Annotated in this window: 81 protein-coding genes; 50 read left to right on the top strand and 31 right to left on the bottom strand. The window is 70.7% G+C overall.

Annotated features, from left to right (window positions below):
• Positions 1–165 precede the first annotated feature (165 nt).
• The 4 genes from ACTWQF_RS31165 to ACTWQF_RS31150 form a co-directional block, all read right to left on the bottom strand.
• Positions 166–1410, bottom strand: coding sequence for a branched-chain amino acid ABC transporter substrate-binding protein (locus tag ACTWQF_RS31165; protein WP_443283081.1), 1245 nt, complete (start codon positions 1408–1410; stop codon positions 166–168).
• Positions 1411–1712: 302 nt separating this feature from the next.
• Entirely contained in the window at positions 1713–2294 is a 582-nt protein-coding gene (locus ACTWQF_RS31160) for a hypothetical protein (RefSeq protein ID WP_443283080.1), read from the bottom strand.
• Positions 2295–2401: 107 nt separating this feature from the next.
• The gene (locus tag ACTWQF_RS31155) at positions 2402–2854 is read right to left on the bottom strand and encodes a PaaI family thioesterase (protein ID WP_443283079.1); all 453 of its coding nucleotides are present in this window, start codon (positions 2852–2854) and stop codon (positions 2402–2404) included.
• A gap of 61 nt (positions 2855–2915) precedes the next feature.
• The gene (locus ACTWQF_RS31150; protein WP_443283078.1) at positions 2916–5195 is read right to left on the bottom strand and encodes an FdhF/YdeP family oxidoreductase; all 2280 of its coding nucleotides are present in this window, start codon (positions 5193–5195) and stop codon (positions 2916–2918) included.
• Positions 5196–5451: 256 nt separating this feature from the next.
• Here ACTWQF_RS31150 and polA point away from each other — a divergent pair, with 256 nt between their 5' ends.
• The 4 genes from polA (at position 5452) to ACTWQF_RS31130 (ending at position 11526) form a co-directional block, all read left to right on the top strand.
• Positions 5452–8118 (top strand): DNA polymerase I, encoded by a 2667-nt coding sequence (gene polA, locus ACTWQF_RS31145; RefSeq protein WP_443283088.1) that lies wholly within the window; start codon positions 5452–5454, stop codon positions 8116–8118.
• A 273-nt stretch (positions 8119–8391) separates the two neighbouring features.
• A complete protein-coding gene (locus ACTWQF_RS31140; protein ID WP_443283077.1) occupies positions 8392–10113 on the top strand; it encodes a lytic transglycosylase domain-containing protein in 1722 nt (573 codons plus the stop codon).
• Between the two features lie 225 nt (positions 10114–10338).
• Entirely contained in the window at positions 10339–10473 is a 135-nt protein-coding gene (locus ACTWQF_RS31135; protein ID WP_443283076.1) for an SPW_0924 family protein, read from the top strand.
• Positions 10474–10491: 18 nt separating this feature from the next.
• The gene (locus ACTWQF_RS31130; RefSeq protein ID WP_443283075.1) at positions 10492–11526 is read left to right on the top strand and encodes a DUF3068 domain-containing protein; all 1035 of its coding nucleotides are present in this window, start codon (positions 10492–10494) and stop codon (positions 11524–11526) included.
• 1 nt (position 11527) lies between these two features.
• On the opposite strand, the gene hrpB is transcribed toward ACTWQF_RS31130, so the two are convergent.
• A complete protein-coding gene (hrpB, locus tag ACTWQF_RS31125; protein ID WP_443283074.1) occupies positions 11528–14074 on the bottom strand; it encodes an ATP-dependent helicase HrpB in 2547 nt (848 codons plus the stop codon).
• A 22-nt stretch (positions 14075–14096) separates the two neighbouring features.
• Positions 14097–14975: a class I SAM-dependent methyltransferase gene (locus ACTWQF_RS31120; protein ID WP_443283073.1), complete on the bottom strand. Its 879-nt coding sequence runs from the start codon at positions 14973–14975 to the stop codon at positions 14097–14099.
• 367 nt (positions 14976–15342) lie between these two features.
• Here ACTWQF_RS31120 and rpsA point away from each other — a divergent pair, with 367 nt between their 5' ends.
• From rpsA to ACTWQF_RS31100, 4 genes are all read left to right on the top strand, one after another.
• Positions 15343–16869: a 30S ribosomal protein S1 gene (rpsA, locus tag ACTWQF_RS31115; protein WP_443283072.1), complete on the top strand. Its 1527-nt coding sequence runs from the start codon at positions 15343–15345 to the stop codon at positions 16867–16869.
• Between the two features lie 325 nt (positions 16870–17194).
• A complete protein-coding gene (locus ACTWQF_RS31110; protein WP_443283087.1) occupies positions 17195–18148 on the top strand; it encodes a proteasome assembly chaperone family protein in 954 nt (317 codons plus the stop codon).
• Between the two features lie 38 nt (positions 18149–18186).
• On the top strand, positions 18187–18783 hold the full coding sequence (gene coaE / locus ACTWQF_RS31105) for a dephospho-CoA kinase (RefSeq protein ID WP_443283071.1): 597 nt from the start codon (positions 18187–18189) through the stop codon (positions 18781–18783).
• A 197-nt stretch (positions 18784–18980) separates the two neighbouring features.
• Positions 18981–19376 (top strand): tetratricopeptide repeat protein, encoded by a 396-nt coding sequence (locus ACTWQF_RS31100; RefSeq protein ID WP_443283070.1) that lies wholly within the window; start codon positions 18981–18983, stop codon positions 19374–19376.
• 35 nt (positions 19377–19411) lie between these two features.
• Here ACTWQF_RS31100 and ACTWQF_RS31095 read toward each other — a convergent pair whose 3' ends face one another.
• Positions 19412–19963, bottom strand: coding sequence for a hypothetical protein (locus tag ACTWQF_RS31095; RefSeq protein ID WP_443283069.1), 552 nt, complete (start codon positions 19961–19963; stop codon positions 19412–19414).
• Positions 19963–21201 carry an amidase family protein gene (locus ACTWQF_RS31090; protein WP_443283068.1) on the bottom strand — a complete coding sequence of 413 codons (1239 nt, stop codon included), beginning with the start codon at positions 21199–21201 and terminating at the stop codon, positions 19963–19965. The genes ACTWQF_RS31095 and ACTWQF_RS31090 overlap by 1 nt, the downstream gene beginning before the upstream one ends.
• An 80-nt stretch (positions 21202–21281) precedes the next feature.
• Here ACTWQF_RS31090 and ACTWQF_RS31085 point away from each other — a divergent pair, with 80 nt between their 5' ends.
• From ACTWQF_RS31085 to ACTWQF_RS31075, 3 genes are all read left to right on the top strand, one after another.
• Complete coding sequence (locus tag ACTWQF_RS31085) at positions 21282–21677, top strand: hypothetical protein (RefSeq protein WP_443283067.1); 396 nt, start codon at positions 21282–21284, stop codon at positions 21675–21677.
• A gap of 154 nt (positions 21678–21831) precedes the next feature.
• A complete protein-coding gene (locus ACTWQF_RS31080) occupies positions 21832–24837 on the top strand; it encodes an SNF2-related protein (RefSeq protein WP_443283066.1) in 3006 nt (1001 codons plus the stop codon).
• A complete protein-coding gene (locus tag ACTWQF_RS31075; RefSeq protein ID WP_443283065.1) occupies positions 24834–26339 on the top strand; it encodes an SWIM zinc finger family protein in 1506 nt (501 codons plus the stop codon). Before ACTWQF_RS31080 ends, ACTWQF_RS31075 begins: the two co-directional genes overlap by 4 nt.
• 166 nt (positions 26340–26505) lie before the next feature.
• On the opposite strand, the gene ACTWQF_RS31070 is transcribed toward ACTWQF_RS31075, so the two are convergent.
• Complete coding sequence (locus ACTWQF_RS31070) at positions 26506–27333, bottom strand: oxidoreductase (RefSeq protein ID WP_443283064.1); 828 nt, start codon at positions 27331–27333, stop codon at positions 26506–26508.
• Positions 27334–27510: 177 nt separating this feature from the next.
• On the opposite strand from ACTWQF_RS31070, the gene ACTWQF_RS31065 reads away from it, so the two are divergent.
• From ACTWQF_RS31065 to ACTWQF_RS31045, 5 genes are all read left to right on the top strand, one after another.
• Positions 27511–28404, top strand: coding sequence for a LysR family transcriptional regulator (locus ACTWQF_RS31065; RefSeq protein WP_443283063.1), 894 nt, complete (start codon positions 27511–27513; stop codon positions 28402–28404).
• A 19-nt stretch (positions 28405–28423) separates the two neighbouring features.
• The gene (locus ACTWQF_RS31060; protein ID WP_443283062.1) at positions 28424–28567 is read left to right on the top strand and encodes a hypothetical protein; all 144 of its coding nucleotides are present in this window, start codon (positions 28424–28426) and stop codon (positions 28565–28567) included.
• A gap of 288 nt (positions 28568–28855) precedes the next feature.
• Positions 28856–29596 carry a hypothetical protein gene (locus tag ACTWQF_RS31055; protein WP_443283061.1) on the top strand — a complete coding sequence of 247 codons (741 nt, stop codon included), beginning with the start codon at positions 28856–28858 and terminating at the stop codon, positions 29594–29596.
• 161 nt (positions 29597–29757) lie between these two features.
• The gene (locus ACTWQF_RS31050; RefSeq protein WP_443283060.1) at positions 29758–30231 is read left to right on the top strand and encodes a type II toxin-antitoxin system PemK/MazF family toxin; all 474 of its coding nucleotides are present in this window, start codon (positions 29758–29760) and stop codon (positions 30229–30231) included.
• A 155-nt stretch (positions 30232–30386) separates the two neighbouring features.
• Positions 30387–31169: a PIG-L deacetylase family protein gene (locus ACTWQF_RS31045; protein WP_443283059.1), complete on the top strand. Its 783-nt coding sequence runs from the start codon at positions 30387–30389 to the stop codon at positions 31167–31169.
• A 189-nt stretch (positions 31170–31358) separates the two neighbouring features.
• Here ACTWQF_RS31045 and ACTWQF_RS31040 read toward each other — a convergent pair whose 3' ends face one another.
• The 3 genes from ACTWQF_RS31040 to ACTWQF_RS31030 all read right to left on the bottom strand — a co-directional run bounded on the left by ACTWQF_RS31040 (position 31359) and on the right by ACTWQF_RS31030 (position 34505).
• Complete coding sequence (locus ACTWQF_RS31040) at positions 31359–32669, bottom strand: MFS transporter (RefSeq protein WP_443283086.1); 1311 nt, start codon at positions 32667–32669, stop codon at positions 31359–31361.
• A gap of 110 nt (positions 32670–32779) precedes the next feature.
• The gene (locus tag ACTWQF_RS31035) at positions 32780–33340 is read right to left on the bottom strand and encodes a methylated-DNA--[protein]-cysteine S-methyltransferase (protein WP_443283058.1); all 561 of its coding nucleotides are present in this window, start codon (positions 33338–33340) and stop codon (positions 32780–32782) included.
• 148 nt (positions 33341–33488) lie between these two features.
• The gene (locus ACTWQF_RS31030) at positions 33489–34505 is read right to left on the bottom strand and encodes a glycerophosphodiester phosphodiesterase (RefSeq protein WP_443283057.1); all 1017 of its coding nucleotides are present in this window, start codon (positions 34503–34505) and stop codon (positions 33489–33491) included.
• A 204-nt stretch (positions 34506–34709) separates the two neighbouring features.
• Between ACTWQF_RS31030 and uvrB the strand changes: the two genes are divergently transcribed.
• The 4 genes from uvrB to ACTWQF_RS31010 all read left to right on the top strand — a co-directional run bounded on the left by uvrB (position 34710) and on the right by ACTWQF_RS31010 (position 40918).
• On the top strand, positions 34710–36830 hold the full coding sequence (gene uvrB / locus ACTWQF_RS31025; RefSeq protein ID WP_443283056.1) for an excinuclease ABC subunit UvrB: 2121 nt from the start codon (positions 34710–34712) through the stop codon (positions 36828–36830).
• Positions 36831–37005: 175 nt separating this feature from the next.
• The gene (locus tag ACTWQF_RS31020) at positions 37006–37584 is read left to right on the top strand and encodes a TerD family protein (protein WP_443283055.1); all 579 of its coding nucleotides are present in this window, start codon (positions 37006–37008) and stop codon (positions 37582–37584) included.
• Between the two features lie 52 nt (positions 37585–37636).
• A complete protein-coding gene (locus ACTWQF_RS31015; RefSeq protein WP_443283054.1) occupies positions 37637–39595 on the top strand; it encodes a TerD family protein in 1959 nt (652 codons plus the stop codon).
• A 327-nt stretch (positions 39596–39922) separates the two neighbouring features.
• Positions 39923–40918, top strand: coding sequence for a TerC family protein (locus ACTWQF_RS31010; RefSeq protein WP_443283053.1), 996 nt, complete (start codon positions 39923–39925; stop codon positions 40916–40918).
• Between the two features lie 120 nt (positions 40919–41038).
• Here the strand turns inward: ACTWQF_RS31010 and ACTWQF_RS31005 are convergent, their stop codons facing one another.
• The 3 genes from ACTWQF_RS31005 to uvrA form a co-directional block, all read right to left on the bottom strand.
• Positions 41039–44305: a phosphodiester glycosidase family protein gene (locus ACTWQF_RS31005; protein WP_443283085.1), complete on the bottom strand. Its 3267-nt coding sequence runs from the start codon at positions 44303–44305 to the stop codon at positions 41039–41041.
• A 353-nt stretch (positions 44306–44658) separates the two neighbouring features.
• The gene (locus tag ACTWQF_RS31000) at positions 44659–45096 is read right to left on the bottom strand and encodes a Rieske (2Fe-2S) protein (protein ID WP_443283052.1); all 438 of its coding nucleotides are present in this window, start codon (positions 45094–45096) and stop codon (positions 44659–44661) included.
• A gap of 44 nt (positions 45097–45140) precedes the next feature.
• Positions 45141–48122 carry an excinuclease ABC subunit UvrA gene (uvrA, locus tag ACTWQF_RS30995; RefSeq protein WP_443283051.1) on the bottom strand — a complete coding sequence of 994 codons (2982 nt, stop codon included), beginning with the start codon at positions 48120–48122 and terminating at the stop codon, positions 45141–45143.
• 195 nt (positions 48123–48317) lie between these two features.
• On the opposite strand from uvrA, the gene ACTWQF_RS30990 reads away from it, so the two are divergent.
• The 12 genes from ACTWQF_RS30990 (at position 48318) to pgi (ending at position 61182) form a co-directional block, all read left to right on the top strand.
• Complete coding sequence (locus ACTWQF_RS30990) at positions 48318–49019, top strand: maleylpyruvate isomerase family mycothiol-dependent enzyme (protein ID WP_443283050.1); 702 nt, start codon at positions 48318–48320, stop codon at positions 49017–49019.
• Positions 49020–49086: 67 nt separating this feature from the next.
• Positions 49087–49743: an MBL fold metallo-hydrolase gene (locus tag ACTWQF_RS30985; RefSeq protein ID WP_443283049.1), complete on the top strand. Its 657-nt coding sequence runs from the start codon at positions 49087–49089 to the stop codon at positions 49741–49743.
• A gap of 100 nt (positions 49744–49843) precedes the next feature.
• Positions 49844–51913, top strand: a complete 2070-nt coding sequence (gene uvrC / locus ACTWQF_RS30980; protein WP_443283048.1) for an excinuclease ABC subunit UvrC — start codon at positions 49844–49846, stop codon at positions 51911–51913.
• Positions 51914–51972: 59 nt separating this feature from the next.
• The gene (gene rapZ, locus ACTWQF_RS30975; RefSeq protein ID WP_443283047.1) at positions 51973–52917 is read left to right on the top strand and encodes an RNase adapter RapZ; all 945 of its coding nucleotides are present in this window, start codon (positions 51973–51975) and stop codon (positions 52915–52917) included.
• 5 nt (positions 52918–52922) lie between these two features.
• Positions 52923–53975: a gluconeogenesis factor YvcK family protein gene (locus ACTWQF_RS30970; RefSeq protein WP_443283046.1), complete on the top strand. Its 1053-nt coding sequence runs from the start codon at positions 52923–52925 to the stop codon at positions 53973–53975.
• The gene (whiA, locus tag ACTWQF_RS30965; RefSeq protein WP_016468208.1) at positions 53966–54943 is read left to right on the top strand and encodes a DNA-binding protein WhiA; all 978 of its coding nucleotides are present in this window, start codon (positions 53966–53968) and stop codon (positions 54941–54943) included. Before ACTWQF_RS30970 ends, whiA begins: the two co-directional genes overlap by 10 nt.
• 200 nt (positions 54944–55143) lie before the next feature.
• Positions 55144–56148 (top strand): type I glyceraldehyde-3-phosphate dehydrogenase, encoded by a 1005-nt coding sequence (gap, locus tag ACTWQF_RS30960; RefSeq protein WP_443283045.1) that lies wholly within the window; start codon positions 55144–55146, stop codon positions 56146–56148.
• Between the two features lie 117 nt (positions 56149–56265).
• On the top strand, positions 56266–57477 hold the full coding sequence (locus ACTWQF_RS30955; protein ID WP_443283044.1) for a phosphoglycerate kinase: 1212 nt from the start codon (positions 56266–56268) through the stop codon (positions 57475–57477).
• A 96-nt stretch (positions 57478–57573) separates the two neighbouring features.
• Positions 57574–58350: a triose-phosphate isomerase gene (tpiA, locus tag ACTWQF_RS30950; RefSeq protein WP_443283043.1), complete on the top strand. Its 777-nt coding sequence runs from the start codon at positions 57574–57576 to the stop codon at positions 58348–58350.
• A 153-nt stretch (positions 58351–58503) separates the two neighbouring features.
• A complete protein-coding gene (gene secG, locus ACTWQF_RS30945) occupies positions 58504–58740 on the top strand; it encodes a preprotein translocase subunit SecG (RefSeq protein ID WP_443246630.1) in 237 nt (78 codons plus the stop codon).
• A gap of 256 nt (positions 58741–58996) precedes the next feature.
• Complete coding sequence (locus ACTWQF_RS30940) at positions 58997–59332, top strand: RNA polymerase-binding protein RbpA (protein WP_162465822.1); 336 nt, start codon at positions 58997–58999, stop codon at positions 59330–59332.
• A gap of 167 nt (positions 59333–59499) precedes the next feature.
• Positions 59500–61182, top strand: a complete 1683-nt coding sequence (pgi, locus tag ACTWQF_RS30935; protein WP_443283042.1) for a glucose-6-phosphate isomerase — start codon at positions 59500–59502, stop codon at positions 61180–61182.
• 310 nt (positions 61183–61492) lie between these two features.
• Here the strand turns inward: pgi and pgl are convergent, their stop codons facing one another.
• The 5 genes from pgl to tkt all read right to left on the bottom strand — a co-directional run bounded on the left by pgl (position 61493) and on the right by tkt (position 68199).
• Positions 61493–62266 carry a 6-phosphogluconolactonase gene (gene pgl / locus ACTWQF_RS30930; RefSeq protein WP_443283041.1) on the bottom strand — a complete coding sequence of 258 codons (774 nt, stop codon included), beginning with the start codon at positions 62264–62266 and terminating at the stop codon, positions 61493–61495.
• Positions 62263–63378: a glucose-6-phosphate dehydrogenase assembly protein OpcA gene (gene opcA, locus ACTWQF_RS30925; RefSeq protein WP_443283040.1), complete on the bottom strand. Its 1116-nt coding sequence runs from the start codon at positions 63376–63378 to the stop codon at positions 62263–62265. Before opcA ends, pgl begins: the two co-directional genes overlap by 4 nt.
• The gene (zwf, locus tag ACTWQF_RS30920; RefSeq protein ID WP_443283039.1) at positions 63375–64910 is read right to left on the bottom strand and encodes a glucose-6-phosphate dehydrogenase; all 1536 of its coding nucleotides are present in this window, start codon (positions 64908–64910) and stop codon (positions 63375–63377) included. Before zwf ends, opcA begins: the two co-directional genes overlap by 4 nt.
• Before the next feature lie 5 nt (positions 64911–64915).
• Positions 64916–66034 carry a transaldolase gene (gene tal, locus ACTWQF_RS30915; RefSeq protein WP_443283038.1) on the bottom strand — a complete coding sequence of 373 codons (1119 nt, stop codon included), beginning with the start codon at positions 66032–66034 and terminating at the stop codon, positions 64916–64918.
• Positions 66035–66123: 89 nt separating this feature from the next.
• The gene (gene tkt / locus ACTWQF_RS30910) at positions 66124–68199 is read right to left on the bottom strand and encodes a transketolase (RefSeq protein WP_443283037.1); all 2076 of its coding nucleotides are present in this window, start codon (positions 68197–68199) and stop codon (positions 66124–66126) included.
• Positions 68200–68658: 459 nt separating this feature from the next.
• Between tkt and ACTWQF_RS30905 the strand changes: the two genes are divergently transcribed.
• Positions 68659–69603: a heme o synthase gene (locus ACTWQF_RS30905; RefSeq protein ID WP_443283036.1), complete on the top strand. Its 945-nt coding sequence runs from the start codon at positions 68659–68661 to the stop codon at positions 69601–69603.
• Between the two features lie 115 nt (positions 69604–69718).
• Here the strand turns inward: ACTWQF_RS30905 and ACTWQF_RS30900 are convergent, their stop codons facing one another.
• From ACTWQF_RS30900 to ACTWQF_RS30885, 4 genes are read right to left on the bottom strand one after another with little or no spacing between them, the layout of a single operon-like run.
• The gene (locus ACTWQF_RS30900; RefSeq protein ID WP_443283035.1) at positions 69719–70036 is read right to left on the bottom strand and encodes a hypothetical protein; all 318 of its coding nucleotides are present in this window, start codon (positions 70034–70036) and stop codon (positions 69719–69721) included.
• A 10-nt stretch (positions 70037–70046) separates the two neighbouring features.
• Complete coding sequence (locus ACTWQF_RS30895; RefSeq protein WP_443283034.1) at positions 70047–71057, bottom strand: COX15/CtaA family protein; 1011 nt, start codon at positions 71055–71057, stop codon at positions 70047–70049.
• A gap of 55 nt (positions 71058–71112) precedes the next feature.
• Positions 71113–71892 carry an ABC transporter permease gene (locus tag ACTWQF_RS30890; RefSeq protein WP_443283033.1) on the bottom strand — a complete coding sequence of 260 codons (780 nt, stop codon included), beginning with the start codon at positions 71890–71892 and terminating at the stop codon, positions 71113–71115.
• Complete coding sequence (locus ACTWQF_RS30885; RefSeq protein ID WP_443283032.1) at positions 71889–72815, bottom strand: ABC transporter ATP-binding protein; 927 nt, start codon at positions 72813–72815, stop codon at positions 71889–71891. The genes ACTWQF_RS30890 and ACTWQF_RS30885 overlap by 4 nt, the downstream gene beginning before the upstream one ends.
• Before the next feature lie 238 nt (positions 72816–73053).
• On the opposite strand from ACTWQF_RS30885, the gene ACTWQF_RS30880 reads away from it, so the two are divergent.
• From ACTWQF_RS30880 to ACTWQF_RS30825, 12 genes are all read left to right on the top strand, one after another.
• Positions 73054–73890 (top strand): helix-turn-helix transcriptional regulator, encoded by an 837-nt coding sequence (locus ACTWQF_RS30880; protein WP_443283031.1) that lies wholly within the window; start codon positions 73054–73056, stop codon positions 73888–73890.
• Positions 73887–75308, top strand: coding sequence for a Fe-S cluster assembly protein SufB (sufB, locus tag ACTWQF_RS30875; protein WP_443246643.1), 1422 nt, complete (start codon positions 73887–73889; stop codon positions 75306–75308). Before ACTWQF_RS30880 ends, sufB begins: the two co-directional genes overlap by 4 nt.
• 72 nt (positions 75309–75380) lie before the next feature.
• Complete coding sequence (gene sufD, locus ACTWQF_RS30870) at positions 75381–76604, top strand: Fe-S cluster assembly protein SufD (RefSeq protein ID WP_443283030.1); 1224 nt, start codon at positions 75381–75383, stop codon at positions 76602–76604.
• Positions 76601–76927 (top strand): non-heme iron oxygenase ferredoxin subunit, encoded by a 327-nt coding sequence (locus ACTWQF_RS30865; protein ID WP_443283029.1) that lies wholly within the window; start codon positions 76601–76603, stop codon positions 76925–76927. Before sufD ends, ACTWQF_RS30865 begins: the two co-directional genes overlap by 4 nt.
• 7 nt (positions 76928–76934) lie before the next feature.
• Positions 76935–77699: a Fe-S cluster assembly ATPase SufC gene (gene sufC / locus ACTWQF_RS30860; protein WP_443283028.1), complete on the top strand. Its 765-nt coding sequence runs from the start codon at positions 76935–76937 to the stop codon at positions 77697–77699.
• Positions 77696–78952, top strand: coding sequence for a cysteine desulfurase (locus ACTWQF_RS30855; RefSeq protein WP_443283027.1), 1257 nt, complete (start codon positions 77696–77698; stop codon positions 78950–78952). The genes sufC and ACTWQF_RS30855 overlap by 4 nt, the downstream gene beginning before the upstream one ends.
• 9 nt (positions 78953–78961) lie before the next feature.
• Positions 78962–79435 (top strand): Fe-S cluster assembly sulfur transfer protein SufU, encoded by a 474-nt coding sequence (gene sufU, locus ACTWQF_RS30850; protein ID WP_443283026.1) that lies wholly within the window; start codon positions 78962–78964, stop codon positions 79433–79435.
• Positions 79432–79761, top strand: coding sequence for a metal-sulfur cluster assembly factor (locus ACTWQF_RS30845; protein WP_027736579.1), 330 nt, complete (start codon positions 79432–79434; stop codon positions 79759–79761). The genes sufU and ACTWQF_RS30845 overlap by 4 nt, the downstream gene beginning before the upstream one ends.
• Positions 79762–79881: 120 nt before the next feature.
• Complete coding sequence (locus ACTWQF_RS30840) at positions 79882–80202, top strand: DMT family transporter (RefSeq protein WP_443283025.1); 321 nt, start codon at positions 79882–79884, stop codon at positions 80200–80202.
• Positions 80202–80774, top strand: a complete 573-nt coding sequence (locus ACTWQF_RS30835) for a TetR/AcrR family transcriptional regulator (protein WP_443283024.1) — start codon at positions 80202–80204, stop codon at positions 80772–80774. The genes ACTWQF_RS30840 and ACTWQF_RS30835 overlap by 1 nt, the downstream gene beginning before the upstream one ends.
• 72 nt (positions 80775–80846) lie before the next feature.
• Positions 80847–81839, top strand: a complete 993-nt coding sequence (dapD, locus tag ACTWQF_RS30830) for a 2,3,4,5-tetrahydropyridine-2,6-dicarboxylate N-succinyltransferase (RefSeq protein ID WP_443283023.1) — start codon at positions 80847–80849, stop codon at positions 81837–81839.
• Between the two features lie 69 nt (positions 81840–81908).
• Positions 81909–82814 carry an EI24 domain-containing protein gene (locus ACTWQF_RS30825; protein ID WP_443283022.1) on the top strand — a complete coding sequence of 302 codons (906 nt, stop codon included), beginning with the start codon at positions 81909–81911 and terminating at the stop codon, positions 82812–82814.
• A gap of 127 nt (positions 82815–82941) precedes the next feature.
• On the opposite strand, the gene ACTWQF_RS30820 is transcribed toward ACTWQF_RS30825, so the two are convergent.
• Positions 82942–84831: an endonuclease/exonuclease/phosphatase family protein gene (locus ACTWQF_RS30820; RefSeq protein ID WP_443283021.1), complete on the bottom strand. Its 1890-nt coding sequence runs from the start codon at positions 84829–84831 to the stop codon at positions 82942–82944.
• Between the two features lie 279 nt (positions 84832–85110).
• Between ACTWQF_RS30820 and ACTWQF_RS30815 the strand changes: the two genes are divergently transcribed.
• Together ACTWQF_RS30815 and ACTWQF_RS30810 are read left to right on the top strand one after the other, a co-directional pair.
• On the top strand, positions 85111–86727 hold the full coding sequence (locus tag ACTWQF_RS30815; RefSeq protein WP_443283020.1) for a hypothetical protein: 1617 nt from the start codon (positions 85111–85113) through the stop codon (positions 86725–86727).
• A 308-nt stretch (positions 86728–87035) separates the two neighbouring features.
• On the top strand, positions 87036–88553 hold the full coding sequence (locus ACTWQF_RS30810) for an MFS transporter (protein ID WP_443283084.1): 1518 nt from the start codon (positions 87036–87038) through the stop codon (positions 88551–88553).
• Here ACTWQF_RS30810 and ACTWQF_RS30805 read toward each other — a convergent pair.
• From ACTWQF_RS30805 to ACTWQF_RS30795, 3 genes are all read right to left on the bottom strand, one after another.
• Positions 88540–89121: a DUF1648 domain-containing protein gene (locus ACTWQF_RS30805; protein ID WP_443283019.1), complete on the bottom strand. Its 582-nt coding sequence runs from the start codon at positions 89119–89121 to the stop codon at positions 88540–88542. The two genes, ACTWQF_RS30810 and ACTWQF_RS30805, sit on opposite strands and share 14 nt — an antisense overlap.
• A 51-nt stretch (positions 89122–89172) precedes the next feature.
• On the bottom strand, positions 89173–89388 hold the full coding sequence (locus tag ACTWQF_RS30800; RefSeq protein WP_443283018.1) for a hypothetical protein: 216 nt from the start codon (positions 89386–89388) through the stop codon (positions 89173–89175).
• Between the two features lie 80 nt (positions 89389–89468).
• A complete protein-coding gene (locus tag ACTWQF_RS30795) occupies positions 89469–90110 on the bottom strand; it encodes a TetR/AcrR family transcriptional regulator (protein ID WP_443283017.1) in 642 nt (213 codons plus the stop codon).
• 280 nt (positions 90111–90390) lie between these two features.
• Between ACTWQF_RS30795 and ACTWQF_RS30790 the strand changes: the two genes are divergently transcribed.
• The gene (locus ACTWQF_RS30790) at positions 90391–91635 is read left to right on the top strand and encodes a TerD family protein (RefSeq protein ID WP_443283083.1); all 1245 of its coding nucleotides are present in this window, start codon (positions 90391–90393) and stop codon (positions 91633–91635) included.
• Positions 91636–91668: 33 nt separating this feature from the next.
• On the opposite strand, the gene ACTWQF_RS30785 is transcribed toward ACTWQF_RS30790, so the two are convergent.
• The 3 genes from ACTWQF_RS30785 to ACTWQF_RS30775 all read right to left on the bottom strand — a co-directional run bounded on the left by ACTWQF_RS30785 (position 91669) and on the right by ACTWQF_RS30775 (position 93746).
• Entirely contained in the window at positions 91669–92118 is a 450-nt protein-coding gene (locus ACTWQF_RS30785; protein ID WP_443283016.1) for an SSI family serine proteinase inhibitor, read from the bottom strand.
• Between the two features lie 310 nt (positions 92119–92428).
• Entirely contained in the window at positions 92429–92710 is a 282-nt protein-coding gene (locus tag ACTWQF_RS30780; RefSeq protein ID WP_443283082.1) for a GlsB/YeaQ/YmgE family stress response membrane protein, read from the bottom strand.
• Positions 92711–92885: 175 nt separating this feature from the next.
• Positions 92886–93746: an NAD-dependent epimerase/dehydratase family protein gene (locus tag ACTWQF_RS30775; RefSeq protein ID WP_443283015.1), complete on the bottom strand. Its 861-nt coding sequence runs from the start codon at positions 93744–93746 to the stop codon at positions 92886–92888.
• A 262-nt stretch (positions 93747–94008) separates the two neighbouring features.
• Here ACTWQF_RS30775 and ACTWQF_RS30770 point away from each other — a divergent pair, with 262 nt between their 5' ends.
• Together ACTWQF_RS30770 and ACTWQF_RS30765 are read left to right on the top strand one after the other, a co-directional pair.
• Positions 94009–95004: a 5-dehydro-4-deoxyglucarate dehydratase gene (locus tag ACTWQF_RS30770; protein WP_443283014.1), complete on the top strand. Its 996-nt coding sequence runs from the start codon at positions 94009–94011 to the stop codon at positions 95002–95004.
• On the top strand, positions 95004–96239 hold the full coding sequence (locus ACTWQF_RS30765; RefSeq protein ID WP_443283013.1) for a hypothetical protein: 1236 nt from the start codon (positions 95004–95006) through the stop codon (positions 96237–96239). The genes ACTWQF_RS30770 and ACTWQF_RS30765 overlap by 1 nt, the downstream gene beginning before the upstream one ends.
• The last annotated feature ends 245 nt before the right edge of the window (positions 96240–96484 follow it).

Genomic DNA, 96484 nt, shown 5'->3' with positions numbered 1-96484 from the left:
GCGTGAGCCGGTCGACGATCGCGTCACCCTTGGTGGCCCGCTTGCCGTCGAGGTTCTTGGCCGCGAGCGAGAGGGTGTGCTTGCCCTTGGTCAGTTTTCCTTTTGTTTCTTTTTTTTCCCCCCCCCCCCCCGCCGCTGAGGTTCAGTTCGGGGTGTGGGTCCGGATCAGCGTTCCTTGAAGGTGCCGGTCTTGACGGGCTTGTGCTTGCCGTCCTTGACCTCGTAGACGGACAGCTGCTTGTTGGTGGTGTCGCCGTACTTGTCGAAGGCGACGTCGCCGGTCACACCCTTGAACTTGACGTCCTGCACGGCTTCGGTGACCTGTTTGCGGGTCTCGTCGATGTTGTCGGGCAGCTTGCCGTCGTTCTTCTCGACGACTGCCTTGACCGCCTGGATGATCGCCCAGGCGCTGTCGTAGGAGTAGCCGCCGTATGCCTCGTAGGGGAGCTTGTAGCCGGCCGCCTTGTAGTCCTTCATGAAGGTCTTGGCAGTGTCGAGGGTCTCCAGCGGTGCGCCGACGGAGGTGGCCAGGTCGCCCTCGACGTTCTTCTTGCCGAGCTTGATGTACTCCTCGCTGTAGAGCGCGTCACCGCCGACGACCAGGGCCTTGGAGCCGGCTTTGCTGATCTGTGCGCTGAGCGGGGCGCCGGCCGGGTACTCGCCGCCGTAGTAGACGAAGTCGGCCTTGGACTTGGCGACCTTGGTGCCGACGGCGGAGAAGTCACGGTCGTCGGGGTTGATGTGGTCGGTGCCCACGACCTTGCCGCCGAGCTTCTTGAACTCGTCGGTGAAGGTGCCGGCCAGTCCCGCGCCGTAGGTCTTCTTGTCGTCGATGATGTACGCCTTCTTGAACTTTCGCTGGTTGTACAGGTACTGGGCGGCGTACGGGCCCTGTACGGCGTCGGTGGTGGAGGTGCGGAAGTAGGTGTTGAACAGCCGCTTCTTCTCCCCCTTCTGCCAGTTGGGGCCCTGGGTGAGCTCGGGGGCCGTGTTGGCGGGGGAGATCTGCACCAGGTTGGCGTTGCCGAAGACCTTCTGCATGGACTGGCCGACGTGCGAGTTGAGGGGGCCGACGACGCCGGCGACCTGCTCGTTGCCGACCAGCTTGGTGGCGTTCTGCTGGCCGGTTCCGGCCTGGCCCTGGTCGTCGAGCGACTCCAGCTTGAAGGTGACGCCTTTGACCTCGTTGTTCTTGTTGGCCGTCTTGACGGCGAGCTCGCTGGAGTTCTTGATGCCCTGGCCCAGTGCGGACAGGTCGCCGGTGAGCGGGGCGTCGACGCCGATGACGACAGTGGTTTTGTCTCCGCTGTCGCCGCCGCCGCTCTTGTCGTCGCGCGAGCCGCACGCTGACAGGGTGAGGGCTCCCACCGTGACGGTGGTGGTGAGTACGAGCAAGGAACGATGACGCACGATCAGTCCTTTCCCCAAGGCGCGGCCCCCATGGAGTGAGTGGCCGTATCGCGCGCCGGGCCGTACGTACGGTCCTGATCGGAGCTTGTCGGTGTTGCGCCCGGCGGCGCGGTGACTGGCGGTGACTCTATGGCCGCTGCCATGCGGTCGGGCAGAGGTCGGATCCATGATGTGACTCTCTTGTTATGACCGTCACGGAACCGGCAGCCCGTAGCCGGTTCACCCCGGCAGGTCCGATATGACGGGGAGATGGCGGACGCGTTTCCGGCCCGGAAGCCGCAGCTGGGTCTGCAGGTCGCCGATCATGGGCGCGAAGAGGGTCCGCATACCGTACGGAACACGCGGGTGAGTGCCCGCGCGTAGCGGTCCCCGGGGATGAAGCTGAGGTCCTGCGACGCCCGAGCGTTACGCAGCGTAACGTCCAGGAAGGGAAGCCGCGCCCGCATCGGCAGGTCCCGGCAGGAGGTGACCCGCGCCTTCACCCGCACCCTCTCGGCCTGTCCCGGCTGCACCGTCACCGCCCGCGCCGGCGAGAGCTCCATCGTCACCGCCGCGTACTCCTGAGTGACTCGCCGTACCAGCACCGGATCCTTGGTCACTGCCCGCAACTCGACCCGGAAGCTCCGCTTCTCGATGTCCACGTCGGTGATGCGTACGAAGCTCATTCGCGTACTGTGCACCGGGTAGGGCACTTTGTGCCGCTCTGCGTGGGCCGGGGGAGCGGTCTTGCGGGGGTCGGCGAGGAGCACGTAGGCCGCCGCGCCGGCGAGGAGGAAGCCGAGCGCGAGGGAGACGGTCAGATACCGGACGCGCCGGGACAGCGCGTCCCAGCGCTCGGAGAGCCGGGGTCCGTCACCGCCACCCCCGGTGAGTACGTCGGCCATGTCGTCCCCCACTCGTTCCGCCGCAACGGCACCACGTCACAACGGGGAGGGTTGGGGGCACCTCCCGGTCCCGAAGATTGGGGGAGGAACCGGGGGCGGCGCAACCCCTATGCGTCACGCAACAGGCAGGTGAGCCGCGCCGTGCACACCCGGCGCCCGCTCTCATCGGTGATGACGATCTCGTAGCTGGTCATCGTCCGCCCGCGGTGCACCGGCGTGGCCACGCCCGTCACCAGCCCGGAGCGCGGCCCGCGGTGATGGGTGCAGTTGAGGTCCACCCCCACGGCGGCCTTGCCGGGTCCGCCGTGCAGCATGGCGCCCACCGATCCCAGCGTCTCGGCGAGCACCGCGGAGGCCCCGCCGTGCAGCAGCCCGTACGGCTGGGTGTTGCCCTCGACCGGCAGCGTGCCCACCACCCGCTCGGGCGCCGCCTCCAGGATCTCCAGCCCCATCCGCTCGCCCAGCTTCCCGGCCGAGAACAGCGCGGGCAGGTCGACCCCCGACCCCGCCCACTGGTCCAGGACCTCCTGGGGGAACTTGGTCGTGGTCTGCTCGCCCATGTGCCGCTGCTCCGATCCGCGCTGTTCAACCGGCCGATCCGAGCTTAAGCCCGCACAGGCGTCACTCGGCCGCCGAGGGAGTGAGCCTGATCACGATGGACTTGCTGGCGGGGGTGTTGCTCGTATCGGCTGTCGCATCCAGCGGAACCAGCACATTGGTCTCCGGGTAGTACGCGGCGGCGCACCCGCGTGCCGTCGGGTAGTGGACGACGCGGAACCCGCGCGCCACCCGCTCCCTCCCGTCGCTCCACTCGCTGGTGAGGTCGGCGTACGAGCCGTCCGCCAGCCCGCACGCTGCCGCGTCCTCGGGGTGTACGAGCACCACGCGGCGGCCGTTCTTGATGCCCCGGTAGCGGTCGTCGAGCCCGTAGACGGTGGTGTTGTACTGGTCGTGCGAGCGCAGCGTCTGCAGCAGCAGCCGCCCCTGTGGCACCTGCGGATACTCCACCGGCGCCGCGGTGAAGTTCGCCTTGCCGGTCGCCGTCGGGAAGCGCCGCTCGTCCCGCGGTGCGTGCGGCAGCGTGAACCCTCCGGGGCGGGCCACCTTGGCGTTGAAGTCCTCGAAGCCGGGCACCACGCGGGCGATGCGGTCCCGGATCAGCCCGTAGTCGCCCTCGAACTCCTCCCAGGGGGTCGCGGACGCCTCGCCCAGCACCGCCCGCGCCAGCCGGGCGACGATCGCGGGCTCCGACAGCAGCTGCTCACTGGCCGGCGCCAGCCGTCCCCGCGAGGCGTGCACCATGCCCATGGAGTCCTCGACGGTGACGAACTGGTCCCCACCGCGCTGGGTGTCCCGCTCGGTCCGGCCCAGCGTCGGCAGGATCAGCGCACGGGCGCCGGTCACACAGTGCGAGCGGTTGAGCTTGGTGGAGACATGCACGGTCAGCCGCGCCCGGCGCATCGCCGCCTCGGTCACCTGGGTGTCGGGGGAGGCGGCCACGAAGTTGCCGCCCATCGCGAAGAACACCTTCACCTGGCCGTCCCGCATCGCGCGGATGGCCCGTACGACGTCGTAGCCGTGCTCGCGCGGCGGGGCGAAGCCGAACTCCTGCTCCAGCGCGTCCAGGAACGCGGGCGCGGGCCGCTCGAAGATGCCCATCGTGCGGTCGCCCTGCACATTGCTGTGCCCGCGCACCGGGCACACCCCGGCACCGGGGCGGCCGATGTTGCCGCGCAGCAGCAGAAAGTTGACCACCTCGCGGATGGTGGGCACCGAGTGCTTGTGCTGGGTCAGGCCCATCGCCCAGCACACCACGGTGCGGCGGGAGGCCAGCACCAGCTCCAGGGCACGCTCGAGCTCGGCGCGACTCAGCCCGGTCGCGGCCCGTGTCTCGTCCCAGCCGGTGGTGCACGCGGCCTCGGCGAACTCCTCGAAGCCGTGCGTGTGCTCCCGTACGAAGTCCTCGTCGACGCCGTTCCGCTCCAGGATCATGCGGTTCAGCTCCCGGAAGAGCGCCTGGTCGCCGCCGAGGCGGATCTGGAGGAACAGATCCGTCAGCGCGGTACCGCCCGCGGCCAGCCCCTTGGGGGTCTGCGGGTTCTTGAACCGCTCCATGCCCGCCTCGGGCAGCGGGTTGACGGTGATGATCTTCGCGCCGCCCGCCTTGGCCTTCTCCAGCGCGGAGAGCATGCGCGGGTGGTTGGTGCCCGGGTTCTGTCCGGCGACGATGATCAGGTCGGCCTTGTACAGGTCCTCCAGCAGCACGCTGCCCTTGCCGACGCCGAGTGTCTCGGTCAATGCGGAGCCGGACGACTCGTGGCACATGTTGGAGCAGTCCGGCAGATTGTTGGTGCCGAACTCGCGGGCGAAGAGCTGGTAGAGGAAGGCGGCTTCGTTGCTGGTACGGCCCGAGGTGTAGAAGACCGCCTCATCGGGTGAGGTGAGTGCCGTCAGCTCCTCGGCGATCAGCGCGAAGGCGTCGTCCCAGCCGATCGGCTCGTACCGCTCGCCGCCCTCGGGCAGATACATCGGCTCGGTCAGCCGTCCCTGCTGCCCCAGCCAGTACCCGGACCGCTCGGCGAGCTCGGTCACCGGGTGCGCGGCGAAGAAGTCGCGGGTGACCCGGCGGGTGGTGGCCTCCTCGGCGACCGCCTTGGCCCCGTTCTCGCAGAACTCCGCGGCGTGCCGCTTGTCACCCTCGGGCCACGCGCAGCCCGGACAGTCGAAACCCTCCTTCTGGTTGACGCGCAGCAGCGTCAGCGCGGTCCGTTTCACCCCCATCTGCTGCCGCGCCATCCGCAACGAGTGCGCGACGGCGGGCAACCCGGCCGCGGCATGTGCGGGCCCCTGCACCTGGGGCGCGTCCTGAACCGGATCACTGGAGGGAGCCTTCCGCGTCATAACCCCTGATGGTGCCACTGATCGGCCGCTGTGGGCAGTCGGTGTCCAGTGGACTTTCAGGCAGTGCGCCGACAGTAGCCTTTTGCCCACCCATCGGCCCGCACAGGGCGGCGAGGCGCCCGGCCACACACCAGCGCACCCCGACATTGTCAGACCCGCATGCGAGGATCGGCACGTGGCTAAGAAGGCAGCATCGAAGACGGCACCAAAGGCAACGGCGAAAACAAAGGGCAGCGGCGAGGCACAGCCTCGCCTGATGCTCATGGACGGGCATTCCCTTGCATACCGGGCATTCTTCGCCCTCCCGGCGGAGAACTTCAACACCACCACGGGGCAGCCCACCAACGCGATCTACGGCTTTACGTCGATGCTCGCGAACACCCTGCGCGACGAGGCCCCCACCCACTTCGCCGTCGCCTTCGACGTCTCCCGCAAGACCTGGCGCTCCGAGCAGTTCTCGGAGTACAAGGCGAACAGGTCCAAGAGCCCGGACGAGTTCAAGGGCCAGGTCGAGCTGATCGGCGAGCTGCTCGACGCCATGCGCGTACGCCGCTACGCGATCGACGGCTACGAGGCGGACGACGTGATCGCCACACTCGCCACCCAGGCCGAGGCCGAGGGTTTCCAGGTGTCGATCGTCACCGGGGACCGGGACACCTTCCAGCTCGTCAGCGACAACGTCACGGTGCTGTACCCGACCAAGGGCGTCTCGGAACTGACGCGCTTCACACCGGAGAAGGTGCAGGAGAAGTACGGCCTGTCCCCTGACCAGTATCCGGACTTCGCCGCGCTGCGCGGCGACCCGTCGGACAACCTGCCGGGCATCCCGGGCGTCGGGGAGAAGACGGCCACCAAGTGGATCCACCAGTTCGGCTCCCTGGCCGAGCTGGCCGAGCGGGTGGACGAGGTCAAGGGCAAGGCGGGCGACAATCTCCGCGCCCACCTGGAATCCGTCCTGCTCAACCGCCGGCTGACCGAGCTGGTCCGCGACGTGGCCCTGCCGGACCGCCCCGAGGAGCTGGTGCGCGCTCCGTACGACCGCGACGCGCTCGCCGTCATCCTGGACACCCTGGAGTTCCGCCACCAGAACTTCCGCGACCGCCTCTTCGCCGCCGACCCGGGCGCCGCCGCGGAGGCCGAGGAGCCCCCCACGGCTGACGGCATCGAGGTGGACGGCACGGTGGCGGAGGCCGACGAACTTGCCCCCTGGCTGGAGCAGCACGGGGCCGCCACGCTCGGGGTGGCCACGGTCGATGTGTGGAAGCAGGGCAGCGGCAGCGTCAGCGAGATCGCGCTGGCCGCCGGCGCGGGCCCGGCCGTCTGGTTCGACCCGGCCGAGCTGACCGAGGGCGACGAGCGGGCGTTCGCCGCCTGGCTCGCCGACGCGGACCGCCGCAAGGTCATGCACGACGCCAAGGCGCTGATGCGGGTCTTCGCCGACCACGGCTGGCAGGTGGACGGCGTATGGACGGACACCGCGCTCGCCGCCTATCTGGACAAGCCGGGCCGCCGCTCCTTCGCGCTGGACGCGCTGTCGGTGGAGTATCTGGGCCGCGAGCTGGGCCCCACCGCCGAGGCCGACGGGCAGCTGGCGCTCGGGGTGGACGAGCAGGCCGAGGCGCAGTCCCTCATGATCAAGGCCCGCACCATCCTGGACCTGGGCAGCGCCTTCGAGCAGCGGCTGGAGCAGGTGGGCGCCGCCGATCTGCTGCGCGAGCTGGAGCTGCCGACGTCCGAGGTGCTGGCCCGGATGGAGCGCGCCGGTATCTGCGCGGACCGCGAGTGGTTCACGGGGCTGGAGCAGCAGTTCGCCGACGCGGTGCAGCAGGCGGTCGCCGAGGCGCACGCCTCGGTGGGCCACGAGTTCAACCTCGGCTCGCCCAAGCAGCTCCAGGAGGTCCTCTTCGGCGAGCTGGGCCTGCCCAAGACGAAAAAGACCAAGACGGGCTACACGACCGACGCGGACGCGCTGGCCTGGCTGGCGGCCCAGACCGAGCACGAGCTGCCGGTGATCATGCTGCGCTACCGCGAGCAGCAGAAGCTGCGCACCACGGTCGAGGGCCTGATCAAGACCATCGCCCCCGATGGCCGTATCCACACCACGTTCAACCAGACGGTGGCCGCCACCGGCCGGCTCTCCTCCACGGACCCGAACCTGCAGAACATCCCGATCCGTACGGACGAGGGCCGCGCAATCCGCCGTGGCTTCCGCGTCGGTGAGGGCTTCGAGTCGCTGATGACGGCCGACTACAGCCAGATCGAGCTGCGGGTGATGGCGCACCTGTCGGAGGACGAGGGCCTGATCGAGGCGTTCACCTCGGGCGAGGACCTGCACGACACGGTGGCGGCGCAGGTCTTCAGCGTCAAGAAGACGGCAGTCGACGCCGAGATGCGCCGCAAGATCAAGGCGATGTCCTACGGGCTGGCGTACGGGCTGTCCGCCTTCGGGCTCTCGCAGCAGCTCGGCATCACGCCCGACGAGGCACGGAAGCTGATGGACACCTACTTCGAGCGCTTCGGCGGGGTACGCGACTATCTGCACCGCACCGTCGAGGAGGCCCGCGCCACCGGCTACACCCACACGATCATGGGCCGCCGCCGCTATCTGCCCGACCTCACCAGCGACCAACGGCAGCGCCGCGAGATGGCCGAGCGGATGGCGCTCAACGCACCGATCCAGGGCACCGCTGCCGACATCGTCAAGGTCGCCATGCTCAAGGTCGACGCGGCGCTGCGGGCGGCTCAGCTGCGCTCCCGGATGCTGCTGCAGGTGCACGACGAAATCGTGCTGGAGATCGCGCCGGGGGAGCGCGAGGAGGTCGAGAAGCTGGTCCGCTCGGAGATGTCCACGGCCGTCTCGCTGCGGGCACCGCTGGATGTGTCCGTCGGTGTCGGCCTGGACTGGGAGTCGGCAGCACACTGAAACCGCTCCGGCGGAGCCGAGCGTCCCCCTGGGTGGCAACGTCCGGACGCAGAGGGAACGTTCGCTTCCCGAGGGGGCTTTCAGCCCGGGGGGACGTGCCAAGGGGCGTTCGCCGCCGGGAACGATGGGGAAACAACGGGGCAAACACCGGGAAAACCGGCCGCGAAAGCGGGTCAGAAGCGCCAGAAGTGGCCGCCGGCCGCTGACTTGTGGCCGGGCTCTGCCGTAGGGTCACGGTGATTGCGTCCGAAGGGGAGAGGACGGGGACTACCTATGGCGCGGAACCGGGGCAGGCACGCCGCACAGCGGGCGGCCACCACAGCGGCGGGGCACCGCCGCGGCGGGCTTCGCAGCACCAGATACCGCAGGGGCTTGGGCGGCACCGCGATCGCGGCCGTCGTCATGGCGGCGCTGACCGCCTCCCAGGCGCCCGGTGTGGAACTCGGCGGCGATCACAACAACGGACGTTCGGGCGCCGCGGGTGACCCTGCGCCGGGTGACGACAGCTACGAGACGGAGCTGCCTCCGCTGGAGTCCCCGCACCCGCCCGGTAGTTCGGAACCCGGCGGCTCAGGCGACAAGTCCGGCATACCGACCTCGGTTCTGGCTGCCTACAAGAAGGCCGCCAAGTCGCTCGCCTCCCGCACACCGGGCTGCGGCCTGCGCTGGGAGCTCCTCGCGGGCATCGGCAAGGTCGAGTCGGGGCACGCCCGCGGTGGCGCGGTCGACAAGGACGGTACGACGCTGCGACCCATCCTCGGCCCGGTGCTCAACGGGGAGGGGTTCGCCAACATCAAGGACACCGACGGCGGCCGGTGGGACAGCGATTCCAGCTACGACCGCGCGGTCGGTCCTCTGCAGTTCATCCCTTCCACCTGGAACCGCTGGGGCGCCGACGGCAACGGCGACGGCCGCAAGGACCCCAACAACGTCTACGACGCCGCGGTCGCCGCGGGCGACTACCTGTGCGCGGGCGGCCGTGACCTGTCGAACGGCGGCGACCTGGACCGGGCGATCCTCAGCTACAACAACTCCAGCGACTATCTGCGCACCGTTCTGGCCTGGTACGAGTTCTACCGCAAGGGCACCCACGCGGTGCCCGACGGCGGCGGTTCGCTGCTGCCCACCGCACCGGGCCTCGGCGAGCCCGGCGGCGGCTCGGACAAGGGCTCACCGGAGCGCGGCGGCAAGGGCGGCTCGCACGGCAAGCCCAACAAGCCCAACAAGCCGAACAAGCCCGGCAAGCCCGGCAACGGCGGGGGCAACAACGGCGGCGGAGGCAACGAGGGCGGCGGCGGTCACGAGTCCCCCAGCCCCAGCCCCAGCCCCGAGCCGACGAAGCCGCACTCCATCGAGCGGGTCGGAGCCAAGGAGTTTGCTGCGGTCGCCGGAGAGAAGTTCGCCGCGCGCCCCGCGGTCAAGGCCGAGACCTCCAAGGGCAAGGGCGTCAAGGGCGTCAAGGTCCGCTTCGAGATCCGCGGCAACACCGGCGCGACGTTCGAAGGCGGCACCAAGACCGCGACGGCCACCACCAACGCGGACGGCGTCGCGACGGCGCCCACGCTCAGCGCGGGCAGCAGGACCGGCTCCTTCACCGTGCGCGCGACAGCCCCCGGCAAGGACCTGGGCACCGTCGACTTCGCCGCCTCGGTCACCGCCCCGCAGGCCGACACGCTGGCCCGTACCAGCAACGTCGCGCTGGAGGCCGACAAGAACACGAAGTTCGCGCAGGCCGTGGAGGTCAAGGCCACCCGCAAGGGCAAGGCCGTCGCGAACACCACCCTGACGGCAACGCTGGACAACACCGCCGAGGGCCCGTACTTCAAGGACCCCAAGGGCAAGCCCGTGCGCAGCCTCGCGGGTCTGAAGACGGACGCCAACGGCATCGTCAAGCTGCCCGACCTCTTCGCCGACGACCAGCCCGGCACCTACACCCTGACGCTGAAGGCGGACGGCGGCGCCACCCTGAAGGTGAAGCTCACCATCAAGGGCTGAGGCCGCAGCAGCCCAGCAGAGTGCTCTCCTCGCCCCCGGCGCCCCGGCGCCGGGGGCGAAGGGTTTTCCGGGCGCCCCTTTTGTCGCGGCTGTCGCGGCTGGCGCGGCCGTCGAACCCGTGACGCACTGTTCCCATCCCACGCGGGCGTTGCTACGGTGCGACCGCAGAATTGACGGAGCGTCAGCTCTGTTGCAGTCGGCCACCGGAAGAGGTGAAGCCAGCGCATGCGAGCCCTCATCGCCGCCGGGATCGGACTGGCCGCCGCGCTCGCGCTCGTCCTCGCGATCACCGCGATCGGTGCCCCGCCCGGCGAGACGTCGAAGAAGCCCCTGCACACCACCGTCCCCGAGCACCCCTAGCAGCCGGCAGGAGACAGCATGCGCAGGAGAGCGAGCCTGATCCTCCTGGCCCTCGCGGTGTTCTTCGCCGCGCTCTCGCCCCTGATCCGCTGGTACGCCTTTCCGCGGCTGGCGAAGATCCCGCCCAGCCAGTACCAGGACATGGTCCTGGAGGCCAGGAACGCCACTCTCCTCGACTACGCCACCATGAAGTCGAAGAAGGTGCCCAAGGTCACCATCGTCCAGACCCTCAAGGGCAATGTGGCGGCGGCGAAGAAGATAAAGGACAGCACGGGCCGCGATGTCGTCGTCTGGGACACCCTCAGCTATGTGGCCGACGACAAGGGCAAGCTGGTCTCGCGCATCCCCGAACGCTACGTCTTCGACGCCCACTCCCAGGAGCCCGTGCACGCGGGCGGCGAACACGTCGACGGCGACCCGGTACGCCGCCAGGGCATCGAGTACAAGTGGCCGTTCCTCACCGAGAAGCGCGACTACGAGTACTTCGACTTCCAGACCCGCACCTCTGCGCCCATCCACTACAAGGGCACCCGCACCGTCCGGGGCATCGAGACCTACTACTTCGAGCAGACCATCCCCTGGACCAAGGTCAAGGTCCCCAAGAAGCTGGCTCTGGGCGCCACCCCCGAGACCGTCGAACAGATCGGCCTGGAGCGCTGGTACAGCACCAAGCGGATGTTCTGGGTGGAGCCGGCCACCGGAGCCCCCGTGGACGGCCAGGAGATCCACAAGGAGGAGATGCGCTGGAAGGACAAGCCCGGCAAGAAGCCGCTCACCGCCTTCGCCGGGCACGTCAAGATGCGCCCGGACTACCAGGACGCGACGGTGGACCTGGTCTCCTCCCAGCGGCAGCTCGTGCTGACCATGACCACCTATCTGCCCTGGGGCTTCCTCGTCCTGGGCGGCCTCCTGCTGGCCGCCTCCCTCACCCTGGAGGCCCGCGCACGCCGCCGTACGGCCGCAGCCGACGGCCCCTCCGAGCCGGCTGAGGGAGCAGCGGCGTCCGAGCCGGGGGAGACGGTCGTGCCCTCGAAGCGGTCCGGCAACCACTGACCTACGCCGACCGTCCGCGGGCCTTGGCGTGCCGGGTGGGTTCCGCTGTGGCGGGATCCTCCGGCCACGGGTGCTTGGGGTAGCGCCCCCGCAGCTCGGCCCGTACACCGCGGTAGCCCTCCGCCCAGAAGGACGCGAGATCGGCGGTCACGGCGGCGGGGCGCCCGGCGGGAGAGAGCAGGTGGACGAGGAGCGGCACCCGCCCGTCCGCCACCCGCGGTGTCTCCCGCGCCCCGAACATCTCCTGGAGCTTCACGGCCAGCACCGGCTGCTCCGGCTCGTAGTCGACCCTGATCCGCGAACCGGACGGCACCTCGATCCGCTTCGGCGCCAGCTCGTCCAGCCGCGTTGCCTCGCCGGACGCCCACGGCAGCATCCCCGACAGCACACCGGCGGCATCGATCCGGGCGAGGTCGGCCCGGGAGCACGCCTGGCCCAGCCACTCGTCGGCCCGTTCCAGCAGTGCCTCGTCACAGACGTCCGGCCAGGGCGCACCCAGTGTCCGGTGCAGGAAGCCGAGCCGGCGCCGCAGCGCCACGGCGCTGTCCGACCACCGCAGCAGCCCCGTTCCGCCCTGCCGCAGCCCCTCCAGCGCGGCCTCCCGCAATGCCTCGGGCGGCGGGTCCGGCAGGGGGCGCACCGAAAGCCGCACGGCGCCCAGGGACTCCACCTCGCGCGCCACCACATCACCGCGCCCGCCCTGCGCACCCTGCTCGGGGTCCCAGGCCACCTCCTCTCGTACGCCGTACAGCGCGCCCGCCGCCGCGAGCGCCGTCTCGGCGTCGATCGGCGCCGCCAGCCGCACCCGCGCCGAGGCGGCGCCAACAGGCCGGTCCGCCACGGCGACAGCCAGCCAGGGAGTGCCGCGCAGCGGACTGTCCGGGGTCAGCTCGGCGCGGGTGCCGCCGGCCATCAGATACGACGTGCCGCTCTGTGCACGCGCCACCCGCTCCGGCTGAGCGAGCGCGACCACCGTGCCGACCCCCTGCTCGTCGGTGACCCCGCCCGGCCGCGCCGTCTCCTCGCCCAGCAGCGACCGCAGCCGCCGCACCTCGGCGGCCCAGCGCGCCCCGTACGGATCGTCACGCCGCGCCGTACGGGCCCGTCGCAGAGCCTCCGCCGCGTCGTCCCCGAAGGCACGCGGCGGCTCCTCGCTCAGCAGTGCCACCGTCTCGCACGCCAGCTCACTGCCCACTGCCGCAGCGCCGTCCAGCAGCGCGCGGGCGAGCCTGGGGTGCACGCCCAGGCCGGCCATCCGCTGCCCCCGCTGTGTCACCAGGCCCGCCTCGTCCAGCGCGCCGACCGCGCGCAGCGTCCGCCGCGCCGCGCTCATCGCTCCCGGCGGCGGAGCGTCCAGCAAGGAGAGCTGCGCCGCGTCCGGATCGCCCCAGCAGGCGGCCTGCAACGCGAACGCCGTCAGATCGGCAACCGCTATCTCGGGGGACGGCTCCCGCGGCCGTCCCGCCTCCTCCGCCTCCGCCCAGCACGCGTACGCCACCCCCGGTGCCTCGCGACCCGCCCTGCCGCGCCGCTGCTCGGCCGCCGCGCGGGAGACCCGCACCGTCGTGAGTGCGCCGAGGCCGCGCGCGTGGTCCGTACGGGGCTCCCGGGCCAGCCCCGCGTCCACCACCACCCGCACCCCCGGCACGGTCAGGCTCGACTCGGCCACCGCCGTCGAGAGGATCACCCGCCGCTCGCGCTCCGCACCGCCGCCCGAGCCGCCGCTCAGCACGTCGTCCTGCACCTGTACCGGCGCCCGCCCGTGCAGCGGCAGTACGCGGGCACGGACGTCGGACAGCAAGGCCGCGACCTTGCCGATCTCGCCGACACCCGGAAGGAAGCAGAGCACGTCGCCCTCCGGAACCGCTGCCAGCGCCTGCCGTACGGTCGCCGCCACATGGCGCAGCAGCGCCGGATCCACCCGCATCCCGTGCGGCGGCCGCACCCCCGCGGGCGGCGGTGCATACCGCACGTCCACCGGGTGGCTCGTCCCCCGTCCGTGTACGACTCGCGCGGCCAGCAGCTGCGCCCACGCCTCGCTGTCCTGTGTCGCCGACGCGGCGATCAGCTGGAGCTCCGGGCGGAGTGTGGCGCGTACGTCCAGCAGGAACGCCAACGCCGTATCCGCGTCCAGATGGCGCTCATGGCACTCGTCCATCAGCACGACATCCACGCCGGACAGCTCCTGGTCCCGCTGGAGGCGTTGCAGCAGCACACCTGTCGTGACGACCTCCACGCGCGTACGGGCACCGGCGCGGCGCTCGCCCCGCACCGTGAAGCCAACGCTCTCGCCCGGTTTCTCGCCCAGCAGCCACGCCATCCGGCGCGCCGCCGACCGTGCCGCCATCCGGCGCGGCTCGGCCACCAGCACGGTGCGCGAGGGCGCACCGTCGGCCAGCAGCCCGGCCAGCGCCAACGGCAGCAGCGTCGTCTTGCCGGTGCCCGGCGGCGCGTGCACGACGGCCGCCCCGCACGCGGTGAGGGCTTCCCGCACGCGTGGCAGGGCCTCGGCTATGGGGAGCCGGTTCAGCTGGTCGTCATGGCGCACCGGAAATTCTCCTGTCGGGTGCTCACGCGCGCGTGCACACGAAAATGGCTGTCCCGGGCACCAGCCGGCCCCGCAGCGGTGACCAGCCGCCCCACACCTGCTGGTTCCATGCGGGCCACTCCGGCTCGACGAGGTTGTCCAGCCGGAAACCGGCGCCGACCAGCTCCCGCACCCGGTCCCCCAGCGTGCGGTGGTGCTCCACGTACACCGTCCGCCCCGCGGCGTCCTGCTCGACGTACGGCGTGCGGTCGAAGTAGGAGGCCAGGACGGTCAGCCCCTCGGTGCCGGGTTCGTCCGCCAGGGACCACCGCAGCGGGTGGGTCAGCGAGAAGACCCACCGGCCCCCGGGCCGCAGCACCCGTGCCACTTCCGCGAACACCCGTTCGGGATCGGCCACGAAGGGGATCGCGCCGTACGCCGAACAGGCGCGATCGAAGGACCCGTCCGCGAACGGCAGCGCCCTCGCGTCCGCCTCGACCAGCGGGAACCCCAGTTCGCTGCCCTGTCCGTCGCCGATCCGCAGCGCGTGCTGGAGCTGCCGGTGGGAGAGGTCGAGGGCGACAGGGCGCGCGCCCTGTGCCGCCAGCCACCGGGAGCACTGCGCGGCCCCGGCTCCTACCTCCAGCACGTCCAGCCCGCGCAGCTTCTCGCCGGGCCCGAGCAGACGCGCCGTGGCCTCGTCCAGGCCCTCGGGGCCCCACACGAAGCGGGCATCGCCGAGGAAGTCGCCGTGGTCGTTCTGGTACTCGTCCGCGTTGCGGTCCCACCAGCCGCGACTGGCCCGGCTGCTCTCCCGGCCGCCGGCCGGTCGCCGTACGGCGTCGCCGCCGGCGGGATCGCCGTCATGATCACCGTGTGTCAGGGGGTGGACACCCCCACCACCCTCGTGCTTTTGTTCCATTGCGCCAGTGACCGTACTCTCGGTTAGCCGTACTCTCGGTCGGCAGCCTCGCGGCGAACGCCGTGGGAACCTCGCCGCGTGGGGCCATCTGACCGTGGGGAGCGGCGAGTTCTGCCGGAAATGGGGTGTTGCATCCCAGGTGTGCTCTTTCGCGCATTGACCATGCCCAGCGGCCCCCGTATGCTACAAGTTGCGCTGCGGGCCTGCGTGCCTCGGACGGAGCAGGCCGCGCTCGCATCGGCTGTATGTCCCCTCGGGTTCCCGGCTTTCCTGGCTCTCCGGCTGACTTGCATGTGTGGTGCGATCAAAGGGTCCTCGGCGTAGCAGTACCTACGACTTCATGTCCGTACCGGAGACCCTTTCCCACATGACGAGCAGCACCGAGACTTCCGCCACCACCCCGCAGGTTGCGGTCAACGACATCGGTTCCGAGGAAGCCTTCCTCGCCGCGATCGACGAGACGATCAAGTACTTCAACGACGGCGACATCGTCGACGGCGTCATCGTGAAGGTCGACCGGGACGAGGTCCTGCTCGACATCGGTTACAAGACCGAAGGTGTCATCCCTTCCCGAGAGCTGTCGATCAAGCACGACGTCGACCCGAACGAGGTCGTCGCCGTCGGTGACGAGATCGAGGCCCTGGTTCTCCAGAAGGAGGACAAGGAAGGGCGCCTGATCCTCTCGAAGAAGCGCGCCCAGTACGAGCGTGCCTGGGGCACCATCGAGAAGATCAAGGAAGAGGACGGGATCGTCACCGGTACCGTCATCGAGGTCGTCAAGGGCGGCCTCATCCTCGACATCGGCCTGCGCGGCTTCCTCCCGGCCTCCCTGGTCGAGATGCGCCGCGTCCGCGATCTCCAGCCGTACGTCGGCAAGGAGCTCGAGGCCAAGATCATCGAGCTGGACAAGAACCGCAACAACGTGGTTCTCTCCCGCCGCGCCTGGCTGGAGCAGACCCAGAGCGAGGTCCGCCAGACCTTCCTCACCACCCTCCAGAAGGGCCAGGTGCGCTCCGGCGTCGTCTCCTCCATCGTCAACTTCGGTGCCTTCGTGGACCTGGGTGGCGTCGATGGTCTGGTCCACGTCTCCGAGCTGTCCTGGAAGCACATCGACCACCCCTCCGAGGTCGTCGAGGTCGGCCAGGAGGTCACGGTCGAGGTCCTGGACGTCGACATGGACCGCGAGCGCGTGTCCCTGTCGCTCAAGGCGACCCAGGAAGACCCGTGGCAGCAGTTCGCCCGGACCCACCAGATCGGCCAGGTCGTCCCCGGCAAGGTCACCAAGCTGGTGCCGTTCGGTGCGTTCGTCCGCGTCGACGAGGGCATCGAGGGTCTGGTCCACATCTCCGAGCTGGCCGAGCGCCACGTGGAGATCCCGGAGCAGGTCGTCCAGGTCAACGACGAGATCTTCGTCAAGGTCATCGACATCGACCTGGAGCGCCGCCGCATCAGCCTCTCGCTGAAGCAGGCCAACGAGTCCTTCGGTGCGGACCCGACCGCCGTCGAGTTCGACCCGACGCTCTACGGCATGGCCGCGTCCTACGACGACCAGGGCAACTACATCTACCCCGAGGGCTTCGACCCGGAGGCCAACGACTGGCTGCCGGGTTACGAGAAGCAGCGCGAGGAGTGGGAGCGCCAGTACGCCGAGGCGCAGGCTCGCTTCGAGCAGCACCAGGCGCAGGTCATCAAGTCCCGCGAGGCCGACGAGCAGGCTGCGGCCGAGGGTGCCACCGGCGCCGCCGCCGGTGCCCAGCAGGGCGGCGGCGGTGGCGGCGGCGGCCAGGGCGGCGGCTCCTACTCGTCCGAGGGCTCGGAGGAGGACTCGGGGGCGCTGGCCTCCGACGAGGCGCTCGCCGCGCTCCGCGAGAAGCTGGCCGGCGGCCAGAGCTGACCTCTCGCCGCGAGGCGTAAGCCGAAAGCGAGGCCCGCACCCCACCGGGGGTGCGGGCCTCGCCCCATTCCGGAGCGCCCTCGATGCGGCCTCCCCATCGCCGCCTCGCCTTCTTTCCGCCGCTACGGCGGCGGAACCCCCACGACCGTTCCGGCGGTGCCGCTCCGTCCTCAGGCTGGGGCGCGCCAGCTCGAACGGTGGTGACCGGCGGTGCCATGCCGGACGGAGGGCCCCGGAGACGGAGGGATCGCCTTCGAATCAGTGTGAGGGAATGCGGGTGTGGGGCAGGGGTGTTGACACCGGTATGGCACAGAAGCGGGAAGCTATGTACGCGTGGGATCAGGCCGGACTCGATGCCGTCGACGCGATCATCGAGGAACCGGACAGCGCCGGACTGGTGATGCTGTACCACTTCGAGGGCTTCATGGACGCCGGTGACACTGGCGACCAGATCGTGGAGCGACTGCTGGAGACCCAGCCGTACCTCACCGTGGCCCGCTTCGACGTCGACCGCCTGCTCGACTACCGCGCACGCCGCCCGATGATGACGTTCCGCCGGGACCGCTGGGTGTCGTACGAGACGCCCCAACTGGAGCTGCGGCTGATGCGGGATGCGACGGACGCGCCGTTCCTGCTGCTGTCCGGGCCGGAGCCGGACAACGAGTGGGAGGGCTTCACCGCGGCGGTCTCCGAAATCGTGGAGCGGGTACGGGCCAGGCTGTCCGTCACGTTCCACGGCATCCCCATGGGTGTCCCTCACACCCGCCCCGTGGGCCTCACCCCGCACGGAAACCGTACCGACCTGGTGCCGGCCCAGCGGTCCGTCTTCGACGAGGCGCAGGTGCCGGGCAGCGCATCGGCGCTGACCGAGCTGCGGCTGGCGGAGAGCGGGCACGACGTGCTCGGCGTCGTCGCCCACGTGCCGCACTACATCGCACGGTCCACGTATCCCGACGCCGCGCTGGTCGTCACCGAGGCGATCACTTCCGCGACGGGCCTGGTCCTTCCGGAGGTGGCGCACGCGCTGCGTACGGAGGCGCTGCGGACGCAGAACGAGATCGAGCGGCAGCTGGCGGAGGGCGACGAGGAGCTGGTGTCGGTCGTCCGTGGCCTTGAACAGCAGTACGACGCGGTGGCAGGCGCCGAGACGCGCGGCAACCTGGTAGCAGAGCCCAACGAGCTGCCTTCAGCTGAGGAGCTCGGCGCCGTCTTCGAACAGTTCCTCGCCGACCGGGAGAGCCAGCAGGGCCCCGGCTCCGAGGGCGGACAACCGGACTGAGTCCCGGCCCCGCGCGGGCGGCGTATAGCGTGTGCCGCATGGTGAAGGTGGGTCTCACGGGCGGGATCGGCTCGGGCAAGAGCGAGGTGTCGCGGCTGTTCGCCGAGTGCGGAGCGGTCATCGTCGACGCGGACCGGATCGCACGGGAGGTCGTGGAGCCGGGTACGCCGGGGCTGGCGGCGGTCGTCGCCGAGTTCGGCGCGGAGATCCTGGCGCCGGACGGCAGCCTCGACCGGCCGCGCCTGGGCTCCTTGGTCTTCGCCGACCCCGAGCGGCTGGCCGCGCTGAACGCGATCGTCCACCCGCTGGTGGGCGAGCGCTCCGCCGAGCTGGAGCGGGCGGCCCGCGAGGCCGACGAGGACGCGGTCGTGGTGCACGACGTGCCGCTGCTGGTGGAGAACGGGCTCGCCCCGCTCTACGACAAGGTCGTCGTGGTGGACGCCGCCCCCCGCACCCAGCTCGACCGGCTGGTGCGGCTGCGCGGTATGGAGGAGGACGAGGCGCGGGCCCGGATGGCCGCGCAGGCGAGCCGCGAGGAGCGGCTGGCCGTCGCCGACATCGTGATCGACAACGACGGCCCGCTGGAGAAGCTGGCCCCCCGGGTACGCGAGGTCTGGGAAGCGCTGCACGGCTGATCCGCGGCTGCGGGCGCTGATGCCGGCCGCAGGGGTCGGTGCGTCTGCCGGGCTGGTTCGTGTCCGTGGGCCGTTTTTCGTTCGCTCCACCTGTGCGCGGGGCATATGCTCCCCAGCCCCCGGCCGGGAATGCCCTGGGAATGGTCACGGGCAGCCCGACGTTGTGCCGAGGCGAGAGCCGATGGAAGGGCAGTGCTGTGACGAGCCCCGAGACGAACCTCATCCAGTTCCGCGCGGCGGAGCAGCTGCTTCAAGCGCGTGACCCGCGCGGTGCGGTCGACCTTCTGGACAACGTGATCGAAGAGCACCCCGAGCACCGGGGTGCCCGCCTGCTGCGCGCGCGTGCGTACTTCCTGGCGGCCCGGCTGCAGTCGGCCGAGCAGGAGTTCCAGTGGGTGCTGGAGCGCGAGCCCGACAACGCGTTCGCGCACTTCGCGCTGGCCCGTACGCTGCAGCGGGCCTCCCGGGACGACGAGGCCCGTGCTCACTTCAAGCTCGCCGCCGCGCTCAACCCCCGGCCGGACTTCGTGGAGGCCGCGGGGTTCGACAGTTACGAGCCGCCGGAGCCCGGGGCGACGGATCTCGGCAACTGATCCGGAAGGCGCGACCGGCCGGGCGCCCACCGCGACTACCCGTCCGTGTATTCCTCGGCCCAGTGGGCCAGCGTGGCGAAGTCTTCCGCGCGCAGCCCGCGCCGAGGGTCCACGTGATGGAGGAGGGCGGGTCCGGGATGATGGGCGCCGACGAACCGGCGCTCCTTCGCCGTCAGCGCGTCGTCCACCCACGCGAACGGCCGGCCGGCCGCCCACGCCACCACATGCCGGGTCTTGAACAGCAACCCGTCCAGTTCAGGCACGATCTCGTCCCCCCACTCGACGACCGGCAGCCGCGGCAGCCCCAGCAGCGGCCCGATGTACTCGTTGGCCTCGGCGCCCCAGGTGGTCGCCCAGACGAGGTCGTATCCCAGCCCCAGCAGCCGCTGACCGTGTGCGGCGTTCAGCCGTACGCGCAGTGGCGATGCGTCCCGCCCGGCGGCCTCCCGCCGCGCCACGTAGCTGGGCGGCAGCATCTGATGTGCGCGATAGCCGCGCGGACGGCGCGGCCAGCGCGCGGCGAACGGGTTGAGCGGACCGTCGACGTCCAGCATGAGCAGCGGGCGCCGCGACTCGCCGGCGACCATCAGCGCGCCTCCGCGGTTCCGGCTGCCGCGGCCTCGGCTGCCGCCGCGACGGCCAGGAGGTCGGTTTCCCGGCCGTGCGGGGCCACGAGTTGCAGGCCGACCGGGTCGCCGGCGGCCGTGAGCCCGGCGGGGATGCTGATCGCCGGGTGTCCTGTGATGTTGAACGCCCAGGTGAGGGCAACGCTCATGGTTTCTCCCGGCCCTTCGTGGCCATGTGGTGGATTGGGCGTGGTCGGGGTGGCGATCAGATCCACCTCCCCGAAGACCCGGTCCAGCTCGGCGGTGAGAGCGGCGACTGTGCCGGCAGCCGATTCGCGGCCTGCCGCGTTGTGCGGGTCGGAACGGAGCGCCTGCCAGCAGCCGGCGGGGTCCGGCAGCCGAACGGACACGGAACGGGGAACGGTGACGCCGGCCCGGGCCAGGAGGTCCAGAAACGTACGCGCCTTCGCGGCGACCGGCTGCTGTGTGTCGGCGAAGCCCAACGTGGCCGACCATGCCGTCCGCAGCGGGCGCACCGGGGGCGCGAGCAGAGGCGGGGCGGTGCCGGTGAGCGCGGCCAGGTAGGCGGCGGCGTCGGCGGCCGTACGGGCCAGCGGGCCGGGCACGCTCCGTCGGGCGCGTCCGCCGGACCGGTCCGGGACGGGCACCAACCCGCCTGTCGTCTTCACGCCGAGGACGGCACACCACGCGGCGGGGATGCGCACGGAGCCCGCACCGTCGCTTCCGGTGGCGAGCGGTACCATGCCCGCCGCCACGGCGGCAGCAGAACCGGCCGACGAGCCGCCCGGACTCCACTCCGGGTTGTGGGGGTTGAGGGTGGGACCACGGTCGGTGGCGCCCCACGTCTGCCACCCGGTGCCCGCGCCGGGCGTGGCGGTGGCCCCGACCGGCACACAGCCCGCGGCCACCAGCCGGGCCACCTGCCGGGACGAGAGGCGTTGCGTGGCCTTGACCGCCAACGGCACCCCGGCCAGCGGCAGTCGGTCACCTGCCCGGACGGCCCTCTCGACGTCCGCCGCGTGCGACGCGGCCCGCGCGGGCCACACCTCGGTGAACGCCCGTATCGACTCATCGACTTCGGCGATCCGCGCCAGTGCCGCCCACGCCACCTCGCGGGCCGACAACCGGCCTGCCGTCACCTCTTCGGCGATCTCGCACGCCGGCATGCAGCTGTACTCGGCTGCACCGCGCGGATCGGACCGCGGGGCGCGCGGTGCGGCGCTGCTGTCCCCGTTCATCGGCAACCCCCGTTTCCCCGGAAACGGTACAACCGGGTGCGGTCTGGCGGGGTGTCTGCGGGCGATCTACCGTATGACGTATGGACGTTGAGCCTGCCCTCGCCCTCGCCACCACCGCCGCCTCAGCCGTTGCCAATGGTGCCGCCAGCGCGGCCGGGCAGTCCGCCTGGGAGTCCCTGCTGTCGCTCGTACGGCGGGTGGGCGGCCGTCGCCCCGACGGCGAACCGGGCGAGGGCCGGCTGACGGCCGTCGACCCGGCAGACAGCGAGCAGGTCCGCGTCCTGACCTGCTGGCTCGGCGAGCAGGCTCGCGCCGACGAGGAGTTCGCCGCTCTGCTGCGCGGCTGGGCCGAACGACACGCCTCGGTGCTGCGTGCCGAGCACTCCGAGGTCCACAACACGGTGTCCGGATCGGCGCAGGTGACCGGTGCCGTCATCCAGGCACGCGACATCCATGGCGGGATCAATCTGGGCTGACCCGGGAACGCCGGCCAGGCGCCCGACCGATCCGCAGCTTTCCCCCAGCCGAGGGCCTGACCAGCAGGTCCCTTGATCGTCGGGGGGATTGTCAGTGGCCGCTCCTAGACTCGCTGGCGAGGTCGGAGTCAGGTGTGCGGAAGCGGTGGCGCGTATGGGGTCGGGGAGCGGTGCGGACCTCCTGCGGTGTGCCGCCGTTTTCCTGCCGGGGGAAGTGCCCCGGCAGGGACGGGTGGCGTTCTGGCGTGACGACGGGGGCGAGCTGCCCGAGGTGGGGGAGCCCGGAGAGCTGACAGTGGTGCGGCCGCACGGAAAGGGAGTGCGGCAGCGAGTGGTGGCGGCGCGCCGGCTGCCGGTGCGGGAGGCGCTGCCCGTCCTGATGAGGGCGCGGACGGACGGGCGCGCGCATCCGGCCGCCGCGTGCTGGGGTGCGGCTGCGCTGCAGGGGCTGCGGCTGGTCGCCAGGGGGCGCCTGATGCCGGGCCTCGGCGAGGGGGACACGGATGTGTGGCGGGCGGGCCCGCTGGACGCGGAGGATGTGGCGCACCTGAGCGCGGTGGCCGCCGCCATGCCGCCGGAGGCCCATGCGGTCCCGGTCCGGCCAGGTGCGGCCCCACCGGGGGAGCCGGCCCAGGCCGGGCCCGGGCGGCAACCGGCCGGCGGGCCCATCCGGGTGCCGGAGCCCGAAGGGCTCGTACGGGCCTTCCTGGACGCGGTCGCCGACGTGCTGCCCCGTACGCCTGCCGGTCCCGCTGCCACGGGACCGGCGTTCGCGGGGCGGGAACCGCAGCGGCTCTCCGAGCGGTATCCGCGGCTGCGGGAGTGGGCGGCCGAGGTCGCGGCGGGTACGGAGGCCGGAATCCGGATCTCCCTCCGGCTCGACCTGTCGGCGGACCGGATCTTCGACGGCGGCCCGGACCCGGATCCCGAGGGGACGAACGGCGGGGACGGCCCTCCCGAAAGCCGGGCGAGCCGGTACGGATCCGCGTCCGCGGAGCCGTACGTCGCGGCGGCGGTCGTACAGGCGACGAGCATCACGGACGCGACGCTGGTCGCGGACGTGGCGGCGCTGTGGCAGGGGGAGGCGGAGTATCTGGGGCCGCGGGCCCGGGTGGACACCGTGCTGGCGGTGCGCCGCGCGGCGCGAGTCTGGCCGCCGCTCGGGCGACTGCTGGAGCGGCCCACCCCCGATGTGCTCCCGCTGACGGAGGAGGAGCTGAACGATCTGCTGGGTCGCAAGGCCCGCGAGCTGGCCGCCGCGGACGTGGCCGTGCACTGGCCGCGTACGCTCGTCCGCGACCTGCTGAGCGCTACGGCGGTGGTGCGGACGAGTCCGCAGGCGCCGGGCTCGGCAGCCGACGGGTTCGGCTTCTTCAAGGAGCAGCAGCTGCTCGAATTCCGCTGGCAACTGGCGCTCGACGGGGAACCGCTCACCGAGGGCGAGATGGACGAGCTGGCCGAGGCACACCGTCCGCTGGTGCGGCTGCGCGACCAGTGGGTGCTGGTCGACCCGGAGCTGGTGCGCAAGGCACGCAAGCGGCATCTGGGGCTGCTCTCGCCCGGCGACGCGCTGGCCGCCGCGCTGTCGGGCGAGGCCGAGGTGGACGGCGAGCGGGTCGAGGCGGTGCCGGAGGGCGCCCTGGCGGCGCTCCGGGACAGGCTCGGCGACGCGACCGATCCGGCCGCCGCGGACGTGGCCCCGCCCGCCCGGCTGCAGGCCCGGCTGCGCGGCTATCAGCGGCGAGGGCTCGCCTGGCTGGATTTGATGACCTCCCTCGGGCTGGGCGGCTGCCTCGCCGACGACATGGGGCTGGGCAAGACCGTCACGCTCATCGCGCTCCACCTGCGCCGCGCCGAGCGGGGCGGGACGGCGCCGACGCTGGTGGTGTGCCCGGCGTCGCTGCTGGGCAACTGGCAGCGGGAGCTGGCGCGGTTCGCGCCCGATGTCCCCGTACGCCGCTTCCACGGGCCCGGGCGCACCTTGGAAGGGCTGGGCGGTGACGCCGCTGGTGCCGGGTGCGAGGTGGAGTCCGACGCCGGGTTCGTCCTGACGACCTACGGCACGCTCCGCAGCAGCGCGGAGCAGCTCGCCGCGCGTGAGTGGGGTCTTGTCGTCGCTGACGAGGCCCAGCATGTGAAGAACGCCTACTCCGCCACGGCCCGCGCACTGCGTACGCTCCCTGCCGCCGCCCGGGTCGCCCTCACCGGCACGCCCGTCGAGAACAACCTGTCGGAGCTGTGGGCGCTGCTCGACTGGACGACGCCGGGACTGCTCGGCCCGCTCAAGACCTTCCGCGCCCGGCACGCCCGTGCCGTCGAGGGCGGTGAGGACCCGGAGGCGACGGAGCGGCTGGCCCGGCTCGTACGCCCGTTCCTGCTGCGCCGAAAGAAGTCCGACCCGGGCATCGTCCCCGAGCTGCCGCCCAAGACGGAGACCGACCACACGGTCGAACTCAGCAGGGAGCAGGTGGCGCTGTACGAGGCGGTGGTGCGCGAGACGTTGGCCCGGATCGAGGCGGCGGAGGGCATCGAGCGGCGCGGCCTGGTGATGAAGCTGCTGACCGCGCTCAAGCAGATCTGCAACCATCCGGCGCAGTATCTGCGGGAGGGAGCGGGCGCACGGCTCCCCGGCCGCTCCGGCAAGCTCGGGCTGCTGGACGAACTGCTGGGCACGATCCTGGCCGAGGGCGGCTCGGTGCTGGTGTTCACGCAGTACGTGGAGATGGCGCGGCTGCTCCAGGCACATCTGGCCGAGCGCCGAACCAGGGCTCAGCTCCTGCACGGGGGGACGCCGGTGGGACGGCGGGAGGAGATGGTGGACGCCTTCCAGTCCGGTGAGGTCCCCGTCTTCCTGCTGTCGCTCAAGGCGGCGGGCACCGGGCTCAATCTGACCCGTGCCGGGCACGTCGTCCACTACGACCGCTGGTGGAACCCGGCCGTCGAGGAGCAGGCCACCGACCGCGCCTACCGCATCGGCCAGACCCAGCCCGTGCAGGTGCACCGGCTGCTGACGCAGGGCACCGTGGAGGACCGCATCGCCCAACTGCTGGCGGCCAAGAAGCAGTTGGCCGACGCGGTGCTGAGCGGCGGCGAGGCCGCGCTGACGGAGCTGACCGACGCGCAGCTGGCCGACCTGGTGTCGCTGCGGAGGCAGCAGTGAACGGCGCCGGGCAGGCCCGCGGGGCAGGCCCGGAGAGGGTGACGGAGAGCTGGGGCGGGGCGTGGCTGCGCGCGATGGAGGGAGCCGCGCGGGATCCGGCCCGGCTGGAGCGCGGGCGGGCGTACGCGCGTGCGGGCCAGGGCTTCGGCTCGGGCCGGGCGGATGCCGGGGGAGTGTCCGCGGTGCGGGTGGGGCCCGGCCGGGTCACGGCGTATGTGCACGGCAGCCGTCCCCGCCCCTACCGCGCCGAATGGCGGCTGCCCGTGCTGTCTGAGGAGGAGTGGGACGCCTTCCTGGCGGCGGTCGCGGCCCGGCCGGTTGATGCGGCGGCGCTGCTCGACGGGGAGATACCGCCCGGCGTGGCGGCCACGGCCCGGTCGGCAGGCGTGCGGCTCCTCCCGGACGCGGGCGAGCTCATCCCCGCATGCAGCTGTCCGGACCAGGGCCACCCGTGCAAACACGCGGCAGCGCTCGGCTACGAGACGGGACGTCTGCTGGACGCCGACCCTTGGGCACTGCTCCTGGTGCGGGGCCGGGAAGCGGGGACCGTACGGGAGGAGGTGGCGCGCAGAAGCACCGCGCGGCTGGGCAGAAGCTCCGCGCGGCAGAGCAGAAGCTCCGCACAGGAGGGCAGGAGCACCGCGCAGCAGCGCAGAAGTTACGCACGGCACGGCATAAGCACCGGGCAGCACGGCCGAAGCACCGCGCGGCAGGAGGGCACAGGCGCCGGTGCCGACCACACGCTGCCGGGCGCTTCTCCGGGCGCCCCCGACGTCTTTCCCGCCCAGCGGCAGTTGAGCAGCACTGTGCCCGCGAGGGAGGTGTTCGCCACCGCCGTACGGCCTCCGCTGCCCGAGCCGCAGCCGCTGCCGGAAGCTCCCGGCGAGCCGGGCACGTTCCCCGACCTGCCCGGAGCCCCCAGCGCCGACGCCCTCACGTTCCTGGCGACCGATGCCGCCACCCGGGCCCGGCTCGCCCTGACGGTGATGTCGGCGGAGGGGAACGGCGGGGAGGGGCCGGGAGACGCGGAAGACGGCGACCCGCTGCCCGAACTCTCGCTCTGGCACGACACCATCCGCCTCGCCGCCACTCATCCACAGCTGACCGGCCGTCGCAGCCTCACCTCGCTCTTCGCCGCACTGGCGCGGTCGGCGGGCCGGGATGCGCTGGAGCTGGCCCGTGCCGCGGCGGCCTGGCGGCAGGGCGGCCCCGCGGGGCTCGGCGTACTCGAAACCGCCTGGGACCCGCCCGCGGGCGACTTCGACCGCGGGCGCAGCGCCCTGGCGGGCCTGGGCATCACGATGACTATCCACCGCAACCACCTCACCCACACCACCCGCCCCGTCCAGCTCCGTTACGGGCGCGACGGCCGCTGGTACCCCTACCGGGCCGCGCCCAATGAGACCTCGCAGCCGGAAGCCCCCGACCGGCGCGACTGGTGGCCGGAAGGCCCCTCAGCACCCGATCCGGTACAGGCCCTCACCGGACTCCGGGAACACTGACCGCCGTGGTGGCTGTGCCCCGAAGGGGCGCGGGGAACTGCGCGACCAGCCATGGGGGTACCTCCCTGCTCGAAGAGCTTGGGGGAACGCCCGCAGCCCGCGGAAGTCGGGCAGGGGCACCCCCTCACCGGAACAACGAGAGGCGGGGCAACCCGCAAGACGCGGACTACCCCTCAATCGCCGTGCCGCGCGCGACCGTCTCCCAGCCTTCGATCTCCGTGCGGACGCGGTCCAGGTGGCCGAGGACGGCGTCCACGGCGTCGTCGCCCAGCGGGAGGCGAAGCGGGGTCTGCTCGGCGTCGAGGGCGGTGAGGATGGCGGCGGCGGCCTTGGCGGGGTCGCCGGGCTGCTTGCCGTCGCTGGCCTCGATCATGCGGCGGGTGGGGCCGACGGTGTCCGCGTACGGTCCCGTCTCGGCGCTGGCGGTGCCCGCGCTGAACAGGCCGGTACGGAACGATCCGGGCTCGACGATCAGCACCCTGATGCCGTACGGCGCCACCTCGTCCGCAAGCGCCTCGGACATCCCCTCCAGCGCGAACTTCGTGGCGCTGTAAGCGCCGAACCCGGCGAAGGACAGTTGGCCGCCCATGCTGCTGAGTTGCACGATGGCGCCCGTACGGCGTTCCCGCATGTGCGGCAGGACGGCGCGGACGAGGGCGGCGGGGCCGAAGACGTGCACGTCGAAGAGGGCGCGCAGTTCGGCTTCGGTGGTCTCCTCCAGGGCACCGACGTGGGTACGTCCGGCGTTGTTGACCAGCACGTCGATCCTGCCGTGCCGGGCGATCACCTCGGCGGCAACTGCCGCTGCCTGCTCGCTGTCGGTGACGTCCATGTGGACGGGGTCCACCTGGTCGGGGTGTGCCGCAACGAGGTCGTCCAGGGCCGAGGTGCGGCGGACGGCCGCCACCACGGTGTCGCCCGCGGCCACGGCCGCCTTGGTGATCGCCCGTCCGAAGCCGCTGTTGGCACCCGTCACCAGCCACACTCTGCTCATCGGTTCTCCGTCCCGTTCCTGTTCCGGCTCGTCTCGGTACGGCTCATCCTGTGCCCGGTTCCGGCCCGACGCCGTTCGCGCGGCGGGGCCCTTGGGAAGCCGTCAGGAGCCGTCGGGAAGCAAGACTCCTCGACAATTCCGTCGCACGTCCAAGACCTTCCGTGATAGCCAACGGTTATGGACGTGCATGGTCGGGATCTGCGGTACTTCGTAGCGGTGGCGGAGGAACTGCACTTCACCCGGGCTGCCGAGCGCCTGTTCGTCTCGCAGCCCGCGCTGAGCAAGCAGATCCGCATGCTGGAGCGGACGCTCGGCGTGGCCCTGTTCGAGCGGGACCGGCGGGGCGTGGCGCTGACACGTGCGGGCACCGCCCTGCTGCCGTACGCCCAACGGGTGCTGGCCGAGTGGCAGACGGGCTGGGAGGCGGTCGAGGCTGTCAGGGCGGCGCAGCGGGCCGGCCTGGTGGTCGGCATGAGCACCAGCCCCGGGCGGGGCGGTCTGCTGCCCGCCGTCCGGTCGCGCGTCACCGCCGAGTACCCCGAAGCCGTGCTGACGGTGCGGCAGTTCAGCTGGGACGACGCGACCGCGGGGCTGGCGGACGGCACCAGCGACGTGGCCTTCGTCTGGCTGCCGCTGCCCGAGCCGGAGCGCTACGGCTGGACCGTGGTGGCTCAGGAGCCGCGGCTGGTCGCGCTGCCCGACACCCACCGGCTGGCCGGACGCCCGGCAGTCGACTTCGCCGACCTGCTCGACGAACCGTTCCTCGCACTGCCGAAGAGCGCCGGGCCGCTGCGCGACTACTGGCTCGCGACGGACGCCCGCGGGGGACGTGAACCGGTCGTCGGCGCCGAGGTGAGCAGTTCCGAGGAGACCTATGAAGCCCTCGTCGGCGGTCAGGGCGTGTGCCTGCTGGCGCGCGGCAACGCGCCGCTGCTGATGCGGGGCGGCGTGATCACCCGCCGCGTCGTGGGCGTGACGCCGAGCCGTCTGGCGGTCGCCCGCCGCGCGGATGACGACCGCCCTCTCGTCCACGCCTATCTGCGGGCGGCGGCGGAGGTGGCGGGCGTCTGATCCGGACTGACGCCGACGTTTGTCCTGCCTCAGGCGCGCCGTCCCGGCCCTGCGCCACCCGTACGACCTGTGCGTCGCCCCCGGCCGCCCGCTCGGCGTCGCCCGCCCTGAGCAGTTCCTCCACGACCCGTACACACCAGGTGCCGCACGGCTGCCACTGTGACCGTCATCACGGCTTTGTCGTCCTCGCTGATGGGTCACGAGCGGACGGCCACCGTACTGCGCCAACTCCCCTTTTCGGGACGGAAGATGCAGTGCGGGCGCTGCAGAATTTTTGACCGCTCATGACCGCACGTTGACCGGTCCTGGTCTGTTCCTTGGTTCCACGCCCGCCCCGGGGGCCACCGGGCCGTGGCCCCCGGGCAGGAGAACTGTCACCTTCGGCGAGTACTCTGCGCCGAACGCAAAGACAGCGCCGTACAGCGCGGCGAACGCAGCGAGGAGCGGTCCGATGGCCTTTCGTAAGGCGACGATGAAGAAGCAGGTGGCCGAGGCCATTGCCCAACAAGCGCCGGGAGACCGGCCGCTGGTCACGGTCGCCACTGTCGCGGGGCCGACCCCGTGGCTCAGTGTCGGTTTTCTCGGGCTGATCGGCCAGCTCTTGATCAAGTACTACTTCATCACGGTCACCGAACAGGCCCTGCTGGTGCAGCAGATGTCCCGTTTCTCGCAGCGTCCGAAGGAAATCGTGCACGCCATCCCGCGCGACCAGGCACGCCCGCTCTTCGGTGAGATCCAGCTGAACCCGCTGTGGAGCTTCTACCACATGGCGCTGCCGGGCGAGGCCAAGCCGGTGCGCATCAACATCCACCGCATGTGGCGCAACGAGCTGGAGGAGCTGCTCGCCATCGTCGGGAGCACACCCGGTCCGCAGGGTGCCCCGGGTGCCCCGCAGGGCTACGCGCCGCAGCAGGGTTACGCCCCTCAGGCCCAGCCCCAGCAGGGCTACGCACAGCAGGCCCCGCAGGGCCAGCCGCAGGGTCAGCCCCCGCAGGGCCAGCCGTATGCCCAGCCGCAGGCCCCCGGCGGCTACCAGCAGCCTCAGCAGCAGCCCCAGCCCGGCCAGCACTACGGCAACCCGCAGGCCCCTGGCGCCCCGGCGGCCCCGCCCCAGCAGCCGGGCCAGTACTACGGCAACCCGGGCCAGCAGGGCGGCGCCCCCGCCGACCCCCGCGGCAACCCGTACGGGTGACGCCGCTCGCCGCCCGCTCACCGGTCGGCCGACCCCTCTCCGCACGGCGCCGCGTTCCCCGAACGCGGCGCCGTCGGCTTGTCCGCGGCGCAACCCCGTTGGGCGGCCCGCAGCTCGAGGCCGGCGCCGGACGGCTGGAGCCCGGCCGATAGCTTGAGGTCATGAGTCAGGTAGCCGGCCAGTTGGGCGAGGAAGACGAGCAGTTTCCCGGCAGGAGCGGAGCGACCGCGACGGTCGAGGTGGATCCGCGCGCCGTGGGCGCCGTACGGATGACGTACGCGCCCGATCCGGACGGCGACCCGGACCCCGGGGAGATCGTATGGACGTGGGTGCCCTACGAGGAGGCCGACGGCCGGGGCAAGGACCGGCCGGTGCTGATCGTCGCGCGGGAGGGCAACGGTGACCCATCCCCGGTCCTCGCCGTACAGCTCACCTCCCGGACCAGGAACGGTGACCAGGAGTGGCTGCCGCTGGGTTCCGGTCCCTGGGACCGCGAGGGGCGGGAGTCATGGGTGGGACTCGATCGGGTGCTGCGGGTGCATCCGCACGGCATGCGGCGCGAAGCGTGCGCCCTGGACCGCGCACGCTTCAACGCGGTGGTGCACCGCCTCCAACAGGTCTACGGCTGGCGCTGAACCGGCCGGACGGCCGACGTGCTTCCCGGCCCGGAGACTGACACGCTGAGGGTGCCGCTCGGGAACAGTTCGGCGCGGTGCGCCGTTGCATCCGTTGATCGTTGCGTCAGCCGATCAGCGCCAACGGGGGCGCGCGCGAAGAAAGGTGGAACGGGATGACGGCCACAGCGCAGAGCGTGGAGGAGCACGGAGCGGCTGAGCAGCTGGCGGCGATGCCGGAGGACTGGACCCGGGCGCTGGCGATCGTCGCACACCCGGACGACCTCGAGTACGGCGCTGCCGCGGCCGTCGCCGAGTGGACGGCCCAGGGCAAGGAAGTCGTCTACGTCCTTGCCACCAGGGGCGAGGCGGGCATCGACACCATGGAGCCCGCCGAGGCCGCCCGCGTACGCGAGGCCGAACAGCGCGCGAGCGCGGAGGTCGTAGGAGTGGCCGAGGTGGAGTTCCTCGACCACCGCGACGGTGTACTGGAGGAGGGCCCGGCGCTGCGCAGGGACATCGCGGCGGCGATCCGCAAGCACCGGCCCGAACTGGTCCTCACCATCAACCACCACGACACCTGGGGCGACGCACCCGGCAGCCCCTGGAACACCCCCGACCACCGCGCGTTGGGCCGCTCCGTCCTCGACGCCGTCGGCGACGCGGGCAACCGGTGGATCTTCAGCGACCAGCTCGAACAGGACGGCGTCCTGCCGTGGGCCGGAGTGCGATGGGTGGCCGTCGCCGCTGCACCGGCCGTCACGCACGCCGTCCTGGTGGGGGAGGAGGCGGCCCGCAAGGGCCTCGCCTCGCTGCTGGAACACCGCGCCTACATCGAGGCGCTCACCGACGAGGATCCCGAGACATACGCGCGTTCGATCGTCTACGGCGGCCTGGACCACTACGGCCACCGGAACGGCGGCCGCCGCTCGGTCGCCTTCGAACTCCACGCCCGCTGAGCTGTCCGACTCCACGCCCGCTGAGCTGTCTGCGGTAACGCTCTTCCCGTCGCAACGGAGAGACGCCCGCCGCCGGATGCATGCGGTGCCGAACCCCGCCCAACCGGTGGATTCGCACCGCCGGTCCCCGCCGTCGGGCCTGGACGCCGTTGCGGCGGGGATGAGAGGGGGCGGCCCCTTCACCGCGGGTCAGCGCCGTACCGCGACGGCCACCGTCAGCAGTGCGACGGGCACCAGCAGCGCTGCGGCCAGCAGGTTGAGCCAGCCGTAGCCCGCTTGGGCGACGACGAGGCCGGAGAGGGCGCCGCCGAGGCCCGCGGCCGAGTTCATGATCATGTCCGAGAAGCCCTGCACGGCCGCGCGAGCCTGCTGCGGGACGGCGTCCGTGAGCAGTGCGGAGCCGGAGACCAGCCCCGCCGACCAGCCCAGCCCGAGCAGGAACAGCCCGGCAGCGGACTGTGCGTGGTTCCCGTTCGCCGTCCCGGCCAGCGCCGTGGCACACCCCAGCAGGGCGACGCCGAGCAGGATGACGCTGAACCGCCCGATCCGGTCCGCAAGCCAGCCCATCACCGGGGAGAAGGCGTACATACCGGTGATGTGCCCGCTGATGACCAGCCCGATCAGCTCCACCCCGGCACCGTGTCCGCCCAGGTCCACAGGGGTCATCACCATCACGGAGACCATCACCGTGTGGGAGCCGGCTATTGCCGCCAGGGCGACGCGGGCGTGCGGCGAGGCCGCCACCGCGGCCAGCCCGGCCCGCAGCGACCGCCCGCCACCGTCCTCGTCCGTTTCCGCTTCCGTGCCCTGGGCGGCGTCGCCCCTCTCGGCGCGAGCCAGCGCGCGGGCCGTCAGCAGCGGATCAGGCCGCAGCAGCAGATGCAGCAGCGCCCCGGCCGCCAGGAAGACGACGGTGCCCCACAGGAAGGGGCCCGCCGCCTCCGGCACACCGAGCCCTGTCACCGTTCTCCCGGCGGGCGCCGCGATGTTCGGGCCCAGCACGGCGCCGATGGTGGTCGCCCATACGACCGTCGAGATGGCCCGCGCCCGGTGGAGCGGCTCGGCCAGGTCGGCGGCGGCGAAGCGTGCCTGGAGGTTGGCGGTGTTGCTGGCACCGAAGGCGGCCATGCCCACCAGCAGCAGCGGGAAGTTCCGCATCGCTGCCCCGGTCACCACGACGAGCCCGCCGACAGCGGCCACCGCGTAGGCGGACGTCAGCCCCACCCGCCGCCCGCGCCGGGCCATCAGCGCCGCGAACGGCAGCGACAGCAGCGCCGTGCCGATGACCGAGGACGTGGACGCCAGCCCCGCCACGGCCTCCGAGCCCCCGATCTCCTCGGCCAGCACGGCGGCCAGCGCCACCGCGGTGGAGACCCCCAGCCCGCCGAGGATCTGACTGATGACCAGCGCCAGCCGCACCCGTCGCCGTACGGCGTCCAGATCGACCCCGTCGAGCACCGCGGACTGCCCGACAGCGAGCTCTGCCGGGGGACCGGCTATGTCGCCCGGTGTGTCATCACCGTCGGCCGTGTCACGAATGTCAGTCACGACGCGCAGTCTGGCACCTCACGCCGCCTGCCACCACGGACTTACGGAGGATCCACGGACGGTCAGAACAGGGGCTCCGGCAGTACACCCTCCAGGGCGAGAAGGGCCCGCTTGGTTTCCAGGCCGCCGCCGAAGCCGCCTATCGCACCCGAGCTCTCCAGCACACGGTGGCAGGGCACCACGACCGGCAGCGGGTTGGCGCCCATGGCGACGCCGACCGCGCGGGCCGCGCCGGGGTCGCCCACGCGGAGCGCCAGATCCTGATAGCCGACGGTCGTCCCGTACGGCACATGGGCCGCCAGCTCGCGCAGGACCCGCTCGTTGAAGCCGCCGGTCAGCGACCAGTCCAGCGGGACGGTGAAGGGGCCGCGGGAGCCCGCGAAGTAGCGGTCGAGCTCCGCTGCGGCTGCGGCGAGGTGGCCGGGCGGTGCGGGGGCGCGCTCGGCGGGGAGCGGCTCGGCGCCCAGGCGCCCGGACAGCCGGGAGAGGGCCTGGTCGAGCGTGCGTCCTCGCGCGTGGAAGACGACGTTGACCAGGCCCTCCTCGGTGGCCGCGAGCAGCAGCGGCCCGATGGGCGTCTCCCGCAGGGTCCAAGCCGGCTGCCGCACCGGGGTGTCAGTCATACCGGCACCCTAGAGGCCCCCACTGACAGTCCCGGCGGCTGCCGTCCGGCGCCCCGGGCTCAGGTTCCGGCCCAGGGCTCCGGCCTCCGTCCCTGGGCTCCGCCCCCGGCCGGGGCCGCGGCTCGGCCCCGGCCTTCGGAGGCGGCGCTCAGCCGAGGGGTGACCTCTGCGTGGCGTCGCGGACCACGTCCGGCTTGTTGGAGATGATGCCGTCCACACCCGCGTCGGCGACCTTACGGGCGGTGCCGGCGTCGTTCACGGTCCACGTGAAGACCTCCAGCGCCTTGTTGTGGGGGCCCTTGAGCGCGTGAACGGCGTTCACATACTTCTCGGTGGCGTCCGTGTAGGTGGGGTTGATCTGGTCGGTGAACTTGGCGTATTCCTTCAGGTCGCTGGTCTTCGGGGTGCCCAGGAAGCCCGTCTTCACCTGGGACTGCTGCTGGTGGATCTTTTTGACCGATGCCTTGTCGAAGCTCTGGATGATCAGCTTGTTTCGGGTGTTGAGGCCCAGAAAGCCCTTGGACCGAAGTGCGGCCAGGGTCTCGCGTTCGATGCCGGGGTAGAGGGCGGGCGACTTGAGCTCCAGCAGGAGCTCCTGCCCGTTCCTGTTCAGCCGGTCCAGGAACTCGTTCAGGGTGGGGATCTTCTGGCCCTTGAACTTGCTGCCGAACCAGCTTCCGGCGTCCAGCGTCTTGATCTCCTTGAGGGTGAAGTCGGAGACCTTCCACGGGCTGCGGTTCGGGAAGCGTTTCTCGACGTTCGTGGTGCGGGACAGCGTGGTGTCGTGGATGACGATGAGCTTGCCGTCCTTGGTGCGCTGCACGTCGTTCTCGACCCAGTCGATGCCGAGATCGTGGGCCTTGTCGACGGCGGCGAGCGTGTTCTCCGGCGCGTAACCGGATGCTCCCCTGTGCGCAACCGGAACGGGGGCCTGGCGTGGCTTTCGAACACCAGGCTTGGTCGCAGGTGTCTCGGTGCCGGTGGGTTCGGCAGCGTAGGCGGGCTCAGGGTCGGCGGGTTCGGGGTCGACGGGATCGACGACGGGATCCGGTGTCTGTCTCGCCGACCGATCCGAGGCCGCGGCGGTCGGCGCGGCGGTGAGGAAGAGCGCGCTCATACCCAGCAGCGCACCTGCGGCGGTAGCGGTCAGCGGGCGTATCGACATGCGGGACTCCTCGCTTGTGCTGCACGGACTGCCGAAACAGTTCCCGATGCGCAATACAAACAAGCGGGGACAAAGTGGCGTAGAGCTGAACGAGCGGTGCATGAGCCGCTGACCTGCGACGGAACAAATTGGCAGCTATCTGCCAGTGGGGGGTAGTTTGCGGGCGGGAGCCCGCTGTCAGTGGTGAGTCGTACCGTTGTGAGCATGCGGCCCAACACCGAGATCCAACGCAAGGTGGCGCCTTTCGAGGTCGTCAGCCCGTACCAGCCCAGCGGCGACCAGCCGACCGCCATCGCGGAGCTCGCCCAGCGGGTCACCGCAGATGAGAAGGATGTCGTGCTGCTGGGTGCCACGGGCACCGGCAAGTCGGCCACCACTGCATGGATGATCGAGAAGCTCCAGCGCCCGACGCTGGTGATGGCGCCGAACAAGACCCTGGCAGCGCAGCTCGCCAACGAGTTCCGCGAGCTGCTGCCGAACAACGCGGTCGAGTATTTCGTCTCGTACTACGACTACTACCAGCCGGAGGCGTACGTCCCGCAGACGGACACCTACATCGAGAAGGACTCCTCGATCAACGAGGAGGTCGAACGGCTGCGCCACAGCGCGACGAACTCGCTGCTCACCCGGCGTGACGTGGTCGTCGTCGCCTCCGTCTCCTGCATCTACGGCCTGGGCACCCCGCAGGAGTACGTGGACCGCATGGTGCCGCTGAAGATCGGCCAGGAGGTCGACAGGGACGAGCTGCTGCGCCGCTTCGTCGACGTGCAGTACACCCGCAACGACATGTCCTTCACCCGGGGCACCTTCCGGGTCCGGGGCGACACCATCGAGATCTTCCCGGTCTACCAGGAGCTGGCCGTCCGCATCGAGATGTTCGGTGACGAGATCGAGGCCCTCTCCACCCTCCACCCGCTCACCGGCGAGGTGATCTCGGACGACCAGGAGCTGTACGTCTTTCCCGCCTCCCACTACGTGGCGGGCCCGGAGCGCATGGAGCGCGCCATCGGCGCGATCGAGGCCGAGCTGGCCGAGACGCTGGCCACGCTGGAGAAGCAGGGCAAGCTTCTGGAGGCCCAGCGGCTGCGGATGCGGACGACGTACGACATCGAGATGATGCGCCAGATCGGCACCTGCTCCGGCATCGAGAACTATTCCCGGCACATCGACGGCCGTGACCCCGGCTCGGCGCCGCACACCCTGCTGGACTACTTCCCCGACGACTTCCTGCTGGTCATCGACGAGTCGCACCAGACGGTCCCGCAGATCGGCGCCATGTACGAGGGCGACGCGGCGCGCAAGCGCACACTGATCGACCACGGCTTCCGGCTGCCCTCCGCGCTCGACAACCGCCCGCTGAAGTGGGAGGAGTTCCTGGAGCGCACCGACCAGACGGTCTACCTCTCGGCGACGCCTGGCCCCTACGAGCTGGCCCGCTCCGACGGCTTTGTGGAGCAGGTCATCCGCCCCACCGGGCTGGTCGACCCGGAGGTGGTCGTCAAGCCGACCGAGGGCCAGATCGACGACCTGGTGCACGAGATCCGGCTGCGCGAGGAGCGCGACGAGCGGGTGCTGGTCACCACCCTCACCAAGAAGATGGCCGAGGATCTGACGGACTACTTCCTGGAGCTGGGCATCCGGGTCCGCTATCTGCACAGCGACGTGGACACCCTGCGCCGCATCGAGCTGCTGCGCGAGCTGCGCTCCGGCGAGTACGACGTGCTGGTGGGCATCAACCTGCTGCGCGAGGGCCTCGACCTGCCAGAGGTCTCCCTGGTGGCCATCCTGGACGCCGACAAGGAGGGCTTCCTGCGCTCCGGCACCTCCCTGATCCAGACCATCGGCCGCGCGGCCCGTAACGTCTCCGGCCAGGTGCACATGTACGCGGACCAGGTCACCCCCGGTATGCAGCGGGCGATCGAGGAGACCAACCGGCGCCGCGAGAAGCAGATCGCCTACAACGAGGAACATGGCATCGACCCCGAGCCGCTGCGCAAGAAGATCGGCGACATCGTCGCGGACATCGTCCGCGAGGAGATCGACACCGAGACGCTGCTGGACACGGGCTACCGCAAGCGGGACGAGACGGGCAAGGGCAAGACCAAGGCGCCCACCCCCGCCAAGAGCCGGGCCGCCAAGGGCGCCGCGGCCGGTGAGCTGACCGACCGGCCCGCCGCCGAACTGGCCCAGACCATCGAGGATCTGACCGAGCGGATGCGCGCCGCCGCCGCCGAGCTCCAGTTCGAGGTGGCCGCCCGGCTGCGTGACGAGGTCGGTGAACTGAAGAAGGAGCTGCGCCAGATGAAGGAGGCGGGGCTCAAGTAACGCCGGGCAAGGGGACCGCCCCGCACGGACCACTGTCGGTAGCGGCCCCGCGTGGAGTGTTGCAAGACCGACACAAGTCCTGGGCGGCCGTCCGGGCTGTCGGTGCCCTTGCGTAGGGTTCTGTGCCTGGTGGCCGTCGGCCGGTGGCGGCCCCGGTTCAAGAGAGGGGACGCACGTGTCGGTCAACTTGTCCAAGGGCCAGGGGATCAGCCTTCAGAAGAGCGACGGAGCCACGCTCACGGCGGTGCGCATGGGCCTGGGCTGGCAGGCCGCTCAGCGTCGCGGGCTGTTCGGTAAGCGCTCCAAGGAGATCGACCTCGACGCGTCGGCGGTGCTCTTCGCCGACAAGCAGCCGGTCGACGTGGTCTTCTTCCGCCACCTGGTGAGCGACGACGGCTCCGTCAAGCACACCGGTGACAACCTGGTGGGCGGCGCGGGGCAGGGTGGCGACGACGAGGCGATCCTGGTGGACCTGCAGCGCGTTCCGGTCCACATCGACCAGATCGTCTTCACGGTCAACTCGTTCACCGGGCAGACCTTCGCCGAGGTCGAGAACGCCTTCTGCCGCCTCGTCGACGAGACCAACGGCCAGGAGATGGCCCGTTACACCCTCACCGGAGGCGGCCAGTACACCGCGCAGATCATGGCCAAGGTCCACCGGCAGGGCAACGGCTGGCAGATGACCGCCATCGGTGAGCCCGCCAACGGCCGCACCTTCCAGGACCTGATGCCGACGATCCTGCCGAAGCTGTAACAGGCCGGGATTCTGCCGCAGGTGTGACGAGCCACAGGGGAGAGGCACGACGATGACGGCCGAGCTGGTCCGGGGGCAGAACCACCCGCTGCCCGGGACCCGGGTGGAGATCCGGGTGACGGCGGGCACCCCGATCGTCGCCGGGGCGACGCTCAACGACGAGCAGGGGCGGATGCGCGACGCGGGGTGGATCGCCCACCCCGCAGCGCCGCAGCTGCCCGGGATCGAGGTGTCCCGCCAGGCGGCCGCCGTGCACCACCTCGCCGTCGACCCGGGTGCGCTGCCGCAGGACGTTCACCGGGTGAACATCCTGCTGGCCCTGCCGACGGTGCCGGGCGCCCCGGCAGGCTTCGCGGGTCTTGCCGCGCCGTTCCTCGCCGTCACCGGCCAGGACGGCGAGCAGATCGTCAGCTACACGGTGACGGGGCTGAGCGCCGAGTCGGCCGTGGTCGCCCTGGAGCTGTATCAGCGCCAGGACACCTGGAAGGTCCGGGCCGTCGGGCAGGGGTACGCCGACGGGCTCGCCGCGATGCTCGCCGACCAGGGCCTGGCCGAGGCGAACGCGCTCGCCGACACCATCAACGAGGCGGTGGCCGCCGGGATGGCCCGTTCGGTGGCGCCCGCACCGGACCGGCCGACCCGGCACGCCGCGGGCGCCCGCACGGAGGCGGGACAGCCCGCCGCGGCTGCGGCCCAGCCCGCTGCCGAGGCCCAGCAGTCCGCCGCCCCGGCCGGAACCGGCACGGGCGGCGGCCCGATCGACTACCGCCACCCGCGGCGCGCGACGGCCGCTCCGCAGCCCACAGCCGGGCCCGCACAGTCCGCCGCCGTGCCTCCGCAGTCCGGTGCCGGGCCACAGGGCGAGGGCGGCGACAGCTCCCAGCCAGTCGCCGGGGACGCCCCCGGCTGGTCGATGGAGGAGCGGCTCTACAACCAGGTCTGGGGCATGTTCGAGGACCTGGCCCGCAGCGTCGCGGCCTACCGCTCGGCCGTCGACTTCGCCGACTCCCGCATGGACCGCGAACTCGAGGGCGTGCTCGACGACCCGCGTACCCGCACCGGCCCCGCGGCGGATGCCGCCCGCGCCGAGGCCCGGGCCAAGCACAGCGCGCTGGTGGAGCAGGCCCGTGCGGTGCTGGAGCGGGACGTGGCCCAGCTGGAGGCCGAGTCCGAGGTGGTCGAGCCGGCGCTGCCGCCGGCGCTGGCCCGCTGGGACAATCCGGTCTGGCAGGCGTACGAGCCGCCCGCCGAGCGCCCCATGGCCCTCCGGGTGGGTGATCTGAGCATTCCGGAGCGCGCCGAGCTGCGCATCCCCATGCTGGTGCGGCTGCCGCTGGAGCGGGGCCTGTGGATCGACAGCGGTCGGCTGCGGGGCGGCGAGGCCGGTCTGGCGGACGCGGACGAGCTGCGCCGCCTCGCGCAGCTGACCGCCACCGCGCTGGCCGCCCGTATCGTCGCCGTACACCCCGCCGACGAGATGACCCTGCACGTCATCGACCCGGCAGGCTCGGCCGCCACCTCGCTGCTGCCGTTGGTGGAGTCCGGCGTGCTGCGGGAGCCGCCCGCCGCGGGTGCCTCCGGGGTGGCACGCACCCTGGAGCGGTTGACGCAGCGCGTCGACCTCGTACAGATGGCGGTACGCAGCCGGGCCACCGACGCCCTCCCGCCCGATCTGGATCTGGCCGACCAGCTGCTGGTCGTGCACGACTTCCCGCACGGTTTCGACGACCGCGCCGTCAACCAGCTGCGCTACCTCGCGGACGAGGGCCCCTCGGTCGGGGTCAGCCTGCTGATGGTCGCCGACCGGGACGAGGCGCGCGGTTACGGCCCGGTTCTCGACCCGCTGTGGCGGTCGCTGATGCGGCTGACGCCGGTGCCGGACGACCATCTCGCCGACCCGTGGGTGGGCCACGCCTGGACGTACGAGCCGCCGCTGGCGCCCAGCAACAGCCAGGTCGTACCGCAGGTACTGCGCCGCGTCGTGGCCGCGCGGCACGCTTCGGAGGGCTGAGCGGACGGGCCTGAGCGGCGGCCTGGGCCGGAGGGTTGAGCAGGCGGGCTGAGCAAGGGCTGAGTAGCCGTACTGAGCCGACCGACTGAGCAGGTGACGCTTCTCCGACAACCGGGACCTGGGCTCCCCCAGGTCCCGAGCTTTACCTTTTCATGGGATTACTTTACTCTCTCTTCAACGGAGGGGAGTATTCCCAGCCACGCGGTGACCCCGTCAGTACGGACCGGACAGGACGGTCCCGGGGCACCGGCCCGGTCCGCTGTGGGCGGCGTGCTCGGGTGGAAGAGACCTCCGGCCCATGCTCGAATGCAAGCCGGAGGAATGTTCATGGAGATATCCATGACCGCCTGGGCGCTGACCATCGTCGGTCTGTGCGCCCTCATCGCGGTCGACTTCTTCATCGGCGGCCGCAAGCCGCACGATGTCTCGCTCAAGGAAGCAGGCATCTGGACGACCGTCTGGATCGTCCTCGCCGTCATCTTCGGGCTCGGCCTCTTCATGTTCGGGGGCGGTCAGGCGTCGGGTGAGTTCTTCGCGGGCTTCATCACCGAGAAGTCGCTCAGCGTCGACAACCTCTTCGTCTTCGTGCTGATCATGGCGAAGTTCGCGGTGCCGTCCATCTACCAGCAGCGGGTGCTGATGGTGGGGGTGCTGATCGCGCTGGTGCTGCGCGGCGTGTTCATCGCGGCGGGCGCCGCGATCATCTCGACCTTCTCCTGGGTGTTCTTCATCTTCGGGGCCTTCCTCATCTGGACCGCCTGGAAGCTGATCCAGGAGGCCCGCTCCGGCGAGGAAGAGGAGGAGTTCGAGGAGAACAGGCTGCTCAAGGCGGTCGAGCGGCGCTTCCCCTCGACGGACAAGTACCACGGCACCAAGCTGTTCATCGTCGAGAACGGCAAGCGGCTGATGACGCCGATGCTGATCGTGATGCTCGCGATCGGCACCACCGATGTGCTGTTCGCGCTGGACTCCATCCCCGCGATCTTCGGTCTCACCCAGGACCCGTACATCGTCTTCACCGCGAACGCCTTCGCCCTGATGGGCCTGCGGCAGCTGTACTTCCTGATCGGCGGACTGCTGCAGAAGCTGGTCCACCTGTCCTACGGGCTCTCGGTCATCCTGGGCTTCATCGGCGTCAAGCTGGTGCTGCACGCCCTGCATGAGACTGGGGTGCATGTGCCGGAGATCAGCATTCCGGTCTCGCTGGGCGTCATCTGCGCCGTGCTGATCGTCACGACGATCACCTCGCTGATGGCCTCCCGTAAGCAGTCGCAGGCAGCCGAGGAAGCCGAGAAGGAAAAGCAGGCCCACGCCGACTCCTGAGACTCGGCCGGGGACCCACCCCGCGCCCTCCGGTCTCCGGCCCCGCCCCGCCACTCCTTCCGGTAGGGGGCGGGGCCGGGGTCTTCCGGCAGGTTTCGCAGGGGCTCCCGGGCTCCCGGGCTACCGGGTGACGGTCACCTTCTTCTCGGCGCGTTCTCCGTTGACGATCACCGAAAGAGTGACCGTGCCGGGACTGCGCCCGGTGAGGGCGCCGTCGGCCGGATCGTACGAGGCCACACAGCGGCCACGCGGCGTGGTGCCCTTCACACACAGGCCCGGTGAGCCCGGCCAGTCCGCGCTTACCGGCCAGCCGACCGGGACCCGGCGCGCGGTCGGTCCGCTTCCCTGCTGCACCGTCGCCGACACCTTGGCCTCGCCGCCCACCGCGAGCCGTTCGGGCGCGTCCAGCAGCAGCGCGTCCACATGGGCGCGGGTCTGCGCCGAGATCCAGTCACCGTCGCGCGGGGGCCGTCCCTGGTCGACGCCCAGCAGCGACCAGCCGGTGAAGCCGCCCTCGTCCGGCGGTGCGGCGGGAGCCTTGCCCGAGTTCCCGTTCACCAGATACGGGACGCCGTCCACCCGGGAGGCGTCGAAGGCACCGACATGCCCCGCCACCAGCGCCGCGCCCTTGCCCGAGCGGCTTCGGAAATCGGCCAGCCATCGCTCCAGCAGATCGGCCTCCATCCGGTCGGTGAGCCGGCTGGCCCGCTGAGGCGTCGGATCGCGCGGCGGTACGTGCTCGATCACGGCGACCGAGTCGATGTTCCGGTCCCGCGCCGCGTCGTCCAACTGCCGCCGTAGTTCCTGGAACTGTGCGTATCCACCGCCTCGTATCGTCAGCGACGAAGTGTCCAGCGTGATGAAGCGCGTCCCGCGGTGGTCGAAGGTGCGCTGCGCCGGGCCGAACTCCTTGACGAAGTTGGCGATCGAGCCGCCCATCACCTCGTGGTTGCCCGGCACGTAGTACCAGGCGACCGCGTCACCCAGCTCCTCCTCCAGTATCTTCCGTGCGAACGCCAGATCAGCCGGTGCGCCCTCGTCCACCAGATCCCCGTTGACGAACACGAAGTCGGGCCGTGCGGCGCGGATCTCGCGCAGGGTCCGGCGTGCCTGCCGTACGGATTCGCTGTCCGGGTCGCGCGCCACGAACTGGGCGTCCGACATCACCGCGAACCGCCAGTCGCGGCCGGCCGTGTCGGCGGCGGTGGAGATCAGCGGATCGTGCGGGCGCCCGGCAGCCGGAAGGTCGACATCCGGCGGCGTCCGTGCGACCAGCTCGTCCAGCACCACCTCACCCTTGTACTGAGCGGTGGGCCTGGTCTCGGCGAGGTAGAAACGGCGCAGCTTCAGCGGATAGGCCACCCCCTCCGGCACCTCGAAGGTGACCTGCTGCCAGCCCTTCCACTCCACCAGCGGTCCGCGCAGTATCTGGTCGGTGCCTGCCGCGTCCTTGAGGTGGAGCGAGGGCCAGGCCCCCGAGCCGTCGCCCTTTATCCACATGGTGAAGCTGCGCGGCTGGCCGGAAATCTCCCGTTCGGCGGGCGGGTTGGCGTAGGCGGCGCGGGTGGCCGTCGACTGGGTGAAGTCGTAGCTGAGCTTGAGCCCGCCACCTTCCTTGCCGGCCGGCTCTGCTGCCACCGCGCCGGTGGCGCGGGCACCGCTGAACGACCACTTGGCCGCGTCGTCGAAATCGGCCACCTGCTGTTCCCGCAGCCCGACCGTGACGGCCAGCCGCGTGGTGTGTCCCCGCACCGTGACGGTCACCGTGCCCGCGGCAGAGTCCTGCCCGGAACGGGTCCGGACGGTGAACGCACCGGCGGCGGTGTCCTTGTCCGGAACGATGGAGAAGAGCGAACGGTCGTACGACAGCTGCGCGTCGCCCGGCTCGATGGGCGCGCTGTTGCCGTCCGCGTCGTAACCGATCAGCTTGAACGACGCGCTGGCGGCGCCGTCCGCCAGCGCCACCCGGTCCGTGGTGGGCCGGAGGCGGTCGAGCTCGCCGAGGACCCGCAGCTCGGTGGCTCCCTTCGCCGCGCCGGCACGTGCGGTGACGTCGGTGCTGCCGGCCCGGCGGGCCGTGAAGACGCCCTGCCCGTCGACCCGGCCCACGTCCGGCCGCGTCGTGCGCCACCCCGGCCGCGGCGCGCCGTCGGCGGGGCCGTACGTCTCGTCGTAGGGCTCGGCGGTCAGCTTGCGCGTCAGGCCGGGGAAGACGCGGTCGGGGTGGCCGCCCGGCATGTTGTCCGCCGTGGCCGCCTTGCCCGGGTCGATGGCCGTCTTCATCCAGAAGCCGGACAGCCGGCCTGAACCCTCGGGCGCGGTCAGCGCCAGACCGTCGGGTACCTCGCGCTCCTCTCCGTCGGAGGGCGAATTCTCCAGCTGGAGCGTGGCGCCGCCCGGCTCGCGGGCCAGCAGGGTGGAGGAGCCGCCGCCGTCCAGGTTGAGGGCGTTGTGGGCACCCAAGTCCCGCATCATCCGCCCGAGTTCGGTCAGTGTCACCCCGCCCGAGGCGGCCTGCCTGCCGTCCACCGTCAGCACATGCATCGTGCCGCCGTCCTTGGAGAACCCGACCGCGGTGCGGGGTGCCGCCGCGTTGTTCGGCCGGCCCTCCCAGTTCTGCGGCTTCCCGTCCTCGACCAGCACCCCGCGCCCGCCGACCGCCGTACGCGGCACGGACGAGCCGTCGTCGGTACGCACCCGGTACGTCCAGCTGACCGGGTCCCCGGTGTGCAGCTCGGCCAGCTGCTCGGCGCCTTCACCCCGGCCGATGAGGACGCCCACGCCCTCGGGGATGTCACCCTTTCCGGGCTTCTCGGCCACGGAGGCGACCTTGCCGTTCTCGACGGTCACCTCCGTCACGTCCGGGTCCTGGTCGACCGTCAGCGCCCGGTCGGCCGAACCCCAGTTCGCGTCGTACAGCCCGATGCCGTCCTCGGGGACGTTCGCGGCGTCCCGGCCGCGGAGCGGCGCGGTGTCCTCCGGGAGGGTGACGGTGCCCTCGAAGTACAGGTCCAGGATGCGGCCCGCCGCCTCGGGGCCGACGCCGACCGCTTCGGAGACGCCGGGAGCGGGGGAGTGGGTGGGCTTGCCGTCGCGTACGCCGGGGCCGAGCGGGGCGCCTGTCTCGTGGATGTCGAAGAAATCGGCGTTGAACGCGGCGACGGTACGGCGTCCCTTGCCGGGGTCGTGCGCCTTGGCCAGCTCGCTGACCGTCCGGCGCTCGGTGACCTTGCCGGAGGAGAGGTAGTCGGCCGTGGCCCCGGTGCGGCCGCTGCCGAGCTTGAGAGTGAGGGCGTCGGCCCGCAGCCACTTGTCGGATTCGAGCCGGTCGAAGGAGGTGAGTTCGGCGCCGGGGGCGATGGGGCGGGTGGTGCGCGAGAGCTCCATGCCGTCGCCGTCGGCCACGGCTTCCGGCTCCGGTTGCGGCTCGCCAACGGCTGAGGCTGTTGTTGTCGGTCGGGCGGTGGATTCGTCGGCCGTCGCCAAGGCCGTGCCGGCCGGCAGCAGACCGGTCAGCAGCGCGGAGACGGCTGCTGCCGGGAGCAGCGACCTGGCGAGTCTTGCGCGAGCGTGGACCTGTCTCACAACGTCCCCCACAAAGACCAGTGTTCTCGGCACTTTTTGCGCACAGTGCCGCACAGGGTCCCAAGGGGGACCTGTCCACACCAGAGGGACGGAGCGAAGTCGCAGGAAACGCTGCGTTTCTTCCACCGGTTGGCCGCAGGGGGATCCACCAACCGTTAGCCCGCCATGAGCTTCCCCTTCTTCACCTTCACCGGTACCGAGGGCAGCGCCTTGGAGGCGGGGCCCTTCGCCACCTTGCCGGTGTCCACCTGGAAACGGCTCCCGTGCCGCGGACACACCGCGACCTCACCGTCGATCTCGCCGAGCAGGGCCCCCTGGTGGGTGCACACGGCGCTGAACGCCTTGAAATCACCCTTCTCGGGCTGTGACACCAGCATCTTCTGCTCGGCGAACAGCTTGGCGCCGCCCACCGGCACGGCTTCCGCGTCGCCCAGCTCGACAGGCTTGTCGGACGTCGGTGCTGCTGATCCCTCGTCGGATCCGCCGCCTCCGCCGCACGCCGCGGCGGTCAGTCCCAGTGCAGCCAACGCGGCGCCGCACAGCACGGTGCGGCGCGTGGCCGGCGTTTCCTCGCTCGTCGTCACGCGCCGCACTCTAGTCCGCCGCGCCCATCGGCGCACCGGGCGTGCACACCCGATCAGCTCTTGCGGGCCGCCGACTTCTTGGCGGCGGCACCCTTGGCGGCGGCGGGGGCCTTCCTCGCCGGGGCCTTCTTCGCGGCAGCGCGCTTCGCGGGGGCGTTCTTCGCGGCGGGCCTCACCGGGTCCGCGTCGCTGACCCGGTCGCCCAGCACGTCGCGCAGGAACTTACCGGTGTGGCTGGTCGGCTCCGCAGCCACCTGCTCCGGGGTGCCCTCGGCGATCACCAGGCCACCGCCGTTGCCGCCCTCCGGACCGAGATCCACGACCCAGTCGGCGGTCTTGATGACGTCGAGGTTGTGCTCGATGACCATCACCGAGTTGCCCTTTTCGACCAGGCCGTCCAGAACGCCGATCAGCTTCCTGATGTCCTCGAAGTGGAGACCGGTCGTGGGCTCGTCCAGCACATAGACGGTGCGTCCCGTCGACCGCTTCTGGAGCTCACTGGCGAGCTTCACCCGCTGCGCCTCACCACCCGAAAGAGTCGGCGCGGACTGGCCGAGCCGCACATACCCCAGGCCGACATCGTTGAGCGTCCTGAGGTGACGGGCGATGGCGGGCACCGCCTCGAAGAAGTCCAGGGCCTGCTCTATCGGCATGTCCAGGACCTCGGCGATGTTCTTGCCCTTGTAGTGCACCTCCAGGGTCTCCCGGTTGTAGCGCGCACCGTGGCAGACCTCGCAGGGGACGTACACGTCCGGCAGGAAGTTCATCTCGATCTTGATGGTGCCGTCGCCCGCGCAGTTCTCGCAGCGGCCGCCCTTGACGTTGAAGGAGAAGCGGCCCTGCTGGTAGCCGCGGACCTTCGCCTCCGTCGTCTCGGCGAACAGCTTGCGTACGTGGTCGAAGACGCCGGTGTACGTGGCCGGGTTCGAGCGCGGCGTACGGCCGATCGGCGACTGGTCGACGTGCACGACCTTGTCGACCAGGTCGTCACCCTCGACGCGGGTGTGCCTGCCGGGCACCGTCTTGGCACCCTGCAACTCGCGCGCCAGGTGCGTGTAGAGGATGTCGTTGACCAGCGTCGACTTGCCGGACCCGGACACGCCGGTGACGGCGGTCAGGACGCCCAGCGGGAAGGAGACGTCGATGTTGCGGAGGTTGTTCTCGCGCGCGCCGCGTACGGTCAACTGCCGTTCCGGGTCGATGGGGCGGCGCACCGTCGGGGTGGGGATCTCGCGCTTGCCGGACAGATAGTCGCCGGTGACGGAGTCCTCGTTGGCCAGCAGCTGCTTCAACGGGCCGCTGTGTACGACCTTGCCGCCGTGCTCGCCGGCGCCGGGGCCGATGTCCACCACCCAGTCGGACGCCTTGATGGTGTCCTCGTCGTGTTCGACGACGATGAGCGTGTTGCCCAGGTCGCGGAGCCGCACCAGGGTCTCGATCAGCCGGTGGTTGTCGCGCTGGTGCAGGCCGATGGAGGGCTCGTCCAGTACGTACAACACGCCGACCAGCCCGGAGCCGATCTGGGTGGCCAGCCGGATGCGCTGGGCCTCGCCGCCGGAGAGGGTGCCTGCGGCGCGGTTGAGCGTCAGATAGTCCAGGCCGACGTCGACCAGGAAGCGCAGCCGCTCGTTGACCTCTTTGAGCACCCGCTCGGCAATCTGCCTGTCGCGTCCGGTCAGCTGCATCTCGCGCAGGAACTCGGCGCACTCGTTGATCGACATCGCGGAGACCTCCGCGATGGACCTGCCCTGCACGGTCACGGCCAGCACCAGCGGCTTGAGCCGGGTGCCCTCACAGGCCGGGCAGTTCACCTCGCGCATATAGCCCTCGAAGCGTTCCCGGCTGCTGTCGGTCTCCGCCTCCGAGTGCCGCCGCTTGACGAACGGGACGACGCCCTCGAACGCGGTGGTGTACGCGCGCTCCCTGCCGTACCGGTTGCGGTAGCGGACCTCGACCTGTGTCTTGTGGCCGTGCAGCAGCGCCTTCTTGGCGCGCGCGGGCAGCCCCGCCCACGGGATGTCCGTACGGAAGCCGAGCGCGTCGGCCAGCGCGCCGATGAGGCGGCCGAAGTACTCCTTGGTGTGCCCGTGCGACCAGGGGTGCAGTGCGCCCTCGTCCAGCGACTTGTCCTCGTCGGGGACGATCAGCTCCGGGTCGACCTCCATCCGGGTGCCGATGCCGGTGCACACCTGGCAGGCGCCGAAGGGCGAGTTGAAGGAGAAGGAGCGCGGCTCCAGCTCCTCGAACGAGAGGTCGTCCTGGGGGCAGTACAGGTGCTCGGAGTACATCCGCTCCCGCTGCGGGTCGTCCGGCTCCAGGTCGACGAAGTCGAGGATGACCATGCCGCCGGAGAGGCCGAGCGCGGTTTCCACCGAGTCGGTGAGCCGCCGCTTGGCGCTGCTCTTGACGGTCAGGCGGTCGACGACCACCTCGATCGTGTGTTTCTCCTGCTTCTTCAGCTGCGGCGGCTCGGACAGCTGGATGGTCTCTCCGTCGACCCGGGCGCGGCTGTAGCCCTTGGTCTGGAGCTCGTTGAAGAGGTCGACGAACTCGCCCTTGCGCTGGCGCACCAGCGGGGAGAGCACCTGGAAGCGGCTGCCCTCCTCCAGGTCGAGCACCTTGTCCACGATGGCCTGCGGCGACTGGCGGGCGATCGGCTGGCCGCAGACCGGACAGTGCGGCTTGCCGATGCGGGCGTAGAGCAGCCGCAGATAGTCGTAGACCTCGGTGATGGTGCCCACCGTCGAGCGCGGGTTGCGCGAGGTCGACTTCTGGTCGATGGAGACCGCGGGGGAGAGGCCCTCGATGAAGTCGACGTCGGGCTTGTCCATCTGCCCGAGGAACTGCCGTGCGTAGGCGGACAGCGACTCCACGTAGCGTCGCTGACCCTCGGCGAAAATCGTGTCGAAGGCGAGCGAGGACTTCCCGGAGCCCGAGAGCCCCGTGAAGACGATGAGCGAGTCACGGGGGAGGTCTATCGAGACGTTCTGCAGGTTGTGCTCGCGAGCGCCACGGACGAGAAGACGATCGGCCACGCCTGTTGGCACCTTTCGTGTGGGAATCGGGGCCCGCGACGGCGCGGGAGCCCCGACCAAGAGTAGGACGGCGCCGCCCGGAGTGTCGTTCGCTTCCGGTTCGGGAGCCGGCCCCGACTCTATAGCACGTGCTTTCGAATTACGGCGGGCCTCGCCATCTTCCCCACGAACGAGGGACCCCAGTAGCTTTGGATCATGACCACGCCTGCGCACGACGCCGAACTCGTACGGACCGCGACCGGTCACCTGCTCAGCCACACCGTCAAGCTGGAGGCCCCCGAGGTGGCCGAGCCCTCGCACCTGCCGGGCTGGACCCGCGCCCACGTGCTCACCCACCTCGCCCGCAACGCCGACGCCCTCGTCAACGTGCTGGCGGGCAAGCCGATGTACGCCGGCGCCGAAGCCCGTGAGGCGGACATCGAGCGCGGCGCCGACCGCTCCCTCGACGAGCTGGTCGACGATGTCCGGGCCAGCTCCTCCCGCCTGGAGAGCGCCTTCGCGGCACTCGGGGACGAGGACTGGAACCGCACCGTCACCCTCCGCAACGGTGTGACCGATCTCGCCTCCTCCGTCCCGTTCCGACGCTGGATCGAGGTCGAGCTGCACCACGTGGACCTCGGCATCGGATACACGCTGGAGGACCTGCCGGGCACCTTCGTGGACCGGGAGCTGGCCAACATGGCCCGCCGCTTCTCGGAGCACCCCGACATCCCGGTCGCCGTCGAGCTGCGCGCCGAGGACGGCCGAAGTTGGCGTACCGGCGCCAAGGAGGCGGGCGCGGACGGCCCTGTTGTGGTGGCCGGCAGTCCTGTCGCCCTCGTCGGCTGGCTGACCGGCCGTACGAACGGCAGCGGTCTGTCGGCACGCGGCCCACTGCCTGCGCTGCCCCCGCTCTAGCCGTAAGGCGCTGCTCCTGTCCGTGCCGGGCACGCAAAATGTGGAGGGCACACCCTAGGCTGGCGGCATGCCATACAGCGGAACGGTACAGGTCGGCGGCCCCGCGGATGTGCATGAGCTGCGAGATCTGATGATCTCCAAGGTCGCCGTCGGCCCCATGGACAACAACGCGTATCTGCTGCGCTGCCGGGCCACCGGCGAGCAGCTACTGGTCGACGCCGCGAACGATGCGCAGACCCTGCTCGGCCTCATCGGTGACGACGGCATCGCCTCCGTCGTCACCACGCACCGGCACGGCGACCACTGGCAGGCGCTCGCCGAGGTGGTGGGCGCCACCGGTGCGCGCACCTACGCCGGGCGGGACGACGCCGAGGGCATCCCCGTCCCCACCGACGTGCTGCTGGACGACGGCGACACGCTGCGCGTCGGCGAGGTCGAGCTGACGGCCCGCCATCTGACCGGGCACACCCCCGGCTCGATCGCCCTGGTCTACGACGACCCGAGCGGCCCCCCGCACCTGTTCACCGGCGACTGCCTCTTCCCGGGCGGAGTGGGCAACACCTTCGGCAGCGCGGAGAACTTCGCCCGCCTCATCGACGACGTCGAGAACAAGCTTTTCGGCCAACTCCCCGACGAAACCTGGGTCTACCCCGGCCACGGCGCGGACACCACCCTCGGCGCGGAGCGCCCGCACCTGGCGGAGTGGCGCGAACGCGGCTGGTAGTCGGCGGAGGTACCGGGAGGGCGTGGACACGGGTGCCGCGCGCCCTCCCGTGGCCGCCGGACGCTGATCGCTGTCGGTGCGCGACAGTAGGGTGGGCCACATGGCAGACCCCTCCACCTACCGTCCCAAACCGGGAGAGATCCCCGACTCGCCCGGGGTCTACCGCTTCCGTGACGAGCACCGCAGGGTGATCTACGTCGGCAAGGCGAAAAGCCTCCGCCAGCGGCTCAACAACTACTTCCAGGACCTCGCCGGGCTGCATCCGCGCACCCGCACGATGGTGACGACGGCCGCCTCCGTCGAGTGGACCGTCGTGACCACCGAGGTCGAGGCGCTCCAGCTCGAGTACACCTGGATCCAGGAGTTCGACCCGCGGTTCAACGTCAAATACCGCGACGACAAGAGCTACCCGTCCCTCGCGGTGACGATGAACGAGGAGTTCCCCCGCGTCCAGGTGATGCGCGGCCCGAAGAAGAAGGGCGTGCGCTACTTCGGTCCGTACGGGCAAGCGTGGGCCATCCGCGAGACGGTCGATCTGCTGCTGCGGGTCTTCCCCGTGCGCACCTGCTCGGCGGGGGTCTTCAAACGCTCGGCGCAGATCGGCCGTCCCTGTCTGCTCGGCTACATCGGCAAGTGCTCGGCGCCCTGTGTCGGCCGGGTCACTCCCGAGGAGCACCGCGAACTGGCCGAGGAATTCTGCGACTTCATGGCCGGGCACACGGGTTCGTACCTGCGCCGCCTGGAGCGCGAGATGCAGGAGGCGGCCGAGGAGCTGGAGTATGAACGCGCCGCCCGGCTGCGGGACGACATCGACGCGCTCAAGCGGGCGATGGAGAAGAACGCGGTGGTGCTCACCGACGCCACCGACGCGGATCTCATCGCGGTGGCCGAGGACGAGCTGGAGGCGGCCGTCCAGATCTTCCACGTACGTGGCGGGCGGGTACGCGGCCAGCGCGGCTGGGTCACCGACAAGGTCGAGGAGGTCGGCACCGCCGAGCTGGTCGAGCACGCCCTCCAGCAGCTCTACGGCGCCGAACAGGGCGACGCGTCCGCCGGCGGCGGCAGCGGGGGCGTGCCCAAGGAGGTGCTGGTCCCGGCGCTGCCCGAACCGGTGGAGCCGATAACCCAGTGGCTGACCGAACGCCGGGGCGCCCAGGTGAGCCTGCGCATCCCGCAGCGCGGCGACAAACGTGCCCTGATGGAGACGGTCAACCGCAACGCCGAGCACGCGCTGGTGCTGCACAAGACCAAGCGTGCCTCCGATCTGACCACCCGCTCCCGTGCCCTGGAGGAGATCGCCGAGGCGCTCGACCTGGACTCGGCGCCGCTGCGGATCGAGTGCTTCGACATCTCGCACCTCCAGGGCGACGACGTGGTGGCCTCCATGGTCGTCTTCGAGGACGGCCTGGCCCGCAAGAGCGAGTACCGCCGCTTCCAGATCAAATCCTTCGCGGGGCAGGACGACGTTCGGTCCATGCACGAGGTCATCAGCCGCCGCTTCCGCCGCTATCTCGTGGAGAAGCAGAAGACCGGCGAGTGGCCGGAGGAGGAGCTGGGCGGCGAGCTGGAGTCCGGGCCGGGGGGCGGGACCTCCCAGCCACGCCCCGCCACCGGGCCCGCGCCCCAGCAGCCGGCGCAGGGCGCCACCCGGGACGAGGAGGGCCGCCCCAAGAAGTTCGCCTACCCCCCGCAGCTGGTGGTCGTCGACGGCGGCCAGCCGCAGGTGGCGGCCGCGCAGGCAGCGCTGGACGAGCTCGGCGTCGACGACGTGGCCGTCTGCGGGCTGGCCAAGCGGCTGGAGGAGGTGTGGCTGCCCGGCGAGAGCGATCCGGTGGTGCTGCCGCGCAGCAGCGAGGGCCTCTACCTGCTCCAGCGCGTCCGTGACGAGGCCCACCGCTTCGCGATCCGCTACCAGCGGGGCAAGCGCGGCAAGCGGCTCCGCAGCAGCCCGCTGGATGCCGTGCCGGGTCTGGGGGAGACTCGTAAGAAAGCCCTGCTCAAGCACTTCGGCTCGGTCAAGAAGCTGCGTGCGGCCTCCGTCGAGGAGATCTCCCAGGTCCCGGGCGTGGGCCGGAAGACCGCCGAGACGGTCGCCGCGGCCCTCTCCCAGACGGCCGCCCCGGGCCCCGCGGTGAACACGGCAACCGGTGAGATCGTTGAAGAAGAGTGAACAAGAACGAGTAAGAGTGAACCGGTGGCACGAAGATCGATATGTCGGGGGATGACAGCATGAGCGCGGAACGCGAGCAGCGCGGAGACGGAGCCGAAGTGAGTACGCCCCAACCGGCGCAGCCGGATGAGGCGGCGGGTGCGACCATTCCGGAGCTGGTGATCATCTCCGGGATGTCGGGCGCCGGCCGCAGCACCGCCGCCAAGTGTCTGGAGGACCTGGGCTGGTTCGTCGTCGACAACCTCCCGCCCGAGCTGATCCCGACGATGGTCGAGCTCGGCGCCAGGTCGCAGGGGAACGTGGCCCGGATCGCCGTGGTGGTCGACGTACGCGGCCGTAACTTCTTCGACAACCTCAAGGGCTCCCTCGCCGACCTGGCGGCCTTCAACGTGGCTCGGCGGATCGTCTTCCTGGAGGCGTCCGACGAGGCCCTGGTGCGCCGTTTCGAGTCCGTGCGCCGCCCCCACCCGCTGCAGGGCGACGGTCGCATCGTGGACGGCATCGCCGCCGAACGCGATCTGCTGCGCGAGCTGCGCGGCGACGCCGATCTGGTGATCGACACCTCCAGCCTCAATGTGCACGAGCTGCGCGCCAAGCTGGACGCCCAGTTCGCCGGTGAGGAAGAGCCCGAACTGCGCGCCACCGTCATGTCGTTCGGCTACAAGTACGGGCTGCCCGTGGACGCCGATCTGGTGGTCGACTGCCGCTTCCTGCCCAACCCGCACTGGGTCCCCGAGCTGCGCCCCTACACGGGCACCAGCGAGGAGGTCTCCAACTACGTCTTCAACCAGCCCGGTGCCAAGGAGTTCCTGGACCGCTACACCGAGTTGCTCCAGCTGATCGCCGCCGGCTACCGCAGGGAGGGCAAGCGGTACGTCACCGTCGCCGTCGGCTGCACCGGGGGCAAGCACCGCAGCGTCGCCATGTCCGAGAAGCTGGCCCGCCGGCTCTCCGACGGCGGCGTGGAGACGGTGATCGTCCACCGTGACATGGGACGTGAGTGACGCCCATGGCCCCTAGCAGCCTGCGGCATCTGGTCGGACGGCGCGCGACACTGCGCGGCCTCACCTCCAAGCAGCCCAAGGTGGTGGCGCTCGGCGGCGGCATGGGCCTGTCGGCGTCGCTGACGGCGCTGCGCCGTATCACCGGAGACCTCACAGCGGTGGTCACCGTCGCCGACGACGGCGGCTCCAGCGGCCGGCTCCGCGACGAGCTGGGCGTACTGCCCCCCGGCGACCTGCGCAAGGCGCTCGCGGCGCTGTGCGGGGACGACGAGTGGGGCCGCACCTGGGCCCAGGTCATCCAGCACCGCTTCGAAAGCAGAGGCGAGCTGCACGAACACGCGGTCGGCAATCTGCTGATCGTCGCCCTGTGGGAACAGCTGGGCGACCACGTCCAGGCACTCGATCTGGTCGGCAAGCTGCTGGGAGCGCACGGCCGGGTGCTACCCATGTCCGCCGTACCGCTGGAGCTGCGCGCCAGCGTGCGCGGTCACGACCCCGCGCGCCCCGACGAGCTGTCCACCGTCCGGGGCCAGGCCACCGTCGCGCTCACCCCCGGTGAGGTGCAGAAGGTGCATCTGGTCCCCAATGACCCACCGGCGGTCCCCGAGGCCGTACGCGCCGTGCTGGACGCCGACTGGGTGGTGCTCGGCCCCGGCTCCTGGTTCTCCTCCGTCATCCCGCATCTGCTGGTGCCGGAGCTGCTGGAGGCACTGACCGAGACCAAGGCCCGGAAGGTCCTCTCTCTCAACCTTGCTCCCCAGCCGGGGGAAACGGACGGTTTTTCCCCGCAGCGTCATTTGGAGGTTTTGGCCCGACACGCACCTAAACTCGCCTTCGACGTGGTGCTGGCCGACCAGGATGCCGTGCCCGACCAGGACTCCCTGAGCGAGGCCGCCGACCAGCTCGGCGGGAAGGTCGAGCTGGCGCCCGTAGCGGCAGCTGGGGGCACCTCCCGGACAGAGTCCGGGGGAGGAGTCGCCCGGCACGACCCGGAGCTGCTGGCCGCCGCGTACGACCGTATTTTTCGGATGCATGGAAGGATCGGCCCATGGCGATGACGCCTGCGGTGAAGGACGAGATCTCCCGGCTCCCCGTCACCCGGACCTGCTGCCGGAAGTCAGAGGTCTCGTCGATCCTGCGCTTCGCGGGTGGGCTGCACCTGGTGAGCGGCCGGATCGTGATCGAGGCGGAGCTGGACACGGGCATTGCGGCGCGCCGGCTCCGCAAGGACATCCTGGAGATCTTCGGACACTCCTCCGACCTGGTGGTGATGGCCCCCAGCGGACTGCGCCGCAACAGCCGGTACGTCGTACGGGTGGTTGCGGGCGGTGACCAGCTCGCCCGGCAGACCGGCCTCGTCGACGGCCGTGGCCGCCCCATCAGAGGGCTGCCCCCGCAGGTGGTCTCGGGGGCCACCTGTGACGCGGAGGCGGCCTGGCGCGGCGCGTTCCTTGCGCACGGCTCGCTGACCGAGCCGGGGCGCAGCTCATCGCTGGAGGTCACCTGCCCAGGGCCCGAGGCGGCGCTGGCCCTGGTCGGCGCGGCCCGCAGACTTCAGATCGCTGCCAAGGCCCGCGAGGTGCGCGGCGTGGACCGCGTTGTCGTCCGGGACGGTGATGCCATCGGCGCGCTGTTGACCCGCCTCGGCGCCCATGAGTCGGTGCTGGCGTGGGAGGAGCGACGGATGCGCCGCGAGGTGCGGGCCACCGCCAACCGGCTCGCCAACTTCGACGACGCCAATCTGCGCCGCTCGGCCCGCGCCGCCGTCGCCGCCGGTGCCCGGGTGCAGCGCGCGCTGGAGATCCTCGGCGACGAGGTGCCCGAGCACCTAGCCGCGGCCGGGCGGCTGCGGATGGAGCACAAGCAGGCTTCGCTGGAGGAGCTGGGTGCGCTTGCCGACCCGCCGCTGACCAAGGACGCGGTGGCGGGCCGGATCCGGCGGCTGCTGGCCATGGCGGACAAGCGCGCACAGGACCTCGGTATCCCCGGAACCGAGTCGAATCTGACCGAGGAAATGGTCGGCTGATCCGACCGGGCTGCGGTTGGCTCAGGGCCTGGCGCAATGGCCAGTTGAGCCGCCCCGTGCTCGCCTGAGCCGTCCGGATTTGCCCGCCCAGCCGATGTGAGCCCCGCCGCAATGGAGAGGTAGGGTCGGAGTCGGTCGGGGACATCCCAAACAGCCCTCGCCGGTGTCCGTACCGGCGTACCTAGCGAGGAGATCGGTTCGTGACGATCCGCGTAGGCATCAACGGCTTTGGCCGTATCGGTCGTAACTACTTCCGCGCGCTGCTGAACCAGGGTGCGGACATCGAGATCGTCGGTGTCAACGACCTGACCGACAACGCCACCCTGGTGCACCTGCTCAAGTACGACACCGTGCTGGGCCGCCTGCAGCAGGAGGTCAGCCACACCGAGGACACCATCACGGTCGGCAAGCAGACCTTCAAGACGATGGCGGAGAAGGACCCGGCCAAGCTCCCCTGGGGCGAGCTGGGCGCCGACATCGTGGTCGAGTCCACCGGCATCTTCACCAAGCGCGACGACGCTGCCAAGCACCTGGCGGCGGGCGCCAAGAAGGTCCTCATCTCGGCTCCGGCCAAGCAGGAGGACATCACCGTGGTGATGGGCGTCAACGAGGACAAGTACGACGCCGCCAACCACCACGTGATCTCCAACGCCTCCTGCACCACCAACTGTGTGGCGCCGATGGCGAAGATCATGGACGAGAACTTCGGCATCGAGCGCGGTCTGATGACCACGGTGCACGCCTACACCAACGACCAGCGCATCCTGGACTTCCCGCACAAGGACCTGCGCCGCGCCCGGGCCGCCGCCGAGAACATCATCCCGACCACCACCGGTGCCGCCAAGGCCACCGCGCTGGTTCTGCCGCAGCTCAAGGGCCGCCTGGACGGTATCGCCATGCGCGTCCCGGTCCCCACCGGCTCCGTCACCGACCTGGTGCTGGAACTCAAGCGCGAGACCACCAGGGACGAGGTCAACGCCGCCTTCAAGAAGGCCGCCGAGGGCCAGCTGCAGCGCATCGTCGAGTACACCGAGGACCAGATCGTCTCCTCGGACATCGTCAACCAGCCGCCGTCCTGCACCTTCGACGCCTCCCTCACCATGGTCGACGGCAACCAGGCCAAGATCATCGGTTGGTACGACAACGAGTGGGGCTACTCGAACCGGCTGGTCGACCTCACCGGCTACGTCGGCGCCCAGCTCTGAACCCGGGCGGACCTAGGTGAACGACAGGGCTCGTGCGCCGCGCACGAGCCCTGTCCCATGCTGCGTTTTCTGCGTATTCCCCGGGTCGCTGCCCCGGGCCCGAACCAGGAGCCATCCATGAAGACGATCGACGAACTCGTCGGCGAGGGCGTGTCCGGCAAGCGGGTCTTCGTCCGTGCCGACCTCAACGTCCCGCTCGACGACGGCACCATCACCGACGACGGCCGGATCAGGGCCGCCGTCCCCACGATTCTCAAGCTCGCCGAGAGCGGCGCACGCGTGGTCGTGGCCTCCCATCTGGGCCGCCCCAAGGGCGCCCCGGACCCGCAGTTCTCGCTCGCGCCCGTGGCGCAGCGGCTCGGCGAACTCCTCGGCATCCAGGTCGCGTTCGCGGCCGACACCGTGGGGGACAGCGCGAAGGCCACCGTCGGCGAGACCGCCGACGGCGGGGTCACGCTGCTGGAGAACCTCCGCTTCAACGCCGGTGAGACGAGCAAGGACGACGCCGAGCGGGGCGCCTTCGCCGACGAACTGGCCGCACTCGCCGACGCGTACGTGAGCGATGGCTTCGGCGCCGTGCACCGCAAGCACGCTTCGGTGTACGACCTCCCGGCGCGCCTTCCGCACGCCGCCGGCCATCTGATCGCCACCGAGGTCGGCGTGCTGAAGAAGCTCACCGAGGACGTCAAGCGGCCCTACGCCGTGGTCCTGGGCGGCGCCAAGGTCTCCGACAAGCTCGGCGTCATCGACCACCTGCTGGGCAAGGCCGACCGGCTGCTGATCGGCGGCGGTATGGCGTACACCTTCCTCAAGGCCCAGGGGTACGAGGTCGGCAAGTCGCTGCTCCAGGAGGACCAGATTCCCGCCGTCAAGGGCTATCTGGAGCGCGCCGAGGAGCTGGGCGTGGAGTTCGTGCTGCCGGTCGACGTGCTGGCGGCCCCCGAGTTCCCCGATCTGAAGACCAAGGAACCGGCCAACCCGACAGTCGTGGCAGCGGATGCCATCCCCGCCGAGCTGGAAGGCCTGGACATCGGCCCGCAGAGCCGTAAGCTCTACGCCGCGAAGCTCGCCGACGCGGCCACCGTCTTCTGGAACGGTCCGATGGGCGTCTTCGAGCACCCGGACTTCGCCGAGGGCACCAAGGCCGTCGCGCAGGGGCTGCTCGACTCTCCCGCCTTCACGGTCGTCGGCGGCGGCGACAGCGCTGCCGCGGTCCGTCAGCTGGGCTTCGACGAGAACGCGTTCGGACACATCTCGACCGGCGGTGGCGCCAGCCTCGAGTATCTCGAGGGCAAGACGCTTCCCGGCCTGGCCGCACTGGAGGACTGACGCCGTGAGCGTCGCACGCGCGGCTGCCGGGCCGCAGACAACTACGAGACTCGCACTGCGCCGCGCGGGCGGAGAAGCGAACAAGAAAGGAGGGGCATGGCTACCCGTACCCCGCTGATGGCGGGCAACTGGAAGATGAACCTCAACCACCTCGAGGCCATCGCCCACGTCCAGAAGCTCGCCTTCGCGCTCACGGACAAGGACTATGAAGCCGTGGAGGTCGCGGTCCTGCCGCCCTTCACCGACCTGCGCTCGGTCCAGACGCTGGTCGACGGCGACAAGCTGCGGATCAAGTACGGCGCGCAGGACCTCTCGGCGCACGACTCCGGCGCCTACACCGGCGAGATCTCCGCTCCGATGCTGGCGAAGCTCAACTGCACCTTCGTCGCCATCGGCCACTCCGAGCGCCGTCAGTACCACGGTGAGGACGAGCCGGTCGTCAACGCCAAGGTGAAGGCCGCGATCAAGCACGGCCTGACCCCGATCGTCTGCGTCGGTGAGGAGCTGGCGGTCCGCGAGGCGGGCAACCACGTCAGCCACACCCTCGCCCAGGTCGACGGCGGTCTCAAGAACGTACCCGCCGAGGCCGTGGCCGAGCTGGTCATCGCCTACGAACCGGTCTGGGCCATCGGCACCGGCAAGGTCTGCGGCGAGGAGGAGGCCCAGGAGGTCTGCGGCGCGATCCGCGGCCGGCTGGCCGAGCTGTACGACGAGGAGACCGCGAAGCAGGTCCGCATCCAGTACGGCGGCTCCGTCAAGGCGGGCAACGTCGCCAAGATCATGGCGCAGCCGGACATCGACGGCGCGCTGATCGGCGGTGCCTCGCTGGACGCGGAGGAGTTCGTCAAGATCGTCCGCTTCCGCGACCAGTGAGCCGGCCGCCGGTGATCGGCGCCGGTGATCGCCGGCGTGTGACGCCGGGCCGCAGCCCGTCGTAGTCTTGCGGGGGCCGGGCTCGTGCTCCGGCCCCCGTAAGCGTTCGTAACGTTAAGTGTCCAGCCACGATCCGAGAGAGTTGGTCCAGCCGTGGTCATGGGGTTCTCAATCGCCCTCATCGTCTTCAGTGCCCTGCTGTTGCTGCTGGTGCTGATGCACAAGGGCAAGGGCGGCGGCCTCTCCGACATGTTCGGCGGCGGTATGCAGTCCTCCGTCGGCGGCTCGTCGGTCGCCGAGCGCAACCTCGACCGGATCACGGTCGTCGTCGGGCTGGCATGGTTCGCCATCATCGTCGTGCTCGGCCTGCTGATGAAGTTCGAGAACTGAGCGCCGCGTCGTACGGTTCCGATCCGGGCGGCGTACGGGTCCGATCCGGCATGCGGGACCCGGCATTTGCCAGTTGCAGCCCGCACAACGGCTGACAGGGCGTTGCACCCCCTGCCTATCATGAGGGTTCGCGTCCGGTACCGACGCAGTAACTCCGGTCACCGGGCGTGCGTTGGGCCCTACGTACACTAGGGCGCCCGCAGCGGAGCGCGCAGTGCCGACGCTCCGTGGCACCGTGAGGCAGGGAGTTACGACCGTGGCAAGTGGCAACGCGATCCGGGGCAGCCGGGTCGGAGCGGGGCCGATGGGGGAGGCCGAGCGAGGCGAGTCCGCGCCCCGCCTCCGCATCTCCTTCTGGTGCTCCAACGGGCATGAGACCCAGCCGAGCTTCGCCAGCGACGCGCAGATCCCCGAGACCTGGGACTGCCCGCGCTGTGGCTTCCCAGCCGGGAAGGACCGGGACAACCCACCGGACCCCCCGCGCACCGAGCCGTACAAGACCCACCTCGCCTATGTGCGGGAGCGGCGCAGCGATGCCGACGGCGAGGCCATTCTCGCCGAGGCGCTCGCCAAGCTCCGGGGCGAGATCTGAGGCGGTCCAGGCCCATACGCCGACGCCGTCATGACCCGTACAACACTCATGACACCGAACGATGGACGGCTCGGCCACGCACCGAGGGGCGGTGCGCGGCCGAGCCGTCCATCGTCTAGGTTGGAGGCGGCGGGGTTCGTTACGAGAGGAATGGGCTGGTTTCGCTGATGAACGCTGAAGGCCGCACCCGACTCGACCAGCTGCCCGAGTGGCAGGCGCTGTCCAAGCACCGCGACGAGTTCGGCCTCACGCACCTGCGGCGGCTGTTCGACGACGACCCGGAGCGCGCCGAGCGCTACACCGTGCGGGTCGGCGACCTCCACATCGACTACTCCAAGAACCTGGTCACCGACGAGACGTTGCGTCTGCTGCGGCAGCTCGCCGAGGCTGCGGGAGTGGCCCGGCTGCGGGACGCGATGTTCGACGGCGAGAAGATCAACGTCACCGAGGACCGCGCCGTTCTGCACACCGCTCTGCGCACCCCCGAGTCGGCGACCGTCCGGGTGGACGGCGAGAACGTGATGCGCAAGGTGCACCAAGTGCTCATCCGGATGGGGACCTTCGCGAGCAAGGTCCGTGAGGGCCACTGGCGCGGCCACACCGGCGAGCGCATCAAGAACGTCGTCAACATCGGCATCGGCGGCTCGGACCTCGGCCCGAAGATGGCCTATGAGGCGCTGCGCCCGTACACCCGGCGGGACATCACCTTCCGTTTCGTCTCCAACGTGGACGGCGCGGACCTGCACGAGGCGGTCCGGGATCTGGATCCGGCCGAGACCCTCTTCGTCGTCGCCTCCAAGACCTTCACCACCATCGAGACCATCACCAACGCCAAGGCCGCCCGCGCCTGGCTGCTGGCCGGGCTCGGGGGTGGGGGCACCTCCCGGCCGGAGGCTGGGGGAGAAGCGGCCGTGGCCAAGCACTTCGTGGCCGTCTCCACCAACGCGGAGAAGGTTGCCGAGTTCGGCATCAACACCGACAACATGTTCGAGTTCTGGGACTGGGTCGGCGGTCGCTACTCGTACGACTCGGCCATCGGACTCTCCCTGATGGTGGCCATCGGGCCCGAGTGCTTCGGCGACATGCTCGCCGGCTTCCATCTCATGGACGAGCACTTCCGCACGGCGCCCTTCGAGTCCAACGCACCACTGCTGCTGGGCCTGTTGGGCCTGTGGTACGGCAACTTCCACGATGCCCAGTCGCACGCCGTACTGCCCTACAGCCACTATCTGTCCCAGTTCACCGCCTACCTCCAGCAGTTGGACATGGAGTCCAACGGCAAGTCGACCACCCGCGAGGGAGGTCCCGTCAACTGGCAGACCGGGCCCGTCGTCTGGGGCACACCCGGCACCAACGGCCAGCACGCCTACTACCAGTTGCTGCACCAGGGCACCAAGATGATCCCCGCCGACCTGCTCGGCTTCGCCGACCCCATCGCCGAGCTCGGTGACCTGCGCGACCAGCACGACCTGCTGATGGCGAACCTCTTCGCCCAGGGCCAGGCCCTCGCCTTCGGCAAGACGGCGGAGGAGGTGCGCGCCGAGGGCGTCCCCGAGGCGCAGGTGCCGCACCGCACGTTCCCGGGCAACCGGCCCACGACCACCATCCTGGCCTCCGCACTGACCCCCTCGGTGCTCGGCCAGCTCGTCGCCCTGTACGAGCACAAGGTCTTCGTCCAGGGCGCCATCTGGAACATCGACTCCTTCGACCAGTGGGGCGTGGAACTCGGCAAGGTCCTCGCCAAGCGCCTCGAACCCGCCCTCACCGAGGGCGCGAAGGTGCCGGGTCTCGACGCCTCCACCTCAGCCCTGGTCGACCGCTACCGCTCGCTGCGGGGCCGTACGGCCTGAGGGCGCGTGTTCACTTACGGGCGGGCGGCCTGCGACCGGGGCGCCCGCCCGTCCCGCATCCGCCGGGCGTAGTCCCCGGCCACGGCGAGGACGAGGAACCCCCAGGCGGCGACCGGCAGATACAGCAGGCCCACCCCGTCCCCGGCCGCTCGTACTCCCGGTCCTCCCCCACGAGCCGCGGTCCCTCATCGACGAAATCGAAGACGGGGTTGAGCGCTTGTGCAGGCGGCTATGGGGGAAGTGGCGGAGAAGTTGCCGTGCGAAAAGTAAGAGGCCCCGCCTTGGGAGGCGGGGCCTTGTGGGGGAGTGATTATTCGGCGGCCGGGAGGCGCGAGGCCGCGGCGGTGTCGAGGAGCCAGAGGGTGCGGGAGCGGCCGTACGCCGCGGCGGCCGGGGCCTGGAGTTCGCCGGGGCCCGAGAGGGCCAAGGCGACCGCGTCGGCCTTGTCCTCACCCGCGGCGAGCAGCCACACCTCCTTTGCGGAGCGAATCGCGGGCAGCGTCAGCGTCAACCGGGTAGGCGGCGGCTTGGGCGCCCCGTGGACGCCGACGACCGTGCGCTCGGTCTCCCGCAGAGCAGGGTGCTCCGGGAAGAGGGAGGCGACATGGGTGTCGGGGCCGACGCCCAGGAGCAGCACGTCGAAGGCGGGAACCCGCACCGCCGGGTCGGCGCCCGCCGCGGCGGCGAGCTCCGTGGCGTACGCCTCGGCAGCCGCCTCGGCGTCGCCCACGTAGCGGCCGTCGGAGGGCGGCATCGCATGCACCCGCGCGGGGTCCAGCGGTACCGCGTCCAGCAGCGCCTCGTGGGCCTGGGTGTGGTTGCGTTCCGGGTCGCCTTCGGGGAGGAACCGCTCGTCGCCCCACCACACGTCCAGCCGCGACCAGTCGATCCGCTCCCGGGCCTCCGACGAGGCGGCGAGGGCGGCCAGCACGGCGTTGCCGTTTCGGCCACCGGTCAGGACGACGGACGCGGTGCCGCGCATGGCCTGCGCCTCGGCCAGGCGTGTGGTCAGCCGCGCCGCCGTGTCCTGGGCGAGCGCCTCCTTGTCGGGGTGCACCAGCACCTCGCGGGCAGCGGTGCTCACTTCGTGGCCTTCTTCGAATTCGCCGGGTTCGAGCGAGACTTCGACCTTGCCGCCGCAGGCTTCGCGGCCGCAGGCTTCTCCGTCGGCTCCGAAGGGGAGGGCGGCTCCTGGTCCCCCACCGTGGCGGACTCCGCCGGGGCCGGCGCCGGTGCGGCCGGGGTGGGGTGGGCCGGGTCGGGGCCGGAGATCTTGTTGATGCCGAAGCGGACGGCTTCGGCGTACGCCTCGTCCGGGTCGAGCCGCCGCAGCTCCTCGGCGAGCAGCTCGGCCGTGCTGCGCCGCTGGAGGGCGACGTGCCGGTCGGGCTGGCCGGGGACGGCGAGTTCGGCCAGGGCGCCGTTGGCGCGGTCGAGGCAGATCTGGCCCTCGGCCGTCTCCAGTCGTACACCGGTGATGCCGGGGCCTTCGGAGATCCGTCGTTCGACGGGGATCCGCAGCCGTTCGGCGAGCCAGAGGGCGAGCAGTTCGCTGGAGGGGTTGTACTCCTCGCCCTCGACGACAGCCGAGTCGATGGGGGTCTGCTTCTGGTCCAGCGAGGCGGCGAGCATGCTGCGCCAGGGGGTGATCCGGGTCCAGGACAGATCGGTGTCGCCGGGTGCGTAGGTGCTGGCGCGCAGGCCGAGCGCGCCGACCGGGTCCTCCGTCGCGGCGGAGTCGGTGATGCGCCGTTGGGCCAGCTTGCCCAGCGGGTCCTCGGAGGCGTTCACCGGTGCGTCCTCCGGCCACCAGACGACCACCGGGGCATCCGGCAGCAGCAGCGGCAGGACGACGCTGTGCGCGTGGGAGGCGAGTTCGCCGTGCAGCCGCAGGATGACCGTTTCGCCGGAGCCCGCCTCCCGCGCGTCGCTGCCGACCCGGACCTCGGCGTCGAGCCGGTGCTGTGCCCGGTCGCGGGGGGAGCGGCCGAAGCGGCGGACGACGACGAGGATCCGTGAGGGGTGCTCCTTGGAGGCGCCGCTGGCGGCCTTGAGCGCGTCGTAGTGGTTGCCCTCGTCGGTGACGATGACGAGGGTGAGCACCATGCCCATGGCAGGCGAGCCGAGGGAACGGCGCGCCTTGACCAGTTCGGCGTTGATGCGGCTGGACGTGGTGTCCGTCAGGTCGATGTTCATGGCCGCCGCCAAATCCGTCCGTCGCGTGCCAGCATCTCGTCGGCGGCCTGGGGTCCCCAGGTTCCGGCGGGGTACTGCTCGGGCTTGCCGTGGGTGTCCCAGTGCTGCTCGATCGGGTCGAGGATCTCCCAGGACCGTTCGACTTCCTGGTGGCGGGGGAAGAGGTTCGCCTCGCCCAGCAGTACGTCGAGGATGAGGCGTTCGTACGCCTCGGGGCTGGTCTCGGTGAAGGACTCGCCGTAGGCGAAGTCCATCGTCACGTCCCGGATCTCCATCTGGGTACCGGGCACCTTCGAGCCGAAGCGGATCGTCACGCCCTCGTCCGGCTGGACGCGGATGACCAGCGCGTTCTGGCCCAGTTCCTGGGTGTCGGTGGCGTCGAAGGGGGAGTGCGGGGCGCGCTGGAACATCACCGCGATCTCGGTGACGCGGCGGCCCAGCCGCTTGCCGGTGCGCAGATAGAACGGGACGCCGGCCCAGCGCCGGTTGTCGATCTCCAGCTTGATCGCGGCGTAGGTGTCGGTATTGGAGTTGGGGTCGATGCCCTCCTCGTCCAGATAGCCGGGCACCTTCTCGCCGCCCTGCCAGCCTTCCGCGTACTGTCCGCGCACGGTGTACTTGCCCAGGTCCTTCGGCAGCCGTACGGAGTTGAGGACCTTGAGCTTCTCGGTCAGCAGCGCCTTGGCGGCGAAGGAGGTGGGCTCCTCCATGGCGGTCAGGGCGAGGAGCTGGAGGAGGTGGTTCTGGAGCACGTCGCGGGCCGCGCCGATGCCGTCGTAGTAGCCGGCGCGGCCGCCGATGCCGATGTCCTCGGCCATCGTGATCTGTACGTGGTCGACGTAGCTGCGGTTCCACAGCGGCTCGAACATCGTGTTGGCGAAGCGGAGGGCCAGGATGTTCTGGACCGTCTCCTTGCCGAGGTAGTGGTCGATCCGGAAGACCTCGCTGGCCCGGAACACCTCGTGGATGACGGCGTTCAGTTCCTGCGCCGACTTCAGGTCGTGGCCGAACGGCTTCTCGATGACGGCGCGGCGCCAGGAGTCGGGCCCGGCGTCGGAGAGGCCGTGCTTCTTGAGCTGGGAGACGACGGTGGGGAAGAACTTGGGCGGCACCGAGAGGTAGAAGGCGAAATTGCCGCCGGTGCCCCGGGACTTGTCCAGCTCGTCGATGGTGCCCTTGAGGGTCTCGAACGCCTGGTCGTCGTGGAACTCGCCGGAGACGAAGCGCATGCCCTGGGCGAGCTGCTGCCAGACCTCCTCGCGGAAGGTGGTGCGGGAGTGCTCCTTGACCGCGTCGTGCACGACCTGGGCGAAGTCCTCGTCCTCCCAGTCGCGCCGGGCGAAGCCGACGAGGGAGAAGCCCGGTGGGAGGAGCCCGCGGTTGGCGAGGTCGTACACCGCAGGCATCAGCTTTTTCCGTGACAAATCGCCCGTGACGCCGAAGATCACCAGGCCCGACGGCCCCGCGATGCGCGGGAGCCGTCGGTCCTGAGCGTCACGCAGCGGGTTGGCTGTGCCGCTCGCGCTGCTCAATTCGGTTACGCCTCCTTCGGGGCAAGGCGCTGAAGCTCGGCCTCGGTGGACTTGAGCAGGTCGTTCCAGGAGTCCTCGAACTTCTGCACGCCCTCGTCCTCGAGCACCTTGACGACGTCGTCGTAGGAGATGCCCAGCTTGGCGATGGCGTCGAGGACGGCCTTGGCCTCGTCGTAGGTGCCGCTCACCGCGTCACCCTGAACCTGGCCGTGGTCGGCGACGGCGTGCAGGGTGGCCTCCGGCATGGTGTTGACCGTGTTGGGCGCCACCAGCTCGGTGACGTACAGCGTGTCGGGCAGCGAGGGGTCCTTGACACCGGTCGAGGCCCACAGCGGACGCTGCAGGTTGGCGCCGGCCTTGTCCAGGGCCTGCCAGCGGTCGGAGGCGACGACCTCCTCGTACGCCTGGTAGGCGAGCCGGGCGTTGGCGATGGCCGCCTTGCTCTTCAGCTCCTTGGCCTCGTCCGTGCCGAGCGCCGCGAGCCGCTTGTCGAACTCGGTGTCGACGCGGGAGACGAAGAACGAGGCCACGGAGTGAATCTGCGACAGGTCCATGCCCAGGCCCTTGGCCTTCTCCAGGCCCGCCATGTAGGCGTCCATGACCGCGCGGTAACGCTCCAGCGAGAAGATCAGCGTGACGTTGACGCTGATGCCCTTGCCGATCGTCTCGGTGATCGCGGGGAGACCGGCCTCGGTGGCCGGGATCTTGATGAAGGTGTTCGGCCGGTCCACCAGCCAGGCCAGCTGGCGGGCCTCGGCAACGGTGGCCTTGGTGTTGTGGGCCAGGCGCGGGTCGACCTCGATGGAGACCCGGCCGTCCTTGCCGCCGGTCGCGTCGTGGACCGGACGGAGGATGTCGGCGGCGTCCCGGACGTCCGCGGTGGTGATCATGCGGACGGCCTCTTCGACCGAGACCCGGCGGGCAGCCAGGTCGGAGACCTGCTGCTGGTAGCCGTCGCCCGCCGAGATCGCCTTCTGGAAGATGGTGGGGTTGGTCGTCACGCCGACCACGTGCTGCTCGTCCATCAGCTCGCCGAGGTTGCCCGACGTGATGCGCTTGCGCGACAGGTCGTCCAGCCAGATCGCGACGCCTTCGTCGGAGAGGCGCTTCAGTGCGTCTGTCATGGGATTCGCATCTCCTGTGCTTGTTGGCTTTGGGTTTGTCGGGGCGCTCCGGGAAGCCCGGTGGTGGGTTTCCCGGAGCCCTCGGGCTGTCAGCGGGCAGCCGCCTGGAGCGACTCCTTCGCCGCCAGGTGCACGGCCTCGGCGGTGAGACCGAACTCCCGGAAGAGAACCTTGCCGTCCGCGGAGGCACCGAAGTGCTCCAGCGACACGATCCGGCCGGCCTCGCCCACGTAGCGGTGCCAGGTCAGGCCCACGCCCGCCTCGACGGCGACGCGCGCCTTGATGTCCGGCGGCAGCACGCTGTCCCGGTAGGACTGCTCCTGCTCCTCGAACCACTCCAGGCACGGCATCGAGACGACCCGGGTCGGCACGCCCTGCTCCTGGAGCCGCTCGCGCGCCTCGGCGGCGAGCTGCACCTCCGAGCCGGTGCCGACCAGGATCACCTGCGGGTGACCGCCCTCGGCCTCGAACAGCACGTAACCGCCCTTGGCCGCGGCCGGGTTGGCCTCGTAGGTCGGCACGCCCTGCCGGGTCAGCGCGATGCCGTGCGGTGCCGGCTTGCTGCTGTGCCGACGCATGATCTCGGCCCACACCGTCGAGGTCTCGTTGGCGTCCGCGGGACGGACGATGTTGAGACCGGGGATGGCGCGCAGCGCCGAGAGGTGCTCGACCGGCTGGTGCGTCGGACCGTCCTCGCCCAGACCGATGGAGTCGTGCGTCCACACATAGGTGACGGGCGCCTTCATCAGCGCGGCGAGCCGGACGGCCGGGCGCATGTAGTCGGAGAAGACAAGGAACGTTCCGCCGTAGACCCGCGTGTTGCCGTGCAGTGCGATGCCGTTCATCGTCGAACCCATCGCGTGCTCGCGGATGCCCCAGTGCACCGTACGCCCGTACCGGTCGGCGCCCGGCAGCGGGTTGCCCTCCGGCAGGAACGAGGTCTTGGCGAACGTGGTGTTGTTGGAGCCCGCGAGGTCGGCCGAGCCGCCCCACAGCTCGGGGATGACCGGGCCCAGCGCCTTGAGCACGCTGCCGGACGCCTTACGCGTGGCGACCGACTCGCCCGCCGGGAAGACGGGCAGCGCCTTCTCCCAGCCCTCGGGCAGCCGGCCCTCGCGGATCCGGTCGAACTCGGCGGCACGCTGCGGGTTGGCGGTGCGCCACACAGCCAGCCGCTTCTCCCACTCGGCCTGCATCGCGCGGCCGCGGTCGCTGGCCTTGCGGACGTGCGTGAGGACCTCGTCGGAGATGTGGAAGTGCTTGTCCGGGTCGAAGCCCAGCACCCGCTTGGTGGCCGCGACCTCTTCCACGCCCAGCGCCGAGCCGTGGGCCGCCTCGGTGTTCTGCGCGTTCGGGGCCGGCCAGGCGATGATGGAGCTCATCGCGATGAAGGAGGGGCGCTCGGTCTCGGCCTGCGCCGCCTTGAGCGCCTTGTACAGCGCCTTCGGGTCGAGGTCGCCGTCCTCCTGCTGCTCCACGCGCTGTACGTGCCAGCCGTACGCCTCGTACCGCTTGAGTGTGTCCTCGGAGAACGCGGTCGCCGTGTCGCCCTCGATCGAGATGTGGTTGTCGTCCCACAGCACGATCAGGTTGCCGAGCTTCTGGTGGCCGGCGAGCGAGGACGCCTCGGCGGAGATGCCCTCTTCCAGGTCGCCGTCGCTGGCGATGACCCAGACGGTGTGGTCGAACGGGGACTCGTCCTCGGCCGCCTCGGGGTCGAACAGCCCGCGCTCGTAGCGTGCCGCCATCGCCATGCCGACCGCGTTGGCGACGCCCTGGCCCAGCGGCCCTGTCGTCGTCTCGACACCCGCCGTGTGACCGTGCTCGGGGTGGCCGGGGGTGCGGCTGCCCCAGGTGCGGAACGCCTTGAGGTCATCCAGCTCCAGGCCGTATCCGGCCAGGAAGAGCTGGATGTACTGGGTCAGGCTCGAGTGGCCTGCGGAGAGGACGAAGCGGTCGCGGCCGGTCCAGTCCGGGTCGGTCGGGTCGTGGCGCATCAGCTTCTGGTAGAGCAGGTACGCGACGGGCGCCAGGCTCATGGCCGTACCGGGATGGCCGTTACCGACCTTCTGCACGGAATCCATGGCCAGGACTCGAACCGTGTCCACGGCCTGCTGGTCCAGGTCGGTCCACTCAAGGTCTGTGGTGGTCGGCTTGGTGCTCACCCTGCGTCAGGGCTCCTCTCCACATGTTCGATGGCCGGTGTGTGTGCGCTCACCGGGCGGTGTCGAGCGTACCTCTGCCGGGACGTGCGACTTTTCGACAGTTCACTCTGTGGTCGTCACCGGGTGATCGCCCCGCGCCGCGGCCGACGATTGCGGGAATGTTGCGTGAACGACGAAGAGATAGTTGCTATTCCCAACGATCGGCGGGCGAGCGGCACGGGAGCACCACTCCCAGGCTGACGTCTGTTCCCCCGATCCGCCCGTCGAACACAGCCCGATTGCCCCGGACCGGACCTGCGAAGGCGGCGCGAGGCCCGGAGCCAACACGGTGACCCCCCATGACTGGGGAGATATCGCCAACGTCTAAAGTGGCGTGGTACGCGCGAGCTTGACCCGGGCCTGCACCTTTTCTTCTGTGCGCCCGTGCGGGTTCGCTGGTTCCTCATAAGGCGATCAGGGGTGTCCGTGACGGCCGTCGAATCCCGTTCTGCGGGGACGCTGGAGCCCAGCGGCCACCGGCCGCTCGGTGCCCGCGTAAAGGCGTTCATCGAGCTGACCAAGCCGCGGATCATTGAGCTGCTCCTCATGACCACCGTCCCGGTCATGTTCCTCGCGGCCCAAGGTGTTCCCGACCTCTGGCTCGTGGTCATCACCTGCCTCGGCGGCTATCTGTCCGCGGGCGGCGCCAACGCCCTGAACATGTACATCGACCGCGACATCGACGCGCTGATGCACCGCACCGAGCGGCGCCCCCTCGTCACCGGGATGGTCAGCCCGCGCGAGTGCCTGGTGTTCGGCATCAGCCTTGCGGTGGCCTCCACCCTGATGTTCGGGCTGCTGGTCAACTGGCTGTCCGCCGCGCTGTCGTTGGGCGCACTCCTCTTCTACGTCGTCGTCTACACGATGATCCTCAAGCGGCGCACCTCGCAGAACATCGTGTGGGGCGGCATCGCCGGCTGCCTGCCCGTCTTCATCGGGTGGTCAGCGGTCACGAACGAGGTGAGCTGGGCCGCCGTCATCCTCTTCCTGGTGATGTTCTTCTGGACGCCGCCGCACTACTGGCCGCTGTCCATGAAGGTCACGGAGGACTACAAGCGGGTCGGCGTGCCCATGCTCCCGGCCGTCGCCGGCAATGTCGTCGTCGCCAACCAGATCGTCGTCTACAGCTGGGTGATGGTCTTCGTCTCCCTGCTGCTGTGGCCGCTGGGCTACGTCGGCTGGTTCTACCCGCTGGTCGCGCTGGTGTCGGGCGGACTGTGGCTCTGGGAAGCGCACGCGCTGCGGGCCCGCGCCCGCGCCGGTCTGACGGGGGCCAAGCTCAAGGAGATGCGGCTCTTCCACTGGTCGATCACCTATGTCTCGCTGGTCTTCGCCGCGGTGGCCATCGACCCGTTCCTTCGCTGAGCGCCCTGAGCGCTGCGCCGAGGCCGCGCACAAATGGGCCCCTCCCGGTGGCGGGAGGGGCCCATACACATCTGCGCGGCATTTCCTTTCCGCCGCAGCGGCGGAAAGCGGAGCACTAATGGCTCGAGGGCCCGCCCAGCTGGACCCCGGCCATACGAGCCCACTCGTACGGGCCGGTCCGCACGTGCTCGGCCATCTCGCCGTCGAAGCTCTCTTTCAGCGTGGGGCCTGCGGTCTCCACCGCCTGCTCGGCAACCTCCTTGGAAGGCGCCATCAGGTCGCCCCAGGTGCCGTCCGCACCGACCAGGGAGATACGGAAACCGACCTGACCCACGTACGCGATCTGCGCCTCGGCACTGCCTCCGTGCTGCCGCGCGAAGGCGCCGATCTGCTTGGCGAGCCGGGCCGCCCGTTTGCTGCTGTCTGCTGCCATGGGGCAGATGCTACCCGCGGGTAGCCAAATCGGCGAGAGGGGGAGCCGCAGCGGACTCCGAGGCGGGGACGGTGTTCTCCGCATCCGCCGGGAGTCCGCGCTCCCGGGTGGAGAGCACCACCCGCAGCACCCCGATCCACACCAGTGTCGAGCCCAGCAGATGCAGGCCGACCAGCAGCTCGGGCAGATCCGTGAAGTACTGCACGTATCCGAGGACGCCCTGCCCGAGCAGGACCAGGATCAGATTGCGCGCGGTGCGCCGGGGCCCCATGGGGGCGTCCATGACGCGCAGGCCCACGTAGAGCACTACCGCCAGGGCCACCACGATCCAGGCGAAGGCGGCATGTGTCTGCGTCGCCAGCTCCACGGCGACCGGCATCCGCTTCACATCGCTGCTGTCCCCCGCATGCGGCCCCGAACCGGTGACGACGGTGCCGGCGACGATGAGGCAGGCCGCGAAGAAGGTCAGTACATAGGTGAGCTTCTTGACGGGCTTCCCCACCAGCGGACGGGGCGGCGCGTCGCCCTCCCGGGCGCGCAGCCAGGTAAGGGTGGTGACGGTCAGCAGTGCGGTCGCGGCCAGGAAGTGGCCGGCGACGACGAACGGGTTCAGCTTCACCCACACCGTGATGCCGCCGACGACGCCGTTGCTCATGATGACCCAGAACTGCGACCAGGCGAGCCTGCTCAGCCCCTTGCGGGCGGGCTTGGCCGCCCGTACGGCGATGATGGTCCAGCCCGCCGCAGCGGAGACCACCCAGGCCATCATGCGGTTGCCGAACTCGATGGCTCCGTGGATGCCCATCGCGGAGGTGGTGGTGAGGCTGTCATCGGTGCACTTGGGCCAGGTGTCGCAGCCCAGCCCCGAACCGGTGAGCCGCACGGCCCCGCCGGTGACCACGATGACGATGCTCATCAGCAGCGAGATGAAGGCCGCCCGCTCCACGGTGCGGGGCGAGGGGGTCCAGCGCGCGGCGATGTACGCGACGGGGTTACGTACGAGTTCGAGCAGATTCGGCACGGAGCCATGGTAGGGCGCCGCTTGTGCGCGCATTCACGAGGGGCCGTCTTCGGGCTCACTCCCACTTGAAGAAGCGTGCCGCGGCGCCCAGCCCCAGTACCGCCCATACGGCCAGCACGCCGAGGTCGCCCCATGGCACTCCGGCCCCGTGCCGGAGCACGTCGCGCAGGCCGTCCGAGAGGGCGGAGATCGGCAGCAGCTGGAGCACGCTCTGCGCGGCATCCGGGAACTTGTCCAGCGGGACGATGACGCCGCCGCCGACCAGCAGCAGGATGAAGACCAGATTGGCCCCCGCCAGCGTCGCCTCCGCCTTGAGCGTCCCGGCCATCAGCAGACCGAGCCCGGAGAAGGCCGCCGTGCCGAGCAGCAGCAGGAGCAGCACCGTCGCCGGGTTGCCGTGCGGCGACCAGCCCAGCGCGAGCGCCACCACGGTCAACAGCAGCACCTGGAGGGCCTCGATGACCAGCACGGAGCAGGTCTTCGCCGTCATCAGCCCCCAGCGGGGCAGCGGCGAGGTGCCGAGCCGCTTCAGCACGCCGTAGCGGCGCTCGAATCCGGTGGCGATGGCCTGCCCGGTGAACGCGGTCGAGAGCACCGCGAGCGCCAGGATGCCGGGCGCCAGGAAGTCGACCCGCGAGCCCTTGCCGGTGTCGACGATGTCCACGGCGCTGAAGAGCACCAGCAGCAGCGTCGGAATGATGACGGTGAGCAACAGCTGCTCCCCGTTGCGCAGCTGCGTCCGGGTCTCCAGCCACGCCTGTGCCCGCACCATGCGCGACAGCGGCGCGGCACCGGGCTTGGGCGCATAGGTCCCGGAGGTCCCTGTGCCACTCATGACCGCAGCCCCTTCCCCGTCAGCTCCAAGAAGACGTCCTCCAGCGTGTGACGCTCCACCGAGATGCGGTCCGGCAGGACACCGTTCTGGGCGCACCAGGAGGTCACGGTGGCGAGCAGCTGGGGGTCGACGGTGCCGGTGAGGCGGTAGCTGCCCGGGCTGAGCTCGACCGCGACGGTGTCCGCGGGGAGGGCCTTGAGCAGCGACGTCAGATCGAGTCCGGGGCGGCCGGCGAAGCGCAGGGTGTTCTCCGCGCCGCCCTTGCACAGCACCTCGGGGGCGCCCTGGGCGATGACCTTGCCGCCATCGACGATGGCGACGTCGTCCGACAGCTCCTCGGCCTCGTCCATGTAGTGGGTGGTCAGCAGCACCGTCACGCCGTCGGCGCGCAGGTCGCGGACCAGGTCCCAGGTGGCGTGGCGGGCCTGTGGGTCGAGTCCGGCGGTCGGCTCGTCCAGGAAGACCAGTTCGGGGCGGCCGACCAGGGCCAGCGCCAGCGCGAGGCGCTGCTGCTGGCCGCCGGAGAGCCGGCGGTACGGGGTGCGGCCGCAGCCGCCCAGGCCGAGACGTTCGATGAGCGCGGTCACATCGAGCGGGTGCGCATGCAGCGTCGCCATATGGCGCAGCGTCTCCTCCACCCGTGCCGTGGGGTAGATCCCGCCGCTCTGGAGCATCACCCCGATGCGGGGCCGCAGCTCGGCACCCTGCGTCACCGGGTCGAGCCCGAGCACCCGTACGGTGCCGGAGTCCGGCCGTCGGTAGCCCTCGCAGGTCTCGATGGTGGTGGTCTTACCCGCTCCATTGGGGCCGAGGAACGCGGTGACGGTGCCCCGCGCGACGGTCAGATCGAGCCCGTCGACGGCGGTCCTGCTGCCGTACCGCTTCACCAGCCCGGCGACTTCCACAGCCGCTGAACTTCGCATGCGGTGCAGTCTAAGGAGCGGATCGCGTCACTCTTCTGGCGGGCCGGGCGGGCTCTCGCTGTGAGCCGGGCGGGCTCGTGCGGCGGGCTGTGCGGACCTGGGCCGCTCCTCCTGGTTAGGTCTGCCTTACGTGATGCACCCCATTGTGGCTGGTCATGGCCGTCGCTTGCCGGGGTCTGGCGAATTAAGCAACAATGACGTTGTGAAAAAGAGGGAGCAGGCTCGGGAGGACCGACCGATGGCCGAACGGGCCACCGGCGCGGATGCCGCGTCCGGCCCCTCCGCAGCACATTCCTCGACAACACAGGATGAACAGCACGGCACGAGGAACAAGGTCGCGCGCTCCATTCTCGACCACGGTCCGTCCACCGCGGCCGAGCTGGCGCTGCGTCTGGAGCTGACCCAGGCCGCCGTCCGCCGTCATCTCGACGCACTCGTCGCCGAGGGCGTCGTGGAGGCCCGCGCCAAGCGGGTCTACGGCTCGCGCGGCAGGGGGCGCCCCGCCAAGGTCTTCGCTCTGACTGACTGCGGCCGGGACGCCTTCGACCAGGCGTACGACCAGCTGGCCGCCGACGCCCTGCGGTGGATCGCCCAGACCGCCGGTGGCGGGGAGGTCGGGGAGGCTGCGGTCGCGGCCTTCGCTCGTGCCCGCGTCGAGGCGCAGGCGGAGAAATACCACGAGGCGCTGGAGAGCGTTCCGCCCGAGGACAGGGCACAGGCGCTGGCGCGTGCGCTGTCCGAGGACGGGTACGCTGCCACGGCGCGTGCCGCGCCCGCGCAGGCGGGCGAGCAGCTCTGCCAGCACCACTGCCCGGTGGCCCACACTGCCGAGCAGTTCCCCCAGCTGTGCGAGGCGGAGACGGAGGTCTTCTCCCGGTTGCTCGGCACGCACGTCCAGCGTCTGGCGACCATCGCGCACGGCGACGGAGTGTGCACGACGTTCATTCCCAGAGCGCACCGGCATCCGAAGGCCGCCGCGGCGAAGCCCCCGGCAGCCAGGACGCCCGAACCAGCCAAGACCAGCAACGCCAGCAACGCCACCAAAGCGAACGAGGCCGGGAGGAACCCCGCATGACCGCTCCTACGGAGACTGCTCACCCCGAGCTTGAGGGGCTGGGCAAGTACGAGTACGGCTGGGCCGACCCCGATGCCGCGGGCGCAGCCGCCAAACGCGGCCTCTCCGAGGATGTCGTCCGTGACATCTCCGGGAAGAAGAACGAGCCCGAGTGGATGCTCAAGCTGCGGCTCAAGGGCCACAAGCTCTTCGAGAAGAAGCCGATGCCGAACTGGGGCTCGGACCTGTCGGGTATCGACTTCGACAACATCAAGTACTTCGTCCGGTCCACCGAGAAGCAGGCCCAGAGCTGGGAGGACCTGCCCGAGGACATCAAGAACACCTACGACAAGCTCGGTATCCCGGAGGCGGAGAAGCAGCGCCTGGTCGCCGGTGTCGCCGCGCAGTACGAGTCGGAGGTCGTCTACCACCAGATCCGCGAGGACCTGGAGAAGCAGGGCGTCCTCTTCCTGGACACGGACACCGCGCTGCGCGAGCACCCCGAGCTGTTCCAGGAGCACTTCGGCACGGTCATCCCTGCCGGTGACAACAAGTTCGCCGCGCTGAACACCGCGGTGTGGTCGGGCGGCTCGTTCATCTACGTGCCGAAGGGCGTGCACGTCGACATCCCGCTCCAGGCCTACTTCCGGATCAACACCGAGAACATGGGCCAGTTCGAGCGGACGCTGATCATCGTCGACGAGGACGCCTACGTGCACTACGTCGAGGGCTGCACGGCGCCGATCTACAACTCGGACTCGCTGCACTCGGCCGTCGTCGAGATCATCGTCAAGAAGGGCGGCCGCTGCCGCTACACGACGATCCAGAACTGGTCGAACAACGTCTACAACCTGGTCACCAAGCGCGCCGTGGCCTACGAGGGCGCGACCATGGAGTGGGTTGACGGCAACCTCGGCTCCAAGGTGACGATGAAGTACCCGGCGGTCTACCTCATGGGTGAGCACGCCAAGGGTGAGACGCTGTCCGTCGCCTTCGCGGGCGAGGGCCAGCACCAGGACGCGGGCGCCAAGATGGTCCACATGGCCCCCCGCACCTCCTCGAACATCGTCTCCAAGTCGGTGGCCCGCGGCGGCGGCCGCACCTCCTACCGCGGTCTCATCGAGATCGGCGAGGGCGCCGAGGGCTCCAAGTCCAACGTGCTGTGCGACGCGCTGCTGGTCGACACCATCTCGCGGTCCGACACCTACCCCTACGTCGACGTCCGCGAGGACGACGTGACGATGGGCCATGAGGCGACGGTCTCCAAGGTCAGCGACGACCAGCTGTTCTACCTGATGAGCCGCGGGCTGTCGGAGGACGAGGCGATGGCGATGATCGTGCGCGGCTTCGTCGAGCCGATCGCCAAGGAGCTGCCCATGGAGTACGCGCTGGAGCTCAACCGGCTGATCGAGCTGCAGATGGAGGGCGCGGTCGGCTGACGCCGGTCCGCCCCCGTTCCCCGTATGAGGCAGCACCGTTCTTGATCCCAGAAAGCGAGCAACACGACAGCCATGGCTGAGGCCCAGAACTCCCCCAAGGACCTGCGGCAAGCTCCGGTCCAGGGGGGACCCCCACCGGTCGGGTCCAACACCACCGGAGCCATCGCGGTGGCCGCAGAGTCCACCACCGCCACGAGGATGAGCGCGCCGCCGTCCTTCGACGTGGCGGACTTCCCGGTGCCGCACGGCCGCGAGGAGGAGTGGCGCTTCACTCCGCTGGACCGGCTCAAGGGCCTGCACGACGGCACGGCGCAGGCGACCGGCACGGTCAAGACCGAGGTGTCGGCGCCCGACGGGGTCACCGTCGAGAAGGTGTCCCGGGACGACGCGCGCATCGGCCGCGCCGGCAAGCCGGTGGACCGGGTGGCGGCCCAGGCGTTCTCCTCGTTCGAGAAGGCCAGTGTCATCACGGTGCCCAAGGACGCGGTGCTGACCGAGCCGGTGCGGGTCAACCTGCACGGCGAGGGCGGTGTCACCTACGGGCACACGGTCTTCGACATCGGCGCCTTCGCCGAGGCCGTCATCGTCATCGACCACACCGGGGACGCGGTGCGCTCGGCCAACGTCGAGTTCGTCCTCGGCGACGGTGCCAAGGTGACCGTCGTCTCCGTCCAGGACTGGGACGACACCGCCGTGCACTGCTCGCAGCACAACGCGCTGGTGGGCCGGGACGCGACGTTCAAGTCGGTCGTGGTCACCTTCGGCGGCGACGTGGTGCGGCTCAACCCCCGGGTCAGCTACGGCGGCCCGGGCGCCGAGGCCGAGCTGTACGGGCTGTACTTCACCGACGCGGGGCAGCACCAGGAGCACCGTCTGCTGGTCGACCACGACACCCCCAACTGCCGCAGCAATGTCGCCTACAAGGGCGCGCTCCAGGGCGACGAGGCGCACGCGGTGTGGATCGGTGATGTGCTCATCCAGGCCGAGGCCACCGGCACCGACACCTACGAGCTCAACCGGAACCTGGTGCTCACCGACGGAGCGCGCGTCGACTCGGTGCCCAACCTGGAGATCGAGACCGGCGAGATCGTCGGCGCCGGACACGCCTCGGCGACCGGCCGCTTCGAGGACGAGCAGCTGTTCTATCTGATGGCGCGCGGCATCCCCGAGCGCGAGGCGCGCCGCCTTGTGGTGCGCGGCTTCTTCGCCGAGCTCGTCCAGCAGGTCGGCCTGCCGGACGTGGAGGAGCGCCTCATCGCCCGGATCGAGGCGGAGCTGGAGGCATCGGTCTCATGAGTGAGGAAGGCTTCGTCAAGGCGGCTTCGCTGAGCGAGCTGGAGGAGGACACCCCGCTGCGGGTGGAGCTGGGCGGCGTCCCGGTCTCCCTCGTCCGCACCGAGGGTGAGGTCTTCGCCATCAACGACATCTGCTCGCACGCCAATGTGTCGCTCTCCGAGGGCGATGTGGACGAGTGCAGCATCGAGTGCTGGCTGCACGGCTCCCGCTTCGACCTGCGGACCGGTAAGCCCTCCGGACTGCCCGCCACCCGCCCCGTCCCCGTGTACCCCGTAAAGATCGAAGGGGACGATGTGCTCGTCTCCGTCACACAGGAGTCCTGAAGTCCCCATGGCAACGCTTGAGATCAACGACCTGCACGTCTCCGTCGAGACCGAGGGCGGCCCCACCGAGATCCTGCGCGGCGTCGACCTGACCGTGAAGCAGGGCGAAACGCACGCGATCATGGGCCCGAACGGCTCCGGAAAGTCCACGCTGGCCTACTCGCTGGCGGGCCACCCGAAGTACACCGTCACCGGCGGCTCCGTGAAGCTCGACGGCGAGGACGTCCTGGAGATGTCCGTCGACGAGCGCGCCCGCGCTGGCGTCTTCCTCGCCATGCAGTACCCGGTCGAGGTCCCCGGTGTCTCCGTCTCCAACTTCCTGCGCACCTCCGCCACCGCCATCCGCGGCGAGGCCCCCAAGCTGCGTACCTGGGTCAAGGAGGTCAAGGAGGCCATGCAGCGCCTCTCGATCGACCCGGCGTTCGCCGAGCGTAACGTCAACGAGGGCTTCTCCGGTGGTGAGAAGAAGCGCCACGAGATCCTTCAGCTCGAACTGCTGAAGCCCGCGATCGCGATCCTGGACGAGACCGACTCCGGCCTCGACGTGGACGCGCTGCGCGTCGTCTCCGAGGGCGTCAACCGCGTCCGCGAGTCCGGCGAGGTCGGCACCCTGCTGATCACGCACTACACGCGCATCCTGCGCTACATCAAGCCCGACTTCGTGCATGTCTTCGCCAAGGGCCGTATCGCCGAGTCCGGCGGCGCCGAGCTGGCCGACAAGCTGGAGGAAGAGGGCTACGAGGAGTACGTGAAGGGTGGTGCCACTGCGTGACACAGCTCCCGGGTCTTCTGGACACCGAGGCGATCCGTAAGGACTTTCCGATCCTGGACCGCCTGGTGCACGACGGGCAGAAGCTCGTCTACCTGGACAACGCCGCCACCTCGCAGAAGCCGACGCAGGTGCTCGACGCCCTGGCCGACTACTACGAGAAGCACAACGCCAACGTCCACCGGGGCGTGCATGTGCTGGCCGAGGAGGCAACGGCGCTGTACGAGGGCGCGCGCGACAAGGTCGCCGCGTTCATCAACGCGCCCAGCCGCGACGAGGTGATCTTCACCAAGAACGCCTCCGAGTCGCTCAACCTGGTGGCGAACATGCTCGGCTGGGCCGACGAGCCCTACCGCGTCGAGCGGGACACCGAGATCGTCATCACGGAGATGGAGCACCACTCCAACATCGTTCCGTGGCAGCTGCTGTCGCAGCGCACCGGCGCGAAGCTGAAGTGGTTCGGCCTCACCGACGAGGGCCGACTGGACCTGGCCGGGATCGAGGAGCTGATCACCGAGCGCACCAAGGTGGTCGCGCTCACCCTCGTTTCCAACATCATGGGCACCTTCAACCCCGTCGAGGACATCGTGCGGCGGGCCCAGGAGGTGGGCGCGCTGGTCGTGGTGGACGCCTCGCAGGCAGCCCCGCACATGGTGCTGGACGTGCAGGCGCTGCAGGCCGACTTCGTCGCCTTCACGGGGCACAAGATGTGCGGCCCCACCGGCATCGGTGTGCTGTGGGGGCGCCAGGAGCTGCTCAACGACCTGCCGCCGTTCCTCGGCGGCGGCGAGATGATCGAGACCGTCACGATGCACGCGTCGACGTACGCTCCGGCGCCGCACAAGTTCGAGGCAGGCACTCCGCCGGTCGCCCAGGCCGTCGGGCTGGGTGCCGCGGTGGACTATCTGACCGCGATCGGCATGGACCGCATCCAGCAGCACGAGCACGCGCTGACGGAGTACGCGGTGCGCCGGCTCCAGGAGATCCCGGACCTGCGGATCATCGGCCCCGCCACGGCCGAGGACCGCGGTGCGACGATCTCGTTCACGCTGGGTGACATCCACCCGCACGACGTGGGGCAGGTCCTGGACGAGCAGGGCATCGCGGTGCGCGTCGGCCACCACTGCGCCCGCCCCGTCTGCCTGCGGTACGGAATTCCTGCGACAACGCGAGCGTCGTTCTATCTGTACTCCACGCCCGCCGAGGTGGACGCCCTGGCGGACGGGCTGGAGCACGTACGGAATTTCTTCGCTTAGGGGCTGTCGGTGAAGCTGGACTCGATGTACCAGGAAGTGATCCTGGACCACTACAAGCATCCGCACGGACGTGGGCTGCGCGACGGCGACGCCGAGGTGCACCACGTCAACCCGACGTGCGGTGACGAGATCACCTTGCGTGTGCGATACGACGGCGACACCATCGAGGACGTGTCGTACGAGGGCCAGGGCTGTTCCATCAGCCAGGCCAGTGCCTCGGTGCTGAACGAGCTGCTGGTCGGCAAGGAACTGGCCGAGGCCCGCAGGATCCAGGAGACCTTCCTGGAGCTGATGCAGTCCAAGGGCCAGCTGGAGCCGGACGACACGATGGAGGACCTGCTGGAGGACGCCGTGGCGTTCGCCGGGGTCTCGAAATACCCCGCGCGCGTGAAGTGTGCCCTCCTGAGCTGGATGGCCTGGAAGGACGCGACGGCGCAGGCGCTGGGGACCGAAGCCGACTCGGCCAAGGAGAAGACCGCATGACGGAGATGACCACCAAGCCCGCGAGCGAGGAAGAGGTCCGCGAGGCGCTCATGGACGTCGTCGACCCTGAGCTGGGCATCGACGTCGTCAACCTCGGCCTGATCTACGGAATCCACGTCGATGACGCGAACAGCGCGACCATCGATATGACGCTCACCTCGGCTGCCTGTCCGCTGACCGACGTCATCGAGGACCAGGCACAGTCCGCCACCGAGGGCATCGTCAACGAACTGAAGATCAACTGGGTCTGGATGCCCCCGTGGGGTCCCGACAAGATCACCGACGACGGCCGCGAGCAGCTGCGGGCGCTGGGCTTCAACGTCTGAGAGCTCCCGCACCCGTTTCCGTACGTCAGCAACGGCCGCGTACCCCCTGGGTACGCGGCCGTTCGCATGCGCGGAAAATCGTGTGTACGGCCGTACGCAACGTTGTGTACGCTCGTACGTATGGCGTATGTGATGCTGGCCGGGGCAATACTGGCCGAGGTGCTGGGGACGACCTCGATGAAATACAGCGACGGCTTCAGCAGACTGGTGCCCTCGCTGGTCACGGCGGTCGGCTATCTGGTGGCGTTCGTCCTGCTCGCGCAGACCCTCAAGAGCATGTCCGTAGGGACCGCCTATGCCATCTGGTCCGGCGCCGGGACAGCGGCCATCGCACTGATCGGCATGGTGTTCATCGGCGAGGCGGTCACCGCCGCGAAGATCCTCGGCCTGCTGCTGGTGATCTGCGGGGTGGTCGTCCTCAACCTGGGAGGAGCGCACTGATGGGGCGGCGATACGACCCCGAACGCCGGCAGCGCATCATCGACGCCGCGATCCGCATCGTGGAGCTGAAGGGCATCGCGGCCCTCAGCCACCGCGCGGTCGCGGCCGAGGCCGATGTGCCGCTCGGCTCCACGACGTACCACTTCGCGAGCCTGGACGATCTGCTCGTCGCGGCGCTGGAGCAGGTCACCTGCGGACCGCAGTCCGCGATCGAGAGCTGGGACAGGGAACTGGCGGGCGACGAGCCGCTGCTGGACGCGCTGACGCGGATTCTGGAGGAGTACGCCTCGGGTGCGCACGGGCGGATCCGGCTGGAGTACGAGCTGTATCTGGCCGCGCTGCGCCGCCCGCCCGTCCAGCCGGTCGCGGCGGCCTGGATCGACGAGTGGGTCGAGGTGGTCGGCCGTCACACCGCCGACCCCGCCACCGCGCGGGCGCTGGCAGCACTCATCGACGGACTGCTGCTGCAGTTCCTGCTCACCGACCGGCCCTTCGACCGGGGGGAGGTCCGCTCGGCGCTCGCCCGGGTGATCGGCGACCCCGGCGCGGGCACGGACAGTGACCGTTCGTAGCGCCCTCCCGGTGACCGCTCGACCTGTGGACCGGTTCGTCATCGCGGGCCGAGTCCGGATAGCGTTCGAGGTATGACCGAAGCACCCACCTCTCCCAGCACCACCGGCGCCGTCGCCGCCGGGCTCGCCACCGTCGCTGCCGACGGCACTGTCCTGGACACCTGGTTTCCGCAGCCGCAGCTCGTCGCCGAGCCCGGCCCCGCCGGAAGCGAGCGGCTGAGCGCCGAGCGCGCCGCGGAGCTGCTCGGCGAGAGCGCGCCGCAGGCCCTCGGCGAAGACCCCCGCCGCGGGGTCGAGGTCGTGGCCGTCCGTACGGTCATCTCCTCCCTGGACGACAAGCCCCTGGACGCGCACGACGTCTATCTGCGGCTCCATCTGCTCAGCCACCGGCTGGTCGAGCCGCACGGCCTCAGCCTCGAAGGACAGTTCGCCCACCTGGCCAACGTCGCCTGGACCAACCTCGGCCCCGTGCCGGTGGACCAGGTCGAAGAGGTCCGCCTGGCCGCCCGGGCCTCGGGTGCGTACCTGAACGTGACCAGCGTGGACAAGTTCCCGCGGATGACCGATTACGTCGTACCCACGGGCGTGCGCATCGGGGACGCCGACCGGGTCCGGCTGGGTGCGCACCTGGCCGAGGGCACCACGGTGATGCACGAGGGCTTCTGCAACTTCAACGCCGGCACCCTGGGCACCTCCATGGTCGAGGGCCGGATCAGTGCGGGCGTCGTCCTCGGTGACGGCACCGACCTCGGTGGCGGCGCCTCGATCATGGGCACCCTCTCCGGCGGTGGCAAGCAGGTCATCTCCATCGGCGAGCGCTGCCTGATCGGCGCCGAGGCGGGCATCGGTATCTCGCTCGGTGACGACTCCGTGGTGGAGGCCGGGCTCTACGTCACGGCCGGTACCCGCGTCACCCTCCCGGACGGAGAGATCGTCAAGGCGCTGGAGCTCTCCGGCGCCACCAATCTGCTCTTCCGCCGCAACTCGGTCACCGGCGCCGTCGAAGCCCTGCAGCGCAGCGGCTCCTGGGGCGGCCTGAACGAGGCGCTGCACAGTCACAACTGAGCACCGATGGGGACGGCAGCGGTAGCCCGCTGTCCCGCACACATGCCCGTAGGCCATAGGCTTGCGGGCATGCGTGATCTCGGGGCCGGACTGCGGTATTTGGGGCGGGGACAGCAGTGGGTGCTCGCCCACGGACGATGGTTCGGGTTCGGGCTGTTGCCCGCGCTGATCACCCTCGTCCTCTATGCGGCGGCCCTCACCGCGTTGGGCTTCTACGCCGACGACATCGCCACCTGGGCCACTCCCTTCGCCGACGACTGGGGCTCGACCGGCCGGGCACTGACCCGTGGCGTCTTCGCGGTCATGCTGTGGGTCGGTGTGCTGATGCTGGCCGTGGTGACCTTCGCCGCCGTCGCGCTGCTGATCGGCGAGCCCTTCTACGAGAAGCTGTCGGAGAAGCTGGAGGAGAGCGAGGGCGGGCTGCCCGAGGGCACCGTCGACCACCCCCTGTGGCGGGAGCTGTGGATCGCGTTGTGCGACAGCGTCTACGTCCTCTTCCGGACGCTGCTGTTCACCATTCCGCTGTTCTTGCTCGGCTTCGTCCCGTTCATCGGCCAGACCGTCGTTCCGGTGCTCGGCATCTGCGTCTCCGGTTTCTTCCTCACGGTGGAGCTCGCCTCGGTCGGACTGCAACGCCGGGGTGTCCCGGTGAAGGAGCGGCTGGTGATGCTGCGGCAGCGGAAGGCCCTGGCGCTGGGCTTCGGGGCGCCCTTGGCGCTGGCCTTCCTGGTGCCGCTGCTGGCCGTTCCGCTGATGCCGGGTGCTGTCGCGGGGGCGACGCTGCTGGTGCGGGACCTCACGGGCGCCTCCGGCGTGGGAGGGCCCGGCGCGGGGCGCCCCCTCGCGGGGCGCCCTGGCGCGGGGCCCGGCGCCGGCTCCGGGGTGCCGAACCCTTACGGGGGGCCGGGGCAGCCCGCTCCTCCGTACGGCCGGCCCCCGGCGCCGCCGCAGTACGGCCCGCCTGGTCGCCCCTGACGCCGTCCCGCCGTTGCCAGTTCGGGGCCAAACCTTTCCCGCCGCAACGGCGGGGAACCACGATCGCGAGTGTCCGGCGGAATACTCGACTGGGCGCAACCGCAACGTTCGGCCGACCCGCCGGAGGCTACCGGCGGATGCGGACCACCGATGGGTCGTGGTCGCTGGTCTGGTCGGTGAACTCGGCGTTGATGTGGACGATGTCGTAGTCGGGGCGGCCGGCGCCCGGGCTGGTCAGCAGGTGGTCCAGGGCCTGGGAGTTGCCGTTGAAGACGTAGCCGTAGCGCTCGTTCCCGGGCAGCCGGTCCATGGGGCTGGTCAGCGCCTTGCCGGAGCGCAGGGCCTTCAGCGAGGGCGAGAACGGGAAGTCGTTGAAGTCGCCGCCCGCGACGACCAGGGCGTTCGGGTCGATGTCCCGGATGTCCCGCACGAAGCCGTTCAGCAGCTTGGCCTGTTCGACGCGCTGCGGCTCCGAGTGCCGGACGGGCGGCTGGAAGCGGCCCTCCATGGGCTGGTCGCCGTCCAGATCGCCGCCGCCCTTGGAACTGAAGTGGTTGGCGACCACGAAGACCGTACGGCCTTGGAAGCGGAACTCACCCGCCAGCGGCTTGCGACTGGCCTTCCATGCTTCGTCCTGCGGCGCGATCCGGCCCGGCGAGACGGACAGCGCGGGCTTGCCGCCCTTGTCCTGCACCTTCACCGGGGCGGTGGTGTCGCCGCCGGGGCGGTCGGTGAAGGAGACGCGCTCGGGGTTGTAGAGGAACGCGACGCGTATGTTGCCGCCGGGCTGCCCCCCGTCGGCCTTGTCCGCCGGGTCGATCTGGCGCCACTTGTAGGAGGGGCCGCCGGCCTTCTTGACCGCCTCGGTCAGCATTTTCAGCGTCTTGTCGGCGGCGACGGTGCCGTCGTCGTCCGGACCGGTGTTGTCCTGGACCTCCTCGACGGTGACGATGTCGGGCGAGGAGAGGTTGGTGACCAACCCTTCGGCCAGTTGCTCGAACTTGGCGGGCTCGGTCTTGGGGGAGAGGTTCTCGACGTTGTACGTCGCCACTGCCAGTTCGTCCTGACGCTGCTTACGGGTCCGCTCGCGCTTCAGTTCGTTGTCCCGGTGCTCGCCGAGCGTGGTGGCGCGGAGCGTGTAGCCGCCGAACTGCTCGAAGTCCAGCGGGCCTTCGGTGCTGCCGCGCAATTCGTCGCCCACATCGGCCCTGGGGAAGGGGCGCTCGTCCAGCGGGAGCAGCGAGGAAACCTTCATGCGGGCGCCGTTCTGGTCCGCGTAGGAGCCGTAGAGGGTGCCGCCGCGCGGGGTGGGGTTCTGCTTCGGGTCGGTGGTCACCCACAGGTCGTGGTAGCGGGAGGTGGGGCCGGTGACCCGTACGTCGCGGACGGAGACCCGCATGCCCTCCAGCGACTCGTAGCGGTCCAGCGCGTACCGGTTCGGCCGCAGCGTACGGCTCTCGATGCTGTCGCCGTCCGCGTCGGGCGCGTACGCCTCGGGTATCGAGCGCTCGGAGAGCTGTATCGCGCCCGGGAGCTTGCCGCGCGAGACGCTGTCCGCTGTCTTCCAGGACGCGTCGGTCAGTTCGGTGACCGACTGGCTGCCCGCGTCCTTGCCGCCGGGGTAGTACTCCTGGACCTTCCCGCTCACACGGAGCGCGTCCCCGGCCGAGACGCCGGGGCTTTTCTTCCCGGTGTAGACGAAGATCCCCTCGCTGGTGGCCCCGTCCTGGTCGGGGCGCGGGTCCTGGAGCCAGAAGCCACGCGTCTCGCCGAAGTCGCGTACGGCGGTGACGATTCCGGGGACGTCGGCGACCTGCTGCCCGGCGAACGGGGACAGCCGGGTTCTGCCCTGGATGTCGTGGATACGCGGCGAGGCTGCGGAATCCGCGGCGGAGAACGGTGCCGCGGCGCCCGGCGACGCGGGCAGGACGAGCAGTGTGCAGCAGACGGCGGCGACGGTGAGCGTCGCGCTACGGGTCAGCCGGGACAGCGAGCGGGACGACGAAGGGGACGGCACGGAGGGCCTCCGAAGTACGTGGGGGAACACTGACGTCTCTACGCGGGCATGCGCCACGCGGGCACTCACAACGTGGGGCATTCTCTACGCGCGTAAAGCATGGCGGGCCAACGGCAGTTGTCAAGGTCGTGACAGCGTTGGGGGGCAGGCGATCACTTCCCGGCCACCTCTCCGTTACATGGCCGGTGCACGATTCGGGCACCCGGGGACAGAACCCGATTACGCTGGGTCCTCGCACCGTCCGGCAATCCGTAGGACCCGTAGGAGATGAACCCGCAGATGACCGGTGACGACCGTCCCACCCTGCCGCCCGTACGGCTGCCCTCCGATGCCGAACTGGCGCGGGACGCGCTGGCCGCACCGATCCTGGCGCGCGCTGTGGAGCTCACCCGCTGGGCGCGCTCCGGCGGACCCGCGGGCGCGGGCATTCCGGTGGGAGCGGGCGGTGAACTCCTCTCCGAGCAGTTGAAGGAGGCCGCCGTACACCTGGGCCTGTCGGGTGATGAGGAGGCCCCGGCGCTCGCCGCCGACGCGTGGAATTTCGCGGTCGACACCGGGCTGTTGATCGTCGACGAGGACGGCACGGACGGGGCGGGAGACGGCGCGGCCGGTGACGAGACCTCCGTCGGCAGCGACGAACCGGTGGGCGTGGCGACGCCGGACGCGGAACTGGGCGGCCTGACCGGCGACCCCGGAGCCTCCGTACCCGCCCCGGGCGAGATCCTCGAACTGTGGCGTACCGGCCTGGAGACGGTCCTCGCCGACGCGGCCACACCGAGCTTCGAGGAGCTGCTGGGCGGTATCGAGGGCGCCATCGGCGAGGACGGCGAGATCGACCCGGACGCCATCGACCTCGACGCCATGGACTGGAACCCGGAGGAGGAGACCGAAGCGCTCGACAGCGCCCTCGGCAACCTCTATCTGCTCACCGCCACCGATCCTGCCGTCGCCGCCGGCTCGATGGTGCCGCTGCCCGTGCTGGCCGCCTCGATGACCGTGCCCGAAGGCATGGACGAGCCCACCGACGAGGTGCTGGAAGAGGTCTCGACCGCGATGATGCGGCTGGACGAGCAGTTCCGGATGCTGGAGCCGACCGGGCTGGTCGCCTACCAGCCGGTGGACGAGGCCCTCACCCGCGAGGCCGCCGACGGCGAGGGGGGCGAAGGTGCCTCCGGCGCGGAGGAGTTGGGCGCCGACCTCGACGAGGAGGACGTTTCCCGGTACGGCATGGTGCGGCTCACCCCGCTCGGCCTGTACGGCGTACGCGAACGGATGCGGGAAGCGGGCCTGCACGTACCCGCTGTCGGCGACCTCGCCGGTGCGAAGGCGGAACAGCTGCTTGCCGCCCTGCCGGTCTACACGGAGGAGAACGCACGCAGCGAGATCGAGACGTGGTTCGCGGCCCGCGCCGCCGCCGACGGCGCGGCCGGGGACGGCGGCACATTGGCTGCCGCGCGCGAGCTGTTGGCGGCGGCCCGCGGCGGTGACGAGGCGGCGCCGGTCCGCCGTCTCGCCTGCCAGCAGGCCCTCTCGCTCGCCGGGCCCGAGGCCGAGCCCGCGCTGCGCGAGGTGCTGGAGGACCGGCAGTTGGGCGGGCTCGCCCGGGTCTGGCTCGCCGAGCGCGGCGCCGGGGATGTGCCGCAGCCGGACGAGGAGATGGTGTTCTGGCTGACCATCGACACCATCGCCGCGCAGGTCGCGACGGCCGGCGAACCGGACGAGCTGCGCGAGCTGGTGCGGGATCTGGTCGATCAGCACGCGGGGTTCTTCGACAAGGCGTGGCGGGTGGAGCACCCCGCCACCGGCGATGTGCTGGAGACCATGGGCCGGGTGCATCCGGACAAGCGCGTCGCCAAGGAAGCCCGCAAGGCCGCCTTCAAGGCCCGCTCCCGCTGAGCGCGCCCCCAAGGGGCGCGCCGAAAACGAACGCGCGCCCCGAAGGGGCGCGGGGAACGGCGCGACCAGCCACAGCACACCCATATACGGCCGACTGCCTCAACCCGCAACGGCGCGCTGCCGCCGGAATGAGACCGCCGAACATTGACGGCCGGGCTCAGTGTGAGCCGCGGCGAGTCCGGTAACCCGCTGCCGGGATCCGCTGCGGCCGTTCCGTACGGTCGAGCAGATCCGGCCTTTCGGGTATACGGAACAAGGGTGTGAACGCCGACGTGACAGAGAGTCCCAAGCGCCGGCCGGGCGGCAAGGTGGTGGCCCGGCACGTACCGCAGGCGGTCGCCGAGCTGCCCCGCCAGGTGCGGGACGAACTGGAGCACAGGCTGCGCCGCAAAGGCCGCCCCTTCGCCAAGGAGGACGTGCAGGTCGTCGAGGAGCCCATGCTCAAGCGGGCGGTCACGGCCTCCGCGCTCGGCAACTGCATGGAGTGGTTCGACTTCGGCGTCTACAGCTATCTGGCCGCCACCATCGGCAAGGTCTTCTACCCGGGCGCCTCCGACGCGGCACAACTGCTGGCCTCCTTCGCGACCTTCGCCGCGGCTTTCGTCGTCCGTCCACTGGGCGGGCTCTTCTTCGGGCCGCTCGGCGACAAGCTGGGGCGGCAGAAGGTGCTCGCCGCGACGATGATCCTGATGGCGTTCGGCACCTTCCTGATCGGCTTCATCCCCAGCTACGCCACCATCGGGATCGCGGCGCCGATCCTGCTGCTCGTCGCGCGGATGCTGCAGGGCTTCTCCACCGGCGGTGAGTACGGCGGTGCCACCACCTTCATCGCGGAGTTCTCGCCCGACCGCCGGCGCGGATTCCTGGGCAGCTGGCTGGATTTCGGGACGTTCGTCGGTTATGCCCTCGGCTCGGCCCTCGTCACGGTGCTCAACATGGCGCTCACCGACAGCCAGATGCTCACCTGGGGGTGGCGCGTCCCGTTCCTGATCGCCGGACCGCTGGGGCTGATCGGCCTGTACATGCGGCTCAAGCTGGAGGAGTCCCCGGCCTTCCAGCAGCAGCTGGACGAGCACGAGCAGGCGGTCGCCGAACGGGAGGCGGAGCGGCACGAGTTCCGTACCATCCTGCGCCGGCACCGGGAGCCGCTGCTCGTCTGCATCGGGCTGGTGCTGCTCTACAACGTGACCAACTACATGGTCACCGGCTATCTGCCGACCTATCAAACCGAAGTGCTGGGCCGGGCGGCCACCACTTCCGATGCGCTGGTGCTGATCGGCATGGTGTGGGTGGTGGTGCTCATCACCTTCATCGGCCGGCTGAGCGACCACGTCGGTAGGCGACCGGTCTATCGCTGGGCGGCCATCGGGCAGATCGTGCTGGCTGTCCCCGCCTTCACCCTGATCCGCTCGGACGGCTGGGTGCTGCCCGGGCTCGGCGTGCTGATCCTGGCCACGCTGCTGGCCGGGTTCGCCGCGCCGTCGGCGGCAACCCTGCCCGCGCTCTTCCCCACGAGCGTGCGCTACGCCGCGATGGGCATCGGCTTCAACTTCTCCGTCGCCGCCTTCGGCGGTACCACGCCGCTGGCCACCGAGGGGCTCGTCGGCCTCACGCACAACGACCTGGTGCCCGGCGGCTATCTGATCGTCAGCGGGCTGATCGGTCTGCTGGTCGTCCGGTTCATGCCGGAGACCGCGGGGGTCCCGCTGCACGGCTCGCAGCCCATGGTCAGCACGGAGCAGGAGGCCGATGAGCTGATCTCCACCAGCCGCGACCTGCGGAAGCTGCAGGCGCAGAGGGAGACGGAGCCGGTCAGCCGGCGGTAGGCCGCTCCCGGCCGGTGCCCGGCGCCCGGTCCCGGAGGGCCGTCGCCAGCAGGGCGAGCGTGCCGAGGGCGAGCGGCAGCAGGGCCAGTACGAGCGTCCCGGTCAGCTGTTCGCCCTTCTCCTGTGGCGAGGTGCTCCACATCACCGTGCAGGTGACGGCCAGCGTCAGGCCCACGCAGCACGCCAGGACGAGCTGCGCACGGGCGCCGCGCCGGGCGCCCTCCGGGGTCTTCGGCCGGTTGACCAGGCTCGATACCTGCTGCCCCGGCCGGAGTTCGGACATCGGCGTGATGCGCAGTGTGGCGAAAGCCGTCCCGGCCAGCAGCGCCAGCGTGCCCGCATGGACGAAGACGGGGATGAAGACGGTGCCGACGGACTTGTCCGCGTATCTGTCGATGCCGTCGCCGCCGATGTGCTGCGGCACCTTCGCCGGTAGGTGGGGATAGACCACGATTCCCCACAGCAGGAGCCCCACCAGCACCAGTAGTCCTGGCAGCAGCCACAGCCAGGGGAAGTCCTGGCCGTCGGCTGCCCGTCCGTCGCCGCCCCTGTCCTCGCCCGCGCGCATTCCTGCCTCCCCGTGCCGCCTGTACGCACTGCTGCCCGCCAGGCGCGGTGGTCACTCCGCCTCGGGGCCCCAGACCAGGTGATTGCCGCCCTGCCACTCGATGACCGACTCGTCGTAGAGATCGACGGTGGCGATGTCCAGGCCCGCGCGGCCAAGGTACTCGATCAGGTCGGTCAGGCCGTAGGCCGTCCCCAGCGTCTCGCCACGCACGGTGACGCGGCGACCGCCGCCGGGAGCGGGAGGGTGGACGACGACGAGCGCGCTCATACCTCCAGGCTGCGCCAGCCCCTGCGGTGACGCCACCTCGGGCTCCGCCGGCGACGGGCCGGGGCACCCCCTCACCGGAACTACTGAGGGGCGCGCGGGCGGATGGCCGCGCGCTCCAGCGCCTGCTCGGCCAGCGCCCGTGCCGTGCCGACCGGGTCGTCGACGACCGACAGGCCGCGCAGCACCACGGCACCTTCGTGCAGCAGGGCCAGTTCGTCGGCCAGCCGACCGGGATCGGCCGCGCCGGCTGCGCCGGAGAGCTCGTACAGATAGCCGTGCAGCCAGCGTTTCTGTTCGGTGATCACGCGGCGCCCCGGGTGTGCGGGGTCGGGCAGTTCGGCGGCGGCGTTCACGAAGCCGCAGCCGCGCGGGTTGTGCTGCCGCGTCCACTCCGCGAGCGCGTCGAAGGTGGCCAGAAGTTGTTCGCCGCCCCGGGTGTCCGCAGCGTGCGTGTCCACCCAGGAGGTCAGCCAGGCGCGCCAGCGCAGGTCGCGTTCGTGCAGATACGCGGTGATCAGCGCGTCCTTGCCGCCGAACCGGTCGTAGAGGGTCTTCTTGGTGGTGCCCGCCTCCTTGGCGATCAGGTCCACACCGACGGCCGTGATGCCGCGTTCGTAGAAGAGGGCACTCGCCGCGTCCAGGATCTTCCGCGCGCCGGGGGTCAGTTCCTCCGACGCCCCCGCGGCTGCCGGCTTCGGCCCTGTCTTCGTCTCCGTATCCACTGCCTCCCGGCTCCCTTCGGCCGACGGACCCGCGCATCGGCCCCATCGCATGCTTGCAGTAAACAGACCTGTCTACTGCACTGTACTCCCCGGACGAGTAGACCGATCCGTTTACCTGGCTCGTACGCGGCCATTCCTCTCCCACAGCCTTCGGCCGGGAGGTGCCCCCGGTGCGGTGAGCGCCCTGATCTTCACGGCGGAACCCGGACCACCGGGGAATCCCTGATCACGGCAAAGGAACCGCAAAGCCAGGCCAGTCGTTACCCCCGGCATGACCGCAATGACTCCCGGCTCCAATCTGCCGCTGGCCGCGCCGCGCGTGGCGGTGGACGTAACCGCACCCAGCAAGCTCGACGTCTCGGCACTGCTGCTGAGCCCGGAGGGCAAGGTCCGCTCGGACGACGACTTCGTGTTCTACAACCAGCCCACCGCTCCCGGCGTGACGCACAGCAGCGGCGCCGCCGACACCATCACCGTGGAGACCGGCGCGGTGCCCGCCGAGATCGACAAGGTCGTCGTCACCGCGAGCCTCGACGCTCCCGGGGCCACCTTCGCCGGGACCGAGCCCACCGCCACGGTCCGCGACGCCGCGACCGGCGCGGTGCTCGCCACCTTCACCCCGCCGCAACTGGGCGCCGAGACGGCCCTGCTGGTGGTGGAGGTCTACCGCAGGAACGGCGCCTGGAAGGTGCGGGCCGTCGGGCAGGGGTACGCCAACGGGCTGGGCGGTATCGCCTCCGACTTCGGCGTGAACGTGGACGAGCCCGCCGCCCCGCCGACGCCGACTGCCCCGGCGGCGCCCGCAGCACCGCCCGCGCCCCCGGTGGCCGCCCCCGCCGCCCCTGCCGCGCCCTCGGCCCCCTCAGCCCCCTCGGCCCCCTCGGCCCCGTCCGCACCTGCCGCCCCGGCGGCTCCTGCCGGGGCGGGCGCGGGGGCGGGGAAGATCAACCTGGACAAGGGCCGGGTCAGCCTCCAGAAGAACCAGACGGTCTCGCTGGTCAAGGGAGGGCAGCCGCTGCTCACCACGGTTCGTATGGGGCTCGGCTGGGAGCCGGTCTTCCGCGCGGGCAGGCCGGCCAAGGACATCGACCTCGACGCCTCGGTGATCGCCTACGACGCCAACCGCAAGAAGATCGACTCCTGCTACTTCGGCAAGCTGGCCATCCTGGGCGGCGTCATCCAGCACTCCGGTGACAACCTCACGGGCGAGGGCGCCGGGGACGACGAGGTGATCACCGTCCACCTCGGCGACCTCCCGCCCCAGGTGACGGGGCTGGTCTTCACCGTGAACTCTTTCTCGGGCCAGAAGTTCACGGACGTCGCCAAGGCGTACTGCCGCCTGCTCGACGCCTCCGGCGGGGAACTGGTCCGCTTCGACCTGACCCAGTCCGAGCCACGGACGGGCGTCCTGATGGCCAAGTTCGTCCGCCAGTTCACCGGCGAATGGGAGATGACGGCGCTCGGCGAGTACGTCGACTCGCGCACGGTGCGCGGCATGGTGAAGCCGGGCGCCGCGGCGCTGTAGAGCCCTGCGGCGCCCGGCATCCACCGGGGAAGGTCAGAAGTCGAAGACGGGGCCCGTCGCGAGGCGCATGGCGCAGGCGTTGGGGAACGTCTTCTTCCAGTTGACGGCCTGCTTCCGGTGGCTGCCGTGTGCGGCGACGGTCACCGGGGCGTACTGCTTGGTGCAGTTGCCGCGCTTGCGGGGCAGTGCGGCGAGATTGCCGTGCGCCTTGTCGAGCGCGGCGCACGCCTCGGCGGCCTTCGGGTGGCGCCCGCGCGGGGTGGGCTCGCACTGGAGCAGAAGGCCCCGGATCGACGCCTTCCCGGAGCCGGAGATGGACAGAAAGACGCCCTGGGTCTTGCGGTCGCCCTTGTGGCTGCCGTCCGGGGTGGCGCTCGCGGCGCCGACGGCAGGCGCGGTCTGTGCGGCCAGCAGCGGCACGGCCAGAGCGGCTGCGGCCATGGCGGTGCGGACGAGGTGCCGGTTGGAGATTCGAGTGCTCACGGCCCGCTAACGAGGCCGGGCGCCGGGAGGATACGGGGCGCGCAGCCGCGTTGCGGCGCGCGGCTCGGCGGGGGGCGCCTGCGGGCTCCCCGCGTGCCGTGCGGCACGCGGGGAGCCGCACTCAGGACTGAGGCCGACGGCCGTGGTTGGCCGCGTTGTTGCGACGAGCCTTCTTCTTGCGCCGACGCTTGGACGACATGGCGCCTCCTTTCACGCGGTGGATGTATACCTCCGCGTTTCTACCACCCACCCGCCTCACCCCCCGAACCCCCGTCCCCGCCGGCCGGGGAGAGGCGAAGTCGCCCCGCAATCAGCGGCGCTCGCGGGAGTGACCGAACAGCAGGCGGTAGACGATCAGCAGGACGAGGGAGCCGGCGATGGCGGCGACCCAGAGGCCGGGGTCGACGACGTTGTTGGCTATCGGGCGGTCAAGGAAGGTTGCGGAGAGCCAGCCGCCGATGAAGGCGCCGGCGATGCCGATGAGGACGGTGCCCACCAGTCCGCCCGGATCGCGGCCGGGCAGCAGGACCTTGGCCACCGTGCCCGCGACCAGGCCGAGGACGATCCAGCTCAGCACACCCGAGTGCGCCAAGTCGGAGAGCACGCCGGAGCCGGAGTTGTCCGATTCGGAGTCGGCGAGCTGGGTGAGCGGAGCGAGGTGAGCGAGCGGTGTGGCGAGCATGGGTGGAGCCTCCCCGTGGCTGATCGGTTGCGGCCCCATGATGCCTGCTGGGTCCGGCCTTCCCGGTACCCCCTTCAGCTCTCCCTCAGTGTGGCCACATCGGCGGCTGCGTGCAGAAGTGGCCGCCCAGGTACGCCTGGTCGGGCCGGGCGGGGTCCAACTCCCCGTGCTCCGCGATGAGTTTCGCCGCGTACGGCTCCGAGTCGTCGCGCGGTTCGTAGCCCAGGGCTCGGGCCGAGCTGAGGTCCCACCACAGCCGGGTGTTGGCGGAGGAGCCGTGGACGACGGTGTGGCCGACGTGCTCGGCGGTCAGTGCCGCGTGGAAGAGGCGGGCGCCGTCGGCGGGGCTGAGCCAGACCGAGAGCATTCGCACGGATGTCGGTTCGGGGAAGCAGGAGCCGATGCGGACGGAGACGGTCTCGATGCCGTGCAGGTCCCAGTAGAGCTGTGCGAGGTCCTCGCCGAAGCACTTGGAGAGGCCGTAGAAGGTGTCGGGGCGACGCGGGGTGTCCACGGGGATCAACGCGGCCCCACCCTCACCGGCCGCGCCCTTGCCGTCCCCGGGTACCGGGGTGAAGCCGACCGCATGGTTGGAGGAGGCGAAGACGATACGGCGTACGCCCTCGGCGCGCGCCGCCTCATAAAGCGCGTACGTGCCCCGGATGTTGGCGTCGAGGATCTTGTCGAACGTGGACTCCAGCGAGATGCCCGCGAGATGGATGATCGCGTCCACGCCGCGCACGGCCGCGCGCAGTGCTTCGCTGTCCGCGGTGCTCAGGTCCAGTACGAGGGCTTCCGGCTCGCCGTCGACGGGGCGCATGTCCAACAGCCGCAGTGTGTAGCCGTAGGAGGGCAGCAGTCCGCGCATCAGGGTGCCGAGGCCGCCGGCGGCGCCGGTGAGCAGCACGGTGCGGTCGGCGGGCTCGGCCGAGGGGCTCTCGGACATGGCGGCGGTCTCCATTCATGGACGTGATTCATATATAGGGAGACGCTATGAAGTGCCCTCAGGCCCGTCAAGAGAGCCGAGCGTCGGGTCGTGGGCTCTTCGTGTGAGGCCAAGTTGCGACCCTGGCCCGGCGGTTCGACCTTGACCGGTGGCGCGCCGCTGCCTTAGCGTGACCAGCGTTCAGGAGTATGGACGTATATCAGAAGAGTGCACGACTGGAGGGCGCATCTGCCCGCCCGTCCCAGCTCGCAAGGAGCTCCGTATGCCCTCGTCCCCGTCCTCCCCGTCCTCCGGACCGGCACTCGCCGAGCGGCTCGACGGGCTGCTCTTCTTCCCCGTGACGGCGTTCGCCCCCGACGGCTCCCTCGACCTCGACGCCTTCCGCGCGCATGTGCGGCGCGGGGTGGCGGCGGGCGCGGGGGCCGTCTTCGCGTGCTGCGGCACCGGTGAGTTCCACGCGCTCGCGCCGGAGGAGTTCGGCGCCTGCGTGGCCGCGGCCGTGGCGGAGGCGGACGGCAGGGTGCCGGTGGTGGCGGGCGCCGGCTACGGGCCCGCGCTCGCCCAGGACTTCGCCCGCCGGGCCGAAGCCGCAGGCGCCGACGGGCTGCTGGCGATGCCGCCGTACCTCGTTCTGGCCGACCAGGACGGGCTGGTGCGGCACTACACGGAGCTGGCGGAGGCCACCTCGCTGCCCACCATCGTCTATCAGCGCGACAACGCTCTCTTCACGCCCGAGGCCGTCGTACGCCTCGCCCGGCACCCGCGCATCATCGGCCTCAAGGACGGCCACGGCGACCCTGACCTGATGCAGCGCATCATCACCGCTGTCCGATGCGCGGGCCTGGAGGAAGACTTCCGGTACTTCAACGGACTGCCCACCGCCGAGCTGACCGGGCTCGCCTACCGGGGCCTCGGCGTCTCCCTCTACTCCTCCGCCGTCTTCTGCTTCGCGCCCGAGATCGCCCTCGCATTCCACCGGGCACTCGCCACGGGCGACGAGGCGACGGTACGGGAGCTGCTCGACGGCTTCTACGTACCGTTCGTCGAACTCCGTAACCAGGGCCGCGGCTACGCCGTCTCGCTGGTCAAGGCGGGGGTGCGGCTGCGGGGTTGGGACGTCGGCGGGGTGCGCCCGCCGCTGTCCGACCCCGCGCCGGCGCACGTCGAGGAGTTGGCCGCGCTGCTGGAGCGGGGCCTGGAGCTGGCCGGCGCCGTGCCCGGCAGCACTGCCTCGGCTCGGGCCGGGAGGGCGCGCTGATGCGGGCAGCGGCGTTTCTCTACCCCTGGGACGTGGTCGGCGATCCCGAGGCACCCGGCCGCCTCGCAGCGCTCGGCATCCAGCAGGTCACTCTCGCCTCGGCCTACCACTCCACCCGCGCGCTCACCCCGCGTCACCCCCGGCACCGCGTCGTCACGGCACGGCACTCGGCCGTCCTCTACCCGCCCGACCCCGCCCGCTGGCAGCACGGCGCCCCGCAGCCGTACCAACAGGACTGGGTGGCCTGCGAGGATCCCGGCGGCCCGTACGCCGAGGCCGCCCGCGCACTGACCGAGGCGGGCCTGGAAGTGCACTCCTGGGTGGTCCTGGCCCACAACTCCCGGCTGGGCGAGGACTTTCCGCACACCAGCGTCCGCAACGCCTACGGCGACCGCTATCCGTGGGCCCCGTGCATCGCGCGCCCCGAGGTGCGGGCCTACGCCGTCGCGCTGGCCGCCGAGGCAGCCGTACGGCCCGGCACCGGAACCCGCGGTACCGAACTGGAGTCCTGCGGCTGGTACGGGCTCGCCCACCTGCACGCGCACGACAAGACCGGCGGCGTCCCGCTGGACGGTGCCTCAGCCGCGCTGATGTCGCTGTGCTTCTGCGAGGTGTGCGAGGAGGGTTACGCCACCCTGGGCGGTGACCCCGAGCGGTTGCGGGACAGTGTGGTGCGGGCCCTGGAGCCGCTCTGGCGGGGCGAGCGCGCCGCGGGCCCGCCCGGGGAGAGCGGCAGGGCGGGGGAGCGGGCGGCGGTCGAGGGGCTGCTCGGCGCCGAGACCGCGGCCCTCGTCGCAGGGTGGCGGGACGCCGCGGCGAGCCGCCTCCAGCGCGAAGCGGTCGCGGCGGTACGGCAGGAGGCGGCGCCCGAGCGTTTCCGGGTGCTCCTGCACGCCGACCCGGCCCCGCACCGTACGGGCGCCAACGCGGGCACCCGGCCCGCCGACGTGCTGGGCCATGCCGACGGGGTCGTCGTCCCCTGCCCCGGCGGGCCCGCGGGCGGCGCCGAACGCCGCGACGCGCTGGGCCCGTTCGCCGCGCACGGCGGCCCCGGTGCGACGCTCGCCGCCAACTTCACCATCGTTTCCGGCATGGGCGGCAGCCCGCACACCCTCGCCGACGACGCGGCACATGCCCGCGCGCTCGGCGCGACCGAACTGCGGCTCTACCACGCCGGGCTGGCCTCGGACCAGGACCTCGCGGCGGTGGCCGCGGCTCTCTCTGGGTCGGCGTGAGGCCCGGGGCCGGGCAGGCATGAGGGCTTGTCCGGCGCCTCTTGCGTACCCGGCCTGGTGGCTGCGCTTGCCCACCCTGCTCCCCCAAGCTCTTCGAGCAGGGGGTACCCCCCAGGGCGCAGACTGCCCAAGCTTCGCAGCGCAGGGGGACGCGCCGGGGACGCGCCCCGTAAGGGGCGCAGGGAACTGCTCCCCTGGGGGCACCTCCCGGCCGGAGGCTGGGGGACTCCGGCCGGGAGGTGCCC

This window comes from Streptomyces sp. 8N114, assembly GCF_052245835.1.
Taxonomy (GTDB): domain Bacteria; phylum Actinomycetota; class Actinomycetes; order Streptomycetales; family Streptomycetaceae; genus Streptomyces.
Note: the sequence above shows the minus strand (reverse complement) of the source record. Positions and strands in the feature narration are given on the sequence as shown.

What these genes read in the sequence shown, in the direction of transcription:
- ACTWQF_RS31160 (WP_443283080.1), bottom strand. Translation starts at nt 2,294, where the DNA reads ATGGCCGACGTACTCACCGGGGGTGGCGGTGACGGACCCCGGCTCTCC.
- ACTWQF_RS31155 (WP_443283079.1), bottom strand. Translation starts at nt 2,854, where the DNA reads ATGGGCGAGCAGACCACGACCAAGTTCCCCCAGGAGGTCCTGGACCAG.
- ACTWQF_RS31150 (WP_443283078.1), bottom strand. Translation starts at nt 5,195, where the DNA reads ATGACGCGGAAGGCTCCCTCCAGTGATCCGGTTCAGGACGCGCCCCAG.
- polA (WP_443283088.1), top strand. Translation starts at nt 5,452, where the DNA reads ATGCTCATGGACGGGCATTCCCTTGCATACCGGGCATTCTTCGCCCTC.
- ACTWQF_RS31140 (WP_443283077.1), top strand. Translation starts at nt 8,392, where the DNA reads ATGGCGCGGAACCGGGGCAGGCACGCCGCACAGCGGGCGGCCACCACA.
- ACTWQF_RS31135 (WP_443283076.1), top strand. Translation starts at nt 10,339, where the DNA reads ATGCGAGCCCTCATCGCCGCCGGGATCGGACTGGCCGCCGCGCTCGCG.
- ACTWQF_RS31130 (WP_443283075.1), top strand. Translation starts at nt 10,492, where the DNA reads ATGCGCAGGAGAGCGAGCCTGATCCTCCTGGCCCTCGCGGTGTTCTTC.
- ACTWQF_RS31120 (WP_443283073.1), bottom strand. Translation starts at nt 14,975, where the DNA reads ATGGAACAAAAGCACGAGGGTGGTGGGGGTGTCCACCCCCTGACACAC.
- rpsA (WP_443283072.1), top strand. Translation starts at nt 15,343, where the DNA reads ATGACGAGCAGCACCGAGACTTCCGCCACCACCCCGCAGGTTGCGGTC.
- ACTWQF_RS31110 (WP_443283087.1), top strand. Translation starts at nt 17,195, where the DNA reads ATGTACGCGTGGGATCAGGCCGGACTCGATGCCGTCGACGCGATCATC.
- coaE (WP_443283071.1), top strand. Translation starts at nt 18,187, where the DNA reads ATGGTGAAGGTGGGTCTCACGGGCGGGATCGGCTCGGGCAAGAGCGAG.
- ACTWQF_RS31095 (WP_443283069.1), bottom strand. Translation starts at nt 19,963, where the DNA reads ATGGTCGCCGGCGAGTCGCGGCGCCCGCTGCTCATGCTGGACGTCGAC.
- ACTWQF_RS31090 (WP_443283068.1), bottom strand. Translation starts at nt 21,201, where the DNA reads ATGAACGGGGACAGCAGCGCCGCACCGCGCGCCCCGCGGTCCGATCCG.
- ACTWQF_RS31085 (WP_443283067.1), top strand. Translation starts at nt 21,282, where the DNA reads ATGGACGTTGAGCCTGCCCTCGCCCTCGCCACCACCGCCGCCTCAGCC.
- ACTWQF_RS31080 (WP_443283066.1), top strand. Translation starts at nt 21,832, where the DNA reads ATGGGGTCGGGGAGCGGTGCGGACCTCCTGCGGTGTGCCGCCGTTTTC.
- ACTWQF_RS31070 (WP_443283064.1), bottom strand. Translation starts at nt 27,333, where the DNA reads ATGAGCAGAGTGTGGCTGGTGACGGGTGCCAACAGCGGCTTCGGACGG.
- ACTWQF_RS31065 (WP_443283063.1), top strand. Translation starts at nt 27,511, where the DNA reads ATGGACGTGCATGGTCGGGATCTGCGGTACTTCGTAGCGGTGGCGGAG.
- ACTWQF_RS31055 (WP_443283061.1), top strand. Translation starts at nt 28,856, where the DNA reads ATGGCCTTTCGTAAGGCGACGATGAAGAAGCAGGTGGCCGAGGCCATT.
- ACTWQF_RS31050 (WP_443283060.1), top strand. Translation starts at nt 29,758, where the DNA reads ATGAGTCAGGTAGCCGGCCAGTTGGGCGAGGAAGACGAGCAGTTTCCC.
- ACTWQF_RS31045 (WP_443283059.1), top strand. Translation starts at nt 30,387, where the DNA reads ATGACGGCCACAGCGCAGAGCGTGGAGGAGCACGGAGCGGCTGAGCAG.
- ACTWQF_RS31035 (WP_443283058.1), bottom strand. Translation starts at nt 33,340, where the DNA reads ATGACTGACACCCCGGTGCGGCAGCCGGCTTGGACCCTGCGGGAGACG.
- ACTWQF_RS31030 (WP_443283057.1), bottom strand. Translation starts at nt 34,505, where the DNA reads ATGTCGATACGCCCGCTGACCGCTACCGCCGCAGGTGCGCTGCTGGGT.
- uvrB (WP_443283056.1), top strand. Translation starts at nt 34,710, where the DNA reads ATGCGGCCCAACACCGAGATCCAACGCAAGGTGGCGCCTTTCGAGGTC.
- ACTWQF_RS31015 (WP_443283054.1), top strand. Translation starts at nt 37,637, where the DNA reads ATGACGGCCGAGCTGGTCCGGGGGCAGAACCACCCGCTGCCCGGGACC.
- ACTWQF_RS31010 (WP_443283053.1), top strand. Translation starts at nt 39,923, where the DNA reads ATGGAGATATCCATGACCGCCTGGGCGCTGACCATCGTCGGTCTGTGC.
- ACTWQF_RS31005 (WP_443283085.1), bottom strand. Translation starts at nt 44,305, where the DNA reads ATGGAGCTCTCGCGCACCACCCGCCCCATCGCCCCCGGCGCCGAACTC.
- ACTWQF_RS30990 (WP_443283050.1), top strand. Translation starts at nt 48,318, where the DNA reads ATGACCACGCCTGCGCACGACGCCGAACTCGTACGGACCGCGACCGGT.
- ACTWQF_RS30985 (WP_443283049.1), top strand. Translation starts at nt 49,087, where the DNA reads ATGCCATACAGCGGAACGGTACAGGTCGGCGGCCCCGCGGATGTGCAT.
- uvrC (WP_443283048.1), top strand. Translation starts at nt 49,844, where the DNA reads ATGGCAGACCCCTCCACCTACCGTCCCAAACCGGGAGAGATCCCCGAC.
- rapZ (WP_443283047.1), top strand. Translation starts at nt 51,973, where the DNA reads ATGAGCGCGGAACGCGAGCAGCGCGGAGACGGAGCCGAAGTGAGTACG.
- ACTWQF_RS30970 (WP_443283046.1), top strand. Translation starts at nt 52,923, where the DNA reads ATGGCCCCTAGCAGCCTGCGGCATCTGGTCGGACGGCGCGCGACACTG.
- whiA (WP_016468208.1), top strand. Translation starts at nt 53,966, where the DNA reads ATGGCGATGACGCCTGCGGTGAAGGACGAGATCTCCCGGCTCCCCGTC.
- ACTWQF_RS30955 (WP_443283044.1), top strand. Translation starts at nt 56,266, where the DNA reads ATGAAGACGATCGACGAACTCGTCGGCGAGGGCGTGTCCGGCAAGCGG.
- tpiA (WP_443283043.1), top strand. Translation starts at nt 57,574, where the DNA reads ATGGCTACCCGTACCCCGCTGATGGCGGGCAACTGGAAGATGAACCTC.
- pgi (WP_443283042.1), top strand. Translation starts at nt 59,500, where the DNA reads ATGAACGCTGAAGGCCGCACCCGACTCGACCAGCTGCCCGAGTGGCAG.
- opcA (WP_443283040.1), bottom strand. Translation starts at nt 63,378, where the DNA reads ATGAACATCGACCTGACGGACACCACGTCCAGCCGCATCAACGCCGAA.
- tal (WP_443283038.1), bottom strand. Translation starts at nt 66,034, where the DNA reads ATGACAGACGCACTGAAGCGCCTCTCCGACGAAGGCGTCGCGATCTGG.
- ACTWQF_RS30900 (WP_443283035.1), bottom strand. Translation starts at nt 70,036, where the DNA reads ATGGCAGCAGACAGCAGCAAACGGGCGGCCCGGCTCGCCAAGCAGATC.
- ACTWQF_RS30890 (WP_443283033.1), bottom strand. Translation starts at nt 71,892, where the DNA reads ATGAGTGGCACAGGGACCTCCGGGACCTATGCGCCCAAGCCCGGTGCC.
- ACTWQF_RS30885 (WP_443283032.1), bottom strand. Translation starts at nt 72,815, where the DNA reads ATGCGAAGTTCAGCGGCTGTGGAAGTCGCCGGGCTGGTGAAGCGGTAC.
- ACTWQF_RS30880 (WP_443283031.1), top strand. Translation starts at nt 73,054, where the DNA reads ATGGCCGAACGGGCCACCGGCGCGGATGCCGCGTCCGGCCCCTCCGCA.
- sufB (WP_443246643.1), top strand. Translation starts at nt 73,887, where the DNA reads ATGACCGCTCCTACGGAGACTGCTCACCCCGAGCTTGAGGGGCTGGGC.
- sufD (WP_443283030.1), top strand. Translation starts at nt 75,381, where the DNA reads ATGGCTGAGGCCCAGAACTCCCCCAAGGACCTGCGGCAAGCTCCGGTC.
- ACTWQF_RS30865 (WP_443283029.1), top strand. Translation starts at nt 76,601, where the DNA reads ATGAGTGAGGAAGGCTTCGTCAAGGCGGCTTCGCTGAGCGAGCTGGAG.
- sufC (WP_443283028.1), top strand. Translation starts at nt 76,935, where the DNA reads ATGGCAACGCTTGAGATCAACGACCTGCACGTCTCCGTCGAGACCGAG.
- ACTWQF_RS30845 (WP_027736579.1), top strand. Translation starts at nt 79,432, where the DNA reads ATGACGGAGATGACCACCAAGCCCGCGAGCGAGGAAGAGGTCCGCGAG.
- ACTWQF_RS30840 (WP_443283025.1), top strand. Translation starts at nt 79,882, where the DNA reads ATGGCGTATGTGATGCTGGCCGGGGCAATACTGGCCGAGGTGCTGGGG.
- ACTWQF_RS30835 (WP_443283024.1), top strand. Translation starts at nt 80,202, where the DNA reads ATGGGGCGGCGATACGACCCCGAACGCCGGCAGCGCATCATCGACGCC.
- dapD (WP_443283023.1), top strand. Translation starts at nt 80,847, where the DNA reads ATGACCGAAGCACCCACCTCTCCCAGCACCACCGGCGCCGTCGCCGCC.
- ACTWQF_RS30825 (WP_443283022.1), top strand. Translation starts at nt 81,909, where the DNA reads ATGCGTGATCTCGGGGCCGGACTGCGGTATTTGGGGCGGGGACAGCAG.
- ACTWQF_RS30815 (WP_443283020.1), top strand. Translation starts at nt 85,111, where the DNA reads ATGACCGGTGACGACCGTCCCACCCTGCCGCCCGTACGGCTGCCCTCC.
- ACTWQF_RS30805 (WP_443283019.1), bottom strand. Translation starts at nt 89,121, where the DNA reads ATGCGCGCGGGCGAGGACAGGGGCGGCGACGGACGGGCAGCCGACGGC.
- ACTWQF_RS30800 (WP_443283018.1), bottom strand. Translation starts at nt 89,388, where the DNA reads ATGAGCGCGCTCGTCGTCGTCCACCCTCCCGCTCCCGGCGGCGGTCGC.
- ACTWQF_RS30790 (WP_443283083.1), top strand. Translation starts at nt 90,391, where the DNA reads ATGACTCCCGGCTCCAATCTGCCGCTGGCCGCGCCGCGCGTGGCGGTG.
- ACTWQF_RS30775 (WP_443283015.1), bottom strand. Translation starts at nt 93,746, where the DNA reads ATGTCCGAGAGCCCCTCGGCCGAGCCCGCCGACCGCACCGTGCTGCTC.
- ACTWQF_RS30770 (WP_443283014.1), top strand. Translation starts at nt 94,009, where the DNA reads ATGCCCTCGTCCCCGTCCTCCCCGTCCTCCGGACCGGCACTCGCCGAG.
- ACTWQF_RS30765 (WP_443283013.1), top strand. Translation starts at nt 95,004, where the DNA reads ATGCGGGCAGCGGCGTTTCTCTACCCCTGGGACGTGGTCGGCGATCCC.